Genomic DNA, 113644 nt, shown 5'->3' on the forward strand with positions numbered 1-113644 from the left:
TATTCCATGACGGGCAATGTCGCCCCTCTGGACAAATTCGTGGACATCAAGACGCGCCACGGTGCTTATCTGATGGCTGACGAAGCCCATTCGTTCGGCGTCATGGGTACGCATGGCCGTGGCGTTGCAGAAGTTCAGGGCTGCGAAGACGGGATCGACTTCGTGGTTGGGACCTTCTCCAAGTCGCTTGGTACCGTCGGCGGATATTGCGTCACGGACCATGACGGCGTTGACCTGATGCGCCTGTGCTCACGGCCCTACATGTTCACGGCGTCCCTTCCCCCCGAGATCATTGCCGCCACCATGGCAGCGCTCGAGGACATGCAGGAACACCCGGAACTGCGGACGAAGCTTCAGGACAATGCGGCCCGTCTGCATGCAGGTCTTCAGAAGGCTGGCCTCAAGACCGGTGAACATATCTCCCCCGTCGTGGCCGTAACGCTTGAAACCGTGGATCAGGCCGTCGCTTTCTGGAACGCACTGCTGGAAAACGGGGTGTACGTGAACCTCTCGTTGCCCCCGGCAACACCTGACAACCGACCTCTGCTGCGTTGTTCGGTGATGGCGGCCCATTCGCCCGAGGAAATCGACCGCGCGATCGCAGTCTTCGGCGAAGTCGCCAGACATTTCGGGCTATAATCCATAAAAAAGGGGGATCCAACGGATCCCCCTTTTTTATGCTTTCGGGCGGCCCAACAGCTTTCGGGCACGCCACAGAAGTCGTGGCAGCATCACAAGCGGATGCCGACGCTCAAAGGGCGACAACTGCATATCAAAACCGGTATGACGCTGTATTTTCCACGCCAGATAGGACGCGCCGTTTTCGAAGGTGAATGCTGCTTTTAGCAGTCGGGCCACATTCCTTGGACGGCCGGATGTCTGCACCAGCGCCCAGCGATGGACGGCTTTTCGACGCAGAGTCGTACTCAAAACAGGCTCCAGAGTATCGCCATGAGCGGAGAACTGAAGTCCTGCCCTTGCCCATCCCAGCGGCAGCAGGGCCGCGTAACGCTCCTCCTGTCCTTCCAGAATGCTGTTACCACGTCCCTTTTTCTCAACCCGCAATTCAGACGCATAAGTATGGGCGAATAGGGTTTGCCAGAACTCCAGCGCCGTCATGGAAGGCGTACCCAGCAGAGCAGCCCAGCATGAGGCCGTCGTCACACATCCCACAATCAGAGTGAGAAGAGAGTCCGCGCTCTCCGGTCCGCGCACCCAGACCAGCCGGACCGGCTGGCAGAAACGGGCCCAGATCGTGGTGTCCAAAGCGCCAAGGCTGGTGCGGGCGGCAAACTGCTCACGGGAGAGCACTGCAATCTTTGCGCGCAGAACGCGGTCCTGATATCGAAATTCCGAATACCGCACATTGGGCGGCAGCACGAGATTTCCGGTCCGGGCGATCAACCCGCCTGAAAAGCCTTCTGCATTTTCGGTAACAATATAGAAATCAAGAATACCGTCCGGATCGGACTTACGCAGCAGCGAGCCATAAAACAGCACGCCAAGTGGCAGCTCAGGACAAGCACGGGCCAAAGCATCCGCAAAAGCGCTGACACCGGGATCGACAGGAGTGGTCAGTTCACCGATCAGCCGCCGTTCGAGCGCGTCAGGCATGGAGAAACCGGAAACCGGGCGCACGTTCCAGCCTCAACACACCATCTGGCGCGGCGCTGAAAACTTCTCCGTCGAGGACAAAATCGCTGTCGGTCACGAGCGTCATGTCGTCCGTGCGGCCACTGACGTAATCGGGATGGCGACGCAACCAGCGCGGCGCACGACCACACAGGAGCGCCCATGTCGCTCGCAGAAGACTTTCGGGCTGTGCGCTGACATCAAGATATCGAAGACCCTCGACATTCGGTTCAGCATCCCAGAACGGCCAGATCCCGCGTGACAGGCACGAGAGCCCCGTTACAAGAAACATGAAGCTCTGCCCATCATAGACATGACCGCCTGTCTCGATCCGAAGCGGATCTCCCCGGAGCCATGCTTCACGGCTTTTGCGGAACATGAGACTGACGAACGTGGTAAGAAGCGTGATACCGACGGCCAGATCATGCGGCGCAAAACGCAGAACCGTGGGCGAATGCGCGATGCGGACAGCACGCGCAAATCCGGCACACCCTCCAAAAAGCCCAAGCACAGGCATCCGGTCAGTTCCGGGCCAGGACAGACGCATCGGCGTACGGATGCTGGAGCGCAGGGCCCCTGCCTTCAGACGACGGATGGCTTCCATACCCCGCAGACCAAACCCCACGTCGCTGGCAATCAGGTTCGTATTGCCCGAGGCCAGAACCACGATATCCGGTAGGCGGTCTGCGGGATAGGCGCGTGCAATGGCAGTCAGGGCCGTACTGACCGTCCCGTCTCCGCCATCAATAATAATGGTGTCGATACCCCGTTCGTAGAGCTGGCGAACATGAGCGGTGGTTCCTTCCCGACTGTCGGAGGGAACGAAATCCTTCCCCAAAAGGGCCTGAGCCTCGACAGCAAAACTGGAACCGTTCCGGCGGTTTTTCCGGCTACGGGCATTATGGATCAAGGCTATGCGCACTAGGGAGGCAATCTTCATATGGCGTTCGGCTATGCGGGCGGGTCTAGCACGGCTATGATGGAACTGCCAGAACGGCACATCCCGGCAGTCCCGGGCGCCGTCTCATGGCGTGGATACTGACAAGGCCTTTCTTTGATCATGACCCCTGACCTGCCCGCAGATCCCCTCGCGTCGCGGCACACGTCCCCTGTCACAACGCCTCATGTCACATTGGCCCATATTTCAGACCCGCATCTGCCTCCGCCGCCCGTTCACTGGCGTGCGGCGCTCAACAAGCGCGCCCTGAGCCTTCTGTCCTGGAAGAAGCACCGCCAGTACGTCCATCTCGCGCAGACCTGCGCTGCACTGGTGAAGGATATCGGACGCACAGGCGTGGACACGATCCTGGTAAGCGGGGATCTGACCAATTTCGGAACGCCGGACGAATTTGCCGAGGCCGCCCGCTGGCTGGAAGCACTCCCCGCTCCGGCTCTTGTGATTCCCGGCAATCATGACTGCATGGTCCGGCAATCGGCTTCCGTCGGACTGGATCAGTGGGAACGCTGGTCCTCGCGACAATATCCGTATGTGCGTCTGCAGAACGGGGTTGCGATCATTGGCGTTAATTCCGGCATCCCTACAGCCCCTTTCATGGCTTACGGTCGCGTTGGACGCAGGCAGCGGGAACGGCTTGAAGCTCTGCTGGAGCAGCTTGGAAAAGAAGGACTGTGCCGGGTGGTGATGATCCACCATCCCCCAAAGCGCGGCCTCGTCCCCTGGCGCAAATCCTTGCTGGATTACCGCGAGGTTGCCGCCCTCCTGCGACGGGCCGGAGCGGAACTCGTCCTGCACGGTCATTCGCATGACGCGACGCTGACGCATATCGCCGGAACGGATATTCCGTTGCTGGGCGTGGCCTCGGCTTCCCTGACAGATGACCGCCCTCACCGCCAGGCCTGCTGGAATCATCTGACAATCCATCCATATGAAGAAGGCTGGAAAATCGATCTGGCCCGTCACCGGCTGGATGGTTCGGTCAGCGAGCGGGCCTCATGGAAGAGATCCGGGCGGAAACAGGCAGGAAGGACAGGCGCGTGAAACAGCGGGCCAATATTCTGGACCGCTATCTGCTGACACAGATGGCGCCGCCATTTGCAATCGCGCTTCTGGCGATGCTGGTCGCCCTGCTGCTCGAACGCCTGCTGTCGCTTTTCGACTATCTCGCTTCCGCGGGAAGCTCTCTTGCGACCTGCATCGCGCTCCTGACGGATCTGCTGCCCCATTATTTCGGCATCGCCCTACCCGCAGCGTTGTGCATCGCAGTCTTCCTGACCATCCGCGGCATGAGTGACAACAACGAGATCGACGCTCTTCAGGCAGGTCGCGTCTCGCTCATGCGGATCAGCCGTCCTTTCATGATCGTCGGCCTGCTTCTCGGTGCGGCGAGCGTGTTCCTGTACGGCTATATCCAGCCCGTGGCCCGGTATGACTATCGCGCAGGCTTCTATTTTGCCGAACATACCGGCTGGGCGCCCCATCTTCAGGCCGGGATGTTCGCCTCCACCTCCAGCAAAGCCGTCATGACCGCAGACAGTGTCAGCCATGCCGGAACCCGCCTCAAACGCGTTTTCATCCGCGAAGTTAGCCCCAGTGGGGTCGCCCACATCATCACGGCGCAAACTGGCGCGCTGACCATTTCGGAAAAAACGCGTAGCACGCGCCTCGATCTGTGGAACGGAGAAATCGTGGACGATCCGTTTCAGGCCACCCATCCTCACAAGCCGACAGTGACGCATTTCGAACATGTCGTCCGCGTCATCGACCGTCCGGACAAGGAAACCGCGTTCCGCACACGCGGAGCGGACGAGCGTGAACTGACCCTGCTCGAACTGGCACACGACCTGCGCTACGGCCTGCCGGGCATCGAATACCGCACACTCCGGGCTGAAATGGACTTCCGCATGGCCCGCGCCATTGCCATTCCCTTCATTCCTCCCCTCGCAGTCGCACTGGCCATCAGCGCGAGACGACGCAAATCCGTCTGGGGCCTGATTGCCGTCGCGGTCATTCTGATCGGCTTCGACCAGACTTTAATGTTCGGCCACAGCCTCGCCTCCACGGGTCGTCTGCCGATCTGGCTGGCGATCTGGGTGCCGGAAGCCCTGTTCTGCATAGGCTGTCTCGCGGCCCTGCTGCGCCGTTCCCGCGGTTCGTGGCGCCGTCGCCTGCTGAAACGGGCCGCAGCATGACCGCCTCTACGCCTCCCATGCCGCGTTTCGTGCTCATCAAGGCGCTCAACCGGGCCCTGCTGGGCCGGTTCATGTTGTGCGGTGTCGTGCTCGTCTCTCTGCTGGAAATTCTGGCCCTGATGGAGAAGACGACACCGATCCTGAACCGGCATCTCGGTCTTCGCGGGATTCTGACCTTCGCGTTCCTGCATCTACCTGCACTCAGCATCGACATCCTGCCGCTGGCCTTCATGGTCGGCGCGCTCTTTCTGCTGACGCAGATGACGCTGTCGAGCGAAATCTCCGCCTTACGCGCAGCCGGACTTTCGACACCCGCGCTGTATCGCCTGCTCCTACCCGCCGTTCTGATTGTCGGCATCGGCGGCACCTGCGCTCAATACTGGCTTGTTCCGCCCTGCGAAAACGCTCTCACCACATGGTGGAACCGAACAGATCCTCTGGCCGGACAGGACGGACAACCCGAAGACAACATCCTGTGGTTTCGCGCAGGGCCAACACTGGTCCGGATCGGGCAGATCGCCCAGGGAGGATATTTCCTGCGGGATGTGACGATCTATCACCGTGACTCCACGGGGTTGCTCACCGGAACCGAACACACAAATACGCTAACCTACACACAGGGCCAGTGGCATCCTGATGGTGCGCAGGATCTTTCCCTTTCCGAAGACAAATCGTTCGTAAATGTCACAACGGGCGATAGCACCTTCATTATCCCCGCCACCCCATCCACCATCATGACACTGTCCCAGAGCGGTGCTTTCGTCACACCGGGGCAGATCAGTGCCATTCTGCACAAGGGGGCTCCGGCAAGTCTGCCCAGAGCCACCTACCGCATGGCCCTCTTTGGCGGCATGATTTTACCGTTCGAAATTGCAGTAATGCTTCTATTGACGCTTCCGGTGATCTATATCCCTCCCCGTGCAGGACTTCGAAATCCGCTTCCGGTGTATGTTCTTGGCGCCGGAATGGGCTTCGTCATCCTGCAGGGAATGATTTCCGCACTTGGAAACGCAGGCACGCTGCCAGCCCCGCTGGCTGTCAGCGTCGGGCCATTGCTTGGCGCCCTTCTGGGTTTAACCTGGGTCCTGCGGATGGAGGAACGATGAGCACTTTCACTGCACCGTGGCGCAACATGTCCGCCATCCGGACTGGCCGCAGCTTTGATCTGGGGAAGATGAACCTCTCCCAGCTCTGGTTCGCCTATCTGACCTATCCGACAATCCTGCTCTATTTCGCCCTGATCGCGGGCGCTGCCTGGGCGGCCCTGCATTTCTCGACTGCCCTGTGGGTGACACTCATCCCCGTTCCCGTCGTGATCGTGGTCTACCCGCTGGCCTGGTATGCGATCCACCGCTTCATCCTTCACGGGCGCTGGCTCTACCGCAACCACTGGACAGCTTCGCTATGGAAGCGCATCCATTTCGACCATCATCAGGACCCGCACCTGCTGGACGTTCTGTTCGGCTCGCCACTGAACACGGTGCCGACGATGGCTATCATCACGATGCCGATCGGCGGTCTGATCGCGGGCTGGAGTGGGGCGTTCTGCGCGCTTTCGACCGCGCTGGTCATGACCTGCATCTATGAATTCTTCCACTGCATTCAGCATCTGGCCTACAAGCCGCGCTGGAAATGGGTGGCGAACATCAAGCAGCTGCATGTCCTGCATCACTTCCATGACGAAGACGGCAATTACGGCATCACGAACTACGTGCCGGACCGTCTGTTCAGCAGCTTCTACCGTGAAGCGCGTGACCGGCCCCGCAGCAAGCATGTGTTTAATCTCGGTTACGATCTTGAAGAAGCACACCGCTATCCGTGGGTCATGGACCTGACCGGTTCACCCCCGAAAGATCGCCCGGACGGGGCCCGTCCGGCAGCATCGCGCAAAACGTCAGACCGTAACCACGCGGCATGAGTCTTCCGGTTCTGGTGCTCGCGGGTTCGCGTGACGGCGAGAATGATGTTCTCGCAAAACTCGGGAGGGTTTCTCACAAGGCGCTCCTTCCCGTCGCAGGCCAGCCTATGCTGGCCCGCGTGCTGGACACCATTGCCCAGACTCCCGGCCTCGGCCCCGTCACGATCAGCATCGAAAACCCGGATTGCATCCAACACCTCACGGGAGACGCCACGATCCTGCGCTCAGCTCCTTCTCCCAGCGAAAGCGTTGCCGAAGCGATCGACCGGATTGGCACGCCCTGTCTGGTGACGACAGCCGACCACGCGCTTCTTCGCCCGGAATGGATTGAAGAATTTCTGGCCAAAGCACAGGGCTGCGATCTGGCAGCAGGCGTGGCGTTACGCGCAACAGTTGAACGCGATGTTCCCGGCACGAAACGCACCTATATCCATCTTTCGGATATGAGTTTCTCAGGTTGTAACCTGTTCCTGATCGGCACTCCAAAAGGGCGGAACGTCATCGAATTGTGGAAGCGCCTTCAGCAGAACCGCAAACAGCCGCTTCGAATGGCTCTGACTCTTGGCCTCGGCACGTTGCTGCGCGCCGTGACGCGTACACTGGATTCCAGCGCTCTTTACCGCCGTATCCAGAAGCTCACCGGCGCGAACGTCCGACTGGTGACGCTGTCGGACGGGCGCGCCGCGGTGGATGTGGACAAGCCGTCCGACCTGACGCTGGCTGAACAGATTCTGGCGCAGACGACCCCATGAAAATCGCCTACATCATCAATTCGCTCGAATGTGGCGGCGCACAGCTTCCCATTCCGGATATTGTTTCCGTCATGCGCGCCCGAGGCGGGGATGTGACGGTCTTCGCGCTGGCCCGCAAAGACGGCCTCGCGATTCCGTTGCTCGAAGCCGCAGGCATTCCGGTGCGCGTACGCGAAGGCACAACGCGCGACCACATCGCAGCCTATCGCTGGCTGCGCAACGAGATGGAAGCGTTCCAGCCCGACCTGATCTGGACGTCACTGAGCCGCGCCACACTTCTGGGACAACTGGTCGCCCTGCACCGCAAGACTCCAACGGTCCACTGGCAGCATTGCGGACGCCTCAAGAAGGCCAACGCATTCCTCCTCAGGCTCTGCCGTCCCTACACCACGCTCTGGGTGGCAGACTCCCAGTCGGTCATCACTTTCGCCGCCAAAGAGCTCGGCCTCAGCGACAATTTCGTGGCCTGGCCCATTTTCCGCGCCGATCCCAATGCGCCCATCGCAACACCGTGGAAAGAAGGCGAAATCGTCCGTGTCGGCTCTCTGGGACGCCTCAATCCGGTCAAGGCCTATGACATCCTCTGCGATGCCGTGGCCCTCCTGAAAGACCATCCCGACCTGCCGCCATTTCGTCTTCAGATCGCAGGAGATGGCCCTCTGCATGGCGCGCTTCAGGCACGCATTACGACTGGAAATCTGCCGATCGACCTTCCGGGCTATACGTCAAAGCCCATGGACTTCCTGAAAACCCTGCATCTTTATGTCCAGTCGTCACACTGGGAGGGCATGTGTGTCGCAGGACATGAAGCCATGACATGCGGTCTCCCTGTTGTCGCAACTCCTGCCGGAGAACTGCCGTCCAGCATCCTCGACGGCGAGACAGGGCGCATCGTACCATTCGACAACGCCCCTGCCCTCGCAGCCGCTCTGTCGGACTTGATCGGCAGACCCGCCGATCTGGCAGCAATGGGTGAACGCTCCCGCAAGCGGGTTCTGGAACGCTTCGGACCAGAAGCCTTCACCCGCAACGGTAACGCCGTACTGGATCGCATTCCGGGCTTCTGAACGCCCGGATTACGCCTTCAGGCTCCGAAGAGCCGCCGCTTCACATTCAGCAGATCCCGTTTCGGGCCAAGTCCGATTTTCTTGACGTCAATCAGCGTCACCTGCCCGGCTGCGGAGAGCGTGTGCATTCCGTCCCCAAAACGCCGACGCAGGGACGCTGGAATGGAGATCGTCAGGCCGGGTGTGACTTTCGGCAGTCCACGTTCCAGCCCCTCAATTTCCAGCAGCCGAATACCGCGCCCATAAGTGCCCTGACAGTCCTGTGTCGGCAGAATGATCTTTCCATCCACAACAACCGGCGTTCCTGCAGGACGCGCACCTGCACGGTCGTTCAGGAAAAGCCCAAGATTCTTCCATGAGCCCGTCAGCGTATCGGCAACCGAGATATTCAGCAGACTCTGCCGCTCGACCTTACTGCCCGCAGGAGTCCAGAACATCCACCAGCGACCGGCATGCTGGAACGGCGTGGCGTCGATCGCGGCTTCGGGGAAATCGAAAGCCTCGACGCGCGCCCAGCCCCGGGGAAACGATGTCGCACGATAGAGCGAAAGACGCCCCGAGGCGCTCGCTTCGGGCAACAAGTAAACCTCTCCCTCATGCTCGAACACAAAGGGGTAAGACAGGTGCCAGGGCTCTTCCAGAACGCTCTCGCGAGACAGCAGACGCCCCGTACCGTCATAGATCAGAACCTCGATCGTGCCTTTCGGATGACGATAATCGAACGCTTCGGCAAAGACATGCAGCTTTCCGTCTCGCCACAGGCCGAAAGGGTCCGCTAGAAAACGATGATCCCCGATGTCAGGCAGCGTCGTGATAGGAAAACCGTTCAGACTGGCCGCATCGACGATCTCCGCCAGAGGCGCATGAACGATGGCGCATCGCCAGTGATCTGTCCGCAGAAATGGCATGAGGCACTCCTCCCGCAAAAATACAGCTTCAAAAAATATCTGCCGGGGCAGACGTAGAGCGCAGATCGGGGCAGGATGGAACCATGAGTGAGGCTCTTTCCGCAATTCCCGCAGACATCGCCTGCGGTCTGCCCGAAACGCAACTGGCCATCCGGCGCGCCGTTCTCGGCCTGTGCCGGACGATGAACTGGGCGGCCATCAATGAATTTTCCCTTCCCGCCGCGGGTCGTCGCGCAGACGTGATGGCGCTTCTGCCCGACCATTCCCTGGCCTGTATCGAGATCAAGTCCGGCCTGCGCGATTTTCAGACCGATCAGAAATGGCCCGAATACCGTGACTGGTCCGACCGCCTGTTTTTCGCCGTGGATGACGCTTTTCCCGTAGACCTCATTCCGCCGGACGTGGGTCTGATCGTCGTCAGCGTCAGCGCCGTCCCCCCTGCCCTGCGCGAAGGCGTTCTGGCAGGATGCACAATCATCCGGGAACCGGCCCTCCACAGACTCGCCCCTGCCCGGAGGCGGACACTGGTGCATCTGTTCGCAACAACCGCCGCCAGCCGACTCATGGGCCTTGAAGACCCCGCCATCACCTCATCCCTCCGCGCCGCACGCCGCGCTGAATAGGACTGTTCCATGACCTTCGATCCGATTGCCGTCCGCCTCGAAGCCGCCCGCAGCGTCGTCCGCGACGCAGCCGAGCTGGCCCTCTCCCTGCGTCCGGCCCCCGGCGGCCCGAGCGGAACTCTTAAGGGACGTCAGGACTATCTGACCGAAGCGGACGGCGCCGTTGAAGCCCTTGTCAGCCGCCGCATTCAGGAGCTTTTCCCCGAAGATGGTTTTCAGGGCGAAGAAAACGGTGCCACCCGCCAGGGCCGCTTCCGCTGGGTCGTGGACCCGATCGACGGCACATCGAACTATGCCCGTGGTCGGGACCGCTGGTGCGTCTCGCTCGGCCTTCTGGAAGGCGACGAACCTGTTGCGGGCGTGATTGAAGCCCCGGCTCTGGGTGAAGTCTTCACCGCCAGCAAAGGCAAGGGCGCGTTCCTGAACGGCAAGCCCATCAAGGCCTCTCCCATCACCAATACGCAGGAAGCCATGATTGAAATGGGCTGGTCCTCCCGCGTCCCAGCCGAAATTTTCGACGAAAAGATTGCCGCAATCATGGCTCTGGGTGCCATGCCACGCTCGGGCGGCTCCGGCGCGCTGGCTCTGGCGGATGTGGCCTGTGGACGCTCCGACGGCTATCTGGAAATTGTCATCCAGCTCTGGGATGTGGCGGCCGCACTGGCCATTCTCGCGGAGTCCGGCGCGGCCGTCTCACCCTTCCTCCAGACTGGCGGTCTGACGGGCGGGGCGACAATCCTTGCAGCAGCTCCGGGCGTCGCAAAGGCCCTCTCAGCCGCGGTCAACGTGGAAATCTGACATCTCCTTTCCCGCACTCGTGATTTGGCCGCATTTGGCGCATAGTGCGGGAAACATCCTTTCGATGACTGCAGAAGGTATCTTCCATGACCCTGTCCGGTCTCCTGCGTACGACCACGCTCGTCGCTTCGGGCTGCATTGCCCTGTCGGCCTGCTCCGACGCACCCCAGACCACTGCCAGCCAGCAGCAGCTTATCGTTGATCGCGCCACACTGGCTGTTCAGGATCTCTTTGCGGGGACCACGCCCCAGTCGCGCTCGCAGAAGCTGCTTGCAGAAGCCAAGGCCGTCATGGTCTGTCCGTCCGTGCTGAACATGTCTTTCGGGATTGGCGGCTCCGGTGGGCGCTGTCTGCTCCTCAGCCGTGATGCACGCGGGTCATGGTCCGATCCGGCGTTCTATCGCCTGAGCACGGCTTCGTTGGGATTACAGGTCGGCGTCCAGAGCGCGGAAACCATTCTGTTCATCATGTCCCAGCGCGGCATTCAGGCCATTCTGGACAGCCAGTTCAAATTTGACGCCTCTGCTTCCGCCTCTTTCGCCAGCATCGGTACGGGTGTCGAAAACAGCACGGCTGGCGCGCACAATACCGACATTTATGCTGCCCAGAAAAACGAGGGTCTCTATGCCGGCGCCGCTCTGGGTGGCTCGAAACTGACCGTCGATAGCGGTGCAAACCGCGCCTATTACAACCAGACGGTCGGTCCTGAAGACATCGTCGTGACGATGCGCGTCAACAACCCATCCGCTGATCCGCTGCGCCGCGCCCTGATGTCGGTCGCCCAGACGCCAGCAGCCGTCACAGTCTCATCGCGCGCAACGCAGGCGGCCACCACAGCCGCACAGGATGTAGTCGGCAACAGTCCTTACCCGACGACCTACGATGCGTCGCGCCCCTATTCGGCGCAGGCCACAGGCGTCCAGAGCCAGAGCCTCGCTCCGCTGAAGCACTGAAAAACCCGTCCCGCTCTCTTCCAAAGAGCGGGACATCAGTTCGGGTTCTGCGACGCCCCGGATAAATGCGCGCGATAGGCACGAATATTTTTATCCTGATCGGCAAGGGTTTCGGCAAAATTATGCCCGCCCGACCCTGTCGCCACGAAATATAGCATCTTGCCATCAGCCGGATGCGCCGCCGCATCCAGAGAACTCTGCCCCGGTGAGCAGATTGGCCCGGGCGGCAATCCCGCCTGAAGATAGGTATTGTACGGCCCCGGTGTTTGCAGGTCCTCATGGGTCAGAGGCGCATCAAGCGTCCCGGCTCCGTTGCTGAGCCCGTAAATCACGCTGGGGTCCGTCTGCAGCCGCATTCCCAGCTTCAGACGGTTCAGAAACACACGCGCCACCATGGGCCGCTCGGACGGTACTGCCGTCTCACGCTCGATCAGGGACGCCAGAACCAACAACTCCTGCGGAGACTGGATCAATCCGTCCAAGGCCTCGACATTGCGCCCGTCCCACGCGGCGGCCAGTCTTGTCGACATCATTTTCTGCAATTTTTCGGCCAAAGCCTGACGCGACGTTCCCCAGACATAAGACACTGTCTGCGGAAAAACTGTCCCTTCTGCCAATGTCGGCAGATCACCACTCAGGGCTGAGGCTTTGTTCAGAATGGCTGCGATTTTCAGCGCCGTCAGTCCCTCGGGCACCGTCACCTGATGGGAGACAGGCTTGCCGTGACGCAGGATCTCAAGAACATGCGCGACCGAGACGCGTGCAGGAAACTGGAGTTCCGCCGCATGGATCTGACCGTCGCGATGCGTCAGAAAGGCAGCGATCCGGAAAAATGTGCCCGAAGCCCACGTTGGCGATAGAATACTATCGTCCTGCAGGGCTTTTGTCACCCGGGCATTGTTGCCGTGCGGAATAACAAAAGTCTTCGCGTCCTGAAGCGGACCGGGATCGGTGTAATGGCCATATCCCGCAACCAGTCCGGCCACGAGAAGCAACGGCGCTCCGAAGAACGCCAGCTTGCGGCCAGCCTTTGGAGGAAGAACGAGCTTCCGCGGTTCCTCGCTGTCAGACTGGCCTTCAGACATGGGAAACGAACCCTTCCTCAGTCCTTGAAGCGCTTGAGGATGATGCTCGCATTCGTGCCGCCAAAGCCGAAGCTGTTGGACAGGGCGACGTCGATCTTACGCTGCTGGGCGACATGCGCCACGCGGTCGATCACGCTTTCACGCGCCGGATTGTCCAGGTTCAACGTGGGCGGTACGACGCCGTCACGGATGGCCTGAAGGCAGAAGATCGCCTCAACCGCACCGGCCGCCCCCAGAAGATGGCCAATGGCCGACTTCGTGGAGGACATGACCAAACGCTTGGCGTCCTCGCCGAAGAAACGCTCGACCGCGTCCAGCTCAAGGTCATCCGCCATGGTGGAGGTGCCGTGAGCGTTGACATAGTCGATATCGGCCGTGGTCAGGCCACCGCTGTTGCGCAGCGCGGCCTTCATGGCACGGAACGCACCCTCATGGCCTTCAGCCGGGGCCGTGATGTGATGGGCATCACCGGACATGCCGTAGCCGCCGATTTCACCGTAAATCTTTGCGCCACGGCGCTTGGCGTGCTCAAGCTCCTCAAGCACGACCACACCGGCACCCTCACCCATGATGAAGCCGTCGCGGTCCTTGTCCCAAGGGCGAGAAGCCTTGGTCGGATCGTCATTGGAAGCGGTGGACAGCGCGCGGGCCGAGCAGAACCCGGCAATGCCGAGCGAGCAGATCGCAGCTTCCGCACCACCCGCAATCATCACGTCCGCATCGCCATACTGGATCAGACGCGAGGCGTCGCCGATGGCGTGAACGCCCGTCGCACAGGCCGTCACGACCGCATGGTTCGGTCCTTTGAATCCGTAGCGGATCGAAAGATGGCCGGAAATCAGATTGATCAGGGCCGAAGGAATGAAGAACGGCGACAGACGGCGGGCTTTGCCGCTCGAAACCGTCAGAGAGCCGTCATAAATCGTCTGAAGACCGCCGATACCCGAGCCGATCATGACGCCAGTGGCGCAGCGATCGTCTTCGTCCTCAGGCTTCCAGCCTGAATCCTCGACAGCCTGAATGGCTGCGGCAAGGCCCAGATGGATGAAGCGATCCATCTTCTTCTGGTCCTTGACCGGCACCCAGTCGGACAACGTGAGACCACCTTCCGCCGTCGGGCCGTCCGGAACCTGTCCGGCGACCTGGGCAGGAAGTTCGGAGGGATCGAAATGCGTGATCCGGCCAATGCCGGACTGTCCTTCGATCAGCCGCTTCCAGGTCAGTTCCGCGCCCACAGCCAGTGGGCTGACAACACCGATACCGGTTACGACGACACGCCGCCCGTTAGTTGCAGTCCCGCTCATCGATGCCTCTTGTCTCACGTTATGTCCGGGTCTTGCAGCCGGACCTCATGACAAGGCCCGGCTGCCCTTCCGCCCCATGACGAGGCGGGAATCCGGAGCCGGAAAACCGGCCCCGGTCAGTCTGAGGACTGGCCTCAGGCTGCCTTCTGCTTTTCGATGTAGTCGATGGCATCCTTGACGGTTGCGATCTTCTCGGCTGCATCTTCCGGGATCTCGACGGAGAAGGCTTCTTCGAAAGCCATGACCAGCTCAACCGTGTCGAGGCTATCTGCGCCCAGATCGTCGATGAACGACGCGTCCGGCGTTACCTTGCTTTCGTCCACACCGAGGTGCTCGACAACGATCTTCTTTACCTTGTCAGCAATGTCGCTCATCTGTTCGTTCCTTATGCCCATCCGGGACTCTGTTGCCCGTCCGGTGCGTTACATCAAAACTCGTACTGCCGCCTGCCAGTCCGGAAGCCCAGTGGTTCCTCCAGAGCAGGGCCGCCCCCGTTGAAGGGGAGGCGTTGCCGCCGGAAGAACCGGACATCAGCCTTCAGCAGGCCGGGCAAAGCAGCGCGCGATTAGCATGCTTTAACCAAAAAGGCCAAGCATTCACACCATCGCCATGCCACCATTGACATGCAGGGTCGTACCCGTGACCCATGCTGCCTCTTCGGAAGCCAGATATACCACTGCGGACGCCACGTCACCAGTATTCCCCATCCGACCGAGCGGAATAGAACCAACCAGCTTTTCGCGGACCGCTTCCGGCAGCACATCGGTCATCGGCGTTTCGATGAAACCGGGGGCTACGACATTAACCGTCACACCACGCGGACCGGCTTCCTGCGCCAGAGATTTGCTCATACCCACGATACCGGCCTTGGCGGCGGCGTAGTTGGCCTGACCGGCATTGCCCGTCGTTCCCACCACGGAAGCGATCGAGATGATCCGACCCGCACGACGGCGCAGCATCCCCTTGAGGGCTGCACGGGCCAGACGGAACGGGCTTTCCAGATCGACCGTCAGAACCTGCGACCAGTCGCTGTCCTTCATGCGGATGGCCAGCGTATCGCGCGTCAGACCGGCATTGTTGACCAGAATGTCCAGCGGAGCACCCGCAACGGCTTCGGCCTTCGCAACGAGGCCGTCAGCCTCAGCGGGGTCAGACAGGTTGGCGACAGCGATATGGGCGCGCTCGCCCAGGCTGTCGGCCAGTTCCTGAAGGGCCGCTTCGCGCGTACCACTGAGCACGACCGTTGCGCCCTGCGCGTGAAGCTGGCGGGCGATGGCAGCACCAATACCACCTGATGCGCCCGTCACGAGGGCCGTCTTGCCGGAAAGAGAAAACATGATCGGTTGTCCTTAAAGGGTCTTGAGCAGGGCTTCGATTTCGGCAGGCGTCCCGGCATTGCTGGTGGCCAGTTCGGGGGCGATACGACGCGCCAGACCGCACAGGACCTTGCCTGCGCCAAGCTCGTGCATGTTCGTCACACCCATCGCCACCATCGCCTGCACGCTCTCGCGCCAGCGTACGGTGCCCGTCACCTGCTTGACGAGCAGGTCGCGGATAACAGCAGGATCGGTCACTTTGGCAGCCGTGACATTGGCAATCACGGGAACGGACGGTGCGTTCAGCGTCGCAGTCGCCAGCGCATCTTCCATCTCGCGTGCAGCAGGCGCCATCAGCGACGAATGGAAGGGGGCGGAGACCGGCAGTTTCACTGCGCGCTTGATGCCATGTTCCTTGGCCACGGTAATTGCGCGGTCGATAGCGCTCATCACACCGGACACAACGATCTGACCACCGCCATTGTCGTTGGCGATCTCCAGCGTCTCGCCCTGAGAGGCTTCATCGCAGATCGCACGGGCCTGAGACGCATCCACACCCAGAAGAGCCGCCATGCCGCCCTCCCCGGCCGGAACAGCACGCTGCATGGCCTGACCACGCAGACGCAATAGACGCGCACCTTCCGCAATTCCCAGCGTACCAGCGGCGGCCAGCGCGGAATATTCACCCAGCGAATGCCCGGCCAGCAGAGCCGCCTTGTCCGCCAGTTTGAAGCCACCTTCGCTTTCCAAAGCACGCACGGCGGCCAGCGAGACCGCGAACAGCGCGGGCTGGGCATTTTCCGTCCGCGTCAGCTCATCCGCATCACCAGCGAACATCAGGCGCGACAGATGATCGCCCAGCGCCTCATCCACTTCCTGAAAAACGGCGCGAGAGGATGCAAAAGCCTCGTGAAGGGCCTGCCCCATCCCGACGGACTGGCTCCCCTGTCCCGGAAAGACGAACGCGTGAACCGACATGGATCCCCCTGCTGGCAGTGAATTTAAGGTTTTGCGTGATGCGTCCTCACGCTCCATCTGTCAAATCCAACATCAGTTTTTACGCTTGAGCGTAAAGAATTCATCTGTCGGAATTTTCACACGGATCATGGAAAACGGCCTGTCGGAGCGGAATACGGTGCCATTCTGATAATCCTGCGGGCGGAGAATGAACGTGTAAGGCACGGCGCCCTGATTATCGACCAGAAGCCGTGCCGTACCGTTTTCCACGGCTTCAAAACGCGCGCCGGGAGCGACATCAATCTTCAGCCGGTGCGCATCAGGCGCAAGAAAGGCGAGGATTACGCCAAAGAAATCGCGGATGGCGGCATTGATCTCCCCCATCCAGCCCACGGCCTGTTCTTTCGTAAAAGTCGGCGCCGGGAGAGGATCAACCTCGATCGCCAACTCAAGCTGGACCTTCCGGTTGGGCGGCAGGGTTAGCAGAACCGGAGGATTTTCCGCCAGAAGGGCCTCGGAACGAGGAAAATGCATCTCCCGATCCTGACCAACGAAAAGCGGAATATCACCTTCTTTGGTATGGAGGACGACCCGCGCCTCAGACGGCACGGCATGGTCAGGCAGAATATCACCCAAAAAATGGAGGGACAGATTTTTCCCCGCCTTCTCCGGCAGACGGTCAAACCGGTCATAGACCCGGTAAATGCCTTTATAACTCCCAACCCGCATAGCGTGCTGGCCGGTAACGGTGACAGTTTCTTCCGGTTCAGCGGAAACGCCGGAAAATGGTGCGAACGAAAGGACAGCAAGCAATCCCACGCTGATACCGGCTTTTTTCAAACCTTTTCCCTCCCGCTCGGCCCCATCTTCATGACAAAGAATAGCTATCCAATCTTCTGCATCACGATCAGCACCTGTGGCAACCGGACGGGATTGTCCATGTATTCGATCAGGCGGAACAGACTACCCCATGCCTTGATGATGTAATTCCGCGGAATGATCGCCTCGCCATAATGCGACTGGGGCTGAGGCGGTTTTGAGGAGGCTGCATGAAGAAAGCGTCCGGCCTCAAACTCCGCATTCGCACGCGCTTCATCCGTGAAACTGTCGGCACAGGCCTCGTGCCACGGATGTTCCAGACGGATGCCGGAAGCGCGTTTGAGCCGCTGCTCGGCGCAGAAAGCGATGAACCGGCGGCTCTGCGTCGTCATCACCAGAATCCCGCCTGGTCTGAGCAGACGGTGAAATTCCCGGACCCAGTGTCCCGCAAGAAACTCGTCCAGATGCGAAAATACCGACCATGACGTAATCAGATCAAAGCTTTCCGACGTCAGAAGCATGGGCGGCACCAGATCGCAGCCCAGAAAATTCAGCGCAGGATTAGATCGCCGTGCGGCCATGAGAAAACGGTCCGTGGTTTCCGCACCATACACATTGGAAGGCCGGATATCTTTCATGAACAGGCGGGCGATACGCCCCCAGCCACATCCAAAATCAAGCAATCGCGTTTCGGGGCGGACCGGACGTCCGGCATAGGCGCAGTACGCCTTGATTTCCCGAAAGAAGACATGGGCTTCATGGATGGAAATTTCCCCGTGATGCCCATGGATTTCCCGTTGCAGATCCTCGGGGGGAAAGGACGGCATCGTCACATCCTGAATTTCAGGAATGCGCACGGACGACACCAGAACCTGCAGCCATTCCTCGTCGCTGATGCCCCCGAAAGTCTCAAAGACGGCACTAATGCTTTCAGAATGGCTCATCAATTCCCGCCAAAGCCGTGTCGTAACGTTTATTTAACGCATTCTTGCAGGCGCGGAAACATATGACCAGAGCCGGTTTAGGAAAATCGCAACCTTCGTTCCCACTCCGTGCCAGACCGGATCCATTTGACACAATTCCGTGTAACTTTCGGAAAACAGGCGGTTTTTTGTAGAATCCCAAAAACAAAGAACCGATGGTTTACACCGTCATGGCATTCACATGCGGATGACGGACAATCGAAGGATCTTTTTTCAATGTCCCTTTCTGGAAAAGTTGCTGCCGTCACGGGCGCCGCCCAGGGTATCGGCAAGGCCATTGCACTTCGTCTGGCCAAAGATGGCGCGGACGTCATTCTGCTGGACGTCAAACAGGATATTCTCGCCCAGACCGCCAAGGAGGTTGAAGCACTCGGACGGCGTGCCGTCGCGCTCACGGCCGATATCAGCAACCGCGACCAGTTCGCCACGACCCTGCGCGAAGCCGCAGATACGTTTGGCGGGCTGGATATCATGGTCAACAACGCCGGCATCTGTCAGGTCAAACCGGTTCTGGAGATCGAGCCTGCGGAAATCGAAAAGATCTTCAGCATCAACGTGCAGGGCGTGTTGTGGGGCATTCAGGCCGCTGCGAAGATTTTCCAGGAAAAGGGCACGAAAGGCAAAATCATCAATGCCTGTTCGATTGCCGGACATGAAGGCTACCCGCTGCTGGGCGCTTATTCCGCCACCAAATTCGCAGTCCGCGCCCTGACACAGTCAGCGGCCAAGGAACTGGCGTCCTCAGGGATCACGGTCAATTCCTACTGCCCAGGCATTGTCGGCACCGATATGTGGGTCACGATCGACCAGCGCATGGCCGAAATTACTGGCGCGGATGTTGGCGCGACCTACAAGAAATATGTGGAAGGAATTGCTCTGGGCCGCGTGGAAACTGCCGATGACGTCGCGGGTTTCGTGGCCTATCTCTCCAGCAGCGACGCCGATTACATGACGGGTCAGTCTGTGCTGATCGACGGTGGCCTCGTCTTCCGCTGAGACCAGAAATAAAGGGGGCCGGTTTCCCGCGCCCCCTTAAATATCAGCGCCCGATCAGACGGCCGCGCTGCCAGGCTTCAGCCGCGCTTTCAGGGTCCTGCCCGTCAACGGAAATGACGTAATCGAGGGCGCTCATGACCTTGTTGCCCAGCATCATTTCCGAAAGTTCGTCCAGCAGATCGCTGTCCGTCTGACGCGCGACATCTTCACGCAGGATCATTCGCGCAGACATCTCGCCACCCAGTAGACGTGACGGGTCTTCGAGCACGGTCAGCAGATCGGTATGGAACACGGCGTGCGGCTGTGTTGCGACCACAAGCGGCTTTTCACCAGCATCGCGGGCCTTCTCCAGACGCTCGATCAGAGCACCCTCGCCAATGCTTTCAATGGACAGAACCGAAAGCGCCGGAAGCTGCTTGAGGGCCTCTTCCAGAGCCTGACGGCTGTCATCGGCCACAATGATCCGATCCACATCTGTTGCAGTCAGGGTTCCGACAGCGCCCAGTGGCGTCAGGGCCGCAAAGCTGACCACCGGCTGATAGAGGTCTCCCAGCACCCGAAGGCCCGGTCCGGCAAGATGCTCATCGCGCGGGAACCAGGCGGAAACCAGAAGGTCGACCTCCCCCTGTTCCAGCGCATCTTCGACATCATCGGGGTCCAGATCGACATACTCGACCTCGACCTCATAGGCCTCAAGCACGCGCGCGACCGCGCTGGCACATCCCGCATGCAACGAGGTGTACAGATGGCCGATCGTCATTTGTGTCATGAGAATGGGTCCGTCAGGCAGAAAATTGAAACGTGAGACCGTGATTAGGCCCCACGTTCCAGTTTGTCACGACCTTACCAGATCTTTACGCGCTGATCCGGTGCCAGATAGAGCTTCTGACCGGGTTTTACGTCAAACGCCCCATACCAGGCATCAATGTTATGAGCCGGGATGTTGACGCGCGTGATCGCCGGGGCGTGTTCGTTGGAGAGAACCTGCTGACGCAGCGCATCCGGACGGTCTTTCTCCCGCCAGACCTGTGCCCAGCCGAGGAACACGCGCTGATCGCCCGTCAGACCATGTACGACCGGCGCGGGCTGACCGTGCAGCGAGTCATGATAGGCCTGAAGACCAAGGTTCAGACCACCGGAATCGGCGATGTTCTCACCCATGGTCATCTTGCCGTTCACATACAGACCCGGCAGGACTTCCTGTGCATCGTACTGCGCAGCCAGACGGTCGGCCAGCTTCTGGAAAGCCTCCGTGGACGCCTTGCTCCACCAGTCGTTCAGACGTCCATGTTCGTCGTAGTGACGGCCCTGATCGTCGAAGCCGTGGCTCATTTCGTGGCCGATCACGCCACCGATACCACCGTAATTGACGGCTGTATCGCCCTTCGGATCGAAGAACGGGGGCTGAAGGATCGCAGCCGGGAACACGATCTCGTTCATGGTCGGATCGTTATAAGCGTTCACCGTCTGCGGCGTCATACCCCATTCGTCGCGGTCCACCGGCTTGTCGAGCTTGTCCAGATCGTGCTGCCAGCTGAACGCCGCACCACGCACGGCATTGCCGTAGACGTCGCCCTTGCGGATGTCGAGCTTGCTGTAATCCCACCATTTTTTCGGATAACCGACCTGAATGGCAAAATGATCCAGCTTGTTCAGAGCGGCCTTGCGGGTCGGCTCGTCCATCCAGCTGTTGTGCTCCAGACGGTCATGGAACGACGCTTTGACCTTCTGCACCAGATCCGTGATCTGCGCCTGTGCGGAAGGCGGGAAATAGCGCGCAACATATTCGCGGCCCAGTGCCCAACCCAGTGCACCATTCGTCACGCGCACGGCACGCTTCCAGCGCGGAGACTGCTGCGCCACGCCCGACAGCGTATGGCTGTTGAAGTCGAACGACGCATCATAGAAGTTGCTGGACAGATAACCGGCAGCATTGTCTCCGAGATGGAACGCCAGCCAGGCGCGCAGCGTCGCAGGGTCAGCAGCCTTGAGAACGGCCGTCATCGCCTTGATTCCGGCGGGTTCACGCACGTCGATCTTGCGGCTTTCGAGCCCTTCTGCCGGAAGGCCGGCGCTGGTCAGGAACGTGACCCAGTCGAAGTCCGGCGCGAGCTTCTGAAGCTCGGACACCGGCATCGGGTTGTAAATTTTGAGCGGATCACGGGTCTGGTCGCGCGGCACTTCGACCTTGGCAAGAGCCGTTTCGAGATCGACCACGGCCTGCGCGTTCTTTGCAGCGTCCGGCCAGCCCTCAAGCGTCAGCATCTTGGCGATATAGGCCTGATAGGCCTTCTTTTTGTCCGCCAGCTTGAGGTTTGTGTAGTAGCTCGTGTCCGGCAGACCGAGGCCACCGCTCACGCCGATGCTCATGCCCTGATCGAGCATCAGCATATACCGTTCCGGGTCCTTCTGGTCCTGTTCCACGCCGATCTGGAACGTGGAGAACATCATGGATTTCAGGGACGCACCGAACGCTGCGGCAAGAGACTTGCCATCGTTGACGTTACGAATTGTTTCAAGATCAGCTGCGAGAGGCTTGCCACCCAGACGATCGACGGCCTTCTGGTCGAGGAAGCTGGCGTAATAGGTGCCGATCTTGCCCATGTCGTCCGTGGGCTGTTCAGTAACCTTCTTTGCAGCTTCATCAAGAATGGTCTTCTGACGCGACAGGGAGAGTTCATACAGGATACGGAACGGGCCGTAGCTGCTCATATCCCCGGGGATTTTGAGGTTTTTGAGATAGGTACCGTTGGCATATTCGAAGAAATTGTTGCCCGGCTCAACGGCGCGGTTCATCCCGGCTTCATCAAAGCCCCAGCCCGCATTGTAGCCAGCAGCCTGTGCACCGGAAACCATCAGGCCTCCAGCGAGGGCGAGAAGGCTGGCCCCATATTTCAGAGTATGTCGTGACGTAAGGAATCGTTTCACAATGTACCTCATTCCAGAGTGGTGCCTTTAGAATGAGGTATAAAGTATCATTTCGTCAAAAGGACAAAATGCCTCCGCTCCGTTCAGCGGGTTTTGTGGACTTTTTTGGATTTTGCGCTCGTACTTTCCGGCGTCACGACAGCCGCGACCGGGTAATCGAAAGCGACGACCTTTTCGAGATAAGGCGCGGCAAATTCCTTGAAGGCTTCATGGGCGGGATCAATGAACGCCACGTCCGTCACAACAGGTTTGCCGACGTAATAATTCCGGTCCCCTTCGGAACGGAACGTCACGAGAAATGCCTGCTGAAGGCCGGCATCCGCCCCTTCTCCGCTGTTCTGGAAGCCGGTTTCGATGCTGGCGACAACCGGCTTGCCGTCCGCACGGCGGCTGTCCTGCGCGAGATGCAGGAAACGTCCCGACACTTCGGCACGCTGGGCCGTTGTGGAATCCTTGGTGTAGCGGAACATCACCATGTGCCGGACGGGTCCGACATGCCAGTCCGGCGCGGTGAACTGCGCGTAACCGACCTGCTTGGCCAGCTGCTGGGCGGACAAGGTAGCGGGGCTCACCGTATCGGTTTTGACAGGGCCGGAGGACGCGATCGGCAGGGAATAAGGATCCGCTTTCGCTGTCGGAAACTGATACAGTCCGGCAGCGCAAAGGGTCAGGGTTGCGCCGTAGACGGCACGACGGGAGAAAATGGCGGAAACGGTCATCGAAATCTCCGGACGCAGGCGAAAGAATCAGGCATCTTTCATGGCACAGACGCCCGGTTTCGTCTTCTGTTTTCCAGTTTCCGGATGTTGCGTGGAAGTCCTCAGGCCTGAACCTGCTTCCTGAAGACTTTCCGGCGCCACTGGATCAGTCGATAGACCAGCGAAGATGCCAGCTTCTGCCAGCGCGAATGCGGCGTAAAGCCGATCGTCTTGAAAATCATCGCCGTCACGCGATCAATATGCTTGGGCTGATAGAATCCCATCGCCTTGGACATATAGGCCGCGATGCAGCGCTGATGGTCATAGGCCATACCCGGCGGTTCGTTGGTCGTATGATAGGCCGAGGCCAGTTCGTCGTCCTCGCTCTCCGTCACACGACCCAGCGCAATGCGTGTCCGCGCCCACACGCCGAGCTTTTCGCGCTTCAGATACCGATGCATGTGATCGTAGAACAGCTTGAAATGCCGGTACTCATCCGCTGCGATCTGCTTGCAGATAGCTTTGAGCAATGGCTCGTCCGTCGCGTCAGCCAGCGCTGTATAAAAGGACGACGTGCCGGTTTCGACCATACAGCGCGCAATCAACTCGCCCGTGCGGGAGCCGCGGATCGAGGCATCCACATCGGCGTCGATCTTGTACGATGCGCGATAGCGGTCGAACGCCTTTTCATAGTTCCAGGACGGATCGGCCAGCATGGCCCAGCGGCCAAGCGCATCGCCATGCTGCACTTCCTCGACCGCCCAGTTCGCGGCAGCCGCGCTAAAATCCGGATCTCCGACGAAGACGCGACGCAGATATTCGGCATAATCAAGACCGTTCTTTTCCACCACGGAAGCGGCCTTCACGAGGGGGATGATCTCGGGGTCCACGCGGGACGGATCAAAGGAGTTCCAGTCCATCTGATCGATATGCCAGTGTTTCATTCTGCAACCTCGTCCGTTTTCCGGCTCACCAATAGTGACGATCAGATGACACGGTGGGACAATTTTGGGTAGGTGTGATGCAGCAACCCTTGGAGATTGATTCGTGACGGCCACCCATACGCCCCACCCAGACGTCCGCCACGACTGGACCCGCGACGAAGTCGAAGCCCTCATCAGCCTGCCTTTCCCCGAGCTGATGTACCGCGCCCAAACCCTGCACCGCCGCTACTTTGACCCCACAAAAGTGCAGATTTCCACGCTTCTTTCCATCAAGACGGGCGGCTGCCCGGAAGACTGCGCCTATTGTCCGCAGAGCGCGCTTCACGAAAAAAGCGTCAAGGCCGAGCGCCTGATGGCTGTGGAATCCGTTCTGAAAGAAGCCCGCGCCGCCAAGAAAGCCGGTGCGGGCCGATTCTGCATGGGAGCAGCCTGGCGCACGCCGAAGGATCATGACCTCGACACCGTTTGCGAGATGATCGAAGGCGTGAAGTCGTTGGGGCTGGAAACCTGCGTGACGCTCGGCATGCTCGATGCGCAGCAGACAGAGCGCCTGAAAACGGCGGGGCTGGATTATTACAACCATAACCTCGACACGTCCGAAGAGTTCTACGGCTCCATCATTTCCACCCGCACCTATCAGCAGCGTCTCGACACGCTTTCAAACGTGCGTGACGCAGGCATCAATGTTTGCTGCGGTGGAATCGTAGGCATGGGTGAAGACCTGTCCGACCGTGCCGGTCTGCTCATGACGCTCGCCAATCTGCCCAAGCATCCGGAGAGCGTGCCGATCAACTTGCTCGTCCGCGTTGAGGGTACGCCGCTGGGCGAGGCCGAGGCCGTCGATCCGATCACCTTCGTCCGCATCATCGCCACGGCGCGCATCATGATGCCGGAGAGCCATGTCCGCCTTGCCGCAGGCCGCGAAAACATGACCGATGAAGCCCATGCGCTGTGCTTCCTCGCGGGTGCGAACTCGATCTTCTGTGGCGAGAAGCTCCTGACCACGCCGAACCCGGCCGAACACCGCGACCGTCAGCTCCTGTCCGCACTTGGCATGTCACCGATGGTGCAGTCCGAAGCCGAAATGGGTACGATGCGTCCTGCCGTGACGGAAGAAGCCGTCTGCGAAATGGCCGCGTCCTGATCTCAGCCGCTGTACGAGAAGGGGAAGCGTTCGAAAGGGCGCTTCCCTTTTTTTATGCTTGGCGTGCGGCCGCTTCTTCCCTAAACCCACGCCCTTTGCCCATACCGGAAGAAAGCAGAACCGATGACGACGCCCGGACACAACCAGACCAAAATCCGCGTCGGCATTGATTTCGGCACCACCAACAGCGTGGTCGTGATTGCGGATGAGAATGGCAATACCCACCCTGCCCGCTTTGTCTTCACGGATCACGCCACCAGCGAAACCTGTCGCACCCTGCTCTGCCTGTGGATGGATCAGGACGGACGCCGCCGCGTCATGAAAGACGCGATCGGGTTAGACGCCATCGAGGCCTATCTGGACGATCCGACCGAGAGCCGTCTCATCATGTCCATGAAAACCTATCTCGCGCAGGGGTCTTTTCGCGAAACGCGGGTTTTCAGCAATGTCATGACGCTTGAAGCCCTGATTGCACGCTTTCTGACATCCCTCATGGACAAAGCCGGGCTGAATCCATCCGATGTGAGCGCCACGATCGGCCGTCCTGTGCGATTTGCGGGGGAACTGGCCGATGATTCGCTCGGTGTGGCCCGTCTGCGCGAAAGTTTTCTGGAAGCGGGCTTTCCCGAGCCCAATATCGTCCTCGAACCCGAGGGCGCGGGCTGGCGATTCATGCAGCGCCTCGACCGTCCAGCAACCGTTCTGGTCGGCGATTTTGGCGGCGGCACCAGCGATTTCTCGATCATGCGCTTTGACCCGCAGGCCACCCAGCGGGTCACGACGCTGGGCCATTCGGGCGTTGGTATCGCAGGCGACCAGTTCGACTACCGTATCATCAGCCATGCCGTAGCCCCGGCGCTGGGCCGAGATGCAACCTATCGCGTCATGGGCGGACAACCCCTGCCCGTTCCGGCGGAATGGTTCGCAAGCCTTGGTCGCTGGCATCGGCTGTCGCTGATGCGTACGCCGCAGACGCTGCGGGATATTGCGGACGTCGCCAAGACATCGTCAGAACCAGAGAAACTCCGCAACCTGCTGCGTCTGATCGAGGATCAGGAAGGCCAGAATCTTTATCGTGCGGTTGGACAGGCCAAAAGCGATCTGTCGCGTCAGGACAGTACCGTTCTGCGCTTCATCCATCGGGATCTGAAAATCGAAGAAACCATCACCCGCGCGGATTTTGAAAGCTGGATTGCCCCTGATCTGAGCCGTCTGGACGACGCCATCGAAGACGCCATGCGTCAGACTGGTCTGGGGCCGAACGATATTGACCGGGTCTTCCTGACAGGGGGTACGTCTTTCGTCCCGGCCGTCCGCAACCTGTTCGACCAGCGTTTCGGTGCGGAGCGCGTGGATGGCGGATCGGAATTTGTGTCCGTCGCAGAAGGGTTGGCCCTGATCGAGCGTGAGCGCCACCTCCCCTAAAACAGCGCCTATACAGTCAAAAGCATCACCCCCTTCAGAAAAACACAAAGAAAATCGGGTATAGAATAATATATTGTACTTTTTTATTTAGTGAAGAACGTTCCAGATTATGTGATTGGGAATTTTCTTCAATAAGGATTTTATCTTTCCTTGGAGAACCAGAAACGCACCGTGGGAGTCCCTAGGCGTTCTGCTTTCACAGACCGAATTTGCAGTCATGCGTCATGCAGTCCATGATCGCAGGAAAGAACAGCAGACATGTCTCGCCCGCGTTTTTTGAAAATATTCCTGCAGATCAATATTTTTTCAGTATTCAGCATCCTTCCCTTGGCTGTTCATGCGCAGGGTACGGCGTCAGTTCTTCAACAGAGCGCGCGTCAGCCAACGGCCCGGCTGCTGCCCTCAACCTCACCCGGGACTTCACATCCAGCCAGCGCGGCGCAGCATAAGCATCAGCCCGCCCCTTCCGCCGACCATCTGGGCGCGATCTTTGATACGGAGAGCATTTCCTCGCTCCTGAACCGCAACAATGACGCCCTGCGCCGCAGTGATCTGACAGCCGGTTATTATGTGCCAGCCGAAGCCTTCGGCCATCTCGTGCCCCAGCTTTCGCCGTACCGGAACTGGCTTTCGGAACGCGGATTCAGCTTTGAGTTCTCCTACAAGGGAGAAGCGATGGCGAATGTTGGCGGCGGCATTAGCAAGGGCATGTCCTACGCCCATGAGCTGACGTTCAATACGCGCTGGGATCTTGGACGGCTATTGGGACTGGATGGCTGGATTCTGCACGCCGTGATGATGGAACGTGCGGGTCGTCAGATCTCCTACGATCATGTCGGGGAACACCGCATCCTGTTGAGCGAAGTCTACAGCCTCTCGGGCCATGCGGCTGCGCATCTGGCAGATATTTATCTCGAAAAATCGTTTTTCAACAATCGCGTCAACATCAATATCGGCCGCATTACGCTGACGCATACCTATGCGACGTCGGTGCTGCTCTGCACCTTTATGGTCCAGTGTTCCGCCCCTCCTGCGATCAAGGCTGACGAAGGCTGGAGCGTCTATCCGAAAGCCACATGGGGTGGAACGCTGCGAATCAAGCCTACCCGCGACCTCACGCTACGCACCGGCGTCTACAAAGTCGGGCCACTGACGGAAAATCCGAGCGGCTGGGCCTGGGGCAGTGAAACCTCCACGGGAGTCATGCTTCCCATCGAACTGACCTGGGAGCCCTTTATCGGTAAAGACAATCTACCAGGTCATTACAAACTCGGCTTCGGACACGATACCTCCCCTTATGCTGATCGTCTGGGAACGATCCCGGCAATGTTCGCGCATGACGTTTTCCATGATGCCAACAAACCGCGGGATACGTTCTACATCGAGGCGGACCAGATGGTTTATCGCAAAGGTGGCCAGCACCAGATGGCAGGCGGATACATCCTTGCGGGCTATGTCCATAATACACCCAGCGTCTCGACATTTTCCGATCAGGTCTATGTCGGCGCGTCGCTTCTGGGCATCATTCCGCGCAGACCGTTCGACCGTTTTGGCGTGATGTATTCCTACTATCAGATGAGCCCCGCCATTACGCTGGGGCAACGCCTGAGACAGCTTGCAGGCATGTCCATGGGGGCCTTCGTCAACGGCCCACAGACCCATTCCGCCATTCTGGAAGCGTATTACGGTATTCCCATCCACCCCGGTCTCGTGGTGCAGCCTGAGTTCGAATACATGATGCGCCCCGGCGAAACATCCATCATTCCGAATGCAACGCTGATCGGTCTCAAGGTTCTTGGAAACCTGTAAGACAACATCACAGGTAAGCGATCCGTTATTTGTGAGTTAACAGCGTTGTTATTCTTCAACACTGACATTACCCGTTCGTGATTGGAGTATAAATATTTATTTACATACCCTGAACGCAGATAAGGACACCTGACAAAGGATTTTCCGAATGAAAACGATGTTCGCTTCTTTTCTGGTCCTTGGACTTCTGGGCGGAACCGCACTCGCACAGGATCCGAAAGTCGAAAACGCGGTGGCCAGCGCTTCTTCAGACGCGAAAGCCCCTGTCACGCAGGTTGCGGACACAAAGAACAGCGAGACCTGCACTCAGGTCTGGGTCAACACAATGACCCATGTCTATCATGTACCGGGTAGCTTCTGGTACGGCGCGACGGCGCACGGAACCTATATGTGCGAAGACGACGCCAAGCGGGCGGGGAATACACGCGGCCAGTTCTGAGCCTGTCAGGGGGTTTTTGCAGCCCCTGCCTCTCCGGCTTGTCTGGCCTCCACCTCCCGGCTGGCACTTTCCTGTTGTCGCAGGGCTTCCGCCTGACGTGAATGTCCCGCGGCCTCCGCAGCATCAGCTGCCAGAGTGAGCGCCTGACGCATCCCACGATAATCCAGAGCATCACGGCGGCTTTTCACGACTGAAAGCGCCTCGTTGGAAGCGAGTTCGGGCTGCCCCTGTGACAGATGCAGACGGGCCAGAAGTTCCTGCCGGTCGATCGTGGCCTCATTGTCATGGAAGGTCGCCAGATCGTTTGCGCGCTGCCTCAGAGCAGCGGACTGCTTCTGATCTGCGGCAATCAGGCCAGACAAATAAAGCGCTCTCTCCCGAATACCCCTATCGGAGGATTGCAGCGCGCGCTGTACAGCCTGCGACGCGAACACCGTATCATGCAACCTGTACAGGGCAGCCGCGCGGATCACCGCCAGATCAGACGTGTCGGAGACATTGCGCAGGCTTAGCGCGGTCTCGGTTTCGCCAAGGCTCTGAAGAGCCTTCTGAGGCTTGTCCTGCGCCAGAAGCACCGTCGCAAGATTGAACCCGGCTTCATGAATGGCGACTGCATCATCCCGCATCAAAGCCCGATCCATAGCCGTTCGATACTGCGCCTCGGCCTGAGACGCCTGACCGATCCCATAAACGGCTTTGCCCGTATCCATGGCATCTTCATAAGGCTGATCGGGCTTGGCCCCCTTCGTTGCAGTTGAAGACGAACAGCCGCCCAACGTAAGAACGACCAAAGCCGTGCATGCCAGAAAACCATACCTCATGGCCGCACCGCCTCAGCCGGAAGACGACGGGAAGGCTCCTGTTTTGCACCTCCGCCTCCCAGCAGCCACAGGCCCCGGAGTTGATCCGTCAGCTTGCGCAAACTGCTCGCACTCGCTTCGGCCTGCGCCAGAAGGGCCGGAAGCTGGGCCGTGGCGGTATTGGCATGGCTGATGGTCTGCTGGATCTGCGGCATACTCTGACGCAGACCCGCAGTCGCGGCCCGCGCGTTGTCCATCGTTCCATCCACCTTGGTCATGACCCTCCCAACCTGTTTTTCAATGGGCCGCAGATCCGCAATGACGGCGTCAAGATGCGCCAGAGCCGCATTGGCCTTGTCCAACACATCATCCTTCACCAGCAGACCGCCGATCGTGCCCTGCCCTTTGCGCATGTCGGTCATCATATCATTTACCTGCGCCGTGATGAGCTGGACGTTATTCATCGCCGGCACCAGCTTGCTGCGTAGATCCATAACGGTCTGGGTAATCACATCCGCCGGGTTGGCTTCCACCGTGGCCTGAAGGACCGCATAGCCCCAGTCCAGCGGCTTGCCCTTGCCGCGCCCGAGTTCGATATAGCTTGCCCCGGCCACGATCAGGCGATGGCGGATGACGGCTGTGCTGTCCTGGCGGATGAAGTTTGCAAATTGCGGGTCCAGATCCCCTTCCGCATACATCCGCCCCGTTTCATTGAGTTTGAGACGGCGGATTTCGCCAGCATGGACGCCCATGACTTCGATATCGTCGCCGATCGCAAGCCCCGCCACGCCGCTTTCGGGCAGAATGAAATGCAGCTTCTTTTCCGGGGTCAGCCACTGACGCAGGAATCCGGCCTCCACGACCGCAACCGCGAACATGACGATCGCAGCAAGGACAAGCAGTCCGACCCATTCATCCGCATAGCGGTTTTGAAAGAGCGGACGGGCGGTCTCGGTTTGGCGCAGGCGGAACATCAGGAACCTCGCATCGAAAACAGTCCATCATCGTACAGTCTCAGGCGGATCGTGGCATCGGACGCATAATCCCCCCACCCGCTTTCATCCGGAGCCATCCACACCACCGCGCAGCCACGGTCCCGCAGATCGGTCACGAGAGACAGGAACGCATGCATCAGGCTGGCGGAAGCCCCTTCCATCGGGTGTTCCAGCAGCAGGAGCGCCGGTTCTCCCAGCATGGCCCGCACACAAGCCGCGCGCTGCCGGTCCATCGCCGATAGGCGTCCCGGTGGCACCACCGGCAGGCCCGGCAGACCCAGCGTTACCGCCAGATGCACGGCCTGTGCCTGAAGTTTTTCAATCGGGGTCCGTGTATGGTGAAGCTGTGGCCACAGGATGTTCATATGCGTCCCATACAGATCCACCCAGCCTCCCGTGACTACGATCCGCCCGATCCGCCCCCGCAAGGCATTACTGCGCCGTTCGTCCAGATCGGCCCAGTCCAGCCCCATACAGCGGACGTGGCCGTCATCAAGCGGAATAAGGCCCACGCACATATCGGCGAACAGTGCCGCCTGCCCCATGTCCCGACACTCGATCAGCGCGCACTCGCCGGGATTGAGACGCAGATTATAGCGGCTCGACACCAGCCCGCTCTCATCAAACCGGGGACGCGCGTCCACCAGTTCGAGCCGGGCTTCCAGCACATCGGACAGGACGTCATCGTTTTCAGCCATCGAAACACACGCTGAAAACGACGTTGATAATCATGATCGACAGCATTCCCCGCGCAAACCCGCGCGGCAGCATGCTCGCCAGATCGTCTTCGGTTGTCACATCCATGCCTGAGAGGCACGAACAGACACCCACCGCGTAGCCGCTGAAAACGAACTTGGCCGGAATCACGAAATAGTCGATCGGCTTTACGCTCCCCGCGACCTGATCCATGAACGCCCAGATCGGCATGGTGATCGCATCTTCCACGCGGCAGACTGCATAACCCACGACAAGCGCCGTCAGACTGAAGATGATGCCCAACGTAAAGCCGCTGATCGTCATGGCGAGACTGCGCGGCACAAGAAACGAAATAAAGGGATCAACCCCCATTCCGGTCATGGCGCGCATCTGTCCGCCTGTCGTGAGCGTTCCGAGTTCGGTCAGCATCAGCATCCCCGAACGTCCCAGCAGGATCACACCCACAAGAACCGGCGCGATTTCACGCACCAGAACCGTTGACAGAATAGAGCCGGTCATCTGCGCCATGCCTGCAAAGCCGAGCCAGTAGACGGTCTGCGCCACGATCCCGAACCCTGTCAGCGCGGCGGTCACGAGCGTACTCAGCAGCCCTCCGCCCACCGCCTGATGCAGGGATGCCCAGAATTCGATCCGCACAGTCCGACGCCATGTCGTCAGGCGGGTGGCTTCGCGCATAATGCCCCACCCGGCCCCGATCATCATCAGCGTAAAACGCATCTGCGTGCGGGAAAAATATCCCAGATGGACCAGCATGGTCCGGACCATCGTGATCCGGTCGAGATTGCGCAGTCCTTTCATCGACGTCCTGCCAGAACGAAGCTGCGCGTAATGCCGCTATTGGGAAGATAGAACATCCCGCGGGCGCGGAAGAGGAAATGCTCCCGCAGGATCAGATAGGCCTGTTCGGACACCTGGATCGTCCCTGCATCCGGTGCACTCCCGGTCAGGAGTTCGGCCCCGTTGAGCGCATCGCCCCAGATATTGAAGACGGAAGGAGCCTCTCCCAGCTCGGAGGCCATGACAGATCCCACATCCATTCCGATCCGGAACACAGGGTCCAGATCCGCCGCCGCCAGAGACGACAGGCAGGCTTCACGGATCGATACCGCCGCATCCGCAAGGCGCACGGCGGCGGACGGGTCTGGCGTCTGCGAGCAGCCACCCACGAGAACGAGCCTGTTGCTCACCACCTGCACGGAGAATAGTCCGCTGTCGCGGGCGATCTTCTGGATTTCCAGACTGAGCGTGCGGATGACGGTCATGGCGCGCGTGATGCTGTCACGATCCGGCGCGTAAGGGTCCACGAAGGAAATGACCATGACCGGAACCTGCGGGTAGAACCCCGCCGCAATCGGCTCTCCCGCTGTAGGCGATGGCTCCAGAAGGAAGCCTTCGCCAAAGCGCGTTTCGTATTTCTCGGCCGGAACCGCAAATCCGGACGTGCCGTCGGCTGCCGCATCGAACGGCTTGGCAAAACGCAGAGCGACGACCGATCCTACGATGGCAATGATATGCTCCATCGTTTCGACCTGCCCCGGATCTTCCAGAACGATGGCGCCAACCGTCCGGTGAGCATTGCGGACCGGCTGGAACAGAAGCGTGCTAGCGCCCACGGCCCGCATGATGACGCGCTGGAAATTCTGCGTCCGCTCGTCCTGCGAGGCATCCGCGATCGACAGCGTATGTCCTTCGTCCAGAGCCTCGAACAGCTTGCCGTTTTCTCGGCGGCTGATTTCAATGCCCGTGCTGTGAACATCGCGCGACGGATCGAACGCATCCTCACACAACAAACGATCGCCGTCCGGTAACAGTCGCCACAGGCTGGCGCGACGTGCGCTGGTCCGCGCGGTCAGGGCTTCCGTCAGGATCGGTGCTTCATGAGCAGGATCGAACAGATCCGGCGTACTGGCGATTTCCAGCAGCGAGGCATTTTCCGCCCTGATCTGCTCGCGCCCCTGAAATATCCTCTTTCGCAGACGCTCCACATGCCGCCCCTGCGCCACCAGTGCGAACGCTAGGACGGACGCCAGCATGACGATCAGCAGCGAAAACCCGATATTCTGCCGCCGCGCCGTCTGCGCGAAATCGGCAAAATCGCTTTCAGGGGCATTGAGCAGCAGAACCCACTGTCGATGTACGAAGGGCAGTTCAGAGGCAATCGTGACGTAGTTCTTTCCATGTGCCCGCACTGCACCCGTTCCCGGCCCCTCGATGCGGTACCGGTTGAGCGCCTGCGTGAAGACCGGCTGCGTCTTGGGGTCGAGGAAGACATTCCCCGGATCGAAGGTTTTCGAGTCCTGTCCGGGGGCCATATTATGCCCGGCAATAATCTGGCCGTGCATGTTCACAATCACGGCCTGACCACTGCGTCCGACCTGAAGTTTATTGAGAAACGACGTCAGCTGGTTCAGCGAAACATTGATCGCAAACACCGATTTATGTCCGTCATGCCCATCATAGGCGAGCGATGCCGTGATGATGAACTGGTGCGTGGACACAAAGGCATATGGATCGGTCCAGTGGAGCTGACGGCCCGGATCGTTCTGATGCTTGATGGCCTTGGCGAACCACGGGCGCAACACGACATTATAGCCGTCAGCCGGGTCCGCCGCTTCTCCCGTAATATTGCCATCTCTATCTGTATAGACGTGGTGATAGACCTGTTTGCCATCGTCGGTCTGGAAATGGGTCTGCTCGAACCCGTCCTTTCCATGCCGCGTGATCATCCAGAACTGGCCCTGATCGTTCGCAATATAGAAACTGTCCACCTGAGGCGCGTGGGCCAAAATGGAGCGTCCGTAGAGCATGAACGTGGCGGGGGTGGCATTGGTCAGTGGATCGCGGAACATGTCCCGCGCGATCATGGCGCCGACGGAAGCCGGAGCCAGATAGTCGCTCACTTCCTGCGTCACATAACGCTGTTGGCTGCGCAGAAGATCGTTGGACAGCGCAATCGCGCCTCGGCGCGTCGTCTGGTAATTGTGAAGACTGATGCCCGTGATCGCGGCGATGACCAGCAGAACGCCCACGAACGGCCCCAGAATCTGAAAGATCCGACGACGGTCGCTGGCGGGGCTCTGTGTAGGGTCCACGATCTCTGCGGCTGACAACGTCTTTTCTCTCCGGACAGGCACGGGGTCGCGGAACAGGGCCATACTGCCGCGATAGGTCAATATCCTCCGAGTATTGCGAGACTGCAACCCGCCGTCACGGACTGAAACAACCCTGCGCCCGAAAATACTCTCATGTTCCCGAACTGGCGGTTTGCAGGGTTCCTCGTTATGGTCAGACGTTTTTCCGGCAGGATGGTTTTGCTGGACGCTGTCGGAATTGCGGTCACTCCCATGAATCAACATCTTTCCCACCGCGCCGTCCTGTCCTTCACAGGTGCGGACCGGACCAGCTTTCTTCAGGGCCTCATCACGAATGACGTCCAGAGCCTCGCGCCCGCGACCTCCGTTTGGAGCGCGCTTTTAACGCCGCAGGGCCGCTGGCTGAGCGAATTTTTCCTGTATGACGCATCCGACCGCATTCTGATGGATTGCGCGGCAGAGCATGCCGACATGCTCGTCAAGCGCCTCTCCCGTTTCCGCCTTCGCGCCGATGTGCAGATCGAAAAAACGGACCTGCGCGTCATCACTGGCGCAGAGAGCGGACATGTTCCGCCCGATACGATCACGCACGCACCGGACCCACGCTGCGATGGCGCGGGCTGGCGGGCCATCGTGACCGGAACCGGGCAAGGTGGCGAGACGCCTGAAGAATTTCTGGCACGCCGCCTCACGCTGGGCCTGCCCGACGTCATGGATTTCGAAAGCGAACAGACACTGGCTCTGGAAGCAGACATGGACCTTCTGAACGGCGTCTCATGGAAAAAAGGCTGCTACATGGGGCAGGAACTGACCGCCCGTACCCATTACCGTGGCCTTGTCAAACGCCGCCTGTTGCCTGTGGTGCTGCCGGACGGCATGTTCCCGGGCGAAGGCGGCATCATCATCGCGGGAGACCGCGAGGTTGGAGACATCCGCTCCCGCAGCGGCAACCGGGCACTTGCAATGCTGCGGCGAGACGCCTGGTCTTCCACCGAACTGACCTGCAACGGGCAGCCGCTTTCTGTCGTCTGGCTCGCCTGGTTTCCCCCGGAAATGCGTTGAGGAGATGCGTTCGTGACCTATACCCCCCCTTCTCCAGCGATTGTCGATGACATCATCGCGCAGGTAAAATTCGATGCAAACGGCCTGATTTCAGCTCTCGCGCAGGCGCCGGACGGCATGGTGCTGATGCTGGCGTGGATGAATACGGATGCCCTGCGCGAGACGCTTCTGACCGGTCGTGTCTGTTACTGGTCCCGCAGCCGCCAGAAACTGTGGCGCAAGGGGGAGACTTCAGGACAGCAACAGAAACTGATCGAAGCGCGGCTCGACTGTGACATGGATGCCGTTCTCATGATCGTGGATCAGACCGGTGTGGCCTGCCATACGGGCCGCCGGAGCTGTTTCTATCATGGCGTGACGCCGGACGGACTGCGCGATACCGCACAGCCCGAAATCAGCGCCGAAGAACTTTACGGACGCTGAGCAGCCTGACCCGACAGGCTCCAGCCCGGTACGAGGAACGTAGCCGGGCAGCCATTCTGGTCGTCCGGTGAAGACAGATAGGCGCCCTCATAAGGGAAGCGCGACAGCTTCTTCGGGTCCAGCGTGAACCAGAGCTGCGTCAGGACCATCTGTCCGTTATGCGCTGGCTCGCAGCGGACCTGAAGTGCCCGGTCGTCATGCACGTTCATCAGGCGTGCGAACATGGCGAGAAGATCGTCACGTTTGACCTGAAAACCCTCCTGCTGCGACAGCCACACTCCGAAAGCCGACGCTGCGAACCGATCACGCAGTTGCATGGACGTGACGAAAAAGCTGTCCGCATCATAGCCGAAGCAGCGGGCGTGCTTGGTGTATTCATGCACATAAAGCGGCTTTTTCAGATGCGGCACGACGCCCCGCAACGCCTCGACCGTCGTGGGCAGGAGCTGGGGCGGGGTGTCGTCATGATCGTAGAGATCGCAACCCTTCGACCACCATTCCTGCACCGGCACGCCCTGCGCCTCCAGAGCATGCGGTTCAGACGCCCACAGCCCGTGCAGACCAATCGAGATCCGATGCGTCTGGTCCCATTCGCATCCACCGCCCGTAGCGCAGAACCCCGGCTGCCAAGTCAGCGCCAGCGTATCATGCCGGAAATCGGTATGGGCCGTCGGCGTAAGCGAAGGCCCGGTTGGCGCCTGAGAAACACAGCCTGCCATCAAAAAGAAAGTAGCAAGAACGGAACGCTTCACGCAGAAAGCCCTTTGGCATGATGGATCAGATGGTCGGCAATAAAGCTCTGCACAAACCAGTAGGAATGGTCATAGGCGGTATGGCGACGCAGTTCGAGCGCCTGTTTGCCCTCTTTTGCCGCCGCCTCCAGCGCGTCGGGGCACAGATCTGCCAGATACTGATCCATCAATCCCTGATCCACGAGAATGGTGGAGGGATGGGCGCGCCCTGAACGCAGAAGCAGTGTGGGATCGCAGCTCTGCCATTTCGCCGGATCGCCGCCGAAATAGGCATCGAACGCTTTCTGACCCCAAGGAACCGTACTCGGATGGCAGATCGGCGCAAAGGCCGAGACCGTCTTCCAGCGGTCTGGGTATTTTAGCGCCTGTATCAGCGCGCCCATACCCCCCATGGAATGCCCCATGATGCCGCGTCGGGTACCATCCAGCGGATAAAGCCGTTCCGTCAGGGCCGGAAGTTCCTCCCCGACGTAGGTTTCCATGCGGTAATGACGGCTCCAAGGCGCGGAGGTGGCATCGATATAGAACCCTGCTCCCGATCCCAGATCATAGGCGTCATCCTCGCCCTCGATCCCCGTATGGCGCGGGGATGTGTCGGGCGCGACCAGAGCGATGCCGTGTTCGGCGGCAAAGCGCAGGGCATTGGCCTTGATGAGGAACGTCTCCTGCGTCGCCGTCAGCCCGCCAAGCACATGAATGACCGGAACCTTCTGCCCCGCCAGCGCCTCTTTCGGCAGAAATACGCCGAAGGTCGCGGGCACGCCGAGCGCCTCTGACTGGTGCCGCACGAACCGCAGTGAGCCGTCGAAACAGGCGTGATGGGCCAGAACCTCGATATCCGACATGCTCAGTACTCCACGACAGTACGGATACTTTCGCCGCGGCTCATCATGTCAAAGCCCAGATTGATGTCCGCCAGCTTCAGCTTGTGCGTAATGAGGGAGTCGATATCGATCCGACCCTCCATGTACCAATCCACGATTTTCGGCACATCGGTCCGCCCGCGTGCACCACCAAAGGCCGATCCGATCCAGCGGCGTCCCGTCACGAGCTGGAACGGTCGTGTGCTGATTTCCTGTCCGGCACCGGCAACACCAATGACGCACGATACGCCCCAGCCGCGATGCGCACTTTCCAGCGCCTGACGCATCAGTGTCGGATTTCCGACACACTCGAATGTGTAGTCCAGACCGCCCCCCGTCATCTCGATCAGATGTCCGACAAGGTCTCCATTCGGTCCCAGTTCCTTCGGGTTCACGAAATCCGTCATGCCGAACTCGCGCGCAATCGCCTCGCGCTCGGGATTGATGTCGATGCCGATGATCCGGTTCGCCCCGACCATTTTCGCACCCTGAATGACATTGAGACCAATGCCGCCCAGCCCGAACACCGCAACCGTCGAACCGGCTTCAACCTGCGCCGTAAACAGCACAGCCCCGATGCCCGTCGTCACGCCGCAGCCGATGTAGCAGACCTTATCGAACGGCGCGTCGGATCGGATTTTCGCCAGTGCAATTTCCGGCAGCACCGTGAAATTCGCGAAGGTCGAACAGCCCATATAATGATGGATCGGCTGGCCTTTGTAAGAGAAACGCGACGTGCCATCCGGCATCAGCCCCTTACCCTGCGTGCTACGAATGGCCGTACACAGATTGGTCTTGCGCGACAGACAGGACGGACATTCCCGGCATTCGGGCGTGTAAAGCGGAATGACATGATCACCGGGCCTGAGATGCTTCACCCCGGCTCCGACCTCCCGAACGATGCCCGCTCCTTCATGGCCCAGAATGGCCGGAAACAGACCTTCAGGGTCCTGACCTGACAGCGTGTACTTGTCGGTATGACACAACCCCGTGGCCATGATCTCGACCAGAACTTCCCCGTCGCGTGGGCCTTCAAGCTGAACCGTATCGATTTCCAGCGGTCTGCCGGCCTCGAACGCAATGGCGGCGGTCACGTCCATAACATCACTCTCCTCTGAAACGGTGAGAACAGAGTGTCGTATCGGAGGGCATGGCGGCAAGAGGTGCGGCTGCAAAAGAAAGTAAAAAGACAGACACCCTTTGCTGTTGGCCGGGAACAGAGTTCGCCGCTACGCTCGCCGGGGACTTGTTTGCGTATTCCGCCCATCCGAGGAGACAGCCGCTTGATCGTCAACCGTCCACATGGACTGGCCATTCTTTTTCGGGAATCCCTGCCCCCGCTGTTCATTCTGACGCTGTGGGATTTCGTGGTGGTCATCCTGTTCCAGATCTATCATCAGAACTGGATGGAGCAGCCCTCCCTGCCAGTGCCACTCATGGGTACCGCGCTGGCCATCTTCCTGAGCATGCGCAACAACGCCGCCTATAACCGCTGGTGGGAAGGCCGAACCCTCTGGGGCGCGATCACCAACAACTGCCGCTCTTTCGGACGTGAAGCCGCGACACTGCTGGGAGGTCGTCCGGATCTGGCCCGCGCCATGGCTGCGTATCCGCACGTCCTGCGCGCTGCTCTCAGAGGCGATCCGCCCAATGAAGACGCCAAAAGGCTCCTGGCGCCGGAAATGTATGAGAAGGTCTTTTCCTGCTCGAACACCGCCAACATGCTGCTTTACCAGATCGGTCTTGGTGTCCGTGAGGAAGTTAAGCTACGCGGAATCGACGGCGCCGTTCACGGTACGGTAGACCGCATCCTGTCGGATATCGCCAACGCACAGGGCGGTCTTGAGCGCATCAAGAACACGCCCCTTCCCGCGCAGTATTCCATGCTGCCCGAAATCGCGACGCATCTGTTCTGCATCATCCTGCCGCTCTCCGCCGTACAGACCCTCGGCTGGATCACACCGCTTGGGTCCAGCATTATCGGGATGCTGTTCCAGATGCTCGACCGCAGCGGCCGTGACCTTCAGGAACCGTTTATAAAAAGCGTTCACGCCCTTCCCATGCTCACCATGGCGCGCACGATCGAGCGCGACCTGCTCCAGCCGATCGGCGACATCCCGCCCCCGGCCATTCAGGCCAACGACGGTGTACAGCCCTGAGGCAACAGTAAAAAAAGCACTACCGCAAAAAGAATACCTCTTGCGATCGGGCAAGACAGCAAGGGGTTTTTCTGCTATGAACCTGGCCTATGAACACGTTCAAAAGCCCCCAGAAGGGCGGCATGACCGATGAAATGGCTCGTGTCGCAGCCAACAACACGGCCCGCCAGACCGATCCTGAGCAGGATGCTGACCCTTTCCGCGAAGGTGACTCGATCGTCTACGCCGCGCACGGCGTTGGACGCGTGGAAAAGATCGGTATGGTCGAAGTCGCCGACACTGTGATCGAGATGATCCAGATCTCTTTTCCCGGCAACCAGATGATGCTGCGGATTCCGCTCGCCAAGGCCCGTAAAGCGGGTCTGCGCAAGATCGTCACGCGCGACATCGTCGACAAGGCGATGACCGTCATCAAGGGCAAGCCGCACGTCAGCAAGGGTATGTGGGCCCGTCGCGCCGTGGCCTATCAGGAAAAGATCAACTCCGGCGATCTGATCCAGATTGCCGAAGTGCTGCGCGACCTGCGCCGCAATGTTGACAGCCTTGATGGCAGCTTCTCGGAGCGTAAGCTGTTTGAAGCCGCGCAGGAACGCTTCGTGGCCGAAGTCGCTGTTCTGGAAAATGCCGATCCGGCACAGGTTCTCGAAAACCTGACCAAGACGATGAAGGCCGCCTGAAAAGCGGTCTGGGATGCGGTTTGAAAAGCCTGCATTTCTTCAATATGGATCAGGGTGTGGTTTTCTTCGCATCCCGGACGGGGTTTCTCGCGTTGGCAACACGAGAAACCTTTTCCGTGATGTGTTTTCAGTCACGGTTTCAAACCTGCATTCCAAAGGAGAGGTGAGGCCACATGCCTGCCCCTTACAAAGACCGTTTCGCCGGCAAGAAAGTCCTCGTCACAGGGGCATCCCAGGGAATTGGCGAGGCCACCGCGCTTCGTTTTGCCGAAGAAGGCGCGCAGGTCGCCCTCAACGGCCGCAAAGAAGACAAACTGATCGCCGTCCGCGAAAAGCTGCCCAAAGTCTCTGGCGGAGATCACCCGATCGCCACGGGTGACATTTCCAAGGAAGACGACGTCAAGCGCCTGGTGGCCGACAGCATCAAGGCTATGGGCGGCCTGGACGTTCTGGTCTGCAACGCAGGCTATCAGATCCCGTCTCCGTCCGAAGACATCAAGCTCGAAGATTTTGAAGGTGTGATGGCCGTCAACGTCACGGGCGTGATGCTGCCGTGCCGCGAAGTCATCCGCTACTGGCTGGAAAATGGTATCGAGGGCGCGATCATCGTGAACTCCTCCGTTCACCAGATCATTCCCAAACCGCATTATCTTGGCTATTCCGCCTCCAAAGGTGCTGTTGGCAACATCGTCCGGACGCTGGCGCTGGAATATGCAGGGCGTGGGATCCGGGTGAATGCCGTGGCACCCGGCGCCATCGTAACGCCGATCAACATGTCGTGGATCAACGATCCCGAGCAGTACAAGGCCGTTTCAAGCCATATCCCGATGAAGCGCCCCGGCGAGAGCCGGGAGATCGCGGATGCCATTACCTTCCTCGCCGCCGAAGACAGCACCTACATCACAGGCCAGACCCTGTATGTCGATGGTGGTCTGACCCTCTACGGCGACTTTGAAAAGAACTGGTCCTCGTAGTCCAAATGCCCTCCTCCCTGACCGTCCTGCTGATCGAAGACGATTTCCTCATCCGGACCTGTCTGGCGGAGTTCCTGCTGGACAACGGCCTGACAGTCAGGGAAGCGGATCACTGCGCCGAAGCCCGCGCCATCATCGGCGCGGAGCCTAAACTCGATGCCCTCGTGGCTGACATGACCCTTCCGGACGGAGATGGCATGACACTTGTCCATCCCGCCCGCGAACGCTGGCCGGACCTTCCAGTCATCTATATCAGCGGTCATGGCGATATGCGTCGGAACGAGACATCTGGCGACCCGGCACGGGATCGTTTCATCTCAAAGCCTTATACGCTAGCCAGTATTCTGGAGGCTCTTGAGGACATGACATCAGCGGCCTCGGCTTAGGAGATCCGCATGTCCGACAGTCTGGACAGACCCGCCCTCGACAATCCGCCCCCGACAAACGAGCAGAGTCAGCCCAGCCCGTCAGACCGACTGACCAAAGCCCAGGAAGCCATGACTCGCGGCGCGCCCGAAGAAGCTCTGGCCATCGCATATCTTTCCCCTGACAAAGAAACCGAAATCCCGGCGCTGCATTATGTCCGGGCACGGGCACAGTTCCATTTGCGCCGTTATCAGGACTGTGCGGTGGAGCTTGAACAGGCCAGCGCCAATGCGGGGCCTCACGCCATCTCTCTTTTACTGGATGAAGCCGTTGCCATGCGGCGGAGAGAAGATCTCCTTCCGCTGCTGAAAATCTGCCGCAAACGCAAACCCGGCGACTTCCGGCTGATGAATGCCGGAGCCGCCGTACTGATCCAGCTTGCGCGCTTCGACGAGGCCGAACTCCTCCTCCGCCTGAGCCTGCAACGCCGTCCCCACGAACGCAGCACTCTCAACCTGCTTGCTCTTCTCCTAACGGAAACCGGCCGTTTTGACAGCGCACTCGCGGTCATGACCGAACTACGCGATACAGATCCGCAAGATTGGGAGCCAATCTGCAACATGGCCTGCATCCTCAGTAGTATGGGCCGGATGGAGGAAGCAGCCAATCTTTATCGGGAAGCGGTCCCGATGGCGCCTCACGATCCACGTCTGCGTCTGAACCATTCCATCACCATGCTCAAAAGCGGCCGCATGGCGCAGGGCTGGATCGAGCATGAATGGCGCTTCGGCCTTCCCGGCCATACCAGCATACCGCTGGATCGCCTCCTGCCTAACATTTCTCCGTCGCTGGATCTGAGGGGCAAGCGCGTCCTCATCACGCAGGAGGAAGGTCTGGGCGATACACTCATGTATCTGCGCTACATCCCGCCCCTTGCCCGCACGGGGGCCATCATCCATATCTGGGGCACGGAAACGCTGGCTGCGATCTGCGAGCGCGTGGCCGGGGTTTCTGAAGTGCAGTTCGGGGGTGAGACGCCCGACTATGACTATCACTGCCCGTTCATCAGCCTGCCCCGCGCCTTTTCTGGAACGCCGGATGCCATGGGAGCGCCCGTCCCGTATCTCAGTGCCGATCGCCGGAAGGCTGAAGCATGGCGTCAGCGGTTTCAGGACGATCACAAGCTGAGGGTCGGGCTGGTCTGGGCCGGAGCAGCACGGCCCGAAGATACGGCGGCTCTTATGGTGGATCGTCAGCGCTCCATGCCGCTCTCGGAACTTGCACCTCTGGCCGGGATCGAAGGTGTGAGCTTCTATTCCCTTCAGAAAGACACCCCCGCTGAACAGATCCCGGATTTTCCGGGCACGCTGGTGAATGTCATGCCAGACTGTCACACGATGGATGACACGGCAGCCCTGATGGTGAATCTCGACATCATCGTCTCGGTCGATACATCAGCCGTTCATCTGGCCGGGGGGCTCGGCAAACCCGTCATCATGATGGACCGCATCAACAACTGCTGGCGCTGGCTGCACGGGCGGGACGACACGCCTTGGTATCCGCAGATGCGGATCGTCCGCCAGACACGTTTTCAGGACTGGTCGGACGTTGTGGAGCGGGTCAAACGGTTACTTGAAGACGCCGTTGCTGCCCGGCGGCACAAACCTCAGTAACTGTAGCCATAGGACAGGCCGATGCTCGACCCCGGATCGTTTTCCGGCGTCGTGAAGCCCGTGACCTGCCCACCCGTCCCGACCGTCGTGTTGAACTTCAGCCGCTTCGTCAAGTCGATCTGCACCTGAGCCTGCGTGCCCGAGCCTGATGTCGCCTGTTTGGCGCCAACATACACGCCCTTCATGACGTATTTTCCGGCCTCGACACTGGTGCCCCCGTTATCGACACCGCTGCCCCCACCAACAGCCAGACGATCCAATCCCAGCAGGTTCTGAACCTTGGCCAGCGGATCAAACGCCGAGCCACCCGCAAGCTGCACCACCGCCGCGCCCAGTTCCGCAAGCTGCGTCGTGGAGAGCGAATGGGTGTCTGTTCCGAACAGCAGAATGGACAGAACCTGATCGCGCGGCAGGCTGGGCGAGGAGACGAAATCCAGTTTCGGTGTGCTGGCGTAGCCCGTCACCAAAAGGCTCGCGAGCGTGCCGTTGGCATTGCGATCCGCCCGGAAATCCAGCGTCGGATCAAGCTTGTGGTTCACGCCCGAACCGTTGAACGCCACACGCCCGTTCGTAAAATTGAGGTTGATCCCGCCCAGATTAAAATTGCCGCGCTTGAGATCAAACCCGCCATTGATCAGAGGCGCCGCACTCGTCCCGCGAATCCGCAGACGCCCCTGCATTTCCGCGAACACACCGTGCCCGCGCACGAAAAACTCGCCGGGCGAAATCACATCCACGCCCAGTCCGATAATCAGGCTTGATCCCGTTTCGGAGGCTGGCTTCTGCCCCGGACGGATCACGTCCAACTGCGGCACGGAGGCGGGCATGGAATTCGGAATATTGACGGTCGCGTTGGGAATATTGACCTTCCCGTCCACATCCAGCCGTGTCGTGGCCTGACCGTGAATGTGCAGATCGGTATTGATCGTCGCAGTCAGCAGTTCGCTGGAGACAGGACGGGCCTTGTCGGACGTAATGTGCAGATCAACGGGAAGATCGGGGCGGAAAGCTCCGACCGTGCCGTCGAGCGTGATCGTGCCGGGGCCTGCATGGGCGATGATGTGATTGACGTTAATCGTATCCCCCGAGGCAACGAGGGCCCCGTTGATCCGGCTGAGATGCACACCCTGCGCGTAGTTGTCGAAAGAGGCGTTCTCCAACCCGATCTGACCGGATGCCCGGGGCTGCGCGGCTGTCCCTGCAATATTCAAATTAATGCCGATTTTCCCGGCCACAGCCATGCCGTTCGCGCCCAGAACGGCATTTCCAACAGACAGATCGACATGCCCCGTGGTGGCAAGGGCGATCGCACCCGTTTTGGAAAGCGGCGCGGTTCCGTGAACTGCGAGCGCGACGGACGGGCCTGCACCAAATGTTGCATCCACCTTCGCGGACTGTCCCGCGAGGCCGATATTTGCCAGAATCTGCGCCGCCGGAAGGGACGCCGCCGGGCCAGTCTTCATCCGCAGATCACGCCCGTTCAGCGAGACCGTTCCGGTTGGTGCTTCCAGCGTACCGCCCAGTTTTGCTGCAAGCGAGATCGTACCCGTTGCGGAAAGATCCGGCGCAAAAGGCTTTGCGATGGCGGGTGTGAGGTGATCCAGCCGCGCGGTGAGCGCGAGTGCGGGTTTGAACGTTCCGGCAATATCAACCGTTGCGGGCGCTACACCCTGCGGTGCGAGAGTCGCCAGAAGATGATCTACACCCATCACATCGCCAAACGATACCACCGCAGGGCGGCTCAGACGCAGGCTCTCTCCTTTGACCAGAGCCGCCAGTCGGCCGAGGCGCACCGTCTTTTCAGGGACGTTCAAAACAAGGGCGGTGTCGATATTGGCCGGGGCATCCATCACGTTCTGGAAAGCCGCATTCAGCGCGATCGCCATCGCGGTCTGGGGCCCCTTGATCGTGGCATGTGCCCTGCCCGTCATAGCCTGATAGCGCAGCCCGGCGAGATCCAGCACCAGCGAAGGCTCGGGCGCATCAATCGGGTTCGCGATGGTTCCGCTAACCTTCAGAGACTGGACGGCGGCCTGCGCCATCCCCAGCATGCCGTCCAGCCCGACCTTGACGACAGGCGGCGCACCCTCGGTCTCCGTCGTGTGCAGTCCCAGCGTCAGATGGCCGGAAATCGCCTGCCCGATCAGGCGGCGGAAATCACCCAGATTGCGGATCGAGACGTCCAGATCCCCGAGCGGCACTTTCGCACCTTTCGGGAGGCGCAGCTTGCCTTTGCCGCTCAGGCTGTTCCAGTCCAGCGTGTTGAGATCCAGATGGTACGCACCCGCGTCATCCTGCTGGAAAGCGGTATCAAGCACCAGTGGCGCATGATCGAGCGTTCCCTTAGCCGTCAGCACACCTCCCGGATGAGATGGCAGATGCTGGACATCGGCATGGAGCGCCACGGGGCCTTTCGCCACGTCTTTCGTGCCGAACTCCCCGCTCAGATCGGCTTTGAACGCCAGATCGTCGGTCGGACCATCGGCCGTGGCGGTCAGCGTCGTATTGCCAAGGATAGCGGGAGTGGCCTTTGCAAGATCCGGAAGCTGGACGGAGGCCTTCGTCTGCATCCGGTTGCCATGCGCCATGTCGATCACGGACGACACCAGCATGTGCAGCGCCGCCCCATCCAGCGCGAAACTTTTCAGCGTCAGGACATTGGCCGGGGATTTCGCCAGATCGAGCGAGAACGTGCCGCTTTTACCGATCAGGTTCAGAGCCTGCGGCTGCCCGCCCGCGATCGCAAGCGTTCCTGTGCTTTTCAGCGTCAGGTCATCCTGTTTCGTCACCGGCATGGCAAAATCGGCATGCAGTCCGGCTGTGCCGCTCAGATCGGTGCGGCCCATTGCCGCCAGCGGATGCAGATCCGGCAGAGCGAGGTCCAGCTGACCTTTCGGCGCAGGCTTCAGATCGGCGGTTGCCGCGGCGTGCAGGAACGGATGATCCAGCTTCGCCACGACCGGGACAGAGGCCGCCAGCGGATGCGCCAGAACGTCCAGCGTCAGCGGCGCGGACGCCAGAATCGTGGGCTGTGAACCCGGAATACGCAGGCCATCCAGCACAGCCGCCAGATGAGCGGTCGTGTCTTCGGGTCGTGCGCCTTCCACACCGTCAAACCGGGCATGCAGATGCCCGATCCCGCTCCCTGCGGCGGTCAGGGCGTCGATATCCAGCACCCCCTGACCGTTCGGCGCCGTGAGCGGACCATGCAGATCCGTCTCCAGCGCGATGCTGTTCCACGCAATGCCCGGACGCAGCGTCATGGACGGCGCATCCGCCTTCACATGCAGGTCCGCGGTCATGCTCAGCAGGTTCATCGTCCCACTGGCGACAGCCTTCACCAGCCCCGCGCCCAGACCGAAATCCAGCGCAGCCGCCGTGCGCGGCCCGTTGAGATTCAGATGCAGATCCAGCGGGTCAAGCTGCGGCATCTGGCCCAGCGTGGTGGCGAAGCCGTTTTCGCCCTCATGATATCGCACGCTCACCGCGATGCGGTTTTTGGGCGTCTCGACACCAAGCGTCAGATTACCCGGCTGATCCAGCCGCTTCAGGGCCAGAGCGATGTCCATGACCGGGAGTGTGCGTATCGTCACGCCATCCAGAAACGGCGCGATGCTGTGGATAGAAGCGTGCCCATCTGCTGAAAAGACGGTCGGGGTGACGGTATAATCCGGGCTGACTTCCAGCCGCCCGACATGCAGCGATGCCAGATCGACCCGCAGATGCAGCTTTGAGGGCGCAGCATTGGCGGGCGTCGGCTGCGCAGGGGTGACGTCGGGGGGCGACACCATCTTGCGCAGAACGGCCACACGCGATGCGCTCAGATTCGTAATCTTTGCATCCAGATGCAGCAGCGATAGCGGCGACCAGCGCAGATCCGCATTGTCCAGTTCGATCCAGGGGCCTTTCTCATCCTTGATGAGGAGTTTCGTGACCGCGAGATGTTGCGGCAGAAAGCCTGAAAGCCCCGAAATCTCGACCATACCACCCGTTAGCGGGCCGATTTTCTGCTCAATCAGCCGTTGCCCAACAGGCAGGTTGATCCCGACCAGAACTCCCGTAACCGCCACGACCACCAGCCCCGCAGGGACAATAACCAGACCAGCCGCAACACGGAGAAGAACCTTGCGAACCCGCATCAGAACGTCTCCCCGAGGCCGAAATACAGTTCCCATTTATCGCCCTGCGGCGGCCGGTTCATCGGCAGCGCCACATCCACGCGGATTGGCCCGATCGGCGTGAAGTATCGCACGCCCCCACCATATCCGACCCGGAGCGTTCCCTGCCCCGGTCGCGATCCCGTCCCGACCTGCCCGGCATCTACAAACCCGGCAACACCCAGATTCATTGGCAGACGCTGACGGAACTCAACACTCCCCGCATCCATGGACGTCCCGCCGATCGCATATTTTGTACGACCATATTGCGGCCCCACGCCCTGATAGCGGAAGCCGCGCACCGTTGCCGGGCCACCGGCATAGAGCCGCTGATCGGGCGGGATCTGGTAGGTGGACGCCCCCTGCACGGAGCCGACGATGCCTCTGACCGCGATCACGCTGCGACCGGGCCTGGAAATCCCGAGATGGTGCAGATCGAAATAGGTCGAGGCTTGTGCGGAGAGGAGCGTGAAGAACGTCGAGCCGCTTTCCAGCGATTCCGATGGTGTGATGGAGAGCGATGCCCGCACACCATGGGTGGCCGGGTCGATCGGATTGGTGAGGCGTGTGTTGTCGAATGTCGCATTCAGGGGCGCTGCGACGATGAAATAGCTCCGTGTGTCGCCGAACTGCTTGATCTGCTCCTGCTCGCCCATCAGGCTACCCGAAAGATTCCAGTATTTCCCGACATGACGGTTCAGCCCTGCACGGGCGATGATGGCGGTCTGATGATAGGAATAAAGAAGCTGTCGGACGCCTTCGAGACGAACGCTCAGGTTCTGCCCCTTCGACAGGAAGTCCGGTTTCATGAAATCTGCATAGACATCATAGCCCAGCCCCTGCTGCGCTGAGCCGCCAAGCCCTGTGACCAGAGCCGTCAGTTTTAGCTGTTCGGCGTTGCCGAACAGATTGTGATGCGTCCAGCTTGCGCCCAGACGGCCGCCAAGATCGGTCGAATAGCCAACTTCAGCCGACAGCGTACGCCGCTTGGCTTCCTTGAAGCTGAATTCGATGGGCATGGCCTGAAGAATCCCCGGCATCAGGGTGCGGCTGGGCGGCAGGGTAATGATGGGCGGGGCATTGCGGACCTGCACGGACGCGAACACGCCCGTACTCACCAGATCCTGACGCGCAGCCTCGATCCGGGACGGGCGATACAGCTCGCCCTCCTTCAACTCCAGCCGGCTACGCAGGAAACTCTGGTTGGTGTGAACCAGCCCCTCCATTCCGATGGGACCGATCACCACCCGCGGCCCGCGCTGGACGCGGAACACGATGTCGAGCTTTTGTGTCTGCGGCTCCAGATAGGCCACGGGCGTCGAGACGCTTGCGGTCGCGTAGCCATCTTCCTGAAGCTGGTTGAGCAGGGTGTTCTGTGCAGCCAGAACGGTTTCGGCCACTGCGGGCTGGCCGGAGGACAGATCAAACGCCTTACGCTCATCTGGTGCGAGCGTGACGGGCTGAGACTGTGCGACGGCCTGCGCGAAGGTCAACGGAACCGCTATCGCAGGGGCTGCCTCCGGCGGAGCTTTGGTTTTGGCTTTGGACGCAGGTAGCTTCGGAATGGGCGTTTTCGCGGTTTGAGGGCCTGCTACAGTCGCCGGTGCGACAGCCTTTTCGAGGGGCGCAAGGAGCGCGATGCTTCCAAGACTGAAACGTGGCCCAAGCGTGCTGGAAATCGTGATGGCGACTTTCTGGTTTTTTTCCAGCGCCTTGAGAATATCCGGCAAAGACGGGTCCTTGCCGTCCACCACCCGCGTCCCGACCTTGACGCTGATCTGCACGGAACCCGCATAATAGCCCTGTGATTCCAGCGCGATATTCACCCGGTCATAATCGCTGCGGATCCGCCCGGCGAGCGCATAGGCCCCGACGGCATGAGACGCCTGAAGGGACTCAAGCTGGGATGATGCGCCGATCGCGGCATCCAGTTCAGGGTGCTTTGTCGGGGTCAGTATCACGGTGTAAGGGATGGCGGGGTCAGAGGTGCCATCTGAAACCGGCTGAGCGGTCGCAGCTGTTTTGGACGCCTTCGCATACAGGGGCAGCGGCGCACAGAAAACCGTTACGACACCCAGCATGCAGGACATCGAAGCGACTGATACAGAATAAGAAACTGAGCGGCGGCCTGACTTCACCGTGCGTCCTGAAAATCTGTCTTGAGGGTATTTCCGGCCTGTAAAAGCCGGATACGGGCGCGCAGACCGAACGACAGGACTGCATAATCCGAGGAACCTTGCACGGCGCTCCCTGTCAAGCCCTTCACGGCGGAGACAGCCCGGAAAAATGCTCTGTTTGAAGGCACGGAAACAAACAAGATTGTGTCGTCCCCGCGAAAACCGTATCACTCAGCACCCATGTCCCATCGTGATGCCAAGACCCCGAAGAGCCGACGCGGTCACAACCGTCCCGTCGTGGATGAAAATGCCGCCTTTCCGGCTTTTCAGCCGACAACATCCACATCGCTCTACAGCCGTCTGCGCTGTGCGCTGCGCCTGTCCTTCGTCCTGATCTGGACGTTCTGGGCGTGCAATCTTCAGGCCGTTCTGGTGCGTCTGCCCGGGCGGTTAAAAATCATGATGCCGCGCATATACTGGAGAGGCGTGTGCCGGATTCTGGGCATCAAAACAAAAGTCATCGGCAGCAGCGCGGGCGGCGTGCGGACTGCAAAGGACGTCCGCAACGGCAAGCGCCCGGTGGTCTTCGTGGCCAATCACTGCTCTTGGCTCGATATCGCCATTATCGGCAGCGAGCTTCCTGTCGTCTTTGTCGCCAAGGGCGAAGTCGGCAAATGGCCCCTCATCGGCACGGCATCCCGTCTGGGCCGCACGATTTTCGTCAGCCGCAACCGTAAGGATACCGGCCGCGAGCTTCAGGAAATGGCCGCACATCTGTGGGACGGGGACGATATTGTCCTCTTCCCCGAAGGCACGTCCTCGGACGGCTCGCGCGTTCTGCCTTTCCTGTCCTCGTTTTTCGCAGTCGCCAAACCCGGGCGTCTGGAAAAAGTCGGCCTGCCCAAAGCCCCGCCCGTGCTGATCCAGCCCGTTTCGGTCGTTTATGACAGTCTTGAAGGCCTGCCGGTCGGACGAAGCCGCCGGAATGTGTTTTCATGGTATGGCGACATGGATCTTGCGCCACATCTCTGGTCTTTCGGCCAATGGCGCACCATGGGAGCGTCTCTGATGCTGCATGAACCGATCACGCCGGATGAGTTCCTCTCCCGCAAAGACCTGTCGCGCGCGACGTACGAGGCCGTCAGTACTGGCGCAGCAGACCTCCGCCGCGCTCGCCCTAAAGCTGTCGGAGCCTGAAATGGCTCGGCCGTCGGGTCCGCCGTCAGGTTTATCTTGACTTGAAGCCTGCCTCCACGCCACTTTCGGGTCATGACACGGCAGCAACCCGGCTTTCGTGTCCGGAGGTGGTATTACCCATTCAGGCGCGTCTGATCATCCGTCGTCCCGTTGCATCCGGCCAGCCGTTCTCCGGAACAGGCTTGACCTCGAGGATGCCTGCCCCGATGTGTGTGCCTGATTCTGCCATTCCCGGACCGAGACCTTGACCGCCACGCCGAACTCCCCAGCCATGCCCGCTTCTTCCGACCCCTCGCCCGCCGTGCAGGCACCGCGCGGCCTTCATGTCATCACATGGGGTTGCCAGATGAACGTGTATGACAGCGCGCGCATGGCCGATGTCCTACGCCCGCTGGGATACGGTCCGGTCGAGCGGCCCGAAGACGCGGACATGGTCATTCTCAACACCTGTCACATCCGCGAAAGGGCGACCGAAAAGGTCTTTTCCGAACTCGGACGCCTGCGCAAGATCCGCGACGAGCGGATCGGGAACGGGCAGGATCGGACCATCATCGCTGTGGCAGGCTGCGTGGCGCAGGCCGAGGGCGAGGTCATCCTCTCCCGCGCGCCTTATGTTGATCTGGTGCTCGGCCCGCAGACCTATCACAAACTGCCCGAAATGGTGGCCCGTGCCGCCCGTGCGGGTGGTGCGGTGATCGAGACGGATTTTCCGATCGAGCAGAAATTCGATTTCCTGCCCACGGATGCTGCCCCCCAGACGCAGGGCAATCTCACGGCGTTCCTCACCATTCAGGAAGGCTGTGACAAGTTCTGCTCGTTCTGCGTGGTGCCCTATACCCGTGGCGCGGAAACGAGCCGTCCCGTGGCCTCCGTTCTCGCGGAAGCGCGGCGGATGGCGGAAAGTGGCGTGCGTGAAATCACGCTGCTCGGGCAAAACGTAAACGCCTATCATGGCGGTGACGGCAACGGCGGCAGTGCGACGCTGGCAGGACTGGTCGAACAGCTCGCGCAGATCCCCGGTCTGGGCCGCATCCGCTACATGACGTCCCATCCCCGCGACGTGGATCAGAGCCTGATCGACGCACACCGGGACAATCCGGCGCTCATGCCGTTCCTGCATCTGCCGGTGCAGAGCGGCTCGGACCGCATTCTCAAGGCCATGAACCGCGGCCATACGGCGGACGAATACCGGGAGAGCGTCCGCAAGCTGCGCGAAGCCCGTCCGGATCTGGCCCTGTCGTCCGATTTCATCGTCGGTCATCCCGGCGAGACGGAAGAAGATTTTGAAGCAACCATGCAGCTCGTGCGCGATATTGGTTTCGCCATGGCCTACAGCTTCAAATACTCCCCCCGTCCCGGCACTCCCGCCGCAGGGCAGCCGATGCAGGTGCCCGAGGACGTGAAGGACCGTCGCCTCGCCGAGTTGCAGGCACTTCTGCGCGAACAGCAGGACGCCTTCAACGCCGACATGGTCGGGACGGTGCAGGAAATTCTGGTGACAAACCGGGGCCGCAAGCCCGGGCAGATTGCCGGGCGCTCGCCTTACCTCCAGCCTGTTCACTTCGACGGCCCCGACCATCTAATCGGCTCCACCGTCAAGGTCGCCATCACCACACGCCGCACCAATTCCCTGGGCGGCACCCTGATCCGGGAGACAGCCTCCGCTTGCTGACAACGCACCCGACCCGTCCCGTCGCCACCAGCAGTGGCTCCGAAGGCAACCGCACCGTTGCCTTGCGTTTCAACGACAACATCCTGCTCCAGCGCCTGCTGGGAGACCATGACCGGCATCTCGTCCGGCTGGAGGAAGGGTTCAACGTCAAGCTGTCCTGTCGTGGCAACAAGATTGCCATTTCCGGCGAAACGGACACGGTCGGACGGGCGCAGGCGGCCATCATCGCGCTGTACAACCAGCTCGAACAGGACGGCACGATTGATGCCTCACAGGTCGATGGCGTCATTCGCCTGACCGCCCTCCCCAGCCGTCCGGAGCGTCCGGTCGATACACGGCAGGTTCGTCCGGTTCCGGAAGAACGCCAGCGCGGCCATGCGCCCCGCCGCCCCGAAAAAAGCAACGGCAAGCCGCAGACCCTGCCTGCCACTCCATTCGGGGATCTGCCCGCCATCCGGACCAAGCGCGGCGTGATCGCCCCGCGCTCGCACGGTCAGGCTGCCTATATGGAGATGCTAGCCAATACCGACATGGTGTTCGGTATCGGTCCGGCTGGCACGGGCAAGACCTATCTGGCCGTCGCACAGGCCGTCGGCATGCTGCTCGCGGGACAGGTGGACCGGATCGTGCTGTCACGCCCGGCCGTCGAAGCTGGTGAGCGCCTCGGCTTCCTGCCCGGCGATATGCGCGAAAAAATCGACCCCTATCTGCGCCCGCTTTATGATGCCCTGCACGACATGATGCCGGGCGATCAGGTGGTGCGCCGCATGGGGACGGGTGAGATCGAAGTGGCGCCGCTCGCCTTCATGCGCGGACGCACGCTGGCTCATTCCTACGTCATTCTGGACGAAGCCCAGAATACGACCGCAGCCCAGATGAAGATGTTCCTCACCCGTATGGGCGAAGGCACACGCATGGCCATTACGGGCGATCTGAGTCAGATCGATCTGCCGAATGGTGTATCATCCGGTCTGCGCGAAGCGGTCGAGACCCTCGAAGGTATCAAGGGAATCGGCATAACACGTTTTTCTTCCGAAGATGTGGTGCGCCATCCGCTGGTTGCCCGTATCGTCGATGCCTATGAACAGAAAGCGCCAGCCCCCCGGGACGTCTTCCGGAACAGGCTGCGCCGGGAAAACAATGGAACCTCCAAGTCGACACGCCGGCACTGACATCATCATCGAGGACGCGCGCTGGCGCGCCTCGGTGCCGGGAACGGAGCGTGCAATCCGGCGCGCTCTCGTCGCGGTCGCCCGTCAGGGTGGCCCCGATTTCACGCAGTCTCCGGCCCCTTCGATCCTTCTGGCAACGGACAGGATCGTCAAGCGCCTCAATGCGCGCTTCCGGGACAGGAACAAGCCCACGAACGTCCTGACGTTCGAGCCGCTTTCGCCGGAGCATGGCGGAGACATCGTGCTCGGCTATGAGACCGTCCGACGCGAAGCAAATGCCGCACAACGCTCCCTGAGGGCGCATCTGTCGCATCTTGTGGTGCACGGCGCGCTACATCTCGCTGGCTATGACCACCATCATCCCGGTGAAGCCCGGGAAATGGAAGGCATCGAAACCCGGACGCTGCGCTCCCTCGGCTTTGGCGATCCATGGCAGCAAGGCAACGCGCAAATGGCGGGGAGTGTCCGGATATGAGCGACGATACCAACGACCGCTTATCGGAAGAGTCGGGCAAAAGCCGCTCCTCGCGTGGACTTTTTGGACTTTTCAATCGTCGCAACCGCGATCAGGGCCTACGCGAATCCATAGCGACCCTCGTTCACGAAGCCAGCCAGCCGACTGAGGACGCCAGCGACGAGCCCGAACTCGACCGGCAGGAACGTTCCCTCATCATGAACGTGCTACGTCTGCGCGACATCACGGCGGATGACGTCATGATCCCGCGCGCAGACATCATTGCCATGCCCGAGGCCCTCCCGTTCGGCGAAGCACTGGACCTGATGCGCCGGGAAAACCACTCCCGCCTTCCGGTCTATCGCGACCAGCTCGACGACATTGCGGGCATGATCCATGTGAAGGATCTGATCGCCTATGTCGGCGAGCCGGAAGCTTTCGACATCCGTCCGCTGCTCCGTCAGCCACTGATGATCGCGCCCACGATCCCCGTGCTGGACCTGCTGCTCCAGATGCGTCAGCGCCAGATGCACATGGCCCTCGTCATTGACGAATATGGCAGCATCGACGGGCTCGTGACGATCGAAGATCTGATTGAGACCATCGTTGGCGATATTTCGGACGAACATGATGACCCGGTGACAACCATGTGGGTCGAGCGTCCGGACGGCTCCTTCGACATCGACGCCCGCCTTCCCGTGCGGCAACTTGAGGAGCGGCTCGGCGCTGTCCTGACGGATGCCGAACGCGAAGCCGAAATCGAGACGGTTGGCGGGCTGGTATTCCGTCTGGCCGAACATGTCCCGGCCCGGGATGAAGTTCTAACCCATGAAAGCGGTTTGGAATTCCGCGTTCTGGATGCAGACGCCCGGCATATCCGTGCCCTGCGGATGCGGGTTCCGGAAAGCTGGGAAAACAAGCCGCTTCCCGCTCTCAAGACACAGGAAGACGACCGGGGCTCTTGACGGAGCCGCGTGTTCGTCGTTCGAGTATCACCATCGTTTTCAGCGGAGCCCCGTTCATGCCTGCCGCCCAGCTTCTCGGCCGCCGTACCCTCATCGCCTCCGGAATGGCTCTTGTGGCCACTGCGGCGGCACCGTTCGCACGGGCGGACGATGTGCCCGCCAGCGACCCGCGCATGGGACCACGCGTTATCGGCTCCCCGGATGCCAAGATCATCGTGGACGAATGGTTCTCCCTGACATGTTCGCACTGCGCCCATTTCTCAAAGGAGATCTTTCCGCAGATCCGCAAGAACCTGATCGACACAGGAAAGATCCGTTACCGCTTTCATGATTTCCCGATCGATCAGGTCGCCCTGCTGGCCGCCATGGTCGCCCGCTCCCTGCCAGCGGACCGCTACGAAGCCTTCGTGACGGATCTGCTGGACCATCTGGACGAGTGGGCGTTCGCACAGAATATCGATCCGGTTGCCGAACTGAAGAAACGCGCTGCCCTGTTCGGGGTGAATTCTGCGGAATTTGACCGGATCAACGCAGATAATGCCCTGCGCGAGGCCATTATCAACAAGCAGGATCACGACGGCGCTTTCCTCCAGATCCAAGGCACGCCATATTTCCGCATCAATGATGTTCCCGCGCCCGACGTGGTCGGGAGTTATGATGATTTCGCCAAAGCAGTCGCAAAGGCTTCCTGAATGACCCGTCTTTCCCTTTCCCGCCGCTTGTTCGTCTCTGCCGCCCCGGCACTCGCTCTTGCGGGATCTGTCGCTGGTACGGCTCACGCCGCCGATGCAACGTCGAACGACCCCCGCCTCAGCCCGCGCATTATTGGCAATCCGAATGCCAAGGTTCTGGTTCAGGAATGGTTCTCTCTGACCTGCACACATTGTGCACATTTCGCGACGGAAGAGTTCCCCAAGATCAAGGAGAAGCTGATCGACACGGGGAAAATCCGCTATCAGTTCCATGATTTCTCCGGCGATCGTGTCGGTCTGACGGCTGCCATGGTGGCCCGCTCCCTGCCCGAAGAACGCTACGTCCCGTTCATCGAAGCCCTGTTCTCCAGCCAGATGCAGTGGGCTTTCGCGGCCGGTGGCGATCCGATGCAGCGCCTTCAGCAGATGTCTGCTCTCGCTGGCGTCTCCGCAGCCCAGTTCGATGCCATCAGCAAGGACAATGCCTTCGCCGAAGCCCTGTTCGATCAGGTCAAGAAGGACGCGGACACCTACAACATTCAAGGCACCCCGTATTTCCGCTTCAACAACACGCATTACGATCAGGACCCGGAAACCTACGAAAAATTCGCCGATCTCGTCGCCAAGGCGTCCTGATCCAATCCTCTAGGACCGGTATTTCCCTAGCCCGATGTCGAGCCGCACCACGACGATCGACCGCCTGAGCATTGGCGGTTTCAAGAGTTTCGCCGATGAGGTGCGTCTCGATATCCTTCCGGGTCTGACGGGGATCATCGGGCCAAACGGCTGCGGCAAATCCAATGTCGTCGAGGGCCTTCGTTGGGCGATGGGCGAAACCTCTGCTCGCGCGCTGCGCGGCGGAGAGCTTGATGATCTGATTTTCGCGGGGACTGGCGCCCGCTCGGCCCGCAACATAGCACAGGTCACGCTGCATCTCAGCAATGCGGCAGGACTGGCACCTTCGCCGTTTCAGGAGGCGGAGGAGCTGGAAATCAGCCGTCGGGCCGAACGCGGATCGGGCAGCGAATACCGCATCAACGGCCGCGTCATGCGGGCGCGTGACGTTCAGACCCTGTTCGCCGATCTGGCGTCCGGCGCACGAAGCTCCGCCATCATCAGCCAGAACCGTGTTGGCCAACTCATCGCCGCCAAGCCCGAGGAACGACGCCTGCTGCTTGAAGAAGCTGCGGGCATCACCGGGCTGCATGCCCGGCGCCACGACGCCGAACTCAAACTCCGCCAGACCGAAACCAATCTCTCCCGCGCCGAAGATCTGCGTTTGCAACTTGAGGAACGGCTTGCGAGCCTCGAAGGCCAGACGGTTCAGGCCCGGAAATACCGTGAGCTTTCCGAAAAGATCCGCGAGACGGAAACCGCGCTCCATGCCCTGCTCCATGCCCGCGCCAATCTGGCTGTGCAACGCAGCCGGGACGATCTGGCCAAGGCGCGCGAGGATCTTAAAAAAGCCGAACGCGCCGCCGAAACCGCGGCCATCGCCGAGTTCGAAGCCCGCAAGGCCGCCCCACAAGCCCGCGAGGAAACGGACCGTCTGCGCAGTACGCTTGAGCGCCTGAAAGTGCAGTCCGAGACCCTGAGGCAGGATCTCGACCGCGCCCGACAGGCCGAATCCGAAACACGCCTGCGCCTCGAACAGGCGGAAGGAGATCTGGCCCGAAGCCATGCCATTCTGACGGCGGACCGGGCGACACAGGAAACGACTGCCGCAGACTGTGAGGCGCTTGAAGCCGAAATGGATGCGCTCCCGCAACTCCGCTCGGCCTGCAGCGCCGAATGCGAGCGCCTTGATGCGCTCGAAAAGGAGCAGGCGCTCACGCTGGAAGACGCAACCCGTTTGCGGGACGCCGAAGCCATTCGCAGGGATGCGATGGTGGAAGGACTTGAGGCCCTGACGCTGCGGCTCGATACGGAAGCCACCGCACTCGACGCAATTCAGGCGGAAATCGCTGCTCTGGACGCGGCCACTCCCGATGATACGACACTGAACGCGCTGCGTCAGAATGCTGCGTCGATGCAGGAACAGTCCGAAGCCGACAGCCGCAAAGAGCAGGGCTGTATAACAGCCTTGCAGGAGGCACGCCTGAAAGCAGAACTGGACGGACAGGCGCTGACAGACGGCAAAAATCGTCTTCAGGCGCTGGAAGCCACGGAAGCCGATCTGGACAGACGCCTTCAGACGACACAGGCCCAGATCACGCAGGACCGGACAACGCGTGAGACTGCCCAGGCCGGGCTCCTCACGGAAGCAGCCCGCACGGATCTTAAAAAAACCCGCGACGTCACGGCACAGGCCCAGAGCGACGCCCATGCTCTGGAAGCGCAGGCAAGGCAGGAACAGGAACGCTTTGGCACGATCTGGCTGGAAGCCCGTGCGGCAGCCGAGGAAGGCATGCAGCGTCATAAAACGCTGCTCCGCGCCGTCGAACAGAGCCGCCATGCACGCGATCAGGCGCGCCAGAAAGTGCAGATCGCCGCAACGGCGGAAGCGACAGCCCGGACCGCTCTCGTCCCCGAACAAACGGTTCAGGACGTCCGCAATACCGTGACGCAGGCTGAAGACCGCCTGACAACCCTTCAGCAATCTCTTGCGGACGCGGACGCCACCCTCACGACCGCCCGCGAACGGGAGGGACAGGCTCGGCAGGCACTTTCCGCACTGGAAACGCTGATCCTGCGCACACAGGGCGAGTGTGAAGGGCTGGAGCAGAGCCTCAATGCCGTGGCCGCACAGCCCGACCCGCTCGAAGATGTGCTGGACCTTCCCGCAGACATGGCGCGGGCCGTCGCAGCAGTTCTGGCGGACGGGCTGGATGCCTCCCTCGCTGCTGACAATGTTTCAGCCGATCGACGCTGGCGCTCTCTGGAACGGCTTACCCCTGCAAAGCTACGGGACTGCGCTCGGCTTTCGATATTGGTTCAGGCACCTGCAGCGCTGCAACGCTGTCTGGACGCCGCTTTCCTGCTGGACGACGAGTCCGCAGGGCCTGATCTGCAAAAAACTCTCCAGCCGGGACAGGTTCTGGTCTGCCGCAGCGGGGCGCTCTGGCGCTGGGATGGCTTCACACGCTCGGCCGATGCCCCGGATTCCGGTGCGGCACGACTGGAGCAGCGTCGCCGTCTGACGGACGCCCGCGCGCTTCTTCAGTCCCATCTTGCCTCACAGCCCGCACTGGAAGAAAGTTGTGCCGCAGCCTTGCAGGCCCGCGAGCAGGCCGAAGCAGTCCTGATCACTCTGCGGCAGGAACGCGCGGCACTCGAACCCCAACTCGCCGAAGCCCGAACCGTCTCGTCACGGATTGAGCAAAAAGCGGCCCTTGCTCTCACGCATTGGGAGCAGGCCAGCGAACGTCTGAAAGACGCGGAAAGCGCGATGACAGCCGCGCAGACCAGCGTCGCACAGGCAGAAGCCGAACTGACCGCCCATCCCGATCCCGAGAACCTTCAGGCGCAGGCCCGAAACAGCACAAAGGATGCCGAAGCCGCCCGCGAAACGCTTAGGGAGGCGGGAACGAGGCTTCAGGACGCCCGGAATGCCGCCGATACCGCCGCCCGGACTCTGGATCAGGCTCTTCTGCGCCACGACACCACGCTGGCGCGTCTGCGGGATCTGGATGAAGCCGTAGCGCGGCTGGAAGCGGAACAGGCCCGTCTTGCAGAACAGCGCACTGTCCTCCAGCAACAGGAAAACCGTCCCGATATTTCCGCTCTGAGTGCCGCCGCCGAGACCTCGCAGCAGGCTTTCGATGTGGCACGGTCTGCGGCGGATACAGCGACACAAGCCGCGCGAAAGAGCTGTGAAGAAGCCCAGCGTCTGACCCGCGAACTCCAGATTTTGGACCAGACTGCCGCAACGGCCCTCGCCCGCCGCTCCGCATTGCAACCGCGCCAGACGGAGCTTCAGGCCCTCGTCAGCCGTCTGCGGGACGAACATACGAAGCGCATGGCCGAACTGGCGGAGCGTCCCGAGCCCACTCTGCTGGAACAGACGGTTCTGGACGCCACGGCCCCGCTCCATGAAACCCGGCATCTTCTGGAAGCTGCCCGAGCCGAAAGCGCGCGTCTTTCCCTTGAGGACGTTCGCCTGACCGGCGCGCTGACTGCGGTTCGTGCCAGACTTGAGGTGCTGGGCAGCCAGATCGCGGCCGGAGACGCAAGCCTTACGCATCTGCGGGAGCGACGGGACAAACTGTACACCAGCTTCCAGACAGTCAGCGCAGTTCCTGCCGAACTGGAGCGCAAACTCGCCGGACACGACCAGACCCTGGCGGACGCCCAGAGCGCTTACGATGTGGCGCGGGCCGCTGATGAAGCCGCTGGAGCAGCCGGGCTTGAAGCACAGGAACAGCGCCGCAACGCCGATCTGGCACTAGCCGCGGGGCGCGAGGCGATCGCACGCCTGACCGAGCGCGCGGAACAGGCTGTTGCCGCCCGAGAGCGCCTTCTGGCCGATAGCGAACCGCCAGAAGGGGGCGCGCAGGGTGCGGCCTATCCGTCCGACCTGTCCGAACAGGCCGAGACCGCGACCCGCCGGCGCCTTTCCCGCCTTACCCGCGAGCGTGAAGACCTTGGCGCGGTCAATCTGCGGGCCGAAGCCGAATTCGAGGAAGCTCGCGAAACGGCGGAAACCATCGCCCGCGAGCATGCTGAGCTGACGGCTGCCATCAACAGGCTGCGTGGCGGGATTGGCACAATCAACCGCGAAGGACGTGAGCGCCTTCTGGCCGTCTTTTCGGAAGTGGACCGGCATTTCCAGTCCCTCTTCGCCCGGATGTTCGGCGGCGGACGCGCTCATCTGGGTATGGTCGGAAGCGATGATCCACTGGAAGCGGGGCTGGAAATTTTCGCGCAGCCTCCCGGCAAGAAGCTCTCCACGCTGTCTCTGCTGTCGGGTGGCGAACAGGCCCTGACCGCACTGTCTCTGATCTTTGCGACCTTCCGATGCAATCCTGCCCCGATCTGCGTGCTGGATGAAGTCGATGCGCCGCTTGATGATGCCAATGTCGAGCGGTTCTGCTCGCTTTTGTCCGATATGACGAAGGAAGCCGGAACGCGCTTTCTGGTCGTGACGCACCATCAACTGACGATGGCGCATATGGATCGTCTTTATGGTGTCACGATGCAGGAGCGTGGTGTAAGCCGGGTTCTGTCAGTCGATCTGGGGCGCGCAGCTGCGTTGATGGACGGCTAAGGTCAATTTTCTCAAACAGATAAATTGACCTTGGACCGTTCTGGCCCTTTGATAGAAGGAAAATCAGAAAGCACGCGCCATCTTCGTTGATCCTCCCCTTCCCGACCCCGTCATGACGCGAATCCGTGAACACGGCATTCGCGTGGTGGGGGACGTGCATGGCGATCTGAATGCTTTCCGGCATGCGACGGCGACGGAACGCTTCGTTATCCAGCTCGGAGACCTCGTCGATCACGGACCTGACAGCGCGGGCGTGATGGAGCTGATGCTCGACCTTCTGGAGCAGCAGCGCGGGCTTTTCATTCTCGGCAATCATGACCGCAAACTCGGCCGCGCCCTTGAAGGCCGCCGCCTGAGACGTGATCCGCCGCTTGAGGAAACGCTGCGTCAGATCTCGCTGCCGGAATATGACGGCCTCCCCGAACGCATCTACAGGGCAATCGATCAGGCCCCGACATGGCTGCGGATCGGGCGCTCGCTGTTCGTCCATGGAGGGTTTCATACCGCCATGCTGTCCCACTCCCCCGTGCCGGGTCTGGGCGAGATGTCCGCGCCCTTGTCCCGCGCCCTTTTTGGAGAAACCACCGGCCGCATGCAGCCGGATGGCTATCCCGAACGCCGCCTGACCTGGATCAACCGTATCCCCGAAGGGATGACGGTGTATGTCGGCCATGACCGCCGCTCGACCGACGGACGCCCCTGGCGCCGGACGGGACGTCTGGGGGGCACGGCCGTCTTTACCGATCTTGGCGCCGGAAAAGGCGGCCATCTTGCATGGATTGATCTGAATGAGCCCTGAGCCTGTGTCTTCCCCCTCCCGCACTCCCGATCCTGCTCTGGCCGAACTCGAACGCCTGCGCGGCAGCATCGACAATATTGATGCCGCCCTAATCCACATGCTTGCGGAACGGTTCCGCTGTACGCAGGAAGTCGGACAGCTCAAGGCCCGCGCCCATCTACCGCCTGCGGACCCATCCCGCGAAACACGGCAGATCGAACGCCTGCGCCAGCTCGCCCGTGATGCGCATCTCGATCCGGATTTCGCCGAAAAGTTTCTGGCCTTCGTCATTCACGAAGTCATCCGCCATCACGAAGCCATCGCCGCCAATGCACGCAAGGCTTCGGAAGCCTGATGCCCCTGCACCGCCTCCTGCTGCTGCGCCATGCGGAGGCCGTCCCGCATGTCCTGACGGAAGACGGCGACCGCAGTCGCGCGCTGACGTCCAGAGGGCGCGAACAGGCCGCGAGCATTGGCAAACAACTTGCCGCACTCGATCTGCACGGCCCGACGCAGCTTCTGTGCAGTCCCGCTATCCGTACCCGACAAACGGCTCAGGGCGTGTTGGACGCGCTGGATCAGGCGGCTTCAGTCTCAATCGAAGACAGCCTCTATTCCGCAACTCCGGACACCCTCTACGGTCTCGTGCATGCCACATCCGAGACTATACGAACGCTTCTGATCGTCGGACATAATCCGACCATCGGTGAGTTCGCCTGCGACCTCCTCGGTCCGGCCCTTCAGAATATGCGTTTCTCGGCTCTCTCCCGGGGCTATCCGCTTGCGGGGCTGACGATTCTCGACGTTCCGGGAGACTGGCTGGATGTCCGTCCGTCGACCATTCAGCCGGCCACACTTCTTTTGCCCTGAAAGCTCTGTTCAGAGACGCTCTCTGGACACAAAAAACCTTTCAGAGATAAAACGGAATAACATTCTTACATTTCAGGCGGGTTATCTTCTGCATGTCCGAAAATCGTTCCGCGACCCTTTGCCTCGATGGCCTCAGCCGCCAGTTTCCGCTGCTGGAAGGAACGATCGGCCCGGACGTCATGGACATGCGCGCCCTGTCCCAGAAAACGGGCGTGTTTTCCTTCGACCCCGGACTGGGCAGCACTGCCACCTGCACCAGCGCCATCAGTTACATTGACGGCGACAAAGGCGTCTTATTGCATCGCGGCTATCCGATCGAGGATCTGGCCCTGAATGCGAGCTTCATGGAAACGGCCTATCTGCTGCTTTACGGCGAACTGCCGACGGCCGCGCAGTATCAGGCTTTCAGTAAGGACATGAACACCCACCGGCTGCTGAACGAGCAGATCCGGAACTTCTTCAACGGCTTCCGCCGCGACGCGCATCCTATGGCGATCCTGTGTGGGACCGTAGGCGCTCTGTCCGCATTCCATCACGACGGGCTCGACATTTCCCAGCCCGAGGCGCGGGATCTTTCCGCCCGGCGTCTGATCGCCAAAGTTCCAACCATCGCGGCCTGGGCCTATAAATACTCCATCGGCGAACCATTCATCTATCCCGATGAGGAGATGTCCTTCTCAGAGAACTTCCTGCACATGCTGTTTGCCCGTCCCGGCAACCATTACCGCGTCAATCCGGTTCTGGCGCGTGCAATGGATCGCATTCTGCTGCTGCACGCCGATCATGAACAGAACGCTTCCACGACCACTGTGCGGCTTGTCGGTTCCACCGGAGCGAACCCCTATGCCTGCATCGCGGCAGGCATTGCAGCCCTCTGGGGACCTGCGCACGGAGGGGCCAATGAGGCAGCTCTGGGCATGCTGGAATCCATCGGCAGTCGTGACGGCATCCCGGCCTTCCTCAATGAAGTCAAAAACCGCAATTCCGGCGTGCGCCTGATGGGCTTTGGCCATCGCGTCTATAAGAATTTCGACCCACGCGCGAAAATCCTTCAGGCGACCTGCCATGAAGTCATTGAAGAGCTAGGCCTCAAGCGCGATCCGCTTCTGGATCTGGCGATGGAGCTGGAGCGTGTGGCGACCGAAGACGATTATTTCGTCAGCCGTCGTCTCTATCCAAATGTGGATTTCTATTCCGGACTGATTCTCAAGGCTCTGGGCATTCCCAAGAGCATGTTCACCGTTCTGTTCGCTGTCGCGCGGACGGTCGGCTGGGTCAGTCAGTGGAAGGAAATGATCGAGGAACCGTCCGTCCGCATCAGCCGCCCTCGACAACTCTATATCGGTGCGGCGGAGCGGAGTTTCGTCCCGATGAGTGAGAGGAGCTGAAGCTCCTCTCCAAAATTCAGCAATCGCAGCCCGGCGTCTGGCCTCTGGCCTGACGGACGACGTGATGATCGATCCATTCCGCGACAAGGCGGCGGGCTTCCTTGACGGAAGATTCGGGGTGATGGATGCGGTACAGCGTCGTGCATGCGGCGAAGGCCTGCATGTCCGGCTGACCGACCTCCCGCAGTTCCTGATAGGCCGTCACAACAGCGCGTTCGCATTTCCGGCCGATCCGGCTGGTCTCTATGCTCACTTCTGATCCTGCCGTAAATGAGAATGAATATCGATATCTCTCCCTAGAACTCCCGAGCCTCCCATGCAAGCAGGAAGATCGGAACTGCCTGTGACACTGACAGGCAGCGGATAAAATTCACACAGTCTCAAGCCGGGCGATATTGCCCCTACCCTTCCCGGCGACAGCCCGGTAAACCACGAGAAAACGACGTCAGCGGAGACAAGCATGACCCAGTTCGCCGAGAGCCCGATGGCGGGCCGCACCCAGTGGGACCGCGACGCGGCCCTCGCCACGGCCCGTATCCTGCTTGAGATCAAGGCCATCAACTTCCGCCCGGAAGACCCCTACACCCTGACGTCAGGCTGGAAGTCCCCGGTCTATATCGACTGCCGCAAGATCATTTTCTTCCCGCGTGCGCGCACCAAGATCATGGAACTGGCCGTTGAAAAGATCGGCCGCCATATCGGCTATGAAAGCATCGACGCCGTCGTGGGTGGCGAAACCGCCGGTATTCCGTTCGCCGCCTGGATCGCGGACCGGATGATGACGCCGATGGCCTATGTCCGCAAAAAGCCCAAGGGCTTTGGTCGCAACGCGCAGATCGAAGGCGATGTGCCCGAAGGCATGCGTACCCTGCTGGTCGAAGACCTGACGACGGACGGCGCGTCCAAGATCCGATTCGCAAATGCCCTGCGTGATGCGGGTGCCATCGTGAACCACACCTTCGTTGTCTTCTTCTATGGCGTCTTCCCCGGTGCTCACAAAACGCTGGCGGATATGGACATTTCTCTCCATGCGCTGTGCACCTGGTGGGACGTGCTGGAAGCCTGTGCGGGGGCGAACTACTTCTCTGAAAAAGACAGCGCCGAAGTCCGCCGCTTCCTCGAAGATCCGTGTGGCTGGTCGAAGAAGCATGGCGGTGTGAGCAGCGCGGAAGAGGCGCTGGCTCTCAAGGCCAAAGCTGAAGCCTGATGGAGACTGGCGCATCCGTGCCAGCAGGCCGGAGTCTGGTTTTTGACTCCGGCATCGGGGGGATGGGCGTCGTGCAGGCCCTGCGCGATCTCCTTCCCGACCTTCATATCGACTACCTCGCCGATACGGCACTCTTCCCCTATGGCGAACAGCCGGATGACCTGCTGACATCGCGCATCGTCAGCCTTCTGGTCGCGGCCTGCGACAGGCTCCAGCCCGATGTGCTGGTCATTGCCTGCAATACCGCCAGTACGATCGCCCTCCCCGCCCTGCGTGAACGACTCAACATCCCGGTGGTCGGATGCGTCCCTCCCATCCGATGGGCCGGGCGTGTTTCAGAAAGCCGCGTCATCGGCCTGCTTTCGACCTCCGCCACCGCACGGCGCCCCTATACACTCCGGCTGCATCAGGAGTTCGCTGCGGATTGCCGTCTGATTACCCATGGCGCGCGTAGACTGGCCGATCTGGCGGAACGTGCTTTTCTGGGTGAGGTCATTACGAATGCGGACATCCAGCACGAACTGGACTGCCTGTTCGGGCAGCCTTATGGCGACGAGATTGATACGGTTGGATTGGGCTGTACTCACTACACCTTTCTGATGGATGCTTTTGAGCGCCTGTCTCCACCCGGTGTCCGCTGGCTTGACCCGGCTTCTGCCGTCGCCCGACAGGTCGGAACCGTCCTTCAGACGACGCCTCACGGAGCAGAAGCAGCGCAGAAAGGCCGTTTCCTCATGACCCGACTGCCGCACACCGCACCCGGGCTTCAGGCCGCCACCGCAAGGCTCGGTTTCAGGGGGTGGGAGCTGCTCACCGCCCCCGCTCCGCTCATGACAGCGGAAAGCTGAAAAACCCCTACCCGATCACGGGTAGGGGTTGAGGCGCCTCAGCGGGCGCGATCGACGGTGTACTGGACCGTTTCTGCCATCAGACGCCGCAGCTCACTGTCCGGGAAAATGGACAGCGCTTCGACGGCTTCGGCGGCGTAAACCCGTGCACGGGCAATAGTCGTGGCAATGGCACCTGTCTTCTCGATCAGGGCCAGCGCATGTGGCAGGTCAGCGTCCGTCTGCTCGCCCTTTTCAATGACACGCTCCCAGAACGCCCGGTCTTCGGGGGAGCCCACTTCATAAGCCGCCAGAACCGGCAGTGTGATTTTGCCCTCGCGCATGTCATCACCAACGGTCTTGCCCAGAACCTGCTGATCGGCAGCATAGTCGAGCGCATCGTCCACCAACTGGAACGCCATGCCCAGATTGGTCCCGAAACGGTCCAGCGCCACTTCTTCCGCTTCGGGACGATCAGCCACGACTGCCCCGACGCGGCAGGCTGCCGCGAACAGAGCCGCCGTCTTGCCGTGAATGACTTCCAGATACCGCTCAACCGGTGTGGAGAGATCGTTCTGCGTCACCATCTGAAGGACTTCGCCCTCGGCAATCGTCGCCGAAGCATCGGACAGGATCGCCATGACCTTGAGCGAGCCATCGGCCGTCATGAGCTGGAACGAGCGTGCGAACAGGAAGTCGCCCACCAGAACGGACGCCTTGTTGCCAAAAACTGCATTGGCCGACGCCAGCCCACGACGCAGATTGCTTTCATCGACCACGTCATCGTGAAGCAGCGTTGCGGTGTGGATGAACTCCACACAGGCTGCCAGTCCGACATGACGCTGATTTTCAGGAGTCGACTGATAGCCACACAGGCGGGAGGCGGCGAGCGTCAGCAGTGGCCGCAGGCGCTTGCCACCCGCTGCAACAAGATGGGCGCCAAGCTGCGGAATGAGCGGAACCGGGCTCTCCATCCGCGCGATAATGGCGCGGTTGCAGGCCTGCATGTCCTGTTCCAGATAGGCGGACAGAGCGGAAAGGGCGCTCTCGCTCCCTGCATCCCTGAGCACAGCTTTATCAACGGTCGCAGAAACGTCCGGTGCGGCAGAATCCAAGGGTCATTACTCCAGTTCCCGCAACGGCTCCGGGGGCTGGCCCAGGAGCGCACGGGCACGATATGATGTGGCGTAGCCCGTTCTTTCTCTCCTGTCGCGACAAGAACGAACGGACCATGTAACGCCGGACGACAGGTTGGAAAGACCATATGAGCGGCAGCAGGAAGACGGTCAACCCATTGCCCCCTCCGAACATCTTTTCCGGCCATGCATTTTCCGGTCCCGGTCCGGCCCGCGAAGAAGGATCGCTGTTGGGAGGGCGCGTGCGCTACGACCAGTTCACCGAAGGTTACAGGACGGGCCTGGAACCTGTTCTCATGGCGGCCTCCATCCCGGCAAAAGACGGCGAAACAGTTCTGGAAGCCGGTTGCGGGGCGGGAGCAGCCCTGCTGTGCCTCACCGCGCGCCTTCCGGGGGTTCGTGGAGTCGGGCTGGAAGCCGATCCGGAAACTCTGGCACTGGCCGAGCGCAATATCCGCGCCAATGCTGATCCCGACGGTGAAACGCGGATTCAGGTGGTCCACGCCCATCTGCCCGACATCCCCAAAAACCTGCGCGCCCTCACACCAACCGCCAATGGTCGTTTTCATCATGTAATGGCCAATCCGCCTTGGCACAGCGCGCACGGTACGCCTTCTCCCGACAGCCGACGCCGCCTCGCCCTGAGTGCGGAGACGACCGCACCGGAAGACTGGGCCCGCGCTCTGACGAAATGGGTTCTTCCGGGCGGAACGCTGACATTCGTCCTGTCAGTCGCCAGCGCGGACAGGATCTGCCGGACTTTACTGGAAAATGGGTGTGGTTCGATCCAGCTTTATCCTTTCTGGCCACGAGCGGGCCGCGAAGCAAAGCTGGTTCTGGTCCGCGCCGTCTATGGCGGACGGGGAATTTTCCGGCTTCGGGCCGGACTGGTTCTGCATGAGACGGACGGGCGTTTCACCGCTGCTGCAGAGCGTGTTCTGAGAGACGGAGAAGCCCTGCCTGAAAGTCAGAACCTCTCCAGACCCTGTTTTTAGCTGAAAACGTTGCCTTCAAACGCTTCTTCCCATGTGCCGGAGGTGGAGGCACGGGAATATTCGGTCGAACGGTTCTCGAAGAAATTGGCGTGTTCAACGGCGTTCAGCATGTCGTCGATCCACGGCAGTGGGTTGCTTTCCTGCCCATAGACCGGATCCAGACCAAGCTGCGTCAGGCGACGATCAGCGATGAATCGGATGTACGCCTTCACATCGTCCGACGACATGCCCTCGACCGGGCCCATTTCGAACGCCAGATCGATGAACGCATCTTCGTGCTCGACCGTCGTGCGGCAGACCTGCGTCAGTTCCTCGCGGAAATCGGGGGTCCACAGTTCCGGGTTTTCGCGGATGAACGTCCGGAACAGGCGGATCATGGACAGGCAGTGCAGCGTCTCGTCACGCACCGACCAGGACACGATCTGCCCCATGCCCTTGAGCTTGTTGAAACGCGGGAAGTTCAGCAGAATCGCGAAGGACGCGAAAAGCTGGAGGCCTTCCATAAACGCCCCGAACGCCGCCATGGTTTTGGCGATTTCACGCTTACTGTCGATGTTGAACGACTGCATGAAATCGTATTTGTCCTTCATCTCCTTGTATTTCAAGAAGGCCGAATACTCGGTCTCGGGCATCCCGATGGTATCAAGAAGATGGGAATACGCGGCGATGTGGATCGTCTCGATGTTCGAGAACGACGACAGCATCATCAGCACTTCAGTCGGTTTGAAAACCTGACTGTAATACTTCATGTACGCGGAATTTACTTCCACGTCCGCCTGCGTGAAGAAGCGAAAAATCTGCGTGACGAGATGCTGCTCGGCTGCCGTCAGCGTCCGGTGCCAGTCTTTAACGTCATCGGCCAGCGGCACTTCCTCGGGCAGCCAGTGGACGCGCTGCTGGGTCAGCCAGGCGTCATAGGCCCAAGGATAGCGGAAAGGCTTGTAGACCGGGTTGGCGGTCATCAGGTCGAAATGCTGCTCGTCCGGCGTGCCGGAGATCGGGGTGGTGTCGCTCATGATCGCGTCCTTTCACATCCCGCCATTACTGGCAGGACAGGCACTCTTCGTAATCGCCGCTGCTCATTTCGCCGCGCGGGGCGGCCTGAGCCGTGGCTTCGTATTTTTCGTCTTCCAGAATGTCGCTCTTTACCGCCAGCGTGGACACCGCATCGGCGCGCTGCACGGACAGGGAGCGGCAGTAATAGAGAGACTTCAGGCCCTTTTTCCAAGCTTGGAAATGGATCTGATGCAGGTCACGCTTGTGCACGTCAGCGGGCAAGAACAGATTGACCGACTGCGCCTGACAGATGAACGGTGCACGGTCTGCGGCATGTTCCACGACCCAGCGCTGATCGAGTTCAAACGCCGTTTTGAACACATCTTTCTCGTCCTGCGTCAGGAAGTCGAGATCCTGCACCGAGCCCTTGTTCAGCGTAATCGCCGACCAGACTTCATCCGTGTCCTGCCCGCGCTCTTCCAGAATTTTCTTCAGGTGGCGGTTGCGCACCGAGAACGAACCCGAAAGCGTTTTCTGCAGAAACACATTGGCGCTGATCGGCTCGATTCCGGGGCTGGCATTGCCCGTGATGATCGAAATCGAGGCCGTCGGAGCGATCGCAAGCTTGTGCGAGAAGCGCTCCATGAAGCCGTATTCCTCGGCATCGGGGCACGGACCACGCACTTCCGCCAGATGCTTCGACGCAGCGTCAGCCTGCTTGCGGATATATTCAAAAATTTTCCGGTTCCAGACCTTCGCCATCACGGACTCGAACGGGATCATCCGGGCCTGAAGGAAGGAGTGGAAACCCATCACGCCTAGCCCGACCGAACGCTCACGGGCAGCGGCGTATTTGGCACGCGCCATATCATCTGGAGCGCGGTCGATAAAATCCTGCAGCACGTTATCGAGGAACAGCATGACGTCCTCGATGAACTGCGGATCATCCTTCCACTCGTCCCAGGTCTCAAGATTGAGCGAGGAGAGGCAGCAGACAGCTGTGCGGTTCTTGCCATGATGGTCGATGCCGGTCGGCAGGGTGATCTCAGCGCAGAGATTGGATGTCTTCACTTCCAGCCCGGCCAACTTGTGATGCTCGGGCCGCGCGCGGTTCACATGGTCGGAATAGATGATGTAGGGCTCGCCCTGCTCCATCCGCGCCGTCAGGATCCGGATCCACAGACCGCGCGCCGACACCTTGCGGATCGTGCTGTGATCCTTCGGCGACAGCAGTGCCCATTCTTCGTCCGCCTCGACCGCACGCATGAACGCATCGGTCACGAGCACGCCGTGATGAAGGTTCAGCGCCTTGCGGTTCGGATCACCACCCGTCGGGCGGCGCATCTCAACGAATTCTTCCACTTCCGGATGCCACACCGGCAGATACACCGCGGCCGAGCCACGACGGAGCGAACCCTGCGAGATTGCCAGAGTCAGGCTGTCCATGACACGGATGAAGGGAATGACGCCGGAGGTCTTGCCGTTGCGACCGATATTCTCGCCGATGGACCGCAGATTGCCCCAGTAAGACCCGATGCCGCCGCCCTTGGACGCCAGCCAGACGTTCTCGTTCCACAGCCCCACGATTCCCTCAAGGCTGTCCTCGGCTTCGTTCAGGAAGCAGGAAATCGGCAGTCCGCGCTCGGTTCCGCCATTGGACAGAACAGGCGTGGCCGGCATGAACCAGTGGCGGGAAATGTAGTCATAGATCCGCTGCGCATGACCTGCATCCGCGCCGTAATAGGAGGCGACGCGGGCGAAAAGTGACTGATAGTCCTCGCCCGGAAGCAGGTAGCGGTTGTTGAGTGTCGCCTTGCCGAAATCCGTCAGCAGGGAATCGCGCGAACGATCGACGCGTACGGCATGATGGCCCGGAAGCTGCACCACATCGTCGAACATGTCCGCCGAATTGGCATCTCCGGGAATCGGCGTCTCGCCCACGGGGTGGTCGGATAGCGGGCGCACGTCATGCGGTCGGTCGGACTGATCGGACACGTCCATCGTCACGTCATGAAGGGTCATTCGCTCTCTCCGCAGGGCATCTATTTTCGAAATCTTGAGCACTCATTTCCATCACTCCGAACCCGATCGCAAGCACGAAGTTCGCTTGCAAAATCGAAAGAGCTGTGAATTCGAACCATCCCATATCTAGGGAAGGAATTCGTTAATGCCCCTAGATATAGTGCTGATCGCAGAAAACCGCCCCTAAGCGTTGTTATCCCAAGAGTTTTCCCCTGAGGCATTTTCCCGGTGTGTGATAGCGGTCACAGGGTTGGGAAATTTCATGAACATCGCGTCGGGCAACGATCCGAACGGCATCGCGTTTGGAGTACGAAACCCAAATTGCGAAAGACCCCATCATGACGATCAAAAAGACAGCTTCGGCACATTGGAGCGGCGGTCTCAAGGACGGCAAAGGCACGATTTCCACGCAGAGCGGCGCTCTGCATGACCAGCCTTATGGCTTCAACACCCGCTTTGAAGACAAGCCCGGCACGAACCCCGAGGAACTGCTTGGCGCGGCCCATGCCGGGTGTTTCACGATGGCGCTGTCCATGATGCTGGAACAGGCTGGCTTCAAAGCCGAGTCACTGGAAACGAAAGCGACCATCTCGCTGGACAAGTCAGGCGAAGGCTTTGCCATCACCCAGTCTCATCTCACGTTGCGCGGTAAGGTTCCGGGCGCGTCGGAAACCCAGTTTCTCGACATTGCGAACAAAGCCAAAGCGGGTTGCCCGCTGTCGCAGGTCATCAAGGCGAACATTACGCTGGACGCCACCCTCGAACACTAAAACGGCGCTTATGCTGGCGGGGGTCTAACGGCCCCAGCCACATTGTGCATGATCGCGCAGCAGATGGTCGGCCAGTACGCAGGCCATCATCGCTTCCGCCACAGGAACGGCGCGGATGCCAATACAGGGATCATGCCGTCCCTTGGTCATCACCTCCACAGACTCGCCCGCGCGCGTGATACTCGAAACGGGTGTGAGGATCGAACTGGTCGGCTTGATCGCAAAGCGCGCCACGATGGGCTGTCCCGTGGAAATACCGCCCAGAATGCCACCGGCATGGTTGGACGCGAACTGCGGCCCTGGCGAAATCGGATCGGCGTTCTGCTCGCCGCGAAGGGCGGCCACGGCAAAACCATCCCCGATCTCGACGCCCTTGACGCCATTGATCCCCATCATGGCGCCCGCCAGATCGGCATCCAGCTTGCCATAGACCGGCGCACCGAGTCCGGCTGGCAGACCTTCTGCCACGACTTCAACGGTCGCACCGATGGAGGATCCATCCTTACGAACGGAGTCGAGCAGAGCCTCCCACGACACCACCGAACCCGCATCCGGGCACCAGAGCGGATTACGCTCGACTTCGTCCCAGTCCCAGCGGGATGGATCAATGGTCTGACCGCCGATCCCCGTCAGGGCTGCGCGGATTTTCACGCCTTCGCTTACCAGCGCCTTCAGTAGCACACGCGCCACAGCCCCTGCGGCAACCCGCATGGCCGTCTCGCGCGCCGAGGAGCGCCCGCCTCCGCGATAATCGCGGATGCCGTATTTCATGTCATAGGCAATGTCGGCATGACCAGGACGATACCGGGTTGCGATATCGCCGTAATCTTTCGACCGCTGATCGGTATTTTCGATCATCAGCGAAATGGGAGTACCGGTCGTCTGGCCTTCAAACACGCCCGACAGGATGCGGACCTGATCCGGCTCCCGGCGCTGCGTGGTAAAGCGGGACTGCCCCGGACGACGACGGTCGAGCCAGGGCTGGATGTCCTCTTCGGACAGCTTCAGGCGGGGCGGACAGCCATCAATGACGCAGCCGATGGCTGGCCCGTGACTTTCACCCCAAGTGGTAACGCGAAAAAGCTTCCCGAAGCTGTTGTCCGACATGTCAGGTCCCGGAGCCAACCGCTGCGATGTCCGGAGCGTCCGGGTTCTTCATGCCGACCGTGTGGTAGCCGCAATCCACGTGATGAATCTCGCCCGTCACGCCGCTGGACAGGTCGGAGAGCAGATACATGCCCGAACCGCCGACATCCTTGAGCGTCACGTTGCGCTCCATCGGAGCATTGAGCTGGTTCCAGCGCAGGATATAGCGGAAATCGCTGATCCCGTTGGCGGCCAGCGTCATGATCGGACCGGCGGAGATGCCGTTGACGCGGATATCGTCACGGCCCAGATCGGCAGCCATGTAACGCACGGAGGCTTCCAGAGCCGCCTTGGCCACACCCATCACATTATAGTGCGGCATGACGCGCTCGGCACCGAGATATGTCATGCTCAGGAAGGACCCGCCCGGATTCATCATGGCAGACGCACGACGTGCGACGGCAACGAAGGAATAACAGGAGATATCCATGGCCTGCAGGAAGGCATCGCGCGGCGTGTCGATATAACGGCCGCGGAGATACTGCTTGTCGGCGAAGGCAATGGCGTGGAGCACGAAGTCGATCTTGCCCCAGACCTTTTCGATCTCGTCGAACGTGGTGTTGATGGCGTCGTCATCGCTGACATCACAGGAGATAACGAGTTCGGACCCAACACTCTCAGCCAGCGGACGGACGCGCTTGCCCAGCGCCTCGCCCTGATAGGTGAAAGCAAGTTCCGCACCCTGTGCCGCGCAGGCACTGGCAATGGCCCAGGCAATCGAGTTCTTGTTGGCGACACCCATGATCACACCGCGCTTGCCCTTCATGAGGGTTCCGGTCACGGGTGCCGGGATATTGTCTTCCGTTTCAGACATGGTGATTTCCTGAATCGCGTTGGCGTATTGAGGGTCGTGGTTGCACAAGCGCCCGTTACAGACAAGACTTTGCGACGATTGCCCAGTTTTTTGCCTTCTGACAGGACATTAAGGCATCACTCCGGCGCAACGACGGTTCCTGAGCGTTTTCAGGAAACGAGCATCCTTTCAGTCATTCAGATGTCGCCGTCGGATATTGAAGCCATGGGTTTTCCCGACAACAGCAATGCGCCTGACGCAACCCTGCTGCGTTACCATCCGCAAACGCTACTCCAATATGCCGCGCGATAGCTGCAAGGCGTCAGTCGCGTTATGATTACAGATAGAGCGGTCCGGCCCTGCACCGGTCCGTCATGCCGATCTCGCTTCCAAGGAGCTTCTGATGTCCGACCTTCCCCTGATTGATCTGAAGGCCGATCCCTTCGCCCTGTTCGCAGCCTGGATGTCGGATGCAGAGGCCGCCGAGCCAAACGATCCCAACGCCATGGCCGTCGCCACCTCCACGCCTGACGGACATCCATCCGTCCGGATGCTGCTACTCAAGGGCGTGGATGATCGGGGTTTTGTTTTCTATACCAATCTGGACAGCCGCAAGGGCAGCGAACTGCGCGCCAATCCGCACGCCGCCCTGCTGTTTCACTGGAAGTCCGTTCGCCGTCAGGTCCGGATCGAGGGGCCGGTCGAAGCCGTTACTGCAGCCGAGGCCGACGCCTATTTCGCCAGCCGCTCCCGTATGTCGCGCCTCGGCGCCATTGCTTCCGATCAGTCCCGCCCGCTCGACGAGCGCAGCACATTCGAGGATCGCCTGAAAGCCGCGGACGAAAAATATGGCGATGGCCCGATCCCCCGCCCTGACAACTGGTCGGGTTTCCGCGTTCTGCCCGAGGCTATCGAATTCTGGCAGGACCGTCCCTATCGCCTGCATGATCGTGCTGTGTGGGCGCGTGATGGAAACCAATGGAACGTCACACGACTTTATCCGTAAATACATCATAACGACGTCACAAAATTACGGCCGGGGAGCCTTCACCCATGCTTATCGACATCAAGAACATCCTTCTCCCCCTGAACGGCACCTATGAGCTGGACGCAGTCATGTCGGTCGCGCTGGATTTCGCGCGCCGGTTCGACGCCCATCTGTCCGCGGTCGTGGTCGGTTCAGACCCGTCCGAAGTCGCGACACTGGCCGGTGAAGGCATCTCGGCGAGTATGGTCAATGAAATGATCGACACCGCCATGACCGAATCCCATCGGCGGGCAATCAAAATCCGCAAGGCTTTCGACGCTTTTGTTCACGAACATGGCATCCGTCGTATCGAGCCTTCGAAAATCGGCTCTTCGGCCGGAGAAGGCGTCAGTGCGAGTCTCGACGTTCTTAACGGGACAGAGCACGACTCTCTGACGTGGCGCTCGCGTCTGGCCGATATGACGCTGGTCCCGAATCTTGCCAAAGACGGCGACCCGCGCGCTTCCGAAACGCTGCACGCCATCCTGTTCGACAGCGGACGTCCCCTGCTGATCGCACCGCCGTCTCCGCCAAAATCGGTCGGCAGGCGGATTGCCATTGCCTGGAACGGAACGCCCGAAGCCTCGCTGGCCCTGCGCTGCATCCTGCCCTGGGCCCACAAAGCCGAAGCGGTGCAGGTTCTGACCTGTCAGGATTATCAGCGTCGCGGTCCGGGTGCGGACGAGGTCGTAACCTATCTGCGGATGCACGGTATCTCCGCCACATCCCGCGAGTTCGAGGCCGTAAACCGGGATATCGGCGTGGGCCTGCTGAACGCTGCCACGGAGTTCAATGCCGACATGCTCGGTATGGGCGCCTATTCCCATTCGCGCCTGCGTCAGATGATTCTGGGCGGCGTCACACGTCATATTCTGGAACACGCTCAGATCACGGTTCTCATGAGCCGCTAAACACGCCTGTTGCCGCTTTTTGCCTGTTGACCTGAAGGAACCGTCCCATGTCCCTGCCCCGCCTTCTCTGCGCCACCTGCCTGACCCTTACGCTGGCGGGCACCGCACTGGCTCCCGCATCGGCCATGGACACGCACGCCCCACCTCAGGCTGGTGGTTTTACCCTTCAGGAACCGCAGGCACGCCTCAAATTGCGCCTCGTTCCAGGCACCACGCTCGCTACAGGCTATCACAGCCCGTTCTATGAGCAGAATGCCGCGACCGGCGCCATTACCCTGCAAACGGACGCGCTTCAGCCATCAATCCGTGGCCAAACAGCTCCCGCGACCGTGCTGCGCGAAGGGACGGCATGGTATTTCCAGCAGACCCCGGCGGACATGACCGCCACCCTGCACATCGACACATGGCCCAGCAATCAGCGCGTTATCATCGGCCAGATCCAGAGCGCGCAGGGGCCGGTCGTACAACTGATCGCTGATGGCAAGCGTTCGCAGGTCATTGCCGTCATTCATAATGGCACCGAAACACGCCGCGTCGTTGCCGGGACGATCTATCCCGACCGCAGCATCAGCTACGGTCTCTCTTCCCGGCCCAACGGAACGCTGCTCGTCGTCGTGAATGGCACCCGCAATATATTCGCCATGCCCGCCGCCGCAACGGCTCCCGCCATGTGGTTCGAGGCTGTTGCCGGGCAGACCGGCTGGCACATGCCCTGCCACAGCGATGCAGCGCGTGTGACGTTCACATCCCTTGAGATGAGTCATCCGGCAGGCTGATGGCTCTGCCAGTCGAAATGCCCGCTCTTTGCGGCCTGTAACGTCGCGTGCTACCCGACGCGACATGACCCTGTCTCCACGCCTGCTCCGCCTGTGGCTGGGACTCTGCCTACGCTCCACGCGCTGGCAGGTCAGCGGCTCTCCCCGTGCGGTCGAAACACTGCTCACGCCCGGTCAGGGAAGCGTGGTCGCCTTCTGGCACCGGTCTCTGGCGCTCAGTCCGGCCCTCTGGTTTTGGGCACGCCCTCAAGAACCCCGTCTGGCGCTCCGGTTCCTTGTTTCGCGTAATCCGGATGGCGTGCTGATCGCAAAGATCGTCCGTGCCTGGGGCATCATTGGCATTCACGGATCGTCCAGCAAAAAGGGCAAGGACAAAGGTGGCGCAGCGGCGCTTCGAACAGCCCTGAAAGAGATTCGAAGCGGTTCGATTGTCGGCATCACCCCCGATGGTCCTCGCGGACCCGCCGAACAGGTTCAGCCCGGCGCCGTCGTCCTGTCGCGCCTTGCAGGATGCGCTGTGGTGCCTCTTGGTATGGCCTGCACGAGTCTGCGCCTGCCTTCATGGGACGGCTTTGCCTTCCCGCTCCCCTTCGGACGCGGCGCGCTTATTCTAGGCGAGCCCCTGCTTCAACCCGACGCTCCTGTTCTTCAGAACGCTTTGAACGATGTTTCCCGACACGCCGAAAACCTTGTACGGCACCATCAGTCCAGTGTGATCGACCGTCTGTGGCGTCTGACAGGAACCCTGCTTGCCCCGGCCCTGACCGTCATGCTCCGGGTCCGGTTGCAGAAGGGTCGTGAACTCCCCGATCGTCTGCGTGAACGCATGGGGCTGGGCGACATCCGTCGCCCAACAGGCCGGATTCTCTGGCTTCATGCCGCCAGTGTTGGCGAAACCCTCTGCGCCCTGCCACTGGCCGAGGCCCTGCTCGACGCCCGACCGGAGCTGACACTTCTTTTTACGACAGCAACCGTCACAGGCAGCGAAATCGTCGCGCGCCACCCGCTTTTCGGGAAGCGCATCATCCATCGCTTCATTCCGCATGACGTGCCCCGCTGGCTGAGGCGCTTCCTCAACCTCTGGCAACCCGAAGGCGCAGTGTTCGTCGAAAGCGAGCTCTGGCCGGGCATCATCGCGGCTTGTTCGGACCGGGATATTCCCGTCATGCTCGTCAACGGACGCCTGTCGGACCGCTCTTCCCGACGTTGGAGCCGTCTGCGTGGCCCTGCACGGCGCATGATGGGACGTCTCTCTTGGGTAGCAGCCCGCGGCCCTGAAGATGCAGCGCGATTTCGCGCACTTGGAGCCTCTCCAGTCTACGAAGACGGCGATCTCAAACAGGATGCTCCCCCTCTCCCTTACGACGAAGCGGAGTATAACCGTCTGAAGGCCCTGTTTGGGGAACGCCCGATATTCGTTGCCGCATCCACCCATCCGGGAGAAGAGAACCTCGTCCTTCAGGCTGCCGAAAGCGCCCGCACCCTTCAGCCCGATCTTCTGACCATCCTTGTCCCGCGCCATCCCACCCGTGGGGCGGAACTGGCAGAGCGTTTCAGCCTTCCCCGCCGTTCCTCAGGACAGGACCCAACGCCGCAAACCCCAGTCTGGCTGGCCGACACACTCGGCGAGCTTGGCCTGTTCTACAGGCTGGCGGACCGCTGTTTTCTGGGCAATTCCCTGATCGGAAAAGGCGGCGGCCACAATCCGTTCGAACCGCTGCGTCTGGAAGTTCCAACAGCAACCGGCCCGAAAATGGAGAACTGGCGGGAGGCAATGGCCACGGTTTCTGATACCATCCAGATCGTGAACGATGTGGAGTGTCTCACACGATGGCTCAAATCCCCTCTCCCGCCCGTCAGGACCACGGGATTGCAGCGCTCGGTCGTGAGCCTCCTGCGAGACCGTATCCTCAGAACGGTTGAACGATGAGAGGTCGCCCACCCCGTTTCTGGCTGCATCCGAGGCGCAGTCTCACCGCCCGTCTCCTCAGGCCGCTTTCTCTCGTCGCCACGACCCTTACCCGCCGCCGCCTCAGGCGGCCCACATTTCATGCTCCCATTCCGGTTCTGTGCTGCGGCAACATCACCACAGGTGGAACAGGCAAAACTCCTCTCGCCCTCGACCTCGTGCAGCGCCTCAAAGACCGGGGCCACCATCCTCATATCCTCAGCCGGGGCCACGGCGGACGTGAGCGCGGCCCCATCGACGTCAATCCCGGACGCAGCACCGCCCGCGACGTAGGCGACGAACCGCTCCTCCTCGCACAGTCCGCGCCGACATGGATTGGCGCAAACCGGGCTGAAACCGCGCGCCTCGCCATTGGTCAGGGGGCAGACTGCCTCGTCATGGATGATGGCTTCCAGAACCCGACGCTGCACAAGACCGTCTCCATTCTGGTGGTGGACGGCATAACGGGCTTCGGAAACGGATGCGTCCTCCCCGCAGGTCCGCTCCGCGAACCCCTCCCGGACGCCCTCTCCCGCGCACAGGCTGTCGTCGTCATCGGAGACGACAGACACAACCTGCTTCCGACATTTCCGCGTCATCTCCTGACCGCACAGGCCAGACTGGTTCCCGGCCCTGAAATCCGAACCCTTCAGGGACGGCGGATCGTGGCGTTCGCAGGAATCGGGCGCCCAGAAAAATTTTTCGACATGCTACGGGACGCCGGTGTCACACCCATCCGCGCACTCCCGTTCCCCGATCATCATGTCTACACGCCCCGCGATATTCAGCGCCTCGAAACCCTCAGCCGGGAATCGGGCACCACACTGGTCACGACCGCGAAGGATGCCGTGAAACTGCCCTTTCCATTCCGCACAGAGGTAAAGGTTATCAGCGTAGAATTACTCTGGGCTAATCCGAAAGCGCCCGAACGCCTTCTCGATCTGCTGTTCAGCACTCCATGACGTCCTTTCTGTACCGCTCGGAAACCTTGCTGATCCGTGGCCTTCTGGCCGTGATCCGTGCCCTTCCCGCAGCCGCAGCCTCGAATCTTGGAGGGGGTGTGGCCCGGACGATCGGGCCAGCACTACCCGTCTCGAAAATAGCGGACCGGAACCTGCAACTCTCCATGCCCGAACTCGGCTCCGTCGCCCGGCGACGTATCGTGCGCGACTGTTGGGATAATCTGGGTCGGACGGTCGGCGAATTTCCCCATATCGGCCGATTGAAACACAACACGGCCTCCGGTGCAGGATGGAGCGTCGAGGGCGCAGAACATCTTGAAGCCGCAAAGGCTTCAGGCCGGCCCGTCATTTTCTTTTCCGGCCACATCGGCAACTGGGAACTCATGCCGCCGGTCGTTGCGCGCTACGGTATGCCATTCGCCTCCTTCTATCGGGCGGCCAGCAACCCCGGCGTCGACGGTCTGATCCACAGCCTGCGTCAGGAGGCCATGGGGCAGGACGTGCCAATGTTCCCCAAAGGGGCCAAAGGCGCACGCTCAGCCCTGAAACACCTTTCCAAAGGCGGTCATCTGGGTGTTCTGGGCGATCAGAAAATGAACGACGGAATCGAAGCGCGCCTTTTCGGACGCCCCGCCATGACAGCGTCCGCCGCCGCAGTCTTCGCCCTCAGACATGATGCCCTGATCGTCACGGGCCATGTGCGGCGTGACGGCCCAGCGAGACTCGTGCTGGTCGTCGACCCGCCCTTTTCGCCTGAAAAAACGGATGATCGCGCAAAAGACGTCCTCGCCCTGACGCAGCTTTTCAACGACCGTCTTGAATCCTGGATCCGTGAAATCCCGGGCTCCTGGCTCTGGCTGCATCGCCGCTGGGACAAATCCCTGTACCGGAATATGGCAACACCCTGTTGAGCTATGCGTTTACAGCATGGCAGATTTGCCACAGTGGGGATGGTTTGTGTCGTAAAACCTTCTTCAGACGTTATTAAAGATTGTGAACCGCCCCATCTAAACCCTAGCCTGAATTCATCACCACAGCCCGGGTGCCTTGCCCGGCTTTTTGATGAGGACTTCCTGATGGCGCAGGTGGCTCACCTTCACGACCTTTCTCACAGCCGCAGCACGAGCAATATCGTGCCTCTGCGACAGGGCCTGCTGCCGCGTCACCGCGAATATCTGCTGCGCTGGCTCGAAGCGGGACAGCGTATGGGCGTTTTCGATGCGGAAATCGCAGATGCTTCCCACGACATCATCAATGTAGACGGAAGCGCACCTGTCGATCATGTTCTGGTCTGGGTCCGTGAAAATCCCGATCCCGCTTACATGCTGCGGCCACAGGGTATGCACTGGGTGCTGATCGACCAGATCCGAAACCATGAGCTGGGCAGCTATGCCAGCTTCGAGTTCGCCCTGCATGTCATCCGCCCGGTCCTGCCGCTCGCCGAAACCTGCGCTGCCTAAACCTGCGCCAGGGCTTTCTCAATCAGACATAAAAAAAGCGCGCCGTTCAGAGAACGGACACGCTTTTCTTTTGAAAAAATACAGCCTCAGCTTGGGCGGATCGCCACATCCCGCGATGCCGGAACCACGATGCGCGCGCCACCGCCACGCTGGATCTGATAAATCGCCAGCGCCCGAGTCACATGCCCGTCCGGCCGCAGGCGGAAGAGGCCGTCAACGCCCATATAACCATCCGGGCGCGTCAGAGCTTCGACCGTCACACCGCCCTTGCGAATCAGGCTGCCAGCCAGAGCGGCGGCATCATACGCAAAATCACTGACGGGCGACGGTGCCTGTTTGTAGAGGGCCCGATACTGCGCTACATATCCCAGCCGGTCATGCGCATCCGGGGCTGCATACCAGGCGCCATGCAGCGCGCCGAGCTTGCCATCAAACGCTTTCCAGAGCGCGGGCCCCATGATCTGGACCTGCGACGAATCGATATGATCGGCCTGAAGCGCGGTGATGACGCGTCCAAGCTCCAGCCCCGTATCAGCTAGCACCAGAGCATCGAATGGCGGCGGCGCGGGTTGCGCCGCAGGCGTGGTAGCGGGAGACGGAGTTCCCGCTGGAGCAGCGTCCGGAGTGGCCTCACCTGTCGGGTCAATCGCGGATGGGCCAGACGGCGTCTCCGCAACCACTGGCGCAGCGGGCTGACGTGTTTCGATGGCGGACAGCGCTTTCAAGCCGTCGTCGATGTTCTGTACATCCATCGTATGGAAGACGATCTGCGGATCCTTCAACCCCGCATCCCGGCAGGCCCGGGCCAATCCGTCCCCCATGGCGTGTCCGAAAGCATTGTCCGGCAGAAACGCCGCAAACGTTTTCCGTCCTGTCGCCCGCGCGGCATCGACCATCCGGCGCACCTGCTGCTCCGGCGTCAGCCCCATCACCCAGACGCCCGGACGGGCCTGCGTGGAGTCGCTGGTGAAGGCAAGCTCTGGTTTGCCCGCATTGATCGCGAGCGGTGCAGCGGCGGCAGTTTCGGTAGCGGTCAGAGGGCCCAGCAGAATGGCGTCACCCCGCGCAAGCGCATCGCGCACGGCCTGTTCCGTCCCGCCCGGACCATTGGTGTCATGAACGTCAAGCGCAGGCGACCCCTTGGCGGAAAGGGCCAGTTTTGCCGCATCGCGCATCCGCATGCCGTAAGACGCATTGCGTCCCGTCAGCGGCAGGATCAGCCCGACATCATGGGCTCCCGGCCCTTCGGAAACGCCCGGAATACCGCCCACACCCGGCACGGAAGACGACCCGCCACCCGAGCAGGCGGCAAGGGTCAGGAAGGTTCCCGCGGCAAGGCCGGTGCTTACACCCTTGCGCAGACGGCTCAAGGGGCGACAATACGTCCCTGAGTTTGTCACCGAGGATGCAGATGTCCGAAAAGTCATGTTCCGCTGAAACTCCCTTGAGCGATGCGGCTGAAACGTTACCGGCCGCCCCCCTGCCAGCGCAGGGCCAGGCCGAAGGTGGATGTCTGATATTGGTTGCAACGCCGATCGGCAACCTGGCCGATATCAGCGAACGCGCAATCGAGGCCCTTGGCACCGTGGATGCGATCCTCTGCGAGGACACGCGCGTTACGGCAAAACTCCTTCTTTCGCGCAATATTGCCACACCGACCCGAACACTGCACGACCATAACGAACAGGACCGCACTCCGTTCCTGATCGAAAAATTGCAGGAAGGTGCCCGCTATGCCGTCGTCTCTGACGCGGGTACGCCGCTGGTGTCCGATCCCGGCTACCGACTGGTCCGCGCCGCCATTGCGGCCGGAATACACGTCACGGCCATTCCCGGTCCGAACGCCGTCATCACGGCCCTGACGCTTTCGGGCCTGCCGCCCCTGCCCTTCATGTTTCTGGGGTTTCCGGCTCCACGCAGCGAAGCTCGCAAGAGCGGCTTCTCTGCCCTGCGCGCCGCAGAACAGGCGGGTCTGCATTCAACGCTGATCTGGTATGAAGCGCCGCACCGGCTGGTCGAGAGCCTCGAAGACCTGATCGACGTGTTCGGCCCCGAACGCGAAGCGGCAGTCGGACGCGAGCTCACCAAGCGGTTCGAGGAAATGGTGCGCGGCACTCTCGCAGAGGTTTTGGAACATTTTCGCATGACGGCACCACGCGGCGAAATTACGCTGCTGATCGGCCCGTCCGACGAAGACGACAGTGGCGCGGCCGATCTGGACACGCATCTGCGCGAGGCTCTTGCCACCCATTCTGTCAAGGACGCGGCGGCTCTGGTCGCGGGCATCGTCAAGCTGCCCAAACGCACGGTCTATGCCCGCGCGCTGGAGCTTTCACGCGAACTAAAACACTGAAAGTTCAGTCCGCTTTCGGCAGCACGAACAGCGATTGCGGCACATCTCCGCCGAGATGCACATCGGACAGCGCAATCGTGGTCGTGCGCCCCTGCGCGTCCACAACGCTCCAGCCTTCCAGTGCCAGAGGCGCATCGGAAAATACGAGCGTCAGACTGCCTTCCCCGGCACTCTGCGTCCGGACAAGCTGAATTCGGATCTGACCGTCCCGATGCTCGAATCCTGTTACCGTAACATCGCCTGAGAGCTTGAACTCAGGACGCAACAGCAGCCCCAGCGGGGTACGGTCCAGCGGAAGAGTCGTGACCTGATCGACGCTGCGGTCCTGAAACACCACACGACCGTCATTGGCGACCAGCAGCAGCGGGCTCGGCTTGTCATAATCGAAGCGCATCCGCCCCGGTCGGTCGAGCGTCGCCGTCCCGGTTGTCACGCTGCCATCCGCAGCCGTCTGGCGAAAATGTGCCTGAAGCGTCGTCACCTTTCCGAGCGTGTCTTCAATGCGGGACACCCACCCCTGATCCGCGGGACGAAGCTGCACGGAAGCCGTCTGTGCAAAAGCACTGCAAGGCAAGGAGACAGGAAACAGCGCCGCCAGAACAGCCGCGCGGAAAAAGGAACGATTCATCATGTCTCAGGAACTGCCAATCAGCACGCCGGTTGCAAAAACAAGAGCCCCGCCCAGGAAAACCTGCACCATGGCCGAGCCGAACGGTGTGTCCTGATACCGCCAGCGTACCCAGGAAATGAGCAGAAGCTCAATCGCCACCGCAACGAGCGCCACGCCGAAAGCAAGACGGAAATCCGGCACCAGAAACGGCAGCGTATGACCGATACCACCGCCGAACGTCATGGCTCCACAGATTAGCCCGCGCAGAAGCGGTGCGCCCCGCCCGGATAGCTTGCCGTCATCAGCCAGTCCTTCCGCCAGTCCCATGGAAATCCCGGCCCCGAGGGACGCAGCAAGCCCGACCAGAAAAGCCGCATGAGGGCTGTGCGTTGCAAACGCTGCCGCAAAAACCGGCGCCAGCGTCGAGACGGAGCCGTCCATGAGGCCGACCAACCCCGGCTGGACGATCCGCAGCACGAAATCGCGGCGACTGTGCTCGTCCTCGCGGTCACGACTGTTATCGTTCAGATGCTCGTCTTCCAGACGCCGCGCCTCACGCTGGTGACGGTCTTCTTCTGTTGCCAGATCACCCAGCAGCTTACGAATTTCCGCATCCTGCGTCTGCCCGGCGGCCTGACGGTAAAACCGTGCCGCCTGCCTCTCCATGTCGGCAGCCTGCGCCCGTATCGCCTCGATCCCACGATTCTGCATCTGCCAAGCAGATTTGCGGGACGGGAACCCCTGTACGTCCTGCCGACGAACCAGCGGAATGTGATTGCCGAAACGCCGGACGAACAGGTCGATCAGTGCCCGACGGTGATGGTTTTCTTCTTCCGCCATATCCTGAAAAATGGCGGCGCTGTCGGGATAATCTTCCGCCAGCATCTGGCCGAAATCCGCGTAAATATGACCATCTTCCTCCTCGCTGGCGATGGCCAGCGCAAGGATTTCGCGTTCGGTCAGCTCGGAAAGTTTTGTCACGTAGGCAGCAGGTCCCGTCTCATAAAATCAGATGGCGGCTTCGGTGAAGAGCGGTTTCACGCTCTGCCCCCACGCACCATTATACAGATCCAGCCAATGCTGCGCCTGATTCGGACCACCATCGGCAATCAGATGCAGCGGATCGAGATAGCTGGCCTCGTTGCGCACGCGGGCCCGCAGGCCCTGCTCCGCAAGCTGGACCACACGTTTGGCCAATGGCTTCAGTCCACCTGGGAACGCAGCATCCAGTCCCAGACGCGGCACTTCGGCGCGGAGCTGCTGATAGGCGCTCCAGGGCTGCTCACGCACCAGCTTTTCAACAGCTTCCAGTGTTGCCGGGTCGTATAGCAGGCCAACCCACAGGGCCGACTGAGCCACCATCATCTCCAGTTTCCCAGCATCCGCGCCGCGCATTTCAAGAAACTGCTTGAGGCGCACATCCGGGAAAACAGTCGTCAGATGGTCTTCAAAATCGCCCACTGTCGGCGTCAGGCCTTTCAGTGGCTCCTGAACGTCTCCGGAAAGCCAGCGACGGAACGAGCAGCCTGCCACGTCGATGTTCTTCCCTTCGCGCGAGACGAAATACATCGGCACATCGAGCGCCCAGTCCACATATTGTTCAAAACCAAACCCATCCTCGAAGAACACCGAAGGCTGGCCCGAACGCTGGTTGTCCGTATCGGTCCAGATCCGTGCACGGTTGGACAGCAGACCATTGGCCTTGCCCTCGACGAACGGAGAATTCGCAAACAGCGCGGTGGCCAGCGGCTGAAGGGCCAGAGAGACGCGCATCTTGCGCGCCATGTCGGCTTCGTCGCTGAAATCGAGATTGACCTGAACGGTGCAGGTCCGCGTCATCATGTCGAGGCCAAGCGTGCCGACTTTCGGCATGTAGTTGCGCATGATCGCATAGCGGCTCTTGGGCATCCAAGGCATCTCATCGCGCGACCAGAGCGGCTGAAAACCGAATGGCAGGAAGCCCAGCCCCAGTTCCGCAGCCGGACCACGGACCTGATCGTAATGCTCCTGCATCTCCGCTTCCGTTTCCTGAAGCGACACGACCGGGGCGCCCGAAAGCTCGAACTGCCCGGCCGGCTCAAGCGAAATTGCCCGTCCGGCCTGTGCGTTCTGACCTTTCAGCCCGATCAGGTTTTCACCGTCCATGATGGGTGCCCAGTCCGGGCCCTGAAGCTTTTCCAACAAGGCTCCGATTCCGCGCGGCGCGTAAGGCGGCGGTGAGAGCGGCTCGCGTCCATCAGCATCCTGAGGAAGGATGAAACCGAATTTTTCATGTTCGGTCCCGATTTTCCATTCCGATTTCGGTTTGCAACCCCTTGCGATCGCCTCGACGAGCTGCGCCCGGCTTTCGATCGACGCAGCATTGGACGTTCCGGGATTGGACATGGCGTTTGGCCTCGGTCTGAATTCGTTGTTCGATAATGATTGAACTGTAGCAGGTCCGACGGTTCTGTCACCCTCAGGGCGTGTCGCCGGCTCCTGCTGCGAGACGGGCCAGCCCCGCGCACACGGCCGTTTCCGCCCGCAGCACGAGCGGCCCCAGACTGAGCGCATGAACGGCACTATGCCGCCTGAGCATCTCCACTTCGGTTTCCGAAAAACCGCCCTCCGGCCCGATCAGCAGAGCGGCGGCCCTCACGTTCGCACGCTCGCCGGGGCGACGCTCCAACGCGGCAAAGAGCGGACGATCCTCTGGCCACTCCGCCAACACCACACGCAGCGACTCAGGGGGCAGGATGTCTGGAACATCCAGCCGTTCACACTGCTCCGCCGCTTCCGTCGCAATCACCGCCAGACGCTCCAGATTGAGGCGATGCGTATTGGTGCGCTCCGTCACGATGGGCCGGAAGCGTGTCACTCCGAGTTCCGTGCCCATGCGGATCACAAGCTCCGTCGCGTCCCGCTTGAGAGGCGCAAACAGCAATTCTACCCCCTGTGTCGGCATGGGGTCCCGCTCGCGGTGTTGGAGCAGGACGCTCCCCCGATCCTTCTTCAGAGCCGCAATCTCTGCGCTCCACTCCCCATCACGCTCGTTGAACACCCGCACAAGGCTTCCTACGCCCTGACGCATGACGTTGCCCAGATAATGCGCCTGTCCGAGAGGAAGCGGCACTGTCTGGCCTTCCACGAAAGCTGTTTCAGACGCGGGAACATAAAGACGGGGATCGGATCGGCTCATCCTTTTCCGATAGCGCGCCTGAGCCATTGACGGAAGCACGTCCACACAGCATCACATCTTCCCATGAGCCAGACCCGCGCCCATACCGACATTGATCTGAGCGGCCGTATTGCCCGCCTCCCCGAGCCGTGGCGCTCCTATGCGCTGCTCGCCCGTCTCGACCGCCCGGTTGGTACGTGGCTCCTGCTGCTGCCCGGCGTGTGGGGCCTGTTCCTCGCCCCCGGTGCGTCCCTCCAGACGCGGCTGATTGATACGGCGCTGTTTGCGTTCGGCTCCCTTGTCATGCGCTCCGCCGGATGTGTCGTGAACGACATCTGGGACCGCGACATCGACGCAAAAGTCGCCCGGACCGCAGGCCGTCCCCTCGCCAGTGGGGCGCTGTCGCTGAAACAGGGGCTGCTGCTTCTGGCGGTGCTGCTCCTGATGGGGCTTGGCGTACTGGTCTGCCTGCCGCCTGTCTGCTGGGCCCTCGCCCCGCTCGCGCTTCTGCTCGTCGCGCTCTACCCGGCGGCCAAGCGAGTCACATGGTGGCCGCAACTCGTCATGGGGTTCACTTTCGGATTCGGCGCCCCCATGGGATACGCTGCAGCAGCCGGGACGCTCGATGGCAACGGGCTGTTGCTCTATGGCGCCGTCATTTTGTGGCAGCTCGGATTCGATACGATCTACGGCTTTCAGGATATGGACGACGATGCCCGCATCGGTGTGCGCTCCACCTCGCGCCTGATGGAGAAAAACGCGCGCTCCTTCATCGGCACCTGTTACAGCCTCATGATTCTGGCTCTGGCGCTCGTCGGTATCCACGCCCATCTGCACTGGATTTTCTGGCCGTTTCTCGCCATCGCAACGGCCATGCTGCTCCAGCAGGTCCGGGTGCTGAACCCGTATGACGCTCCGGCGTGTCTGAAGGAGTTTCGTCGTAACGTGCCCATCGGGTTCGTGCTGGCCGCAGGCTTCGTCGCGGCAAGAGTATTTGGATGATCACCACGTTGGGCGATCCTGTCGGCTTCATCCGCGACAATACACGCATTGAACAAGCGTCACTGGTTCCCGAGATTTCCCTGTATCTGGCGACGGAGATCACCCCGATCTGGCAAGCCAGCGAGACCTATCTCGAACAGATCGGCATAGAGCCGCCTTTCTGGGCTTTCGCATGGCCGGGAAGCCAGCTCATCGCCCGTTTCATCCTCGACAATCCCGAGCTTGTGCGCGGACGTCGCGTTCTGGATGTGGCCTGCGGATGTGGACTGGCGGCCATTGCGGCTGCCCTGTCCGGCGCATCGGCTGTGCAGGCCAACGATATTGATGTCATGGCGCTGGAAGCTACGGTCCTTAATGCGGGGCTGAACCACGCAACTGTCACTCCGCTTCCCGGTGATCTGATCGGAACGGTTCCGGACTGTGATCTGCTGGTCATCGGGGACGTCTGCTACAACGAAGCCATGGCTTCACGGATTATTCCGTGGCTTCTGGAGTGTTCGAAAACCTGCGAAGTCTGGCTCTGCGATCCGGGTCGGCATTATGCGCCATCAATGCCGCTTGAAGTGCTGGTCCGGCACTCCGTCTCCGTCACGCAGGAACTGGAAAGCGTGGAGCAACGCGCTACCACACTCTTCAGGCTGCGAGATATTTCCGCCCCAGACTGAGTATTGATCCCGTCAGCGCCACGGTCATGGCCGCCCCGAGGCAAATGAAGGCCGGATGGGGGAAGATCGTAAACAGTGCTGCCACGAGGAGCGCCCCCGTCGTCTGTCCTGCCAATCGTGCAACAGACAACATACCGCTTGCCCCGCCCTCCCGTCCGGGAGGGGCCGTCACCATGATGGCGCGGTTGTTGGGCGGCTGAAACAGTCCAAAGCCACATCCGGCAAAAAGCGTCCGCCAGGCGATATCCCAGTTGCCTGCATCCGTCGGCAGGAACCAGAGCAAGCAGAAACCGCTCGCCGTAATGAACAGACCGATTGACGACAAAACCGACGCCGGGAAACGGTCGGCCAGACGGCTGACTACAAAAGACATCGTCGCTACACCCACCGCCCACGGCGCGATCAGAAGACCGATCGTTCCCGCCCCGCGATGGAATGCCGTAGCCAACGTGAAAGGCATCGCCACAATGTAGAGATTGGACGCCACGAAGCCCAGAAATCCGACCAGACACGCCAACAGAAACGGCCGGCGCGCCAAGAGATCGACCGGCACGATCGGTTCAAGTCGTTCACGCTGGTAATGCAACAACATCGCCCAGCACAACACACCTGCAGCCGTGACTGCGGCGCCGGACACGAAATCGGCATGCATCAGCCCATCCAGCCCCACGCCGGTCAAGGCGAAAGACGCCACCGTCAGGAGCGAGCCGACCACGTCGGTTGGAATATCACTGCGTGGAGTCTCGGGGAGAGCTGCATGAGCCAGCGCCAGAGCAGCCAGAGCCAGTGGCAGATTGATCCAGAAAATCCAGGGCCACGTCGCAACAGACAGGATCAGAGACCCCAGAGTGGGTCCGAGCGCCACGCCGATACCGACGAACAATCCGTTCAGCGCAATCCCGCGCCCCAGTTCATTATGCGGATAGATGAAGCGAACGAGCGCAATGTTCACGCTCATGATGCACGCCCCACCCATGCCCTGCAGGGCGCGCGCCAGCGTCAATTCCAGAAGGTTTTGTGAAAGCGCGCAGGCCACGGAGGCAATCAGGAACAGGAAGATTCCGAACTGGCTCAGCCGTCCGAATCCCACGCGCGCGCCCAGAGAGGCCAGCGGCAACAGACAAGACAGATTCGCAAGCTGATAGGCATTCACGACCCAGATGGCCCGCGACGATGACGCATGCAGATCCACCGCGATCAGCGGCAGAGCCACATTGGCAATCGCATAATCCAGAACCGATAGAAGAAGCGCCAGAAGAACGGCCGACATCGCCTTGACCCGCTGCGCCCCGTAGAGCCCAGCATGGCGTTTGGAGTCGTATTCTTCGTGTTGTTGCTCGTCTTCCGTCGTGGTCGTCATGGTATCAGCGCCCCAGATCACGCAGGCGCATGCCTGCAAAAAGATTGGCCTCCAGCTTTTCGAGCGAGACACCTTTCGTTTCGGGAACGAACAATAAGGTCACAACGATGAAAAGACCATTGAAGAGGGCAAATATCAGGAACGTCACGGACGCCCCCATCATGGCCATGCCGAGCGGAAACACGTTGGAGATGGCCCAGTTGGCAACCCAATTGGTCACTGTTGAACAGCCAATCCCGAAATCGCGCCCCCGTGTTGGCTGCACTTCCGAGCACAGCGTCCAGACCAGCGGCCCTTCGCCAATGGCAAACCCGGCGACGAACAGAAGCACAAACCCGCAGAGCAGAAGCTGGGATTCAAAACTGTTCGCTCCGATGGCGAGCAGCGTTCCAACGCCTGCAAGAGAAAAGGCCGCAATCGCACAGCTCAGGATCAACAGCGGCCGCCGCCCCCAGCGATCAACACAGGCGATCGCAACACCCGTCAGCGCCCCATATTCGTGAGCCCGACGAGAGTCGTCGCCCAGATGGCCGCGTTCGTTCCGAAATGCGCGGCCTGAAACACGCGCGGCGCATAATACAGGAGCGCGTTGATGCCCGAGAGTTGCTGCATGATCTGAAGCAGCATGCCCAGAAAGACCGTGCGCCGGAAATTGGGGTTGCTTTTGAAAAGCCCGATCCCCGCGTCGCTACTTTTCTGGAGCCGCGACTGGATATCGACCAGTTCCGCTTCCGCCACTTCCTCATCGGATCGCAGGCTCTGCAAAACCCGGCGTGCGTGCTCCGTTTCCCCCCGCATCATCAGCCAGCGCGGGCTATGCGGCAGGATCAGAACAATCACAAGAAAGAAACTGGCCGGGACCGCCATGATCCCCAACATCCAGCGCCAGTGCCCTCCCGAAGCCAGCAGGCTGTCCGAGACAAATGCCAGAAAAATCCCAAGAGAGACCATGAGCTGATAAAACGAAATCATGGCTCCGCGAACGGATTCAACTGTAATTTCGGAAATATAAAGCGGGGCTGCAAATGCCGCGACACCAACCGCAAGCCCCAGAAAAATTCGGCCTACGATCATGATCGCAGCGCCCGGAGCCAGAGCGCAGAGCAGCGTACCAATCAGAAACAGAATTGCAGCGCCAAGCATCGCACCGGTGCGCCCGAACCGAACCGAAATCCGACCGGCAAACAGCGATCCAACCGCAGCCCCTGCCATCATAGAGGACACGATCCAGCCTTGCAGAACGTCGCCCGCATGAAAATCGGTTGCAATGAAAGGAAGGGCGCCCGCGACAACGCCGGTATCAAGACCGAACATCAGTCCCGCTAAAGCTGCCAGAATACCAAGGGTTGTCGCCCGTGCGGTGCTGCGGGTCTGTCCTGTCGACAGACCTTCGCTGGAAGACGCAGCAATCCCAACCATACCCTTAGTCACCCCAAACATATCCCCCCATACTGGCGAGGGAAACAGAACCGAATGTTCCGAAATCGGAAACAGACGGTCCTGTATTTAATGATCAATCAGGGGTGTAGTCTATATCGAAACCAACAGAAAATCACTTTTCTGCGTAAGGATTTTTCGTTCCGCGCAATTGTACGCGCACCGGAACGCCCGGCATGTGGAACGTTTCACGCAGGCCATTAACTAGGTAACGCTTGTAGGAATCGGGAAGCTGTTCCGCACGCGTGCCAAACAGAAGGAACGTCGGAGGACGTGCCTTCACCTGCGTCATATAACGCAGCTTGAGGCGACGACCGTCCACCAGAGGCGGCTGATGGCGCTCCAGAGCATCTTCGAACCAGCGGTTCAGTTCACCCGTCGAGATGCGCGAGTTCCAGATCTCGTAAACCTCCCGCACGGCCGGAAGAAGACGGTGCACGCCCGCTCCCGTGAGTGCAGAGAACGTCACAACCGGAATACCCCTGACCTGCGCAAGAGAAATTTCCAGACGGTCCAGAATCGCCTTTTTCGTCGCGTTCCGGTCCTCGACCGCATCCCACTTGTTCAGCGCAATGACACAGGCGCGGCCTTCGCGCTCGATCAGACGACCAATCTGGAGATCCTGCTCATGCACGCCGAGCGTCGCGTCGATCACCAGCACAACCACTTCCGCCATTTTCAGGGCTTCGATGGAGGCCGAAACGGACATCCGCTCCAGATGCTCCTCGACGCGGGCACGCTTGCGCATTCCGGCCGTATCGACGAGTCGGATCTCGCCCTGATCGTCATGAAGCGTGACTGCAATGGAATCGCGCGTCAGCCCGGCTTCAGGACCGGTAATCATCCGCTCTTCGCCAAGCAGACAATTCAGAAGCGTGGATTTTCCAGCATTGGGCCGTCCGATAATCGCCAGACGCAGCGGACCCGCCGGGCGTTCCTCTTCTTCACCCTCGGCATCAACCTTCGGCGCTTCCCGACGACGCTGTTTTTCAGCCGGAGGCAGACGCTCGGCAATCTCACCCATCAGATCGGCAATGCCTTCGCCGTGCTCTGCTGACAGTGCCAGCGGGGTGCCAAGACCAAGGGAATAGGCTTCAAGCGCCGCATTCGTCCCCGCCTGCCCTTCCGCCTTGTTGGCGATCAGCAGAACCGGGCGGTTCTGACGACGCAGCCAGCTCGCAAAATGGGCATCCGCCGGCGTAATGCCAGAGCGCGCATCAATGCAGAACAGTACCAGATCCGCCATCGCAACAGCAGATTCTGACGAAGCGCGCATGCGCCCATACAGCGTATCGGGTGCTGCTTCTTCTAGCCCGGCCGTATCGATCAGCCGCACACGGCGGCCACGCAGCAGGGCTTCGCCCTCCTTACGGTCGCGCGTAACACCCGGCATATCGGACACGATCGCCTGACGGCGGCCGACAAGCCGGTTGAACAGAGTGGATTTCCCGACATTCGGGCGCCCGGCAATAACAACAACGGGCAGGTTCTCAGAGGTCATTCGTTCAGCCATAGGCCCGCAGAACGGCATCCTGCGACAGAGCCAGCACATGACCGTCACAGACGATCGGCTGAACCTGACACGGGGCAACGGTCTTGCGGGTTAGTTCAAGTTTCCCGGTCACGGCGTTCACGACCGCCATGCCTTCTTTCGGAAAGGTGGAGAAGCAGACCAGCTTGCCATTCACCAGAAGCGGTCCCACCCAGGCAATGGCGTCTTTTTCCACATCCACACGGATAAAGCGACGGAGCTGCGTGATCCAGCGGACATGCCCGGACAGACGATCCAGACAGGCGATCTGCTGATCCGTGGACAGCACATACATCCAGTCGCCACAGATCGCCAGAGGACTCTGTCCGCTGACCTCACGTTCCCACAGGCGGCGGCCCGAACGCATATCGATTGCCACCAGCACACGGGACATGGACACAGCATAGGCCGTGCCGTCCTTGATGACCGGCGCGCCCCGGATGCATGAGAAGTCCAGCATGGCGCCCATGCCGTTCGTGCCACCCAGACTGTCGCTCCAGACCATCTCGCCAGAAGCGGCACGCAACGCGACCAGATCGCCACTGCCAAAGCCCGCGAGAATCACACCATCCACAAAGGCCGGAGCCGACTGGCCGAAAATGACCGTGTCTGCCGCCGTCGCCTGATACGCCCAGACCTGATGGCCCGTATTGGCATTCAGTGCAATCAGCCGCTCGTCAATGGTTCCGAAGACCATCAGGCCTTCCGCGATCGTGGGAGCGGAACGGCCCGGCGTTCCCGTACTCACGCGCCATTTCACCTTGCCCGTCAGCGCTTCAACTGCAAGGGCCTGCGCCACGCCATCCACAATGTAGAGGGTGTCCCCGTCAATCGCGAGGCCGCCACCAATATTGGTGGACCGGCTTGCCGAAGATGCAGGCTGGCGCGTCCAGACAAGGCGACGCCCCGGCCATGTCCAGGCTTTCACAACGCCTTGAGCGTCCGTCGTGTAGAGATGACCATTTCCAATCACCGGAGGAGACTGGATGGCGCCACGATTAGTCGGCATGATGGCGATCATGGACAGGAAACTGGATGGGTCGGTCGGCGCACCGATGGTCTGGCTCCAGGCCAGATCCGGGCCGTTCCAGGCCGCATTCACCGCGACGTGGGACGGACGACCGCCCTCCTGAAGCCATTCCCGAACCGGCTGCACCGGACCGAGATTGATCGGCGTATGATCGTCACGATCGACCGTGAGCCCTGCCCCCGTGGACAGCACATCCACACGATGCCCGGCCAGAGGTGGCTTCTTGTCGTCTTCAAACAGGCTGCATCCGCCAAGAACTGCGAGCGCACTGCCTGAGCAGGCCGTCCGAAGCAGAGCCCTGCGGTTCACGGAGAGAGAAGAGCGGGAAAGAACAGGACGGCGCATCAACCGGCGTCTCCAAATGTCTCAAGCAGGGCCTGTGCACGCGCACGCACCCCTTCGGTCGCGTTTGCACTGCTAACGATCTGGGTCAGGATACGCCGGGCTTCCTTCTGCTGGTCGGCCGTCGCACCGGATCGCAGATCCAGCGCCACAAGACCTTCCTGAGCGAGAGGCGCCCATGCTCCACCACCCTGCGCCAGAGCTTCATAGCCCGAACGGATCGCCTTCGGGTCAGTAGGAGAGGCCGTCTGGGCGTTCAAGCCCATATAGCGCGCCATATCGCGCAGAGACGGTTCGGCTGCGGAATCATCTGCAACGCTTTTCCATGATTGGAGAGCTGCAGCGTCCTGATGTGCCTGAACCTGAAGATCAGCCAGACGCAGCGCAGCATAGGAGCGCGCACCCGCAGGGCCGTGCTCCGCCAGATCCTGCAAGGTTGCGGTGGCTTTACTGATGGCCGCAGCGTCCCGCTTCGGATCAGACAGAGCAGCCATGGCCGTGAAATAGCGTGCCGATGCCGCCTTTTGTGCGACATGACGTGCGTGACTGTTCCAGCCCCATACGCCACCCCCAATGACACTAACGAGCACAACAACGCCAGCTACAGCACCAATCCGCCGTGCCATGGCCCGCAACCGCTGCGCCTGCATTTCTTCGTCAATCTGCGTGATGAAATCGTCTGCCACCTGGTCCCCTGCTGGATCGGTCTTCAAACTGTTTGCACGACCATACAGGTGCCGAACCGTCGCGGCAAACGCTTCACACACCCGAACAGATATTCACGCAGCGCGCAGTGCTGAAAAACCGGTTTTCGTCAGAAAATCCGACCGACATTCAGACTTCCTTAACGTGACCCAAAGCATCCTGACGGCCATGAAAAAACCCGTCCCGCTCTTGCTGCTTCCACTGGTGTTCTGCGTCCTTGGCGGCTGCGCGCCGGACCGTATCGCGTCCGCCATTACCGGAAAGGACTGCAACACGGCCTATCTGTATGACAACGAGAGCTTCTGTGCCCGCCCGATCGGTCCACCTCCGCCACAGCCTTACTGTACGACGAGTTTTGAAGGCACGACCTGCTGGGCGCGTCCTGACCTCATGCCCAATGTCGCCCGCCAGACCTATGAAGGCCCGACGACGCTGACACCGCTCCAGAATCAGGAACGCATGGGGCAGTAAGATTCGCAAACTGCCCCAACTGGGCTTCAGTGATGGCCGAGCTTCCGCCCGGCTGCCGCCAGATTGGCGGAAAGCGTCTGGAATGACGCGGCAATATGAGACTGAACGGCGGCACTTCCCGCATGAACATGCGCGATCCGCGCACTGGCATCCTGACTGATGGCCGTTTCTTCGCGGTTAGCCTGAGCCGCAACGCAGGCATTATAGACGCGGGCGGCCTTTTCATAGGCCGTCACACGGTCAACGCTTTCGTTATATTGCGCGACCGTCCCAGCCTTGACGGCTGGTGCCTGCGGCTCGGCACCACATTTTGGAGCCGTCCATGCTGCCTCACCCGCCTGTGCCGTTCCGGCACCAACAATTCCTGCGAAAACCAGTCCAAACAGCACCGCCTTACGGCTGGCGGCAACGCAACGTCTCATACAGCTCCCTTTCCTGATTGAAGCGTTGCGCGCCCTACGCCCAGATCAAGGCGCAAATTTGGCAGGCTGCCCCGTTGGCGCACCCGGAACCTCATTGTCCTGCATCACGACCGTTCCACGGACGATCGTTGCCATCGGCCAACCCGTGACACGCGTGCCATCGAATGGCGTCCAGCCCGCAGGCGTGACGATCCAGTCATTGGTGATTTCGCGCTCGGCTTTCATGTCCACGAGTGTGAAATCGGCGTCGAATCCAACGGCCATCCGCCCCTTGGTCTGCAACCCGTAAACCCGCGCGGGCCCAGCGGCCATCAGATCCACCAGACGCGACAGCGACAGACGACCGGCATTCACGTGATCGAGCATGACCGGCACGATCGTCTGCGTCCCTGTCAGGCCAGCCGGGCATTTCGGCCAGGGAAGCTGCTTGGCCTCAAGCGGATGCGGCGCATGATCGGACGACACCACGTCCACCCGCCCGTCCCGCACGGCTTTCCAGCTCGCTTCCCAGTGCGGCCGGTCCCGGAGCGGCGGGTTCATGACCGCCAGACCACCGAGCTTTTCGTAACATTCTGGCGCGACCTGCGTGAGATGGTTCACCAGGACCTCGACCGTGGAAATATCGCGATAATCGGCCAGATATTCCAGCTCTTCCGCCGTCGAGACGTGCAGAATGTGCGCCGGACGGTTGGTTTTGCGGGCCAGCGCCATGATGCGACGCGTGCCGAGGAACGCACATTCCACATCCCGCCACACACTGTGTGTTTCGTAAGGCTGACCCTCGTGGAACATCGGCTTGCGCGCCTGAAGGCGGTATTCGTCCTCCGAATGATAGGCCACGCGGCGATGGCCAGAGCGCATGACCGCCTCAAGACCAGCATCATCCTCGATCATGAGATTGCCGGTGGACGATCCTGCGAAAACCTTCACCGCACACACGCCCGGCTGCTGCTCCAGCAGCGCCAGATCCGGCGTGTTTTCACGCGTCGCACCGACATACATCCCGACATCCACATGGGCCGTCTTGCGGATATGAGCGCGCTTCCAGTCGATCATCGTCACGTCGGTGATGCTCGGAGACGTGTTGGGCATGTCGAAAACCGTTGCAATCCCGCCCAGCGCCGCAGCGCGCGTTCCGGTTTCCAGTGTTTCAACTTCCGGCTTGCCCGGATCACGCAGATGAACATGTGCGTCGATCAGACCGGGCAGAACATGCAGGCCACGCGCGTCAATCACCCGATCCGCCTCATCCGCACTAGCAACGGACAGCGACGCCACTTTGCCGTTGCGAACCCCGATATCTGCTTCCGCTTCGCCCCAGGGAAAAACGCAGATTCCGCCGCGGATAATCAGATCGTAATGCATATTCCGTCCTTGCAAATCAGTAAGCTATTCATAAAGCGCGCGAGAGAGTTTCGAACGTATCCCCGTCCACGGGAACACCCTCGATATGATGGCGATGCCAGAGCGCATAAAACAGTAATGTCCAGGCCTGCCGTGCGACGCCGCGCTGGCTGGCGCGGGCAAAAAGACGCTCCACATCCTGCTGGAGCATCATGGCGCGGATACAGGGCTGACGCGCGACCAGCGGCCCCAGGCGCGGCGCCTGTTTCTCGATCCATGCCCCTACAGGCACCGTAAATCCCTGCTTTGGCGCAAACGGCCGGGCCTGAGGCAGTGCGTCCTGAAGCCAGCGGCGCAGAAGCCATTTCCCGTAACCGTCACGCACTTTGAACGTCTCAGGCAAAGACCAGACCGCTTTGGCCACCACCGGGTCCAGCAGCGGAGTACGCCCTTCCAAGGAATGCGCCATCAGACAGCGATCCAGCTTGAGGAGCAGATCGTTGGGCAGCCATTCCGCGATATCCAGCGCCTGCGCGCCTTCGAGCCCGGATGTTCCGAGCGCCAGTTCCGTCATGGCGATCCCGTGCCGCCACTGCCGTCCCCGCTGCGGAAAATTTCGACCGAACGTCCCGGATCGGTACGGCGCACGACCACCTTTCCACCAGGGTTTCATGACCCGCCGATAGCGACCATAGCCCGCAAAAAGCTCGTCCCCGCCCTCACCACTCAGGATGACGGTCACGTCCTTTTTTGCTTCACGAGCCAGAAACCATGTCGGGATGATGGCATAATCTGCCGCCGGATCGTCCATACACGCCACAATGGCCGGCAGGTCACGCCAGACCATGTCTTCGGTGACGGTCAGGACATGATGCTCCGCACCGACAGACGCCGCCAGAGCGGTGGCATCGGCGGACTCATCTGCCGATCCGGCATCAAAACGCGCGGTCCATGTTTTGGGATGCGGAAGTCCCAGCCGATGAGCCGCCGCCAGAATGACCGAACTGTCGATCCCGCCCGACAGGAACAGCCCAAGCGGTACATCCGCCCGCAGATGCGCCGCCACACTGTCAAGAAGCGCCGTGTCCAGCCGGGCCAGCGCATCTGTATCCGTCAGACCGGCCGGAACCGTATCCCGTGCCTCCTGCAAAACGTGACGGCGGCGTGACTCCACGATTCGCCCGTCCACGATCCTGAGCGTCTCACCCGGCAGAAGACGCCGGATGCCTTCGAAAATGGTGTCCTGGCCTGTTGTGAACTGAAGCTGCATCAGTTCGTCACGTGCCCCTTCGCGAACGCTGCGCCTGCCAAACCCGCCCGCAAGCAGCGCCTGTGTTTCGGATGCGAAGGCGATGCCGCCTTCGTAAGCCGCAATATAGAGCGGCTTGATTCCGAATGGGTCACGCGAGAGCACCATTTCATGACGCCCATGCTCGTTCTCCACGATCGCAATGGCGTACATACCCCGCAATGCATGGGTATAGCCCGCACCGTCCTGCAACCACAGATGCAATGGCGGCTCGCAGTCGCTGTGCGTCTGAAAGCAGGTTGTGGGGAAACGTGTGCGGATGGCCGGATCATTATAGATTTCACCATTCGCGATCAGAGCTGCCGCGCCAAGTTTAAAGGGTTGCGCACCGCCTGCGATATCGACGATGGACAGTCGCCGGTGACGTAGGGCGGCCCCTGCCAGATCCAGTCGCCCCTCTCCATCCGGCCCACGATGGAAAATTGCCTGTGACATGCGCTCCAGCGCCGCGTGGTCCGGGCGATGTCCCGGCAGACAGGACAGGCCTGCAATACCACACATCAGGCCCGCACCCCGTCCAGAAACGCGGACCATCTCGTCATGACCACGTTCTGCGAAAACTCCCGCTCAAACCGCGTCCGCCCGTTCAGGGAAAGCTGCTGCGCCAGTGCGGGACTTTCCAAGACACTACCAATCTGCGCCGCAAGATCCTTCTCGTCCTCGACTGCGGCCAGAAGCCCGTCTTCCGTGCCTTCAAGAATTTCCTGCGGTCCCTGAATGCGGCTCGCCACGACCGGCACCCCGGCGGAGAGCGCTTCGATCACGACATTGCCCAGCGGTTCAATCCGGGACGGGCAGACCAGAACGTCACAGGCCCGCAGCCATGGGCCGCTTTGCCCGATCCAGCCGGGAAGATGCACGCGATCTGCAACAGCTTCCGCCTTCGCCAGCGCCTCAAGCGCGGCACGCTCCGGCCCTTCGCCCGCAATCACAAGGTGAGCGCCGGGTACATGCTTCATGCTCCGGATCAAAACATCGAAGGCCTTGTTTTCATGCAGACGGCCCAGAGCGAGCACAAACGGCACACCGGGCGGCAGAAAATCGGGACGCTGCGGAGCTACGTCTGAAAAATCCGTCGCGAAATTCGGCAGATGATGCACGCGATCGGCGGCCCAGCCCTGCGTTTTCATCCAGTCTGCCAGACCCCGTGTATTGCCGATCAGATGATCGCATCGCCGGTAGTTCGACAAGTCATAATATCCGCCCAGACGCCCAGCCATCTGCCACGGCCCTGACGGCACGAGACGCGCCGCCCGGCTCATCCACGCTACAACAACATCCGGCCGGAACGCATTCAGACTACGCCGCAGTCCAGGCCGGGTCCGCAGATCCAGCAAACCACCAAACCGGTATGTCCGGGTGTCGACTCCTGCTTCCTCAAGCCGTACGAGCCGACCAGCATCGTGTCGGATCAATGCCTGAACGGGACGGCCATCCCGCATCTGGGCCATCGTCAAGCGCTCGAAGAAAAGCTCTGCGCCCCCTCGGGGAGCCCCCGCCATCACATGGGCCACACGGCCCCGGTATTCGTTGGACGATGCAGACATCATCCTTCTTCTATCGGCCATGACCGACGGAGCATCAAGTCAGTCTGTTGCAAGGTCCGGAACAAACACGTTTTTTTCATTCAGGATTTCCGTCGCAGCTTTCAGAACCTGCGCCACATCCAATCCGGCCATAGGAGCATGACCTTCCGGCCCCGGTGCTTCCACAAAGCGCGCAAGACGACCGGCGGGCGCATATTCCGACGCTCGTGACGGCCCAAACAGACCCAGCGTCGGCGTCCCTGCAGCGGCGGCGAGATGCATCAAGCCGGAATCATTGCCCACAAACAGCGCGCAACGCTGAAGACGTGCCGCCACATCGCCCAATGTATGGTTGCCACCCAGATCCAGCGCATCGGGAAGCGCTTTCAGTACGGGTTCCGCCCGTGCACGCTCGTCCTCACCGGGTCCATAAAACACGACGGGGCGTAGATTTTCCGACCGCAACGCCTGCGCCAGCGCCACGAACCGTTCGGGAGGCCAGATTTTGCCATCCCAGTTCGCCGTTGGCCCCAGCGCCAGCCAGCGCCCTTCAGGCAATGTCGCAACCGCATTCGCCTGTTGAGCCTCGGACGTCCAGACCTTCGGCATGGGCGTACGGCGATACCCCAGCGCCTCCCCGAGTTGCTCGACCCGCCTTCCGGGCCGGCGCCCACCTCGCACAATGACCCGACGCCGCGCCCACAACGTCAGCCCGATCAGCGACCCCCGCAGATCCACGACCATGAACCATCGTGTTCGGAAACAGGCCCGCCACAAATCAATCCAGTGCCGGTCATGGCGGCGCTTTTCCATGGTAATGATGCGCTCACAGCGCGGGTCCGCTTCGAAAAGCCCCGACGCAACGGGGCCACAGACCACCGTGAACATTGCCGCCGGATAGCGCTTCTGCAGGGCATCCAGAACGCCCGTGGAAATCACCGCATCGCCCAGACGGTTGGACGTGATGAACAAAATCCGCATCATTCGCGATGCCACACCGCGTCCTTAATGGTGCTCACGAACGCCTCATGTACCTGAAGTTCTTCCGCTGTCGGCGGGGCCATTTTCCGTGGCGGACGACTGGCGAGCGCATTGATCCCGTCCGTCATGCTGCGACTGCGGGACGGACCTGCCAGACCTAAGCCACGCTGCCGCCCGCCCATCAGTTCGACATACACTTCCGCCAGAAGTTTACAGTCCAGCAGTGCGTTATGTGTGCCGCGCTGCGACAGATCGATGCCGAAACGTCGGCACAGTGCATCCAGGCTTGCCGGAAGGCCCGGATATTTCTTCCGCGCCATTTCCACAGTGTCGATGGCCCGACTGGCGTAGTCGAGCGGCTCGCGCCCACAGGCTTGCAGCTCGGCATTGACGAACTTGAAATCGAAGCGGGCATTATGCGCGATCATCGGACTGTCTGCGATGAACTCTAGAAAACCGTCCGCCACCTCGGCGAATTTCGGTTTCCCTTCCAGATCCTCAATCCGGAACCCGTGCACCTTGGTCGCCTCGGACGGAATGTCGCGTTCGGGGTGGATCAGCACATGATACGCCTCACCCGTCGGCAGGTCGTCGATCAGTTCGAGAGCCGCGATTTCGATGATGCGGTCACCCATATCCGGGTCAAATCCGGTGGTTTCCGTATCGAACAGGATGGATCGTTTCATGACGCCTCACGCAGCCGGTGCAACAGGGCATGGACCTGCCGGGCGGCGTGTCCACGGGACAGGCCGGTTCGTATCACGATGTCGGCCCGGCGTCTGCGTTCATGGTCACTCATCTGACGTTTCAGCAGCCTTTTGGCGTCCGTCATACTCATGCGCGCGCCACTGCGTCCCCGCTGTCGGATACGCGACAAACGCGTGCTCATTGGAGCTTCTGCAACTACAACCAGATCGCAGCGTCGGTCTTCGCCGATTTCCATCAACAGCGGAATATCGAGCACGCAGAACGGCTCTTTCCGGGCCCGACACTGCTTCAGAAAACGCGCCCGTTCGGCGCGCACCAACGGATGCATGATGGCTTCCAGACGTTTCAGCGCGTCAGGCTGCGTCCGTACAATCTCTCGCAACGCGCCTCGATCCAGACGTCCCTCAACCACCGTGCCCGGAAATATTTGTTCGATCAAAGGGAGTGCCTTTCCCCCTTCGCCCTGAAGCCTCCGAACACATGCATCGGCATCGAAAACCGGCACTCCGGCTCTGCGGAACAGTGTTGCAACAGTGCTTTTCCCGGCTGCCATCCCGCCCGTCAGACCAATGATCCTCACGCTCTAGCGCAGGCTCGCCGCCAGAAGGTCGAACGTCGTGTGGTCGGCCTCAGGGTCAACACCGAACCACGCCCGAAACCCGGCCCTCGCCTGATGGACGAGCATCCCCAGACCATCCACCGTCCGCAGTCCGCGCGCCTGAGCTGCCAACACCAGAGGCGTCTCGCGCGGTGTGTAGACGATATCGGTCACGCACAGCCCCGGTGCAGCCTCTCGCAACGCGGAATCCCAGTCCATGCCGGGCTTGCCCCCCATCCCCATGGAGGTGGCATTCACCAGAAGCGAACAACCCGACAGCAGGGACGGCCATTCGTACCACGCGACGGCCTCACCGCCGCCAAGGGCCCCGACCAGTCCTTCGGCTCGCTCCAGCGTCCGGTTCGTAATCACAACCTCGCAGCCCCGGTCCAGCAGCGCAGCCGCCACGGCCCGCGCTGCACCACCTGCGCCCAGAATCAGCGCGCGGCCAGCAATCGCGACATCATGCGCGCCCAGATTATCGCAAAATCCCGTTCCGTCCGTGCAGTCACCGATGATCCGTCCCGCCACGAAACAGATCGTGTTTACGGCTCCCGCCCGTTTGGCGGTCGGAGTGAGTTCGTCACAGGCGCGCATCGCGGCTTCCTTGTGCGGAATCGTGACATTCACGCCCTGAAAACCCGCTGCTGCGAGCCCGCGCAACGCCTGATCGAACCCTTCAGGCCGCGTTGGCAACGGCACATAGGCGCCATTCACCCCGTTCACCCGGCACCAATGGTTATGCATCATGGGAGAGCGCGAATGTTCAACGGGCCATCCCATGACGCCGGCGAGTTTCGTATGCCCGTCAATCATGCTGCCAGCCTTTCCCAGACTTTCAGCAACAGAAGCGCCAAACGCTCGGCCCATGCCCGCTGCCCCTCTTTTTCAAGGATCAGATCCTGCCGGATTTCGATTTCCAGATAAGGCAGGCCCGCCGCTTCCGCATGGCGCGGCACCGTGTAGTCGGACGTATCGGTCAGGACGTAAGGCTCGTTATCGCCCACGCACAGCGCACTGTCTTCGCGCAGCAGATCCAGCGCGATCGACGCCATACGGCTGTCCTGATTGTGCAAAATGCCGATCTGCCACGGGCGGTCTTTCCCGTTCATCTGCGGCGTAAAACTGTGCAGCGCAATCAGCGCCGTCGGACGCGAACCGCGCTCGGCCAGAACCTCCGCGATCGTGTCATGATACGGATGCAGGATTTCCCGCTCACGCTGCGCCCGGCAACTCTCCTGAGCCGCCTGATTAACCGGAACCGGCGTACCATCACTCACACCCGGCATGGAGGTCGGGTGGCCGGGTGCGCGGTTGCAGTCGATCACGAGCCTTGAATAGACCTGCTCGATCAGCGCCGCGCCCAGCGTTTCATGCAGCACGCGCCCGACACCGACGATGCCGATATCCCAGGCGATGTGCCGGTCCCAGTCCTCGGTCTGCACCCCCATGTCTCCCAGCGCATCCGGCACCGCCCGCCCTGCGTGATCGCTCACGAATACGAACGGAGACGGTGTCTTTTCAGGAAAAAGAAGGAAGGGTGCCGGGTCATTGGCGCCAAGAAGGGGAGCAGACATCAGGACTTTACTCTTACTATCCAGCCAGAGCCTGCACAGTATGCCTCACAGCGTCCGCAGACCAGTCCATGTTCCCGATGGATTCCGCCACGACTTCGCCTTTCGCATTCAGGATCAGCGACCGGGGCACGCCATGCAAGGACATGACATTTGGTGTCAGGCTCTTCAGATCATCCGGGCGCACCTGCTGGATCGATTGGATCAGCGCCGCCTGATCGGCCGTTTCCATCATCACTGCTGAAAGCGGATCGACCAGGATCGGCAGGGCATCAATGCCGTGGCTGTCATAAAACGCCCTGACCTTTGGAATCGTGCTGCCACGCACAGCGACGGCGACGATCTGCGGTCCCTCGGCGCCCAACGCCTTGGCCGTTGCATTCACCGAAGGAAGTTCGCGGATGCAGGGCGGGCACCATGTTGCCCAGAAATGCAGGATGAACGGTTTGCCATACCAGTGCGACAGCGGCACGTCCTGATCCTGCTCGTTCTTCACGCTCAGCGGCGGCAGAACTTTCGGCACAGCCAGTTTACCGAAAGAATTTGGTTCGAAAGCCAGCCCCTTGCCAGCTTCTTCCTTTGCCGCTGTTGCAGCAATCGCCCGTCCCGAAACCAGAAGGGCACCGGCTCCGCCTAAGAGATGACCCATGAGATGACGGCGCGTCAGGGGAAAAGTCATGTTGGAAATCCGTTCTTTCATTTCTACTTTATCGCGTCTCAGGCAGTCGTGGCGGCAAGCACCTGATGAAGCACGCCAACGGCATCGGAAGCGCCCCAGTCCAACGGACCGGCCGCCGTCGCGCGAATGCGCCCTGCATCATCAATCAGGAATGTTACAGGGATGGCAAGCGCCGCAGCCCGGTACCAGTCTTTCAGAGCCGTCCCGTCCACTGTCCATGCGGGCAAATCTGCAATGCCGTTTCGACCCAGAAACGCACGAACATCGTCGGGCGATCCACTTGAAACCGCGACCGGAACAACAGGGCAATCTGTCCCCCATGCCCGCATGAACCCCACCAAAGCAGGCAGTTCATGACGGCAGGGCGGACACCATGTCGCCCAGACATGCAGCAGGAAAGGCGCTCCCCGACGCGAGACAAGTGACGAATGCGCACCTTCAGGGCCGGACAGCGAAAGCGTAACGGATTCCGAGACGGGCCGCCCCGGCATCAGCCGCTCAATCGGCATCCCACGGCGCACAACCGTCCCGGCCAGTTTCGAAGCTCCGACCCCGACCAGAACCGCAAGACCTGCCGTTCCCAAAACAAGGCTCCGCCGACTGGCCAGCCCACCGCTCACGCGGGCTTGGACGCCTGAAGGCCCGACAGGATCTTTTCAAAAGAGGCCTGACTGTCCGGCGCGCTCCACGCCATTTCCCCTTCGACACTGGCGCGCAACCGTCCCTGCGAATCAACCACGCAGGTCATGGGAAGGCTTGGCTCGCCGGACGTGAACCATTGAGAAAACTCATGCTGGTCCAGCGTCCAGGGCGCGATATGCGGCAGATTGCCCTGCGCCAGAAAGATCATCACTTTCGGCAGCGGACTCGCCACGGCGACTGGAATGACAGGAATGCTGGCTCCGGTTTTCTCGATGAACGCATTCAGTGCAGGAAGCTCGAGCCTGCACGGCGGGCACCATGTCGCCCAAAGATGCAGAATAAAGGGCCGCCCCCTCAACGAGGAGAGTGCCAACATCGTGCCCTCCGGTCCCTTAAGCTGGAAATTCACGGGCTCCAACTTAGGCGCGCCGGGCGCGAGCGAGGGCAGCACTGGCTGTGCTCCATCCGCCGCGCGGGCGGAATTCCCCAGCCCGCAATTGCAGAGGGAGGCTGCCGCAGCTAGGCTGGCAGCTCCTCCAAGAAGGGTTCGCCGGTCGATCTGCTTCCGAATCATCTGCTTACGGTTATCATGAAAAACGCTCCTGTCGACACACAATCAGATGCCGCCACGTCCTTTGAAGGCACTGCCGCCAATCCGCAATGGGGTGGCCGCTTTGCCTCAGGCCCTGCCGCCATCATGGGTGAGATCAACGCCTCCATCGGATTTGACAAGATCCTGTGGCGACAGGACATCCGCGGCTCTCTCGCACACGCTGCCATGCTCCAGAAAGTCGGCCTGCTGACCGAGACGGAACTTGCCGAAATCCGTCAGGGCCTTGGTGATATCGCGCAGGAAATCGGCGAAGGGCGCTTCGAGTTCTCCCCGGCCCTCGAAGACATCCACATGAACATCGAGGCACGTCTGTCCGAGCGGATTGGCGAGGCCGGCAAACGCCTGCACACGGCCCGCTCGCGCAACGATCAGGTCGCCACCGATTTTCGCCTCTGGGTCCGCGATGCCATCGACGGCCTTCAGGACCAGACCGCCGCCCTGATGCGTTCCCTCGCCACCCGCGCGCTGGAACACGCCGCAACGCCGATGCCCGGCTTCACCCATCTTCAGGTTGCCCAGCCGGTCACGTTCGGACATCATCTTCTGGCTTATGTCGAGATGCTGTCGCGCGATCGGGGCCGCCTGCGTGACGCTCGTGCGCGGCTGAACGAATGCCCACTCGGCTCGGCAGCCCTCGCCGGAACGTCCTTCCCGATCGACCGTCGCATGACGGCTGCAGCGCTGGATTTCGACCGCCCGACCGCCAATTCGCTCGATGCGGTTTCGGATCGCGATTTCGCGCTCGAATTTCTCTCCGCCCTGTCGCTTCAGGCCATGCATCTGTCGCGGCTGGCGGAAGAAATCGTGATGTGGGCCTCTGCGCCCTTCGGTTTCGTCACGCTGTCCGATGCCTTCACAACCGGCTCGTCCATCATGCCGCAAAAGCGCAACCCGGACGCCGCCGAACTGGTTCGCGCCAAGATCGGCCGGATCATGGGCGATTTCGTGGGTCTGCTGACGGTCATGAAGGGTCTGCCGCTCGCCTATGCCAAGGACACGCAGGAAGACAAGGAACCCGTCTTCGACGCCACCGAGGCCATGACGCTTTCCCTCGCCGCCATGGACGGCATGATCCGGGACCTCAAGGCCAACGCTTCCCGGATGCGCGAAGTCGCGGGCATGGGCTTCTCCACGGCCACGGACCTTGCCGACTGGCTGGTCCGCGAACTCCGCGTCCCCTTCCGCACCGCCCATCACGTCACTGGTCGGCTCGTCGGCATGGCGGAACAGAAAGGCTGCGATCTGGCGGATCTGTCGCTTGGCGAAATGCAGTCCGTCGAACCGCAGATCAACGCGGGCGTTTTCGATGTTCTGACCGTTGAGGCCTCTCTTGCGTCCCGCACCAGCGAAGGCGGCACCGCACCGGCCAATGTGACGCATCAGGCCAAAGCGTGGCTCGCAAAACTCGGAGAATCCGCATGAAAACCCTGCTGCTCGTCAGCATGGCGGTTATGGCTCTCAGCCTGACCGCCTGCGGCAAGAAAGGCGCGCCACACGCCCCCGGCCCCGCGCAGGACATCACCTATCCGGGGACCTACCCGCCGGAATAAAGCTCTCTTTCAAAGCCTGCCGCACCAGTGGATGGTCCAGAACCTGTCGGGCCGTCCACCCTTTCTGCCGCAGAACCCGCACGCCTTCAGCCCCATCCCGTTTGGACAGCTTCTGCCCATCCGCGCCCATGATAAGTGCATGATGGGCATAGACTGGTTCCGGCCAGCCCATCAGGTCCTGCAACACCCGCTGCACTGACGTAGCCTCGTACAAATCCCGCCCGCGCGTTACGGTCGTCACGCCTTGCAGCGCATCATCACGAGTGACGCACAGATGATACGACACACCCGTATCCCGCCTCGCCAGAACAATATCACCGAACGCCCCGGCCTGCCCTGCAATCTGCCCATGCCCCAGTTCGTGCCAGCCAGGCACTTCCTGCAACACATCAAGCGCCCGCCCCATATCGAGCCGCCAGACCGGCTCCCGACCTGCATGCAGCGCGCCATGCCGACAGGTTCCCGGATACACGACGCTCCCGTCCGGCGCGGTCTGCGTCGCGGCGTCGGCAATCTCCCGCCGCGTGCAGAAACACGGATAGAGCAGCCTCCGCTCCCGCAGAGTTTCCAGTACGGAATGATATTCAGACAAATGTCTGGACTGCCGCCGAACCGGCGCGTCTGACGACAATCCAAGCCAGTCCAGATCCTCCCGCAGCGCTGTTGTTAGCTCCGGCGTACAGCGCGTCGTATCAATATCCTCGATACGGATCAGGAACCTTCCGCCCTCACTCGCCATGATCCGCGAATAGAGCCCTGACACCACATGTCCCAGATGCAGAAAGCCCGTAGGACTCGGCGCAAATCGTGTTGTGGCGGGAAGCGTCATGAATGTGTCACCAGCGTTTGCTTGCGGTCCGCGCAGTTTACTGGAATAGTTTCTTCAAAGAAGCCGACGACACGTGTTTTCCCGCTGTTTGTCCCGTTTTCATTCGGCGCCTAACCCCGCATGTGTCGTCCTTGCAGAAAGGATGCGTGTGGTGTCCGTCAGCGGTCAGCATTTTCCGGCTCTTGTCCTGAACGCGGATTTCCGTCCGCTGTCCTATTTCCCGCTCTCGCTCTGGTCATGGCAGGAAGCCGTCAAGGCCGTCTTTCTCGATCGCGTCTCGGTCCTTTCGGAATATGAAGACGCCGTCGTCCACTCCCCGAGCCAGAGCATGCGCCTTCCCAGCGTGATCGCCCTGAAAGACTATATTCCCAGCGCGCGCAAACCGGCTTTTACGCGCTTCAACGTCTTCCTACGGGACAATTTCTCGTGTCAGTACTGCCACGACCGATTGCCCACGCACGAACTGACCTTCGATCATGTCATCCCGCGCGCGCGCGGTGGCCGCACCACATGGGAAAATGTCGTCACCGCCTGTAGCCCCTGCAACCTGCTCAAAGGCTCAAAACTGCCAAGCGAACTCGGCATGCACCCGCATCGCAAGCCGGTCCAGCCCAGCAGCCGCCTTCTTCAGGAAAATGGCCGGACCTTCCCGCCCCATTACCTTCACGAAAGCTGGCGCGATTATCTGTACTGGAATACCGAACTCGAAACCTGAGCAGACGTTCTGTTGATCCCCATTCTGCCCAACTTCTGTAAGGATGATTTTCCATGCGTACAGGACTTATGCTCACAGCACTCGCCCTCGGTCTTTCCGTCACAGCCCTCCCGGCTTCCGCCGAGACCCTGCATCTTTTTGGCCCCTTCAAGGGCGAACATGGTGCCACAACGCCGATCAAGGGTTCGGCGTCCGCCATGCTGGACACCACGAAAAACACCCTGACCTACCGCTTCGAAGATAATGGCCTGTCTGGTCCCGTTACGGCGATCCATCTTCATGGCCCCGCAGATGCAGGTGAAGACGCAGGCGTTCTGGCCCCGATCAACGGTCCTTACACCACCCGCATGACCGGCACACTCCAGCTCACGCCTGATCAGGTGAAGGACGTTCAGGCCGGACGGAGCTATATCAATCTTCACACGGAAAAATTCCCGGACGGGGAAGCCCGCGCCCAACTCACCACGGAACTGACCGGCCACCGCCACCACGCGGAATAAGACTGTCATCACGGCAATTTAAAAAAGGCCTGCCCCTCACAGGGCAGGCCTTTTTCATGAGACTGGCAACAGATCCAGTCTGGCGGGCGGTTTTATTCGCCTGTCGTGGAATTTTTCGTGGCGGGAGCCTTGGCGGGCTGTCCCGGATCAAGATCATGCACGGCTTTTTTCGTCCAGACGCTGGTGTCATGTACCGCATCCTTTGTGCCGTTCTTGGTGGCCTTCCACCCCTTCTCGCCTTCCTTGCCAGTCCAGTGAGCCGCATCGGAGACGCCATTTTTCGTAGCGTCCCAGCCTTTGACGCTCTCTTTCTTCGTCCATTGCGCCGCATCGGACGTGTCATGACGAACCGCAGCCCAGGACTGACGCACACTCCGGCACAGATCGGTTTCACAGGGCTTCTCAGCGGAGTCAGCCGCCATAGCCTGCGAAGCCATTCCCAGCGGCAGCGCGGCCAGAGCAGCAAGAAGCAGAGGGGCGGAAGAGGAAATGAACCGGATCGACATCGTAAGTCTCCTGTTTTCAGAGACATACACCCTGTCATCCTCCACAAGGTCGGACAAGCCCAACACAGCTTTCCCGTCGCAACACACAGCAGTTACAATAAAAAACCCCGCATCACTGCGGGGTTTTCAGCACGTCAAACCTGAACAGCTTCAAGCACTAACGAAGCAAAATCATTCCCACTCGATCGTACCGGGCGGCTTGGACGTGATGTCGTAGGTCACGCGATTGATGCCGCGCACTTCGTTAACGATACGGCCCGCAACGCGGTTCAGGAACTCGAAGTCGAACGGATAGACTTCCGCCGTCATGCCATCCGTGCTGGTCACGGCACGCAGGGCGCAGGCCTGATCGTAGGTGCGGCCATCGCCCATGACACCCACGGTCCGAACCGGCAGCAGAACTGCGAAGGCCTGCCAGATCGCATCGTAAAGTCCGGCGCGGCGGATTTCCTCAAGATAAATCACATCCACCTTGCGCAGCAGATCGAGCTTTTCCTTCGTGACATCACCCGGAATACGGATCGCCAGTCCCGGTCCCGGGAAGGGATGCCGCCCCACGATGCTTTCGGGAATACCCAGCTCGCGGCCCAGCATGCGGACCTCGTCCTTGAACAGCTCACGGAGCGGCTCAACCAGTTCCATGTTCATGCGGTCCGGCAGGCCGCCAACATTGTGATGGGACTTGATGGTCACGGACGGACCGCCCGAGAAGCTCACGCTTTCGATCACATCCGGATACAGCGTGCCCTGTGCGAGGAACTGCGCACCACCCAGCTTCGCGGCTTCTTCCTCGAAAACCTCGATAAACAGACGGCCAATCGTCTTGCGCTTGGTTTCCGGGTCCGTCACGCCAGCCAGTTCTTTGAGGAACAGCTCGGACGCATCACGATGCACAAGGCGAATGTTGAAACGGCCACGGAACGTCTTGACGACCTCATCCGCTTCGCCCGTGCGCATGATGCCCGGATCCACGAAAATGCAGGTGAGCTGATCGCCGATCGCATCATGGATCAGTTTTGCAGCCACCGAGCTGTCCACACCACCCGACAAACCACAGATCACCCGGCCCGAGCCGACCTGCTTGCGGATACGTGCAATTTCCAGATCGCGGAAACCCGCCATCGTCCAGCTTCCACTGCAACCCGCGACATTATGCGTGAAGTTGCGGATCAGCGCAGCACCATGCGGCGTATGCACGACTTCAGGGTGGAACTGCACGCCGTACAGACGACGCCCCTCATCCGCGATGATCGCGAACGGCGCACCTTCTGAATGGGCAACAGCACGGAAGCCCGGCGGAAGCTGTGTCACACGGTCGCCGTGGCTCATCCAGACCTGCTCACGCTTGCCGCGCGCCCAGACGCCACGGAACAGCGAGCAATCCTCGGCAATATCGATATATGCCCGACCGAATTCGCGATGATCGTGGTTTTCGACCTTACCACCCAGCTGCTGGCACATGGCCTGCTGGCCGTAGCAGATCCCCAGCACGGGGCGGTTCAGCGCAAAAACCACGTCCGGAACCGGCGGTGCATTCTCATCATGGACGCTGGCCGGGCTGCCGGACAGAATAATGCCGCGCGGATTGAAAGCGCGGATTTTTTCCTCGGTCGCCGTGTACGGCCAGATCTCGCAATACACACCGCTCTCGCGGACGCGACGCGCAATGAGCTGCGTCACCTGGCTGCCGAAATCCAGAATGAGGATACGGTCTTCGTGAAGAGTTTCGTCGAGCTTTTCGACGGTGCTGGCGTCCTGCTGGGTCAATGTCGTGGCCTCGCGTTCCGGTTTCATGGTGCCTTTTGAGGCTCTCCTATAAGGTGTTGTGTCGTCTGCGTCATCCATTCTGCAACATCGAACAGGAACAACATGCGCCTGCTAGCATTTTTCGCCATTTCCGCCACGGCCCTGCTTGCCGCATGTGCGGGTACGCCCGATCCCGGCCACGATCCGAACGGAACCTGGACCGGCGCCCTTGTTACGGATCAGGGCACGTGCCCGACAGAACGCTCTTCGACACTGCGGATACGAGGCCGGGAAATCCTGTTCACACCGGCAGACGGCTCGCAGGTCCTCCATGGCACTTACACGCCCGGCAACCAGCATTATCATGCAGAACTCGCCATGACGGATCTGAATCACCACCCCACAGCCGCCGTCTTCAACGGCTACCCCGTCGGACAGGCGATTGGCGGTATTTTCGGCTCGCCGTCATGCCGCGCTCATATCACCATGACGCGAAACTGAAATTTTTTCGAAAGCGGGGTTGTCAGGTCAGTTAAGCCTCTGTAAAACCCCGCCTCACAGCGCACCCGTAGCTCAACTGGATAGAGCACCAGACTACGAATCTGGGGGTTAGAGGTTCAAGTCCTTTCGGGTGCACCAGTCTTCTCCTGATGAAGACTTATACAATGTGTCCGCACCCGTAGCTCAACTGGATAGAGCACCAGACTACGAATCTGGGGGTTAGAGGTTCAAGTCCTTTCGGGTGCACCACATTGCCTTCCCCCCTACGATATTTTACCTGCTATCTAGTGGCGCACGCGCTCAAGGCAGCGATAGACCTCGTCCCATTCATAGGGCTTGGCCAGAAACATCGTTCCGCCCGGCAATTCCCCCAGTTCCTGAATCCGTGTTCCTGATGTCAGGACCAGTCCGATTTCAGGATGCTGTTCACGAATCCTGTGAGCAAGGTCCACACCATCCATTTCACCCGGCATGTTGACATCAGAAAAAATGGTGCAGATATCCGGCTGTCGAGCGAGGACAGCCAGCGCTTCATCTGCATCAGCCGCAAGCGACGTCTCGTAACCAGCCTCTTCCAGCATGTCCGCAGCGAGGAATCGCAGAAGCGCCTGATCTTCAACGACCAGAACATGCTTTCTGTCGATTTTTTTACTCTCCCCCTGCGTGTTTCCCTGCGGAACGACGCTGGATGATGCTCCCTTCATGGACATGGCATACATGGCAATCACTTTCCGGGATTAAAAAACCTTTAACACCCATAATGGTGTCGTCTTTCCAACAACGCGGCAACACGGCTCATGTTTGCATGAGTGAATTTTTTCTGACGTGCCCCGTGTCATGCAACCCGTAAAACCATCCCGGACCTCAGTGAGGTAATGGCGCGGCAAACCCGCCCCGCCCGAACGTCGCCAGAACATCAATACCAACAATCCCCCACTGCCCGTCGGGCTGACGCGCCAGAAGGGGGCCGCCACTGTCTCCACGTGTTGCGGAACAGTCATGATGGATCAGCCCATTCGCTGCCAACCCATTGATCTGACAGTCAATATCTCCATAGGGCACTTCCTGCCGATCTTGCGGATATCCGACCAACATCGCAGCCGCGCCTGTACGTGCAACGCCGTAAGGCACAAGATCTCCAGCCCCGATCACCTTGCGGTCCAGCACCAGTGTTGCACGGTCCTCAGATGCCGTTCCGCCCTCATTTTTAGGGTCGTAACCGGGCGCAATAACAAACTGTGTCACCTGCGCATGAAGCCGATAATGTCCGAGCATATACCCCATCAGGACATGAACATCCTCAGGCTGGATATAGTGCCGCGTCGCAGGCAGCCACAGACAGTGCGCCGCCGTCACCATGACGGTCGGTGCCACGGCGAATCCCGTGCAACGA

The 113644-nt window shown here is 60.7% G+C and carries 110 protein-coding genes, 2 tRNA genes and 1 pseudogene (2 of these 113 only partly in view); 56 read left to right on the plus strand and 57 right to left on the minus strand.

Translation table 11 applies throughout. The features are described 5' to 3' along the window. Positions 1-639 carry the 3' portion of a serine palmitoyltransferase gene (spt, locus tag GKO01_RS00230; RefSeq protein ID WP_099285043.1) on the plus strand. 555 nt of this gene lie to the left of the window's left edge, so only the last 639 of its 1194 coding nucleotides appear in the window; its start codon lies beyond the left edge, outside the window; its stop codon occupies positions 637-639. Between the two features lie 36 nt (positions 640-675). On the opposite strand, the gene GKO01_RS00235 is transcribed toward spt, so the two are convergent. After that, positions 676-1614 (minus strand): hypothetical protein, encoded by a 939-nt coding sequence (locus GKO01_RS00235; protein WP_099285044.1) that lies wholly within the window; start codon positions 1612-1614, stop codon positions 676-678. Continuing rightward, a complete protein-coding gene (locus tag GKO01_RS00240; protein WP_244901262.1) occupies positions 1607-2572 on the minus strand; it encodes a diacylglycerol/lipid kinase family protein in 966 nt (321 codons plus the stop codon). Before GKO01_RS00240 ends, GKO01_RS00235 begins: the two co-directional genes overlap by 8 nt. 120 nt (positions 2573-2692) lie before the next feature. Here GKO01_RS00240 and GKO01_RS00245 point away from each other — a divergent pair, with 120 nt between their 5' ends. Genes GKO01_RS00245 through GKO01_RS00270 form a run of 6 tightly spaced genes read left to right on the plus strand, consistent with a single transcriptional unit; the run spans position 2693 to position 8519 of the window. Next, on the plus strand, positions 2693-3631 hold the full coding sequence (locus tag GKO01_RS00245; RefSeq protein ID WP_099285046.1) for a metallophosphoesterase family protein: 939 nt from the start codon (positions 2693-2695) through the stop codon (positions 3629-3631). Continuing rightward, positions 3628-4782: an LptF/LptG family permease gene (locus GKO01_RS00250; RefSeq protein WP_099285048.1), complete on the plus strand. Its 1155-nt coding sequence runs from the start codon at positions 3628-3630 to the stop codon at positions 4780-4782. Before GKO01_RS00245 ends, GKO01_RS00250 begins: the two co-directional genes overlap by 4 nt. Next, positions 4779-5888: an LptF/LptG family permease gene (locus tag GKO01_RS00255; protein WP_174694192.1), complete on the plus strand. Its 1110-nt coding sequence runs from the start codon at positions 4779-4781 to the stop codon at positions 5886-5888. Before GKO01_RS00250 ends, GKO01_RS00255 begins: the two co-directional genes overlap by 4 nt. After that, complete coding sequence (locus GKO01_RS00260; RefSeq protein WP_099285053.1) at positions 5885-6700, plus strand: sterol desaturase family protein; 816 nt, start codon at positions 5885-5887, stop codon at positions 6698-6700. The genes GKO01_RS00255 and GKO01_RS00260 overlap by 4 nt, the downstream gene beginning before the upstream one ends. Further along, the gene (locus GKO01_RS00265; protein WP_099285055.1) at positions 6697-7452 is read left to right on the plus strand and encodes a nucleotidyltransferase family protein; all 756 of its coding nucleotides are present in this window, start codon (positions 6697-6699) and stop codon (positions 7450-7452) included. The genes GKO01_RS00260 and GKO01_RS00265 overlap by 4 nt, the downstream gene beginning before the upstream one ends. After that, the gene (locus GKO01_RS00270; RefSeq protein ID WP_099285057.1) at positions 7449-8519 is read left to right on the plus strand and encodes a glycosyltransferase; all 1071 of its coding nucleotides are present in this window, start codon (positions 7449-7451) and stop codon (positions 8517-8519) included. Before GKO01_RS00265 ends, GKO01_RS00270 begins: the two co-directional genes overlap by 4 nt. Before the next feature lie 17 nt (positions 8520-8536). On the opposite strand, the gene GKO01_RS00275 is transcribed toward GKO01_RS00270, so the two are convergent. Beyond that, on the minus strand, positions 8537-9427 hold the full coding sequence (locus GKO01_RS00275; RefSeq protein ID WP_099285059.1) for a glucosamine inositolphosphorylceramide transferase family protein: 891 nt from the start codon (positions 9425-9427) through the stop codon (positions 8537-8539). An 83-nt stretch (positions 9428-9510) separates the two neighbouring features. On the opposite strand from GKO01_RS00275, the gene GKO01_RS00280 reads away from it, so the two are divergent. The 3 genes from GKO01_RS00280 (at position 9511) to GKO01_RS00290 (ending at position 11801) form a co-directional block, all read left to right on the plus strand. Beyond that, positions 9511-10050, plus strand: coding sequence for an MmcB family DNA repair protein (locus GKO01_RS00280; protein WP_099285061.1), 540 nt, complete (start codon positions 9511-9513; stop codon positions 10048-10050). A 9-nt stretch (positions 10051-10059) separates the two neighbouring features. Continuing rightward, the gene (locus GKO01_RS00285) at positions 10060-10848 is read left to right on the plus strand and encodes an inositol monophosphatase family protein (protein WP_099285064.1); all 789 of its coding nucleotides are present in this window, start codon (positions 10060-10062) and stop codon (positions 10846-10848) included. Positions 10849-10934: 86 nt separating this feature from the next. Beyond that, the gene (locus tag GKO01_RS00290; protein WP_099285066.1) at positions 10935-11801 is read left to right on the plus strand and encodes a lipid-binding SYLF domain-containing protein; all 867 of its coding nucleotides are present in this window, start codon (positions 10935-10937) and stop codon (positions 11799-11801) included. A 35-nt stretch (positions 11802-11836) separates the two neighbouring features. Here GKO01_RS00290 and mltG read toward each other — a convergent pair whose 3' ends face one another. From mltG to GKO01_RS00330, 7 genes are all read right to left on the minus strand, one after another. Beyond that, positions 11837-12886, minus strand: a complete 1050-nt coding sequence (gene mltG, locus GKO01_RS00295) for an endolytic transglycosylase MltG (protein ID WP_099285069.1) — start codon at positions 12884-12886, stop codon at positions 11837-11839. Positions 12887-12903: 17 nt separating this feature from the next. Next, on the minus strand, positions 12904-14190 hold the full coding sequence (gene fabF / locus GKO01_RS00300; protein WP_062110332.1) for a beta-ketoacyl-ACP synthase II: 1287 nt from the start codon (positions 14188-14190) through the stop codon (positions 12904-12906). A 134-nt stretch (positions 14191-14324) separates the two neighbouring features. After that, on the minus strand, positions 14325-14564 hold the full coding sequence (locus GKO01_RS00305) for an acyl carrier protein (protein ID WP_011253554.1): 240 nt from the start codon (positions 14562-14564) through the stop codon (positions 14325-14327). Between the two features lie 222 nt (positions 14565-14786). Continuing rightward, positions 14787-15527: a 3-oxoacyl-[acyl-carrier-protein] reductase gene (gene fabG / locus GKO01_RS00315; RefSeq protein ID WP_099285074.1), complete on the minus strand. Its 741-nt coding sequence runs from the start codon at positions 15525-15527 to the stop codon at positions 14787-14789. Positions 15528-15539: 12 nt separating this feature from the next. Beyond that, positions 15540-16484 carry an ACP S-malonyltransferase gene (gene fabD / locus GKO01_RS00320; protein ID WP_099285076.1) on the minus strand — a complete coding sequence of 315 codons (945 nt, stop codon included), beginning with the start codon at positions 16482-16484 and terminating at the stop codon, positions 15540-15542. Between the two features lie 72 nt (positions 16485-16556). Beyond that, entirely contained in the window at positions 16557-17303 is a 747-nt protein-coding gene (locus tag GKO01_RS00325; protein WP_244901263.1) for a hypothetical protein, read from the minus strand. Between the two features lie 44 nt (positions 17304-17347). Continuing rightward, positions 17348-18226, minus strand: coding sequence for a class I SAM-dependent methyltransferase (locus GKO01_RS00330; protein ID WP_099285081.1), 879 nt, complete (start codon positions 18224-18226; stop codon positions 17348-17350). Positions 18227-18481: 255 nt separating this feature from the next. Here GKO01_RS00330 and GKO01_RS00335 point away from each other — a divergent pair, with 255 nt between their 5' ends. Next, on the plus strand, positions 18482-19261 hold the full coding sequence (locus GKO01_RS00335; RefSeq protein WP_099285083.1) for an acetoin reductase: 780 nt from the start codon (positions 18482-18484) through the stop codon (positions 19259-19261). Between the two features lie 43 nt (positions 19262-19304). Here GKO01_RS00335 and GKO01_RS00340 read toward each other — a convergent pair whose 3' ends face one another. The 4 genes from GKO01_RS00340 to GKO01_RS00355 form a co-directional block, all read right to left on the minus strand. Further along, positions 19305-20030: a glycine betaine ABC transporter substrate-binding protein gene (locus GKO01_RS00340; protein WP_099285085.1), complete on the minus strand. Its 726-nt coding sequence runs from the start codon at positions 20028-20030 to the stop codon at positions 19305-19307. 74 nt (positions 20031-20104) lie between these two features. Then, positions 20105-22201: a M13 family metallopeptidase gene (locus GKO01_RS00345; RefSeq protein WP_099285087.1), complete on the minus strand. Its 2097-nt coding sequence runs from the start codon at positions 22199-22201 to the stop codon at positions 20105-20107. A gap of 71 nt (positions 22202-22272) precedes the next feature. Further along, complete coding sequence (locus GKO01_RS00350; RefSeq protein ID WP_099285089.1) at positions 22273-22908, minus strand: Dabb family protein; 636 nt, start codon at positions 22906-22908, stop codon at positions 22273-22275. A gap of 101 nt (positions 22909-23009) precedes the next feature. Beyond that, positions 23010-23831, minus strand: coding sequence for an acyl-ACP desaturase (locus tag GKO01_RS00355; protein WP_099285091.1), 822 nt, complete (start codon positions 23829-23831; stop codon positions 23010-23012). Between the two features lie 103 nt (positions 23832-23934). Between GKO01_RS00355 and bioB the strand changes: the two genes are divergently transcribed. The 4 genes from bioB to GKO01_RS00375 all read left to right on the plus strand — a co-directional run bounded on the left by bioB (position 23935) and on the right by GKO01_RS00375 (position 28648). After that, entirely contained in the window at positions 23935-24975 is a 1041-nt protein-coding gene (gene bioB / locus GKO01_RS00360; RefSeq protein ID WP_062110351.1) for a biotin synthase BioB, read from the plus strand. Between the two features lie 123 nt (positions 24976-25098). After that, positions 25099-26400, plus strand: a complete 1302-nt coding sequence (locus GKO01_RS00365) for an Hsp70 family protein (RefSeq protein ID WP_099285093.1) — start codon at positions 25099-25101, stop codon at positions 26398-26400. Positions 26401-26658: 258 nt separating this feature from the next. Then, positions 26659-28209, plus strand: coding sequence for a carbohydrate porin (locus GKO01_RS00370; RefSeq protein ID WP_244901264.1), 1551 nt, complete (start codon positions 26659-26661; stop codon positions 28207-28209). Positions 28210-28357: 148 nt separating this feature from the next. Beyond that, the gene (locus GKO01_RS00375) at positions 28358-28648 is read left to right on the plus strand and encodes a hypothetical protein (RefSeq protein ID WP_099285095.1); all 291 of its coding nucleotides are present in this window, start codon (positions 28358-28360) and stop codon (positions 28646-28648) included. A 5-nt stretch (positions 28649-28653) separates the two neighbouring features. On the opposite strand, the gene GKO01_RS00380 is transcribed toward GKO01_RS00375, so the two are convergent. The 5 genes from GKO01_RS00380 to GKO01_RS00400 are packed head-to-tail and all read right to left on the minus strand — an operon-like array spanning position 28654 to position 34516. Further along, positions 28654-29469: a hypothetical protein gene (locus GKO01_RS00380; protein WP_099285097.1), complete on the minus strand. Its 816-nt coding sequence runs from the start codon at positions 29467-29469 to the stop codon at positions 28654-28656. Further along, positions 29466-30422: an MlaD family protein gene (locus GKO01_RS00385; protein WP_099285099.1), complete on the minus strand. Its 957-nt coding sequence runs from the start codon at positions 30420-30422 to the stop codon at positions 29466-29468. Before GKO01_RS00385 ends, GKO01_RS00380 begins: the two co-directional genes overlap by 4 nt. Continuing rightward, positions 30422-31141: a P-loop NTPase family protein gene (locus GKO01_RS00390; protein ID WP_099285101.1), complete on the minus strand. Its 720-nt coding sequence runs from the start codon at positions 31139-31141 to the stop codon at positions 30422-30424. Before GKO01_RS00390 ends, GKO01_RS00385 begins: the two co-directional genes overlap by 1 nt. Next, on the minus strand, positions 31134-31958 hold the full coding sequence (locus GKO01_RS00395) for an MlaE family ABC transporter permease (RefSeq protein ID WP_099285103.1): 825 nt from the start codon (positions 31956-31958) through the stop codon (positions 31134-31136). Before GKO01_RS00395 ends, GKO01_RS00390 begins: the two co-directional genes overlap by 8 nt. Next, entirely contained in the window at positions 31955-34516 is a 2562-nt protein-coding gene (locus GKO01_RS00400; protein WP_244901287.1) for a cache domain-containing protein, read from the minus strand. The genes GKO01_RS00395 and GKO01_RS00400 overlap by 4 nt, the downstream gene beginning before the upstream one ends. Here GKO01_RS00400 and ygfZ point away from each other — a divergent pair. Together ygfZ and hisI are read left to right on the plus strand one after the other, a co-directional pair. After that, a complete protein-coding gene (gene ygfZ / locus GKO01_RS00405; RefSeq protein WP_099285532.1) occupies positions 34505-35314 on the plus strand; it encodes a CAF17-like 4Fe-4S cluster assembly/insertion protein YgfZ in 810 nt (269 codons plus the stop codon). The genes GKO01_RS00400 and ygfZ overlap by 12 nt on opposite strands. Positions 35315-35326: 12 nt before the next feature. Then, complete coding sequence (gene hisI, locus GKO01_RS00410) at positions 35327-35737, plus strand: phosphoribosyl-AMP cyclohydrolase (protein WP_099285105.1); 411 nt, start codon at positions 35327-35329, stop codon at positions 35735-35737. Here the strand turns inward: hisI and GKO01_RS00415 are convergent. The 3 genes from GKO01_RS00415 to GKO01_RS00425 are packed head-to-tail and all read right to left on the minus strand — an operon-like array spanning position 35725 to position 38452. Continuing rightward, the gene (locus GKO01_RS00415; protein ID WP_099285106.1) at positions 35725-36489 is read right to left on the minus strand and encodes a ribonuclease T2 family protein; all 765 of its coding nucleotides are present in this window, start codon (positions 36487-36489) and stop codon (positions 35725-35727) included. The two genes, hisI and GKO01_RS00415, sit on opposite strands and share 13 nt — an antisense overlap. Then, positions 36486-37334, minus strand: coding sequence for an S-formylglutathione hydrolase (gene fghA / locus GKO01_RS00420; protein ID WP_099285108.1), 849 nt, complete (start codon positions 37332-37334; stop codon positions 36486-36488). Before fghA ends, GKO01_RS00415 begins: the two co-directional genes overlap by 4 nt. A gap of 2 nt (positions 37335-37336) precedes the next feature. Further along, the gene (locus GKO01_RS00425; protein ID WP_099285110.1) at positions 37337-38452 is read right to left on the minus strand and encodes an S-(hydroxymethyl)glutathione dehydrogenase/class III alcohol dehydrogenase; all 1116 of its coding nucleotides are present in this window, start codon (positions 38450-38452) and stop codon (positions 37337-37339) included. Positions 38453-38635: 183 nt separating this feature from the next. Here GKO01_RS00425 and GKO01_RS00430 point away from each other — a divergent pair, with 183 nt between their 5' ends. From GKO01_RS00430 to GKO01_RS00450, 5 genes are all read left to right on the plus strand, one after another. Next, positions 38636-39511: a bestrophin family protein gene (locus GKO01_RS00430; protein ID WP_099285111.1), complete on the plus strand. Its 876-nt coding sequence runs from the start codon at positions 38636-38638 to the stop codon at positions 39509-39511. Between the two features lie 89 nt (positions 39512-39600). Beyond that, positions 39601-40188: a CarD family transcriptional regulator gene (locus tag GKO01_RS00435; RefSeq protein WP_099285113.1), complete on the plus strand. Its 588-nt coding sequence runs from the start codon at positions 39601-39603 to the stop codon at positions 40186-40188. Between the two features lie 173 nt (positions 40189-40361). Then, on the plus strand, positions 40362-41162 hold the full coding sequence (locus GKO01_RS00440; RefSeq protein ID WP_099285114.1) for an SDR family NAD(P)-dependent oxidoreductase: 801 nt from the start codon (positions 40362-40364) through the stop codon (positions 41160-41162). A 5-nt stretch (positions 41163-41167) separates the two neighbouring features. Next, positions 41168-41548 carry a response regulator gene (locus tag GKO01_RS00445; RefSeq protein ID WP_099285116.1) on the plus strand — a complete coding sequence of 127 codons (381 nt, stop codon included), beginning with the start codon at positions 41168-41170 and terminating at the stop codon, positions 41546-41548. Positions 41549-41557: 9 nt separating this feature from the next. After that, positions 41558-43201, plus strand: a complete 1644-nt coding sequence (locus GKO01_RS00450) for a tetratricopeptide repeat protein (RefSeq protein ID WP_099285117.1) — start codon at positions 41558-41560, stop codon at positions 43199-43201. On the opposite strand, the gene GKO01_RS00455 is transcribed toward GKO01_RS00450, so the two are convergent. Next, on the minus strand, positions 43195-47340 hold the full coding sequence (locus tag GKO01_RS00455) for a translocation/assembly module TamB domain-containing protein (RefSeq protein ID WP_099285119.1): 4146 nt from the start codon (positions 47338-47340) through the stop codon (positions 43195-43197). The two genes, GKO01_RS00450 and GKO01_RS00455, sit on opposite strands and share 7 nt — an antisense overlap. Then, positions 47340-49448, minus strand: a complete 2109-nt coding sequence (locus GKO01_RS00460; protein ID WP_099285533.1) for an autotransporter assembly complex protein TamA — start codon at positions 49446-49448, stop codon at positions 47340-47342. Before GKO01_RS00460 ends, GKO01_RS00455 begins: the two co-directional genes overlap by 1 nt. A gap of 267 nt (positions 49449-49715) precedes the next feature. Between GKO01_RS00460 and GKO01_RS00465 the strand changes: the two genes are divergently transcribed. The 12 genes from GKO01_RS00465 to GKO01_RS00520 all read left to right on the plus strand — a co-directional run bounded on the left by GKO01_RS00465 (position 49716) and on the right by GKO01_RS00520 (position 63869). Continuing rightward, complete coding sequence (locus tag GKO01_RS00465) at positions 49716-50672, plus strand: lysophospholipid acyltransferase family protein (RefSeq protein ID WP_099285121.1); 957 nt, start codon at positions 49716-49718, stop codon at positions 50670-50672. 271 nt (positions 50673-50943) lie between these two features. After that, a complete protein-coding gene (gene miaB / locus GKO01_RS00470; protein WP_099285123.1) occupies positions 50944-52344 on the plus strand; it encodes a tRNA (N6-isopentenyl adenosine(37)-C2)-methylthiotransferase MiaB in 1401 nt (466 codons plus the stop codon). After that, on the plus strand, positions 52338-53516 hold the full coding sequence (locus GKO01_RS00475) for a PhoH family protein (RefSeq protein WP_099285125.1): 1179 nt from the start codon (positions 52338-52340) through the stop codon (positions 53514-53516). Before miaB ends, GKO01_RS00475 begins: the two co-directional genes overlap by 7 nt. Further along, on the plus strand, positions 53485-53991 hold the full coding sequence (ybeY, locus tag GKO01_RS00480) for an rRNA maturation RNase YbeY (protein WP_099285127.1): 507 nt from the start codon (positions 53485-53487) through the stop codon (positions 53989-53991). The genes GKO01_RS00475 and ybeY overlap by 32 nt, the downstream gene beginning before the upstream one ends. Then, a complete protein-coding gene (locus GKO01_RS00485; protein WP_099285130.1) occupies positions 53988-54935 on the plus strand; it encodes a hemolysin family protein in 948 nt (315 codons plus the stop codon). The genes ybeY and GKO01_RS00485 overlap by 4 nt, the downstream gene beginning before the upstream one ends. A 56-nt stretch (positions 54936-54991) precedes the next feature. After that, entirely contained in the window at positions 54992-55627 is a 636-nt protein-coding gene (locus GKO01_RS00490; protein ID WP_099285534.1) for a DsbA family protein, read from the plus strand. Then, on the plus strand, positions 55628-56263 hold the full coding sequence (locus GKO01_RS00495; RefSeq protein WP_099285132.1) for a thioredoxin domain-containing protein: 636 nt from the start codon (positions 55628-55630) through the stop codon (positions 56261-56263). A 34-nt stretch (positions 56264-56297) separates the two neighbouring features. Continuing rightward, positions 56298-60833: an AAA family ATPase gene (locus tag GKO01_RS00500; protein ID WP_099285134.1), complete on the plus strand. Its 4536-nt coding sequence runs from the start codon at positions 56298-56300 to the stop codon at positions 60831-60833. A 112-nt stretch (positions 60834-60945) separates the two neighbouring features. Further along, entirely contained in the window at positions 60946-61632 is a 687-nt protein-coding gene (locus GKO01_RS00505; RefSeq protein WP_099285136.1) for a metallophosphoesterase, read from the plus strand. Then, positions 61622-61966, plus strand: coding sequence for a chorismate mutase (locus tag GKO01_RS00510; protein WP_099285138.1), 345 nt, complete (start codon positions 61622-61624; stop codon positions 61964-61966). The genes GKO01_RS00505 and GKO01_RS00510 overlap by 11 nt, the downstream gene beginning before the upstream one ends. Then, entirely contained in the window at positions 61966-62481 is a 516-nt protein-coding gene (locus tag GKO01_RS00515) for a SixA phosphatase family protein (protein WP_099285140.1), read from the plus strand. Before GKO01_RS00510 ends, GKO01_RS00515 begins: the two co-directional genes overlap by 1 nt. 92 nt (positions 62482-62573) lie before the next feature. After that, a complete protein-coding gene (locus GKO01_RS00520) occupies positions 62574-63869 on the plus strand; it encodes a citrate synthase (RefSeq protein WP_099285142.1) in 1296 nt (431 codons plus the stop codon). Between the two features lie 16 nt (positions 63870-63885). Here the strand turns inward: GKO01_RS00520 and GKO01_RS00525 are convergent, their stop codons facing one another. Beyond that, a complete protein-coding gene (locus GKO01_RS00525; protein WP_024716776.1) occupies positions 63886-64122 on the minus strand; it encodes a hypothetical protein in 237 nt (78 codons plus the stop codon). 207 nt (positions 64123-64329) lie between these two features. On the opposite strand from GKO01_RS00525, the gene GKO01_RS00530 reads away from it, so the two are divergent. Together GKO01_RS00530 and murI are read left to right on the plus strand one after the other, a co-directional pair. After that, positions 64330-65076: an orotate phosphoribosyltransferase gene (locus GKO01_RS00530; protein ID WP_062030279.1), complete on the plus strand. Its 747-nt coding sequence runs from the start codon at positions 64330-64332 to the stop codon at positions 65074-65076. Further along, positions 65076-65924, plus strand: a complete 849-nt coding sequence (murI, locus tag GKO01_RS00535; protein ID WP_099285144.1) for a glutamate racemase — start codon at positions 65076-65078, stop codon at positions 65922-65924. The genes GKO01_RS00530 and murI overlap by 1 nt, the downstream gene beginning before the upstream one ends. Positions 65925-65962: 38 nt before the next feature. On the opposite strand, the gene GKO01_RS00540 is transcribed toward murI, so the two are convergent. Continuing rightward, positions 65963-67018, minus strand: coding sequence for a polyprenyl synthetase family protein (locus GKO01_RS00540; protein WP_099285146.1), 1056 nt, complete (start codon positions 67016-67018; stop codon positions 65963-65965). 149 nt (positions 67019-67167) lie between these two features. Here GKO01_RS00540 and GKO01_RS00545 point away from each other — a divergent pair, with 149 nt between their 5' ends. Next, on the plus strand, positions 67168-68034 hold the full coding sequence (locus GKO01_RS00545) for a tRNA1(Val) (adenine(37)-N6)-methyltransferase (protein WP_099285148.1): 867 nt from the start codon (positions 67168-67170) through the stop codon (positions 68032-68034). On the opposite strand, the gene GKO01_RS00550 is transcribed toward GKO01_RS00545, so the two are convergent. Next, positions 68031-69050: a ribonucleotide-diphosphate reductase subunit beta gene (locus tag GKO01_RS00550; RefSeq protein ID WP_099285150.1), complete on the minus strand. Its 1020-nt coding sequence runs from the start codon at positions 69048-69050 to the stop codon at positions 68031-68033. The genes GKO01_RS00545 and GKO01_RS00550 overlap by 4 nt on opposite strands. A 25-nt stretch (positions 69051-69075) precedes the next feature. After that, positions 69076-71052 (minus strand): ribonucleoside-diphosphate reductase subunit alpha, encoded by a 1977-nt coding sequence (locus GKO01_RS00555; RefSeq protein ID WP_099285152.1) that lies wholly within the window; start codon positions 71050-71052, stop codon positions 69076-69078. Positions 71053-71390: 338 nt separating this feature from the next. Here GKO01_RS00555 and GKO01_RS00560 point away from each other — a divergent pair, with 338 nt between their 5' ends. Beyond that, positions 71391-71822: an OsmC family protein gene (locus GKO01_RS00560; protein ID WP_099285154.1), complete on the plus strand. Its 432-nt coding sequence runs from the start codon at positions 71391-71393 to the stop codon at positions 71820-71822. 24 nt (positions 71823-71846) lie between these two features. On the opposite strand, the gene aroC is transcribed toward GKO01_RS00560, so the two are convergent. Together aroC and fabI are read right to left on the minus strand one after the other, a co-directional pair. Beyond that, complete coding sequence (gene aroC, locus GKO01_RS00565; protein WP_099285156.1) at positions 71847-72929, minus strand: chorismate synthase; 1083 nt, start codon at positions 72927-72929, stop codon at positions 71847-71849. Between the two features lies 1 nt (position 72930). Next, positions 72931-73782, minus strand: coding sequence for an enoyl-ACP reductase FabI (gene fabI / locus GKO01_RS00570; protein WP_099285158.1), 852 nt, complete (start codon positions 73780-73782; stop codon positions 72931-72933). Positions 73783-74164: 382 nt separating this feature from the next. Between fabI and pdxH the strand changes: the two genes are divergently transcribed. The 7 genes from pdxH (at position 74165) to GKO01_RS00605 (ending at position 80845) form a co-directional block, all read left to right on the plus strand. Beyond that, a complete protein-coding gene (gene pdxH, locus GKO01_RS00575; protein WP_099285160.1) occupies positions 74165-74767 on the plus strand; it encodes a pyridoxamine 5'-phosphate oxidase in 603 nt (200 codons plus the stop codon). 47 nt (positions 74768-74814) lie between these two features. After that, positions 74815-75699: a universal stress protein gene (locus GKO01_RS00580; RefSeq protein WP_099285162.1), complete on the plus strand. Its 885-nt coding sequence runs from the start codon at positions 74815-74817 to the stop codon at positions 75697-75699. 47 nt (positions 75700-75746) lie between these two features. After that, entirely contained in the window at positions 75747-76475 is a 729-nt protein-coding gene (locus tag GKO01_RS00585; RefSeq protein ID WP_099285164.1) for a polysaccharide lyase family 7 protein, read from the plus strand. A 64-nt stretch (positions 76476-76539) separates the two neighbouring features. After that, positions 76540-78405, plus strand: a complete 1866-nt coding sequence (locus GKO01_RS00590) for a glycosyltransferase N-terminal domain-containing protein (protein WP_099285166.1) — start codon at positions 76540-76542, stop codon at positions 78403-78405. Beyond that, positions 78402-79385 carry a tetraacyldisaccharide 4'-kinase gene (lpxK, locus tag GKO01_RS00595; RefSeq protein ID WP_099285168.1) on the plus strand — a complete coding sequence of 328 codons (984 nt, stop codon included), beginning with the start codon at positions 78402-78404 and terminating at the stop codon, positions 79383-79385. Before GKO01_RS00590 ends, lpxK begins: the two co-directional genes overlap by 4 nt. Continuing rightward, positions 79382-80296, plus strand: coding sequence for a lysophospholipid acyltransferase family protein (locus GKO01_RS00600; RefSeq protein WP_099285170.1), 915 nt, complete (start codon positions 79382-79384; stop codon positions 80294-80296). Before lpxK ends, GKO01_RS00600 begins: the two co-directional genes overlap by 4 nt. A 165-nt stretch (positions 80297-80461) precedes the next feature. Beyond that, the gene (locus GKO01_RS00605) at positions 80462-80845 is read left to right on the plus strand and encodes a hypothetical protein (protein ID WP_099285172.1); all 384 of its coding nucleotides are present in this window, start codon (positions 80462-80464) and stop codon (positions 80843-80845) included. 86 nt (positions 80846-80931) lie between these two features. Here the strand turns inward: GKO01_RS00605 and GKO01_RS00610 are convergent, their stop codons facing one another. After that, complete coding sequence (locus GKO01_RS00610; protein WP_099285174.1) at positions 80932-82215, minus strand: penicillin-binding protein activator; 1284 nt, start codon at positions 82213-82215, stop codon at positions 80932-80934. A gap of 149 nt (positions 82216-82364) precedes the next feature. Here GKO01_RS00610 and rsmI point away from each other — a divergent pair, with 149 nt between their 5' ends. Beyond that, positions 82365-83198, plus strand: coding sequence for a 16S rRNA (cytidine(1402)-2'-O)-methyltransferase (gene rsmI / locus GKO01_RS00615; RefSeq protein ID WP_099285535.1), 834 nt, complete (start codon positions 82365-82367; stop codon positions 83196-83198). A gap of 4 nt (positions 83199-83202) precedes the next feature. Here rsmI and GKO01_RS00620 read toward each other — a convergent pair whose 3' ends face one another. From GKO01_RS00620 to GKO01_RS00635, 4 genes are all read right to left on the minus strand, one after another. After that, positions 83203-83829, minus strand: a complete 627-nt coding sequence (locus GKO01_RS00620) for a LolA family protein (RefSeq protein ID WP_099285176.1) — start codon at positions 83827-83829, stop codon at positions 83203-83205. Between the two features lie 3 nt (positions 83830-83832). Next, positions 83833-84789 (minus strand): iron exporter MbfA, encoded by a 957-nt coding sequence (gene mbfA, locus GKO01_RS00625; protein WP_099285178.1) that lies wholly within the window; start codon positions 84787-84789, stop codon positions 83833-83835. 27 nt (positions 84790-84816) lie between these two features. Beyond that, entirely contained in the window at positions 84817-86193 is a 1377-nt protein-coding gene (locus GKO01_RS00630; protein ID WP_099285180.1) for a glutamate--cysteine ligase, read from the minus strand. 73 nt (positions 86194-86266) lie between these two features. Then, positions 86267-87013: a 16S rRNA (uracil(1498)-N(3))-methyltransferase gene (locus tag GKO01_RS00635; protein ID WP_099285182.1), complete on the minus strand. Its 747-nt coding sequence runs from the start codon at positions 87011-87013 to the stop codon at positions 86267-86269. 36 nt (positions 87014-87049) lie between these two features. On the opposite strand from GKO01_RS00635, the gene ubiA reads away from it, so the two are divergent. Both ubiA and GKO01_RS00645 read left to right on the plus strand, forming a co-directional pair. Continuing rightward, positions 87050-87967 carry a 4-hydroxybenzoate octaprenyltransferase gene (gene ubiA, locus GKO01_RS00640; protein WP_099285184.1) on the plus strand — a complete coding sequence of 306 codons (918 nt, stop codon included), beginning with the start codon at positions 87050-87052 and terminating at the stop codon, positions 87965-87967. Beyond that, a complete protein-coding gene (locus GKO01_RS00645; RefSeq protein WP_099285186.1) occupies positions 87964-88632 on the plus strand; it encodes a class I SAM-dependent methyltransferase in 669 nt (222 codons plus the stop codon). The genes ubiA and GKO01_RS00645 overlap by 4 nt, the downstream gene beginning before the upstream one ends. Here GKO01_RS00645 and GKO01_RS00650 read toward each other — a convergent pair. The 5 genes and pseudogenes from GKO01_RS00650 to GKO01_RS00670 all read right to left on the minus strand — a co-directional run bounded on the left by GKO01_RS00650 (position 88601) and on the right by GKO01_RS00670 (position 95018). After that, positions 88601-89992, minus strand: a complete 1392-nt coding sequence (locus GKO01_RS00650) for an MFS transporter (protein ID WP_099285536.1) — start codon at positions 89990-89992, stop codon at positions 88601-88603. The genes GKO01_RS00645 and GKO01_RS00650 overlap by 32 nt on opposite strands. 4 nt (positions 89993-89996) lie before the next feature. Next, positions 89997-91411: pseudogene (locus GKO01_RS00655) on the minus strand (sugar porter family MFS transporter). 133 nt (positions 91412-91544) lie between these two features. Continuing rightward, on the minus strand, positions 91545-92930 hold the full coding sequence (der, locus tag GKO01_RS00660; RefSeq protein ID WP_099285537.1) for a ribosome biogenesis GTPase Der: 1386 nt from the start codon (positions 92928-92930) through the stop codon (positions 91545-91547). 4 nt (positions 92931-92934) lie between these two features. Continuing rightward, complete coding sequence (locus tag GKO01_RS00665) at positions 92935-94335, minus strand: PQQ-binding-like beta-propeller repeat protein (protein WP_099285188.1); 1401 nt, start codon at positions 94333-94335, stop codon at positions 92935-92937. Then, positions 94335-95018, minus strand: coding sequence for a tetratricopeptide repeat protein (locus GKO01_RS00670; RefSeq protein WP_244901266.1), 684 nt, complete (start codon positions 95016-95018; stop codon positions 94335-94337). Before GKO01_RS00670 ends, GKO01_RS00665 begins: the two co-directional genes overlap by 1 nt. 163 nt (positions 95019-95181) lie before the next feature. On the opposite strand from GKO01_RS00670, the gene GKO01_RS00675 reads away from it, so the two are divergent. Continuing rightward, positions 95182-95508 (plus strand): hypothetical protein, encoded by a 327-nt coding sequence (locus GKO01_RS00675; protein ID WP_244901267.1) that lies wholly within the window; start codon positions 95182-95184, stop codon positions 95506-95508. A gap of 26 nt (positions 95509-95534) precedes the next feature. On the opposite strand, the gene GKO01_RS00680 is transcribed toward GKO01_RS00675, so the two are convergent. The 12 genes from GKO01_RS00680 to GKO01_RS00735 are packed head-to-tail and all read right to left on the minus strand — an operon-like array spanning position 95535 to position 105865. Beyond that, positions 95535-95930 (minus strand): hypothetical protein, encoded by a 396-nt coding sequence (locus tag GKO01_RS00680; protein ID WP_099285189.1) that lies wholly within the window; start codon positions 95928-95930, stop codon positions 95535-95537. A 45-nt stretch (positions 95931-95975) separates the two neighbouring features. Continuing rightward, positions 95976-97295 carry a dihydroorotase gene (locus GKO01_RS00685; RefSeq protein ID WP_099285191.1) on the minus strand — a complete coding sequence of 440 codons (1320 nt, stop codon included), beginning with the start codon at positions 97293-97295 and terminating at the stop codon, positions 95976-95978. Positions 97296-97323: 28 nt separating this feature from the next. Then, the gene (gene asnB, locus GKO01_RS00690) at positions 97324-99084 is read right to left on the minus strand and encodes an asparagine synthase (glutamine-hydrolyzing) (RefSeq protein ID WP_099285540.1); all 1761 of its coding nucleotides are present in this window, start codon (positions 99082-99084) and stop codon (positions 97324-97326) included. Next, on the minus strand, positions 99084-100133 hold the full coding sequence (locus GKO01_RS00695) for a glycosyltransferase (protein ID WP_167383401.1): 1050 nt from the start codon (positions 100131-100133) through the stop codon (positions 99084-99086). The genes asnB and GKO01_RS00695 overlap by 1 nt, the downstream gene beginning before the upstream one ends. 36 nt (positions 100134-100169) lie before the next feature. After that, positions 100170-101090, minus strand: coding sequence for a glycosyltransferase family 9 protein (locus tag GKO01_RS00700; RefSeq protein ID WP_099285541.1), 921 nt, complete (start codon positions 101088-101090; stop codon positions 100170-100172). Then, positions 101090-101776, minus strand: a complete 687-nt coding sequence (gene dnaQ / locus GKO01_RS00705; RefSeq protein WP_099285194.1) for a DNA polymerase III subunit epsilon — start codon at positions 101774-101776, stop codon at positions 101090-101092. Before dnaQ ends, GKO01_RS00700 begins: the two co-directional genes overlap by 1 nt. Further along, on the minus strand, positions 101773-102378 hold the full coding sequence (coaE, locus tag GKO01_RS00710) for a dephospho-CoA kinase (protein WP_099285196.1): 606 nt from the start codon (positions 102376-102378) through the stop codon (positions 101773-101775). Before coaE ends, dnaQ begins: the two co-directional genes overlap by 4 nt. Before the next feature lie 3 nt (positions 102379-102381). Further along, positions 102382-103212: a shikimate dehydrogenase gene (locus GKO01_RS00715; protein ID WP_099285198.1), complete on the minus strand. Its 831-nt coding sequence runs from the start codon at positions 103210-103212 to the stop codon at positions 102382-102384. After that, positions 103209-103973 carry an N-formylglutamate amidohydrolase gene (locus tag GKO01_RS00720; RefSeq protein WP_099285200.1) on the minus strand — a complete coding sequence of 255 codons (765 nt, stop codon included), beginning with the start codon at positions 103971-103973 and terminating at the stop codon, positions 103209-103211. The genes GKO01_RS00715 and GKO01_RS00720 overlap by 4 nt, the downstream gene beginning before the upstream one ends. A 16-nt stretch (positions 103974-103989) precedes the next feature. Continuing rightward, positions 103990-104649 carry a TlpA disulfide reductase family protein gene (locus tag GKO01_RS00725; RefSeq protein WP_099285542.1) on the minus strand — a complete coding sequence of 220 codons (660 nt, stop codon included), beginning with the start codon at positions 104647-104649 and terminating at the stop codon, positions 103990-103992. Positions 104650-104687: 38 nt separating this feature from the next. Then, on the minus strand, positions 104688-105269 hold the full coding sequence (locus GKO01_RS00730; RefSeq protein WP_099285202.1) for a TlpA family protein disulfide reductase: 582 nt from the start codon (positions 105267-105269) through the stop codon (positions 104688-104690). Then, positions 105266-105865, minus strand: coding sequence for a TlpA disulfide reductase family protein (locus GKO01_RS00735; protein ID WP_099285204.1), 600 nt, complete (start codon positions 105863-105865; stop codon positions 105266-105268). Before GKO01_RS00735 ends, GKO01_RS00730 begins: the two co-directional genes overlap by 4 nt. Positions 105866-105880: 15 nt before the next feature. Between GKO01_RS00735 and argH the strand changes: the two genes are divergently transcribed. Beyond that, complete coding sequence (argH, locus tag GKO01_RS00740; RefSeq protein ID WP_099285206.1) at positions 105881-107326, plus strand: argininosuccinate lyase; 1446 nt, start codon at positions 105881-105883, stop codon at positions 107324-107326. After that, on the plus strand, positions 107323-107454 hold the full coding sequence (locus GKO01_RS16445) for a hypothetical protein (RefSeq protein WP_255308560.1): 132 nt from the start codon (positions 107323-107325) through the stop codon (positions 107452-107454). Before argH ends, GKO01_RS16445 begins: the two co-directional genes overlap by 4 nt. On the opposite strand, the gene gluQRS is transcribed toward GKO01_RS16445, so the two are convergent. After that, entirely contained in the window at positions 107423-108283 is an 861-nt protein-coding gene (gluQRS, locus tag GKO01_RS00745) for a tRNA glutamyl-Q(34) synthetase GluQRS (protein WP_099285208.1), read from the minus strand. The genes GKO01_RS16445 and gluQRS overlap by 32 nt on opposite strands. Before the next feature lie 142 nt (positions 108284-108425). Between gluQRS and GKO01_RS00750 the strand changes: the two genes are divergently transcribed. Both GKO01_RS00750 and GKO01_RS00755 read left to right on the plus strand, forming a co-directional pair. After that, positions 108426-108998 carry an HNH endonuclease gene (locus tag GKO01_RS00750; RefSeq protein ID WP_099285209.1) on the plus strand — a complete coding sequence of 191 codons (573 nt, stop codon included), beginning with the start codon at positions 108426-108428 and terminating at the stop codon, positions 108996-108998. 53 nt (positions 108999-109051) lie between these two features. Next, complete coding sequence (locus GKO01_RS00755; RefSeq protein ID WP_099285211.1) at positions 109052-109498, plus strand: CHRD domain-containing protein; 447 nt, start codon at positions 109052-109054, stop codon at positions 109496-109498. A gap of 92 nt (positions 109499-109590) precedes the next feature. On the opposite strand, the gene GKO01_RS00760 is transcribed toward GKO01_RS00755, so the two are convergent. Together GKO01_RS00760 and guaA are read right to left on the minus strand one after the other, a co-directional pair. Next, positions 109591-110004: a hypothetical protein gene (locus GKO01_RS00760; RefSeq protein WP_099285213.1), complete on the minus strand. Its 414-nt coding sequence runs from the start codon at positions 110002-110004 to the stop codon at positions 109591-109593. A 171-nt stretch (positions 110005-110175) separates the two neighbouring features. After that, positions 110176-111798 (minus strand): glutamine-hydrolyzing GMP synthase, encoded by a 1623-nt coding sequence (gene guaA, locus GKO01_RS00765; RefSeq protein ID WP_174694193.1) that lies wholly within the window; start codon positions 111796-111798, stop codon positions 110176-110178. A 75-nt stretch (positions 111799-111873) separates the two neighbouring features. Between guaA and GKO01_RS00770 the strand changes: the two genes are divergently transcribed. The 3 genes from GKO01_RS00770 (at position 111874) to GKO01_RS00780 (ending at position 112500) form a co-directional block, all read left to right on the plus strand. Beyond that, positions 111874-112251, plus strand: a complete 378-nt coding sequence (locus GKO01_RS00770) for a hypothetical protein (protein WP_099285215.1) — start codon at positions 111874-111876, stop codon at positions 112249-112251. A 61-nt stretch (positions 112252-112312) separates the two neighbouring features. After that, positions 112313-112389: transfer RNA gene (locus tag GKO01_RS00775), tRNA-Arg, on the plus strand. Positions 112390-112423: 34 nt separating this feature from the next. Continuing rightward, positions 112424-112500 (plus strand) — tRNA-Arg (locus GKO01_RS00780). Positions 112501-112535: 35 nt separating this feature from the next. Here GKO01_RS00780 and GKO01_RS00785 read toward each other — a convergent pair. Together GKO01_RS00785 and GKO01_RS00790 are read right to left on the minus strand one after the other, a co-directional pair. Next, on the minus strand, positions 112536-112970 hold the full coding sequence (locus GKO01_RS00785) for a response regulator (RefSeq protein ID WP_099285216.1): 435 nt from the start codon (positions 112968-112970) through the stop codon (positions 112536-112538). Positions 112971-113115: 145 nt separating this feature from the next. Continuing rightward, positions 113116-113644: the 3' portion of a trypsin-like serine peptidase gene (locus GKO01_RS00790; protein WP_099285218.1), read on the minus strand. It continues 167 nt past the right edge of the window; the window shows 529 of its 696 coding nt (coding positions 168-696); its start codon lies beyond the right edge, outside the window; its stop codon occupies positions 113116-113118.

Source organism: Gluconobacter kondonii (genome assembly GCF_002723995.1).
Taxonomy (GTDB): Bacteria; Pseudomonadota; Alphaproteobacteria; order Acetobacterales; family Acetobacteraceae; genus Gluconobacter; species Gluconobacter kondonii.

What these genes read in the sequence shown, in the direction of transcription:
- GKO01_RS00330 (WP_099285081.1), bottom strand. Translation starts at nt 18,226, where the DNA reads ATGAGCCATTCTGAAAGCATTAGTGCCGTCTTTGAGACTTTCGGGGGC.
- GKO01_RS00450 (WP_099285117.1), top strand. Translation starts at nt 41,558, where the DNA reads ATGTCCGACAGTCTGGACAGACCCGCCCTCGACAATCCGCCCCCGACA.
- GKO01_RS00460 (WP_099285533.1), bottom strand. Translation starts at nt 49,448, where the DNA reads ATGTCCTGCATGCTGGGTGTCGTAACGGTTTTCTGTGCGCCGCTGCCC.
- GKO01_RS00720 (WP_099285200.1), bottom strand. Translation starts at nt 103,973, where the DNA reads ATGTCTGCTCCCCTTCTTGGCGCCAATGACCCGGCACCCTTCCTTCTT.
- der (WP_099285537.1), bottom strand. Translation starts at nt 92,930, where the DNA reads ATGACCTCTGAGAACCTGCCCGTTGTTGTTATTGCCGGGCGCCCGAAT.
- fabI (WP_099285158.1), bottom strand. Translation starts at nt 73,782, where the DNA reads ATGTCTGAAACGGAAGACAATATCCCGGCACCCGTGACCGGAACCCTC.
- GKO01_RS00650 (WP_099285536.1), bottom strand. Translation starts at nt 89,992, where the DNA reads ATGACGACCACGACGGAAGACGAGCAACAACACGAAGAATACGACTCC.
- GKO01_RS00530 (WP_062030279.1), top strand. Translation starts at nt 64,330, where the DNA reads ATGACCCAGTTCGCCGAGAGCCCGATGGCGGGCCGCACCCAGTGGGAC.
- murI (WP_099285144.1), top strand. Translation starts at nt 65,076, where the DNA reads ATGGAGACTGGCGCATCCGTGCCAGCAGGCCGGAGTCTGGTTTTTGAC.
- fabG (WP_099285074.1), bottom strand. Translation starts at nt 15,527, where the DNA reads ATGTTTTCTCTTTCCGGCAAGACGGCCCTCGTGACGGGCGCATCAGGT.
- asnB (WP_099285540.1), bottom strand. Translation starts at nt 99,084, where the DNA reads ATGTGTGGTATTGCAGGCCTGTCCTGTCTGCCGGGACATCGCCCGGAC.
- GKO01_RS00260 (WP_099285053.1), top strand. Translation starts at nt 5,885, where the DNA reads ATGAGCACTTTCACTGCACCGTGGCGCAACATGTCCGCCATCCGGACT.
- GKO01_RS00355 (WP_099285091.1), bottom strand. Translation starts at nt 23,831, where the DNA reads ATGAAACACTGGCATATCGATCAGATGGACTGGAACTCCTTTGATCCG.
- miaB (WP_099285123.1), top strand. Translation starts at nt 50,944, where the DNA reads ATGCCCGCTTCTTCCGACCCCTCGCCCGCCGTGCAGGCACCGCGCGGC.
- GKO01_RS00265 (WP_099285055.1), top strand. Translation starts at nt 6,697, where the DNA reads ATGAGTCTTCCGGTTCTGGTGCTCGCGGGTTCGCGTGACGGCGAGAAT.
- GKO01_RS00560 (WP_099285154.1), top strand. Translation starts at nt 71,391, where the DNA reads ATGACGATCAAAAAGACAGCTTCGGCACATTGGAGCGGCGGTCTCAAG.
- GKO01_RS00785 (WP_099285216.1), bottom strand. Translation starts at nt 112,970, where the DNA reads ATGTATGCCATGTCCATGAAGGGAGCATCATCCAGCGTCGTTCCGCAG.
- GKO01_RS00245 (WP_099285046.1), top strand. Translation starts at nt 2,693, where the DNA reads ATGACCCCTGACCTGCCCGCAGATCCCCTCGCGTCGCGGCACACGTCC.
- GKO01_RS00340 (WP_099285085.1), bottom strand. Translation starts at nt 20,030, where the DNA reads ATGACACAAATGACGATCGGCCATCTGTACACCTCGTTGCATGCGGGA.
- GKO01_RS00630 (WP_099285180.1), bottom strand. Translation starts at nt 86,193, where the DNA reads ATGTCCAATCCCGGAACGTCCAATGCTGCGTCGATCGAAAGCCGGGCG.
- GKO01_RS00580 (WP_099285162.1), top strand. Translation starts at nt 74,815, where the DNA reads ATGCTTATCGACATCAAGAACATCCTTCTCCCCCTGAACGGCACCTAT.
- GKO01_RS00285 (WP_099285064.1), top strand. Translation starts at nt 10,060, where the DNA reads ATGACCTTCGATCCGATTGCCGTCCGCCTCGAAGCCGCCCGCAGCGTC.
- GKO01_RS00700 (WP_099285541.1), bottom strand. Translation starts at nt 101,090, where the DNA reads ATGCGGATTTTGTTCATCACGTCCAACCGTCTGGGCGATGCGGTGATT.
- GKO01_RS00520 (WP_099285142.1), top strand. Translation starts at nt 62,574, where the DNA reads ATGTCCGAAAATCGTTCCGCGACCCTTTGCCTCGATGGCCTCAGCCGC.
- pdxH (WP_099285160.1), top strand. Translation starts at nt 74,165, where the DNA reads ATGTCCGACCTTCCCCTGATTGATCTGAAGGCCGATCCCTTCGCCCTG.
- GKO01_RS00445 (WP_099285116.1), top strand. Translation starts at nt 41,168, where the DNA reads ATGCCCTCCTCCCTGACCGTCCTGCTGATCGAAGACGATTTCCTCATC.
- GKO01_RS00550 (WP_099285150.1), bottom strand. Translation starts at nt 69,050, where the DNA reads ATGAGCGACACCACCCCGATCTCCGGCACGCCGGACGAGCAGCATTTC.
- GKO01_RS00375 (WP_099285095.1), top strand. Translation starts at nt 28,358, where the DNA reads ATGAAAACGATGTTCGCTTCTTTTCTGGTCCTTGGACTTCTGGGCGGA.
- GKO01_RS00290 (WP_099285066.1), top strand. Translation starts at nt 10,935, where the DNA reads ATGACCCTGTCCGGTCTCCTGCGTACGACCACGCTCGTCGCTTCGGGC.
- GKO01_RS00335 (WP_099285083.1), top strand. Translation starts at nt 18,482, where the DNA reads ATGTCCCTTTCTGGAAAAGTTGCTGCCGTCACGGGCGCCGCCCAGGGT.
- GKO01_RS00500 (WP_099285134.1), top strand. Translation starts at nt 56,298, where the DNA reads ATGTCGAGCCGCACCACGACGATCGACCGCCTGAGCATTGGCGGTTTC.
- GKO01_RS00760 (WP_099285213.1), bottom strand. Translation starts at nt 110,004, where the DNA reads ATGTCGATCCGGTTCATTTCCTCTTCCGCCCCTCTGCTTCTTGCTGCT.
- GKO01_RS00555 (WP_099285152.1), bottom strand. Translation starts at nt 71,052, where the DNA reads ATGACCCTTCATGACGTGACGATGGACGTGTCCGATCAGTCCGACCGA.
- GKO01_RS00750 (WP_099285209.1), top strand. Translation starts at nt 108,426, where the DNA reads ATGCGTGTGGTGTCCGTCAGCGGTCAGCATTTTCCGGCTCTTGTCCTG.
- ubiA (WP_099285184.1), top strand. Translation starts at nt 87,050, where the DNA reads ATGAGCCAGACCCGCGCCCATACCGACATTGATCTGAGCGGCCGTATT.
- GKO01_RS00240 (WP_244901262.1), bottom strand. Translation starts at nt 2,572, where the DNA reads ATGAAGATTGCCTCCCTAGTGCGCATAGCCTTGATCCATAATGCCCGT.
- GKO01_RS00770 (WP_099285215.1), top strand. Translation starts at nt 111,874, where the DNA reads ATGCGCCTGCTAGCATTTTTCGCCATTTCCGCCACGGCCCTGCTTGCC.
- GKO01_RS00620 (WP_099285176.1), bottom strand. Translation starts at nt 83,829, where the DNA reads ATGATGAATCGTTCCTTTTTCCGCGCGGCTGTTCTGGCGGCGCTGTTT.
- fabD (WP_099285076.1), bottom strand. Translation starts at nt 16,484, where the DNA reads ATGTCGGTTCACGCGTTCGTCTTTCCGGGACAGGGGAGCCAGTCCGTC.
- GKO01_RS00440 (WP_099285114.1), top strand. Translation starts at nt 40,362, where the DNA reads ATGCCTGCCCCTTACAAAGACCGTTTCGCCGGCAAGAAAGTCCTCGTC.
- GKO01_RS00400 (WP_244901287.1), bottom strand. Translation starts at nt 34,516, where the DNA reads ATGTTGATTCATGGGAGTGACCGCAATTCCGACAGCGTCCAGCAAAAC.
- GKO01_RS00635 (WP_099285182.1), bottom strand. Translation starts at nt 87,013, where the DNA reads ATGGCTCAGGCGCGCTATCGGAAAAGGATGAGCCGATCCGATCCCCGT.
- gluQRS (WP_099285208.1), bottom strand. Translation starts at nt 108,283, where the DNA reads ATGACGCTTCCCGCCACAACACGATTTGCGCCGAGTCCTACGGGCTTT.
- GKO01_RS00275 (WP_099285059.1), bottom strand. Translation starts at nt 9,427, where the DNA reads ATGCCATTTCTGCGGACAGATCACTGGCGATGCGCCATCGTTCATGCG.
- GKO01_RS00380 (WP_099285097.1), bottom strand. Translation starts at nt 29,469, where the DNA reads ATGAGGTATGGTTTTCTGGCATGCACGGCTTTGGTCGTTCTTACGTTG.
- GKO01_RS00350 (WP_099285089.1), bottom strand. Translation starts at nt 22,908, where the DNA reads ATGACCGTTTCCGCCATTTTCTCCCGTCGTGCCGTCTACGGCGCAACC.
- GKO01_RS00605 (WP_099285172.1), top strand. Translation starts at nt 80,462, where the DNA reads ATGGCGCAGGTGGCTCACCTTCACGACCTTTCTCACAGCCGCAGCACG.
- GKO01_RS00395 (WP_099285103.1), bottom strand. Translation starts at nt 31,958, where the DNA reads ATGAAAGGACTGCGCAATCTCGACCGGATCACGATGGTCCGGACCATG.
- GKO01_RS00305 (WP_011253554.1), bottom strand. Translation starts at nt 14,564, where the DNA reads ATGAGCGACATTGCTGACAAGGTAAAGAAGATCGTTGTCGAGCACCTC.
- GKO01_RS00435 (WP_099285113.1), top strand. Translation starts at nt 39,601, where the DNA reads ATGAACACGTTCAAAAGCCCCCAGAAGGGCGGCATGACCGATGAAATG.
- GKO01_RS00545 (WP_099285148.1), top strand. Translation starts at nt 67,168, where the DNA reads ATGAGCGGCAGCAGGAAGACGGTCAACCCATTGCCCCCTCCGAACATC.
- GKO01_RS00680 (WP_099285189.1), bottom strand. Translation starts at nt 95,930, where the DNA reads ATGAGACGTTGCGTTGCCGCCAGCCGTAAGGCGGTGCTGTTTGGACTG.
- GKO01_RS00235 (WP_099285044.1), bottom strand. Translation starts at nt 1,614, where the DNA reads ATGCCTGACGCGCTCGAACGGCGGCTGATCGGTGAACTGACCACTCCT.
- lpxK (WP_099285168.1), top strand. Translation starts at nt 78,402, where the DNA reads ATGAGAGGTCGCCCACCCCGTTTCTGGCTGCATCCGAGGCGCAGTCTC.
- GKO01_RS00365 (WP_099285093.1), top strand. Translation starts at nt 25,099, where the DNA reads ATGACGACGCCCGGACACAACCAGACCAAAATCCGCGTCGGCATTGAT.
- fghA (WP_099285108.1), bottom strand. Translation starts at nt 37,334, where the DNA reads ATGTCGGATATCGAGGTTCTGGCCCATCACGCCTGTTTCGACGGCTCA.
- GKO01_RS00280 (WP_099285061.1), top strand. Translation starts at nt 9,511, where the DNA reads ATGAGTGAGGCTCTTTCCGCAATTCCCGCAGACATCGCCTGCGGTCTG.
- GKO01_RS00590 (WP_099285166.1), top strand. Translation starts at nt 76,540, where the DNA reads ATGACCCTGTCTCCACGCCTGCTCCGCCTGTGGCTGGGACTCTGCCTA.
- GKO01_RS00505 (WP_099285136.1), top strand. Translation starts at nt 60,946, where the DNA reads ATGACGCGAATCCGTGAACACGGCATTCGCGTGGTGGGGGACGTGCAT.
- GKO01_RS00715 (WP_099285198.1), bottom strand. Translation starts at nt 103,212, where the DNA reads ATGATTGACGGGCATACGAAACTCGCCGGCGTCATGGGATGGCCCGTT.
- GKO01_RS00370 (WP_244901264.1), top strand. Translation starts at nt 26,659, where the DNA reads ATGTCTCGCCCGCGTTTTTTGAAAATATTCCTGCAGATCAATATTTTT.
- GKO01_RS00425 (WP_099285110.1), bottom strand. Translation starts at nt 38,452, where the DNA reads ATGGACGTGACCGCCGCCATTGCGTTCGAGGCCGGCAGACCGCTGGAA.
- aroC (WP_099285156.1), bottom strand. Translation starts at nt 72,929, where the DNA reads ATGTCGGACAACAGCTTCGGGAAGCTTTTTCGCGTTACCACTTGGGGT.
- GKO01_RS00585 (WP_099285164.1), top strand. Translation starts at nt 75,747, where the DNA reads ATGTCCCTGCCCCGCCTTCTCTGCGCCACCTGCCTGACCCTTACGCTG.
- fabF (WP_062110332.1), bottom strand. Translation starts at nt 14,190, where the DNA reads ATGAGCGGGACTGCAACTAACGGGCGGCGTGTCGTCGTAACCGGTATC.
- GKO01_RS00495 (WP_099285132.1), top strand. Translation starts at nt 55,628, where the DNA reads ATGACCCGTCTTTCCCTTTCCCGCCGCTTGTTCGTCTCTGCCGCCCCG.
- GKO01_RS00485 (WP_099285130.1), top strand. Translation starts at nt 53,988, where the DNA reads ATGAGCGACGATACCAACGACCGCTTATCGGAAGAGTCGGGCAAAAGC.
- GKO01_RS00515 (WP_099285140.1), top strand. Translation starts at nt 61,966, where the DNA reads ATGCCCCTGCACCGCCTCCTGCTGCTGCGCCATGCGGAGGCCGTCCCG.
- GKO01_RS00345 (WP_099285087.1), bottom strand. Translation starts at nt 22,201, where the DNA reads ATGAGGTACATTGTGAAACGATTCCTTACGTCACGACATACTCTGAAA.
- GKO01_RS00645 (WP_099285186.1), top strand. Translation starts at nt 87,964, where the DNA reads ATGATCACCACGTTGGGCGATCCTGTCGGCTTCATCCGCGACAATACA.
- ybeY (WP_099285127.1), top strand. Translation starts at nt 53,485, where the DNA reads ATGGAACCTCCAAGTCGACACGCCGGCACTGACATCATCATCGAGGAC.
- GKO01_RS00685 (WP_099285191.1), bottom strand. Translation starts at nt 97,295, where the DNA reads ATGCATTACGATCTGATTATCCGCGGCGGAATCTGCGTTTTTCCCTGG.
- dnaQ (WP_099285194.1), bottom strand. Translation starts at nt 101,776, where the DNA reads ATGAAACGATCCATCCTGTTCGATACGGAAACCACCGGATTTGACCCG.
- GKO01_RS00755 (WP_099285211.1), top strand. Translation starts at nt 109,052, where the DNA reads ATGCGTACAGGACTTATGCTCACAGCACTCGCCCTCGGTCTTTCCGTC.
- guaA (WP_174694193.1), bottom strand. Translation starts at nt 111,798, where the DNA reads ATGAAACCGGAACGCGAGGCCACGACATTGACCCAGCAGGACGCCAGC.
- GKO01_RS00725 (WP_099285542.1), bottom strand. Translation starts at nt 104,649, where the DNA reads ATGACTTTTCCCCTGACGCGCCGTCATCTCATGGGTCATCTCTTAGGC.
- GKO01_RS00665 (WP_099285188.1), bottom strand. Translation starts at nt 94,335, where the DNA reads ATGCGCCGTCCTGTTCTTTCCCGCTCTTCTCTCTCCGTGAACCGCAGG.
- ygfZ (WP_099285532.1), top strand. Translation starts at nt 34,505, where the DNA reads ATGAATCAACATCTTTCCCACCGCGCCGTCCTGTCCTTCACAGGTGCG.
- GKO01_RS00455 (WP_099285119.1), bottom strand. Translation starts at nt 47,340, where the DNA reads ATGCGGGTTCGCAAGGTTCTTCTCCGTGTTGCGGCTGGTCTGGTTATT.
- GKO01_RS00600 (WP_099285170.1), top strand. Translation starts at nt 79,382, where the DNA reads ATGACGTCCTTTCTGTACCGCTCGGAAACCTTGCTGATCCGTGGCCTT.
- GKO01_RS00735 (WP_099285204.1), bottom strand. Translation starts at nt 105,865, where the DNA reads ATGATTCGGAAGCAGATCGACCGGCGAACCCTTCTTGGAGGAGCTGCC.
- GKO01_RS00255 (WP_174694192.1), top strand. Translation starts at nt 4,779, where the DNA reads ATGACCGCCTCTACGCCTCCCATGCCGCGTTTCGTGCTCATCAAGGCG.
- GKO01_RS00270 (WP_099285057.1), top strand. Translation starts at nt 7,449, where the DNA reads ATGAAAATCGCCTACATCATCAATTCGCTCGAATGTGGCGGCGCACAG.
- GKO01_RS16445 (WP_255308560.1), top strand. Translation starts at nt 107,323, where the DNA reads ATGAAAACCCTGCTGCTCGTCAGCATGGCGGTTATGGCTCTCAGCCTG.
- GKO01_RS00385 (WP_099285099.1), bottom strand. Translation starts at nt 30,422, where the DNA reads ATGTTCCGCCTGCGCCAAACCGAGACCGCCCGTCCGCTCTTTCAAAAC.
- argH (WP_099285206.1), top strand. Translation starts at nt 105,881, where the DNA reads ATGAAAAACGCTCCTGTCGACACACAATCAGATGCCGCCACGTCCTTT.
- GKO01_RS00510 (WP_099285138.1), top strand. Translation starts at nt 61,622, where the DNA reads ATGAGCCCTGAGCCTGTGTCTTCCCCCTCCCGCACTCCCGATCCTGCT.
- mltG (WP_099285069.1), bottom strand. Translation starts at nt 12,886, where the DNA reads ATGTCTGAAGGCCAGTCTGACAGCGAGGAACCGCGGAAGCTCGTTCTT.
- GKO01_RS00695 (WP_167383401.1), bottom strand. Translation starts at nt 100,133, where the DNA reads ATGATGTCTGCATCGTCCAACGAATACCGGGGCCGTGTGGCCCATGTG.
- GKO01_RS00390 (WP_099285101.1), bottom strand. Translation starts at nt 31,141, where the DNA reads ATGGCTGAAAACGATGACGTCCTGTCCGATGTGCTGGAAGCCCGGCTC.
- GKO01_RS00465 (WP_099285121.1), top strand. Translation starts at nt 49,716, where the DNA reads ATGTCCCATCGTGATGCCAAGACCCCGAAGAGCCGACGCGGTCACAAC.
- GKO01_RS00490 (WP_099285534.1), top strand. Translation starts at nt 54,992, where the DNA reads ATGCCTGCCGCCCAGCTTCTCGGCCGCCGTACCCTCATCGCCTCCGGA.